This is a genomic window from Serratia sp. TSA_105.2 (assembly GCF_052692115.1).
On sequence record NZ_JBQZFT010000002.1, the window covers coordinates 507,938 to 620,832 of the forward strand.

108 protein-coding genes, 6 tRNA genes, 2 other RNA genes and 1 riboswitch (2 of these 117 running past the window's edge) are annotated in these 112,895 nt (G+C 61.5%); of the genes, 41 read left to right on the plus strand and 75 right to left on the minus strand.

The window, feature by feature from the left end; translation table 11 throughout:
* The 7 genes from ACUTSC_RS08805 to ACUTSC_RS08835 all read left to right on the plus strand — a co-directional run.
* Positions 1-79: the final stretch of a response regulator transcription factor gene (locus tag ACUTSC_RS08805; RefSeq protein ID WP_063991159.1), read on the plus strand. It extends 551 nt beyond the left edge of the window; 79 of the gene's 630 nt are visible here — the last part of the coding sequence; its start codon lies beyond the left edge, outside the window; the stop codon is at positions 77-79.
* Positions 79-1,620, plus strand: coding sequence for an MASE1 domain-containing sensor histidine kinase (locus ACUTSC_RS08810; protein WP_445653275.1), 1,542 nt, complete (start codon positions 79-81; stop codon positions 1,618-1,620). Before ACUTSC_RS08805 ends, ACUTSC_RS08810 begins: the two co-directional genes overlap by 1 nt.
* Before the next feature lie 60 nt (positions 1,621-1,680).
* On the plus strand, positions 1,681-3,009 hold the full coding sequence (uhpC, locus tag ACUTSC_RS08815; RefSeq protein ID WP_443006791.1) for an MFS transporter family glucose-6-phosphate receptor UhpC: 1,329 nt from the start codon (positions 1,681-1,683) through the stop codon (positions 3,007-3,009).
* Positions 3,006-4,037 carry an ABC transporter substrate-binding protein gene (locus ACUTSC_RS08820; protein ID WP_445653276.1) on the plus strand — a complete coding sequence of 344 codons (1,032 nt, stop codon included), beginning with the start codon at positions 3,006-3,008 and terminating at the stop codon, positions 4,035-4,037. Before uhpC ends, ACUTSC_RS08820 begins: the two co-directional genes overlap by 4 nt.
* A gap of 67 nt (positions 4,038-4,104) precedes the next feature.
* Positions 4,105-6,183: an ABC transporter permease subunit gene (locus tag ACUTSC_RS08825; protein WP_197766702.1), complete on the plus strand. Its 2,079-nt coding sequence runs from the start codon at positions 4,105-4,107 to the stop codon at positions 6,181-6,183.
* An 11-nt stretch (positions 6,184-6,194) separates the two neighbouring features.
* Positions 6,195-7,241: a ferric ABC transporter ATP-binding protein gene (gene fbpC / locus ACUTSC_RS08830; protein WP_445653277.1), complete on the plus strand. Its 1,047-nt coding sequence runs from the start codon at positions 6,195-6,197 to the stop codon at positions 7,239-7,241.
* 245 nt (positions 7,242-7,486) lie between these two features.
* The gene (locus tag ACUTSC_RS08835) at positions 7,487-7,753 is read left to right on the plus strand and encodes a hypothetical protein (RefSeq protein WP_004939738.1); all 267 of its coding nucleotides are present in this window, start codon (positions 7,487-7,489) and stop codon (positions 7,751-7,753) included.
* Between the two features lie 41 nt (positions 7,754-7,794).
* Here ACUTSC_RS08835 and dusC read toward each other — a convergent pair whose 3' ends face one another.
* The 3 genes from dusC to rhlE form a co-directional block, all read right to left on the minus strand.
* Positions 7,795-8,727 carry a tRNA dihydrouridine(16) synthase DusC gene (gene dusC, locus ACUTSC_RS08840; protein ID WP_038879839.1) on the minus strand — a complete coding sequence of 311 codons (933 nt, stop codon included), beginning with the start codon at positions 8,725-8,727 and terminating at the stop codon, positions 7,795-7,797.
* An 84-nt stretch (positions 8,728-8,811) separates the two neighbouring features.
* A complete protein-coding gene (locus ACUTSC_RS08845; RefSeq protein ID WP_197766705.1) occupies positions 8,812-9,771 on the minus strand; it encodes an NAD(P)-dependent oxidoreductase in 960 nt (319 codons plus the stop codon).
* Between the two features lie 113 nt (positions 9,772-9,884).
* Positions 9,885-11,282, minus strand: a complete 1,398-nt coding sequence (rhlE, locus tag ACUTSC_RS08850; RefSeq protein WP_197766706.1) for an ATP-dependent RNA helicase RhlE — start codon at positions 11,280-11,282, stop codon at positions 9,885-9,887.
* Between the two features lie 297 nt (positions 11,283-11,579).
* Here rhlE and cecR point away from each other — a divergent pair, with 297 nt between their 5' ends.
* From cecR to ACUTSC_RS08875, 5 genes are read left to right on the plus strand one after another with little or no spacing between them, the layout of a single operon-like run.
* Positions 11,580-12,278: a transcriptional regulator CecR gene (cecR, locus tag ACUTSC_RS08855; protein WP_197766707.1), complete on the plus strand. Its 699-nt coding sequence runs from the start codon at positions 11,580-11,582 to the stop codon at positions 12,276-12,278.
* An 18-nt stretch (positions 12,279-12,296) separates the two neighbouring features.
* Complete coding sequence (gene hlyD, locus ACUTSC_RS08860) at positions 12,297-13,283, plus strand: secretion protein HlyD (RefSeq protein ID WP_197766708.1); 987 nt, start codon at positions 12,297-12,299, stop codon at positions 13,281-13,283.
* A gap of 8 nt (positions 13,284-13,291) precedes the next feature.
* Positions 13,292-15,028: an ATP-binding cassette domain-containing protein gene (locus ACUTSC_RS08865; protein ID WP_041033963.1), complete on the plus strand. Its 1,737-nt coding sequence runs from the start codon at positions 13,292-13,294 to the stop codon at positions 15,026-15,028.
* A complete protein-coding gene (locus ACUTSC_RS08870) occupies positions 15,025-16,179 on the plus strand; it encodes an ABC transporter permease (RefSeq protein WP_197766709.1) in 1,155 nt (384 codons plus the stop codon). The genes ACUTSC_RS08865 and ACUTSC_RS08870 overlap by 4 nt, the downstream gene beginning before the upstream one ends.
* A gap of 12 nt (positions 16,180-16,191) precedes the next feature.
* Positions 16,192-17,298 (plus strand): ABC transporter permease, encoded by a 1,107-nt coding sequence (locus ACUTSC_RS08875; protein ID WP_033637509.1) that lies wholly within the window; start codon positions 16,192-16,194, stop codon positions 17,296-17,298.
* 73 nt (positions 17,299-17,371) lie between these two features.
* On the opposite strand, the gene ACUTSC_RS08880 is transcribed toward ACUTSC_RS08875, so the two are convergent.
* The 6 genes from ACUTSC_RS08880 to moaA all read right to left on the minus strand — a co-directional run bounded on the left by ACUTSC_RS08880 (position 17,372) and on the right by moaA (position 21,057).
* Positions 17,372-18,082 carry a Bax inhibitor-1 family protein gene (locus ACUTSC_RS08880; RefSeq protein ID WP_197766710.1) on the minus strand — a complete coding sequence of 237 codons (711 nt, stop codon included), beginning with the start codon at positions 18,080-18,082 and terminating at the stop codon, positions 17,372-17,374.
* 130 nt (positions 18,083-18,212) lie between these two features.
* A complete protein-coding gene (gene moaE / locus ACUTSC_RS08885; protein ID WP_197766711.1) occupies positions 18,213-18,680 on the minus strand; it encodes a molybdopterin synthase catalytic subunit MoaE in 468 nt (155 codons plus the stop codon).
* Positions 18,681-18,682: 2 nt separating this feature from the next.
* Positions 18,683-18,928, minus strand: a complete 246-nt coding sequence (gene moaD, locus ACUTSC_RS08890) for a molybdopterin synthase sulfur carrier subunit (protein WP_019453985.1) — start codon at positions 18,926-18,928, stop codon at positions 18,683-18,685.
* On the minus strand, positions 18,925-19,404 hold the full coding sequence (gene moaC / locus ACUTSC_RS08895; protein WP_033637506.1) for a cyclic pyranopterin monophosphate synthase MoaC: 480 nt from the start codon (positions 19,402-19,404) through the stop codon (positions 18,925-18,927). Before moaC ends, moaD begins: the two co-directional genes overlap by 4 nt.
* Positions 19,405-19,407: 3 nt before the next feature.
* Positions 19,408-19,923, minus strand: a complete 516-nt coding sequence (moaB, locus tag ACUTSC_RS08900; protein ID WP_197766712.1) for a molybdenum cofactor biosynthesis protein B — start codon at positions 19,921-19,923, stop codon at positions 19,408-19,410.
* Positions 19,924-20,070: 147 nt separating this feature from the next.
* The gene (gene moaA / locus ACUTSC_RS08905; RefSeq protein WP_197766713.1) at positions 20,071-21,057 is read right to left on the minus strand and encodes a GTP 3',8-cyclase MoaA; all 987 of its coding nucleotides are present in this window, start codon (positions 21,055-21,057) and stop codon (positions 20,071-20,073) included.
* Positions 21,044-21,188: riboswitch (molybdenum cofactor riboswitch) on the minus strand. Its footprint overlaps the gene before it by 14 nt.
* Before the next feature lie 259 nt (positions 21,189-21,447).
* Here moaA and ACUTSC_RS08910 point away from each other — a divergent pair.
* Positions 21,448-22,365 (plus strand): uridine diphosphate-N-acetylglucosamine-binding protein YvcK, encoded by a 918-nt coding sequence (locus ACUTSC_RS08910; RefSeq protein ID WP_197766714.1) that lies wholly within the window; start codon positions 21,448-21,450, stop codon positions 22,363-22,365.
* A 6-nt stretch (positions 22,366-22,371) separates the two neighbouring features.
* Here the strand turns inward: ACUTSC_RS08910 and ACUTSC_RS08915 are convergent, their stop codons facing one another.
* From ACUTSC_RS08915 to ACUTSC_RS08925, 3 genes are all read right to left on the minus strand, one after another.
* Positions 22,372-22,638: a VF530 family protein gene (locus ACUTSC_RS08915; protein ID WP_445653278.1), complete on the minus strand. Its 267-nt coding sequence runs from the start codon at positions 22,636-22,638 to the stop codon at positions 22,372-22,374.
* 100 nt (positions 22,639-22,738) lie between these two features.
* Positions 22,739-24,751 carry an excinuclease ABC subunit UvrB gene (uvrB, locus tag ACUTSC_RS08920; protein ID WP_130018672.1) on the minus strand — a complete coding sequence of 671 codons (2,013 nt, stop codon included), beginning with the start codon at positions 24,749-24,751 and terminating at the stop codon, positions 22,739-22,741.
* 531 nt (positions 24,752-25,282) lie between these two features.
* Entirely contained in the window at positions 25,283-25,405 is a 123-nt protein-coding gene (locus tag ACUTSC_RS08925) for a hypothetical protein (RefSeq protein ID WP_255703093.1), read from the minus strand.
* A gap of 452 nt (positions 25,406-25,857) precedes the next feature.
* Here ACUTSC_RS08925 and ACUTSC_RS08930 point away from each other — a divergent pair, with 452 nt between their 5' ends.
* Positions 25,858-26,580 carry an ATP-binding cassette domain-containing protein gene (locus ACUTSC_RS08930; RefSeq protein WP_197766716.1) on the plus strand — a complete coding sequence of 241 codons (723 nt, stop codon included), beginning with the start codon at positions 25,858-25,860 and terminating at the stop codon, positions 26,578-26,580.
* Between the two features lie 27 nt (positions 26,581-26,607).
* Here ACUTSC_RS08930 and bioD read toward each other — a convergent pair whose 3' ends face one another.
* The 4 genes from bioD to bioB are packed head-to-tail and all read right to left on the minus strand — an operon-like array spanning position 26,608 to position 30,214.
* The gene (gene bioD, locus ACUTSC_RS08935; protein ID WP_197766717.1) at positions 26,608-27,282 is read right to left on the minus strand and encodes a dethiobiotin synthase; all 675 of its coding nucleotides are present in this window, start codon (positions 27,280-27,282) and stop codon (positions 26,608-26,610) included.
* Positions 27,275-28,042, minus strand: coding sequence for a malonyl-ACP O-methyltransferase BioC (gene bioC, locus ACUTSC_RS08940; RefSeq protein WP_197766718.1), 768 nt, complete (start codon positions 28,040-28,042; stop codon positions 27,275-27,277). Before bioC ends, bioD begins: the two co-directional genes overlap by 8 nt.
* Positions 28,026-29,177, minus strand: a complete 1,152-nt coding sequence (bioF, locus tag ACUTSC_RS08945; protein ID WP_197766719.1) for an 8-amino-7-oxononanoate synthase — start codon at positions 29,175-29,177, stop codon at positions 28,026-28,028. Before bioF ends, bioC begins: the two co-directional genes overlap by 17 nt.
* Positions 29,177-30,214, minus strand: coding sequence for a biotin synthase BioB (gene bioB / locus ACUTSC_RS08950; protein WP_025301918.1), 1,038 nt, complete (start codon positions 30,212-30,214; stop codon positions 29,177-29,179). The genes bioF and bioB overlap by 1 nt, the downstream gene beginning before the upstream one ends.
* Before the next feature lie 88 nt (positions 30,215-30,302).
* Here bioB and bioA point away from each other — a divergent pair, with 88 nt between their 5' ends.
* The gene (gene bioA, locus ACUTSC_RS08955; RefSeq protein WP_197766720.1) at positions 30,303-31,577 is read left to right on the plus strand and encodes an adenosylmethionine--8-amino-7-oxononanoate transaminase; all 1,275 of its coding nucleotides are present in this window, start codon (positions 30,303-30,305) and stop codon (positions 31,575-31,577) included.
* Positions 31,578-31,581: 4 nt separating this feature from the next.
* Here bioA and ACUTSC_RS08960 read toward each other — a convergent pair whose 3' ends face one another.
* Entirely contained in the window at positions 31,582-31,983 is a 402-nt protein-coding gene (locus ACUTSC_RS08960) for a YkvA family protein (protein ID WP_038870940.1), read from the minus strand.
* A 156-nt stretch (positions 31,984-32,139) separates the two neighbouring features.
* On the opposite strand from ACUTSC_RS08960, the gene ACUTSC_RS08965 reads away from it, so the two are divergent.
* Positions 32,140-32,622: a kinase inhibitor gene (locus ACUTSC_RS08965; RefSeq protein ID WP_060420913.1), complete on the plus strand. Its 483-nt coding sequence runs from the start codon at positions 32,140-32,142 to the stop codon at positions 32,620-32,622.
* A gap of 67 nt (positions 32,623-32,689) precedes the next feature.
* On the opposite strand, the gene pgl is transcribed toward ACUTSC_RS08965, so the two are convergent.
* Positions 32,690-33,685, minus strand: a complete 996-nt coding sequence (pgl, locus tag ACUTSC_RS08970; protein WP_445653279.1) for a 6-phosphogluconolactonase — start codon at positions 33,683-33,685, stop codon at positions 32,690-32,692.
* A gap of 178 nt (positions 33,686-33,863) precedes the next feature.
* Between pgl and ACUTSC_RS08975 the strand changes: the two genes are divergently transcribed.
* Positions 33,864-34,682: a pyridoxal phosphatase gene (locus ACUTSC_RS08975; RefSeq protein WP_445653328.1), complete on the plus strand. Its 819-nt coding sequence runs from the start codon at positions 33,864-33,866 to the stop codon at positions 34,680-34,682.
* A 31-nt stretch (positions 34,683-34,713) separates the two neighbouring features.
* On the opposite strand, the gene modC is transcribed toward ACUTSC_RS08975, so the two are convergent.
* The 9 genes from modC to ACUTSC_RS09020 all read right to left on the minus strand — a co-directional run bounded on the left by modC (position 34,714) and on the right by ACUTSC_RS09020 (position 43,427).
* Positions 34,714-35,781, minus strand: coding sequence for a molybdenum ABC transporter ATP-binding protein ModC (gene modC, locus ACUTSC_RS08980; protein WP_197773785.1), 1,068 nt, complete (start codon positions 35,779-35,781; stop codon positions 34,714-34,716).
* A complete protein-coding gene (modB, locus tag ACUTSC_RS08985; protein ID WP_445653280.1) occupies positions 35,782-36,471 on the minus strand; it encodes a molybdate ABC transporter permease subunit in 690 nt (229 codons plus the stop codon).
* Positions 36,468-37,241 (minus strand): molybdate ABC transporter substrate-binding protein, encoded by a 774-nt coding sequence (gene modA, locus ACUTSC_RS08990; RefSeq protein WP_197766723.1) that lies wholly within the window; start codon positions 37,239-37,241, stop codon positions 36,468-36,470. The genes modB and modA overlap by 4 nt, the downstream gene beginning before the upstream one ends.
* Positions 37,242-37,399: 158 nt before the next feature.
* A complete protein-coding gene (locus ACUTSC_RS08995; protein ID WP_004939813.1) occupies positions 37,400-37,549 on the minus strand; it encodes an AcrZ family multidrug efflux pump-associated protein in 150 nt (49 codons plus the stop codon).
* A 146-nt stretch (positions 37,550-37,695) separates the two neighbouring features.
* Complete coding sequence (locus ACUTSC_RS09000) at positions 37,696-38,484, minus strand: ABC transporter ATP-binding protein (protein WP_445653281.1); 789 nt, start codon at positions 38,482-38,484, stop codon at positions 37,696-37,698.
* The gene (locus ACUTSC_RS09005) at positions 38,481-39,506 is read right to left on the minus strand and encodes a FecCD family ABC transporter permease (RefSeq protein ID WP_049201175.1); all 1,026 of its coding nucleotides are present in this window, start codon (positions 39,504-39,506) and stop codon (positions 38,481-38,483) included. Before ACUTSC_RS09005 ends, ACUTSC_RS09000 begins: the two co-directional genes overlap by 4 nt.
* Before the next feature lies 1 nt (position 39,507).
* Complete coding sequence (locus ACUTSC_RS09010; protein ID WP_197773787.1) at positions 39,508-40,263, minus strand: methyltransferase domain-containing protein; 756 nt, start codon at positions 40,261-40,263, stop codon at positions 39,508-39,510.
* A gap of 1 nt (position 40,264) precedes the next feature.
* Positions 40,265-41,260 carry an ABC transporter substrate-binding protein gene (locus tag ACUTSC_RS09015; protein WP_445653282.1) on the minus strand — a complete coding sequence of 332 codons (996 nt, stop codon included), beginning with the start codon at positions 41,258-41,260 and terminating at the stop codon, positions 40,265-40,267.
* A 4-nt stretch (positions 41,261-41,264) separates the two neighbouring features.
* The gene (locus tag ACUTSC_RS09020; protein WP_445653283.1) at positions 41,265-43,427 is read right to left on the minus strand and encodes a TonB-dependent siderophore receptor; all 2,163 of its coding nucleotides are present in this window, start codon (positions 43,425-43,427) and stop codon (positions 41,265-41,267) included.
* 188 nt (positions 43,428-43,615) lie between these two features.
* Here ACUTSC_RS09020 and modE point away from each other — a divergent pair, with 188 nt between their 5' ends.
* From modE to gpmA, 9 genes are all read left to right on the plus strand, one after another.
* The gene (modE, locus tag ACUTSC_RS09025) at positions 43,616-44,407 is read left to right on the plus strand and encodes a molybdenum-dependent transcriptional regulator (protein WP_197766729.1); all 792 of its coding nucleotides are present in this window, start codon (positions 43,616-43,618) and stop codon (positions 44,405-44,407) included.
* Between the two features lie 90 nt (positions 44,408-44,497).
* On the plus strand, positions 44,498-45,985 hold the full coding sequence (gene modF / locus ACUTSC_RS09030) for a molybdate ABC transporter ATP-binding protein ModF (RefSeq protein ID WP_197766730.1): 1,488 nt from the start codon (positions 44,498-44,500) through the stop codon (positions 45,983-45,985).
* A gap of 95 nt (positions 45,986-46,080) precedes the next feature.
* Positions 46,081-46,653, plus strand: coding sequence for a cysteine hydrolase family protein (locus ACUTSC_RS09035; RefSeq protein WP_142109428.1), 573 nt, complete (start codon positions 46,081-46,083; stop codon positions 46,651-46,653).
* A gap of 166 nt (positions 46,654-46,819) precedes the next feature.
* Positions 46,820-47,641, plus strand: coding sequence for a CPBP family intramembrane glutamic endopeptidase (locus ACUTSC_RS09040; RefSeq protein WP_197766731.1), 822 nt, complete (start codon positions 46,820-46,822; stop codon positions 47,639-47,641).
* 284 nt (positions 47,642-47,925) lie between these two features.
* Positions 47,926-48,978 carry a galactose-1-phosphate uridylyltransferase gene (gene galT / locus ACUTSC_RS09045; protein WP_445653284.1) on the plus strand — a complete coding sequence of 351 codons (1,053 nt, stop codon included), beginning with the start codon at positions 47,926-47,928 and terminating at the stop codon, positions 48,976-48,978.
* Positions 48,975-50,126, plus strand: coding sequence for a galactokinase (gene galK / locus ACUTSC_RS09050; RefSeq protein ID WP_197766733.1), 1,152 nt, complete (start codon positions 48,975-48,977; stop codon positions 50,124-50,126). Before galT ends, galK begins: the two co-directional genes overlap by 4 nt.
* The gene (galM, locus tag ACUTSC_RS09055) at positions 50,120-51,163 is read left to right on the plus strand and encodes a galactose-1-epimerase (RefSeq protein ID WP_445653285.1); all 1,044 of its coding nucleotides are present in this window, start codon (positions 50,120-50,122) and stop codon (positions 51,161-51,163) included. The genes galK and galM overlap by 7 nt, the downstream gene beginning before the upstream one ends.
* A 197-nt stretch (positions 51,164-51,360) precedes the next feature.
* Positions 51,361-51,708 (plus strand): PsiF family protein, encoded by a 348-nt coding sequence (locus ACUTSC_RS09060; RefSeq protein ID WP_033642211.1) that lies wholly within the window; start codon positions 51,361-51,363, stop codon positions 51,706-51,708.
* A gap of 215 nt (positions 51,709-51,923) precedes the next feature.
* Positions 51,924-52,676: a 2,3-diphosphoglycerate-dependent phosphoglycerate mutase gene (gene gpmA / locus ACUTSC_RS09065; protein ID WP_033647147.1), complete on the plus strand. Its 753-nt coding sequence runs from the start codon at positions 51,924-51,926 to the stop codon at positions 52,674-52,676.
* Positions 52,677-52,725: 49 nt separating this feature from the next.
* Here the strand turns inward: gpmA and ACUTSC_RS09070 are convergent, their stop codons facing one another.
* The 3 genes from ACUTSC_RS09070 to aroG all read right to left on the minus strand — a co-directional run bounded on the left by ACUTSC_RS09070 (position 52,726) and on the right by aroG (position 56,275).
* Positions 52,726-53,760: a M48 family metalloprotease gene (locus ACUTSC_RS09070; protein ID WP_197766931.1), complete on the minus strand. Its 1,035-nt coding sequence runs from the start codon at positions 53,758-53,760 to the stop codon at positions 52,726-52,728.
* A gap of 7 nt (positions 53,761-53,767) precedes the next feature.
* Positions 53,768-54,958, minus strand: a complete 1,191-nt coding sequence (locus ACUTSC_RS09075; protein WP_197766735.1) for a DUF898 family protein — start codon at positions 54,956-54,958, stop codon at positions 53,768-53,770.
* Between the two features lie 264 nt (positions 54,959-55,222).
* Positions 55,223-56,275 (minus strand): 3-deoxy-7-phosphoheptulonate synthase AroG, encoded by a 1,053-nt coding sequence (gene aroG / locus ACUTSC_RS09080; protein ID WP_197766736.1) that lies wholly within the window; start codon positions 56,273-56,275, stop codon positions 55,223-55,225.
* A 212-nt stretch (positions 56,276-56,487) separates the two neighbouring features.
* Here aroG and ACUTSC_RS09085 point away from each other — a divergent pair, with 212 nt between their 5' ends.
* From ACUTSC_RS09085 to zitB, 3 genes are read left to right on the plus strand one after another with little or no spacing between them, the layout of a single operon-like run.
* Positions 56,488-57,093, plus strand: coding sequence for a response regulator (locus ACUTSC_RS09085; protein ID WP_197773789.1), 606 nt, complete (start codon positions 56,488-56,490; stop codon positions 57,091-57,093).
* Complete coding sequence (locus tag ACUTSC_RS09090; protein ID WP_197766738.1) at positions 57,090-60,290, plus strand: ATP-binding protein; 3,201 nt, start codon at positions 57,090-57,092, stop codon at positions 60,288-60,290. The genes ACUTSC_RS09085 and ACUTSC_RS09090 overlap by 4 nt, the downstream gene beginning before the upstream one ends.
* The gene (gene zitB, locus ACUTSC_RS09095; protein WP_033637476.1) at positions 60,290-61,252 is read left to right on the plus strand and encodes a CDF family zinc transporter ZitB; all 963 of its coding nucleotides are present in this window, start codon (positions 60,290-60,292) and stop codon (positions 61,250-61,252) included. The genes ACUTSC_RS09090 and zitB overlap by 1 nt, the downstream gene beginning before the upstream one ends.
* A 36-nt stretch (positions 61,253-61,288) precedes the next feature.
* Here the strand turns inward: zitB and pnuC are convergent, their stop codons facing one another.
* From pnuC to cydA, 21 genes are all read right to left on the minus strand, one after another.
* The gene (gene pnuC / locus ACUTSC_RS09100) at positions 61,289-62,014 is read right to left on the minus strand and encodes a nicotinamide riboside transporter PnuC (RefSeq protein WP_048232945.1); all 726 of its coding nucleotides are present in this window, start codon (positions 62,012-62,014) and stop codon (positions 61,289-61,291) included.
* Between the two features lie 20 nt (positions 62,015-62,034).
* Positions 62,035-63,096 (minus strand): quinolinate synthase NadA, encoded by a 1,062-nt coding sequence (gene nadA / locus ACUTSC_RS09105; RefSeq protein ID WP_015376982.1) that lies wholly within the window; start codon positions 63,094-63,096, stop codon positions 62,035-62,037.
* Between the two features lie 322 nt (positions 63,097-63,418).
* A non-coding RNA gene (locus ACUTSC_RS09110) (RtT sRNA) lies at positions 63,419-63,525 on the minus strand.
* Between the two features lie 74 nt (positions 63,526-63,599).
* A tRNA-Lys gene (locus ACUTSC_RS09115) sits at positions 63,600-63,675 on the minus strand.
* Positions 63,676-63,681: 6 nt separating this feature from the next.
* Positions 63,682-63,757 (minus strand) — tRNA-Val (locus ACUTSC_RS09120).
* 45 nt (positions 63,758-63,802) lie between these two features.
* Positions 63,803-63,878 (minus strand) — tRNA-Lys (locus ACUTSC_RS09125).
* 152 nt (positions 63,879-64,030) lie between these two features.
* Positions 64,031-64,155: non-coding RNA, RtT sRNA (locus ACUTSC_RS09130), on the minus strand.
* 15 nt (positions 64,156-64,170) lie between these two features.
* Positions 64,171-64,246 (minus strand) — tRNA-Lys (locus ACUTSC_RS09135).
* A gap of 7 nt (positions 64,247-64,253) precedes the next feature.
* Positions 64,254-64,329, minus strand: a tRNA-Val gene (locus ACUTSC_RS09140).
* A 131-nt stretch (positions 64,330-64,460) separates the two neighbouring features.
* Positions 64,461-64,536 (minus strand) — tRNA-Lys (locus ACUTSC_RS09145).
* Between the two features lie 178 nt (positions 64,537-64,714).
* Positions 64,715-65,509, minus strand: coding sequence for a cell division protein CpoB (gene cpoB / locus ACUTSC_RS09150; RefSeq protein WP_033647153.1), 795 nt, complete (start codon positions 65,507-65,509; stop codon positions 64,715-64,717).
* A gap of 9 nt (positions 65,510-65,518) precedes the next feature.
* Complete coding sequence (gene pal / locus ACUTSC_RS09155) at positions 65,519-66,028, minus strand: peptidoglycan-associated lipoprotein Pal (protein WP_025160033.1); 510 nt, start codon at positions 66,026-66,028, stop codon at positions 65,519-65,521.
* Positions 66,029-66,072: 44 nt separating this feature from the next.
* On the minus strand, positions 66,073-67,365 hold the full coding sequence (gene tolB / locus ACUTSC_RS09160) for a Tol-Pal system beta propeller repeat protein TolB (RefSeq protein WP_033655159.1): 1,293 nt from the start codon (positions 67,363-67,365) through the stop codon (positions 66,073-66,075).
* Between the two features lie 135 nt (positions 67,366-67,500).
* Complete coding sequence (gene tolA, locus ACUTSC_RS09165; protein WP_197766739.1) at positions 67,501-68,727, minus strand: cell envelope integrity protein TolA; 1,227 nt, start codon at positions 68,725-68,727, stop codon at positions 67,501-67,503.
* An 81-nt stretch (positions 68,728-68,808) separates the two neighbouring features.
* Entirely contained in the window at positions 68,809-69,237 is a 429-nt protein-coding gene (gene tolR / locus ACUTSC_RS09170) for a colicin uptake protein TolR (RefSeq protein WP_004939859.1), read from the minus strand.
* Positions 69,238-69,249: 12 nt separating this feature from the next.
* Positions 69,250-69,933: a Tol-Pal system protein TolQ gene (gene tolQ / locus ACUTSC_RS09175; protein WP_004939862.1), complete on the minus strand. Its 684-nt coding sequence runs from the start codon at positions 69,931-69,933 to the stop codon at positions 69,250-69,252.
* Entirely contained in the window at positions 69,930-70,334 is a 405-nt protein-coding gene (ybgC, locus tag ACUTSC_RS09180; protein WP_025160034.1) for a tol-pal system-associated acyl-CoA thioesterase, read from the minus strand. The genes tolQ and ybgC overlap by 4 nt, the downstream gene beginning before the upstream one ends.
* A 130-nt stretch (positions 70,335-70,464) precedes the next feature.
* Positions 70,465-70,761: a cyd operon protein YbgE gene (gene ybgE / locus ACUTSC_RS09185; RefSeq protein ID WP_197766932.1), complete on the minus strand. Its 297-nt coding sequence runs from the start codon at positions 70,759-70,761 to the stop codon at positions 70,465-70,467.
* Positions 70,761-70,874, minus strand: coding sequence for a cytochrome bd-I oxidase subunit CydX (cydX, locus tag ACUTSC_RS09190; protein WP_004939868.1), 114 nt, complete (start codon positions 70,872-70,874; stop codon positions 70,761-70,763). Before cydX ends, ybgE begins: the two co-directional genes overlap by 1 nt.
* A 17-nt stretch (positions 70,875-70,891) precedes the next feature.
* Positions 70,892-72,031: a cytochrome d ubiquinol oxidase subunit II gene (gene cydB, locus ACUTSC_RS09195; protein ID WP_063991116.1), complete on the minus strand. Its 1,140-nt coding sequence runs from the start codon at positions 72,029-72,031 to the stop codon at positions 70,892-70,894.
* A 14-nt stretch (positions 72,032-72,045) separates the two neighbouring features.
* A complete protein-coding gene (gene cydA, locus ACUTSC_RS09200) occupies positions 72,046-73,614 on the minus strand; it encodes a cytochrome ubiquinol oxidase subunit I (RefSeq protein WP_019454034.1) in 1,569 nt (522 codons plus the stop codon).
* A 683-nt stretch (positions 73,615-74,297) separates the two neighbouring features.
* Here cydA and ACUTSC_RS09205 point away from each other — a divergent pair.
* A complete protein-coding gene (locus tag ACUTSC_RS09205) occupies positions 74,298-76,196 on the plus strand; it encodes a 5'-nucleotidase C-terminal domain-containing protein (protein WP_197766740.1) in 1,899 nt (632 codons plus the stop codon).
* A 72-nt stretch (positions 76,197-76,268) separates the two neighbouring features.
* Here the strand turns inward: ACUTSC_RS09205 and sucD are convergent, their stop codons facing one another.
* The 8 genes from sucD to sdhC all read right to left on the minus strand — a co-directional run bounded on the left by sucD (position 76,269) and on the right by sdhC (position 86,025).
* Positions 76,269-77,141, minus strand: a complete 873-nt coding sequence (gene sucD, locus ACUTSC_RS09210; RefSeq protein WP_004939878.1) for a succinate--CoA ligase subunit alpha — start codon at positions 77,139-77,141, stop codon at positions 76,269-76,271.
* Positions 77,141-78,307 carry an ADP-forming succinate--CoA ligase subunit beta gene (gene sucC / locus ACUTSC_RS09215; protein ID WP_025301883.1) on the minus strand — a complete coding sequence of 389 codons (1,167 nt, stop codon included), beginning with the start codon at positions 78,305-78,307 and terminating at the stop codon, positions 77,141-77,143. Before sucC ends, sucD begins: the two co-directional genes overlap by 1 nt.
* A 122-nt stretch (positions 78,308-78,429) precedes the next feature.
* Positions 78,430-79,647 (minus strand): 2-oxoglutarate dehydrogenase complex dihydrolipoyllysine-residue succinyltransferase, encoded by a 1,218-nt coding sequence (odhB, locus tag ACUTSC_RS09220; RefSeq protein WP_033637469.1) that lies wholly within the window; start codon positions 79,645-79,647, stop codon positions 78,430-78,432.
* A 64-nt stretch (positions 79,648-79,711) separates the two neighbouring features.
* A complete protein-coding gene (gene sucA / locus ACUTSC_RS09225) occupies positions 79,712-82,519 on the minus strand; it encodes a 2-oxoglutarate dehydrogenase E1 component (protein WP_004939884.1) in 2,808 nt (935 codons plus the stop codon).
* 275 nt (positions 82,520-82,794) lie between these two features.
* Positions 82,795-83,511: a succinate dehydrogenase iron-sulfur subunit gene (locus ACUTSC_RS09230; protein ID WP_004939885.1), complete on the minus strand. Its 717-nt coding sequence runs from the start codon at positions 83,509-83,511 to the stop codon at positions 82,795-82,797.
* A 16-nt stretch (positions 83,512-83,527) separates the two neighbouring features.
* On the minus strand, positions 83,528-85,294 hold the full coding sequence (sdhA, locus tag ACUTSC_RS09235; RefSeq protein ID WP_060423638.1) for a succinate dehydrogenase flavoprotein subunit: 1,767 nt from the start codon (positions 85,292-85,294) through the stop codon (positions 83,528-83,530).
* The gene (sdhD, locus tag ACUTSC_RS09240; RefSeq protein WP_004939891.1) at positions 85,295-85,642 is read right to left on the minus strand and encodes a succinate dehydrogenase membrane anchor subunit; all 348 of its coding nucleotides are present in this window, start codon (positions 85,640-85,642) and stop codon (positions 85,295-85,297) included. It lies immediately after the preceding gene.
* A complete protein-coding gene (gene sdhC / locus ACUTSC_RS09245; protein WP_004939893.1) occupies positions 85,636-86,025 on the minus strand; it encodes a succinate dehydrogenase cytochrome b556 subunit in 390 nt (129 codons plus the stop codon). Before sdhC ends, sdhD begins: the two co-directional genes overlap by 7 nt.
* 730 nt (positions 86,026-86,755) lie before the next feature.
* Here sdhC and ACUTSC_RS09250 point away from each other — a divergent pair.
* Complete coding sequence (locus tag ACUTSC_RS09250) at positions 86,756-88,048, plus strand: citrate synthase (protein ID WP_016928730.1); 1,293 nt, start codon at positions 86,756-86,758, stop codon at positions 88,046-88,048.
* Positions 88,049-88,105: 57 nt separating this feature from the next.
* On the opposite strand, the gene nei is transcribed toward ACUTSC_RS09250, so the two are convergent.
* The 12 genes from nei to ACUTSC_RS09310 form a co-directional block, all read right to left on the minus strand.
* On the minus strand, positions 88,106-88,897 hold the full coding sequence (gene nei / locus ACUTSC_RS09255; RefSeq protein ID WP_197766741.1) for an endonuclease VIII: 792 nt from the start codon (positions 88,895-88,897) through the stop codon (positions 88,106-88,108).
* Positions 88,898-88,950: 53 nt separating this feature from the next.
* The gene (pcp, locus tag ACUTSC_RS09260; RefSeq protein ID WP_049208633.1) at positions 88,951-89,595 is read right to left on the minus strand and encodes a pyroglutamyl-peptidase I; all 645 of its coding nucleotides are present in this window, start codon (positions 89,593-89,595) and stop codon (positions 88,951-88,953) included.
* 8 nt (positions 89,596-89,603) lie between these two features.
* Positions 89,604-90,623, minus strand: coding sequence for a DUF979 domain-containing protein (locus tag ACUTSC_RS09265; protein ID WP_049201994.1), 1,020 nt, complete (start codon positions 90,621-90,623; stop codon positions 89,604-89,606).
* The gene (locus tag ACUTSC_RS09270) at positions 90,620-91,351 is read right to left on the minus strand and encodes a DUF969 domain-containing protein (RefSeq protein WP_016928734.1); all 732 of its coding nucleotides are present in this window, start codon (positions 91,349-91,351) and stop codon (positions 90,620-90,622) included. The genes ACUTSC_RS09265 and ACUTSC_RS09270 overlap by 4 nt, the downstream gene beginning before the upstream one ends.
* A gap of 62 nt (positions 91,352-91,413) precedes the next feature.
* Positions 91,414-92,154 carry a 5-oxoprolinase subunit PxpA gene (gene pxpA / locus ACUTSC_RS09275; protein WP_445653286.1) on the minus strand — a complete coding sequence of 247 codons (741 nt, stop codon included), beginning with the start codon at positions 92,152-92,154 and terminating at the stop codon, positions 91,414-91,416.
* Positions 92,144-93,076, minus strand: a complete 933-nt coding sequence (gene pxpC / locus ACUTSC_RS09280; RefSeq protein ID WP_060423625.1) for a 5-oxoprolinase subunit PxpC — start codon at positions 93,074-93,076, stop codon at positions 92,144-92,146. The genes pxpA and pxpC overlap by 11 nt, the downstream gene beginning before the upstream one ends.
* A complete protein-coding gene (pxpB, locus tag ACUTSC_RS09285) occupies positions 93,070-93,726 on the minus strand; it encodes a 5-oxoprolinase subunit PxpB (RefSeq protein WP_004939909.1) in 657 nt (218 codons plus the stop codon). Before pxpB ends, pxpC begins: the two co-directional genes overlap by 7 nt.
* A 159-nt stretch (positions 93,727-93,885) precedes the next feature.
* Positions 93,886-94,629 carry a type 2 GTP cyclohydrolase I gene (locus ACUTSC_RS09290; RefSeq protein WP_025301873.1) on the minus strand — a complete coding sequence of 248 codons (744 nt, stop codon included), beginning with the start codon at positions 94,627-94,629 and terminating at the stop codon, positions 93,886-93,888.
* Between the two features lie 18 nt (positions 94,630-94,647).
* Positions 94,648-95,628 (minus strand): MBL fold metallo-hydrolase, encoded by a 981-nt coding sequence (locus ACUTSC_RS09295; RefSeq protein ID WP_038877517.1) that lies wholly within the window; start codon positions 95,626-95,628, stop codon positions 94,648-94,650.
* 22 nt (positions 95,629-95,650) lie between these two features.
* The gene (phrB, locus tag ACUTSC_RS09300; RefSeq protein ID WP_197774004.1) at positions 95,651-97,081 is read right to left on the minus strand and encodes a deoxyribodipyrimidine photo-lyase; all 1,431 of its coding nucleotides are present in this window, start codon (positions 97,079-97,081) and stop codon (positions 95,651-95,653) included.
* A gap of 15 nt (positions 97,082-97,096) precedes the next feature.
* Complete coding sequence (locus ACUTSC_RS09305) at positions 97,097-98,053, minus strand: YbgA family protein (protein ID WP_049234529.1); 957 nt, start codon at positions 98,051-98,053, stop codon at positions 97,097-97,099.
* 141 nt (positions 98,054-98,194) lie between these two features.
* Positions 98,195-98,404 (minus strand): YbfA family protein, encoded by a 210-nt coding sequence (locus ACUTSC_RS09310; RefSeq protein ID WP_004939916.1) that lies wholly within the window; start codon positions 98,402-98,404, stop codon positions 98,195-98,197.
* 441 nt (positions 98,405-98,845) lie between these two features.
* Between ACUTSC_RS09310 and ACUTSC_RS09315 the strand changes: the two genes are divergently transcribed.
* From ACUTSC_RS09315 to kdpE, 6 genes are all read left to right on the plus strand, one after another.
* The gene (locus tag ACUTSC_RS09315; protein ID WP_016928742.1) at positions 98,846-98,935 is read left to right on the plus strand and encodes a K(+)-transporting ATPase subunit F; all 90 of its coding nucleotides are present in this window, start codon (positions 98,846-98,848) and stop codon (positions 98,933-98,935) included.
* Positions 98,935-100,623 carry a potassium-transporting ATPase subunit KdpA gene (gene kdpA / locus ACUTSC_RS09320; protein ID WP_197766744.1) on the plus strand — a complete coding sequence of 563 codons (1,689 nt, stop codon included), beginning with the start codon at positions 98,935-98,937 and terminating at the stop codon, positions 100,621-100,623. The genes ACUTSC_RS09315 and kdpA overlap by 1 nt, the downstream gene beginning before the upstream one ends.
* A gap of 26 nt (positions 100,624-100,649) precedes the next feature.
* Positions 100,650-102,719: a potassium-transporting ATPase subunit KdpB gene (gene kdpB / locus ACUTSC_RS09325; RefSeq protein ID WP_197766745.1), complete on the plus strand. Its 2,070-nt coding sequence runs from the start codon at positions 100,650-100,652 to the stop codon at positions 102,717-102,719.
* Positions 102,720-102,737: 18 nt separating this feature from the next.
* Complete coding sequence (kdpC, locus tag ACUTSC_RS09330; RefSeq protein WP_197766746.1) at positions 102,738-103,307, plus strand: potassium-transporting ATPase subunit KdpC; 570 nt, start codon at positions 102,738-102,740, stop codon at positions 103,305-103,307.
* Between the two features lie 73 nt (positions 103,308-103,380).
* Complete coding sequence (gene kdpD, locus ACUTSC_RS09335) at positions 103,381-106,077, plus strand: two-component system sensor histidine kinase KdpD (RefSeq protein WP_197766747.1); 2,697 nt, start codon at positions 103,381-103,383, stop codon at positions 106,075-106,077.
* A 16-nt stretch (positions 106,078-106,093) separates the two neighbouring features.
* Positions 106,094-106,783, plus strand: coding sequence for a two-component system response regulator KdpE (gene kdpE, locus ACUTSC_RS09340; RefSeq protein ID WP_019454051.1), 690 nt, complete (start codon positions 106,094-106,096; stop codon positions 106,781-106,783).
* 27 nt (positions 106,784-106,810) lie between these two features.
* Here the strand turns inward: kdpE and ACUTSC_RS09345 are convergent, their stop codons facing one another.
* The 4 genes from ACUTSC_RS09345 to seqA form a co-directional block, all read right to left on the minus strand.
* Positions 106,811-107,110, minus strand: coding sequence for a DUF3861 family protein (locus ACUTSC_RS09345; protein WP_197766748.1), 300 nt, complete (start codon positions 107,108-107,110; stop codon positions 106,811-106,813).
* Positions 107,110-107,751, minus strand: coding sequence for a PadR family transcriptional regulator (locus tag ACUTSC_RS09350; protein WP_049208644.1), 642 nt, complete (start codon positions 107,749-107,751; stop codon positions 107,110-107,112). The genes ACUTSC_RS09345 and ACUTSC_RS09350 overlap by 1 nt, the downstream gene beginning before the upstream one ends.
* 191 nt (positions 107,752-107,942) lie before the next feature.
* Positions 107,943-109,586, minus strand: coding sequence for a phosphoglucomutase (alpha-D-glucose-1,6-bisphosphate-dependent) (gene pgm / locus ACUTSC_RS09355; RefSeq protein WP_033638690.1), 1,644 nt, complete (start codon positions 109,584-109,586; stop codon positions 107,943-107,945).
* A 77-nt stretch (positions 109,587-109,663) separates the two neighbouring features.
* Positions 109,664-110,206 (minus strand): replication initiation negative regulator SeqA, encoded by a 543-nt coding sequence (gene seqA / locus ACUTSC_RS09360; protein ID WP_063991104.1) that lies wholly within the window; start codon positions 110,204-110,206, stop codon positions 109,664-109,666.
* A gap of 224 nt (positions 110,207-110,430) precedes the next feature.
* Here seqA and ybfF point away from each other — a divergent pair, with 224 nt between their 5' ends.
* From ybfF to fur, 4 genes are all read left to right on the plus strand, one after another.
* Positions 110,431-111,204, plus strand: coding sequence for an esterase (gene ybfF / locus ACUTSC_RS09365; protein ID WP_308316457.1), 774 nt, complete (start codon positions 110,431-110,433; stop codon positions 111,202-111,204).
* 256 nt (positions 111,205-111,460) lie between these two features.
* Positions 111,461-111,748 (plus strand): LexA regulated protein, encoded by a 288-nt coding sequence (gene ybfE / locus ACUTSC_RS09370; RefSeq protein WP_004939936.1) that lies wholly within the window; start codon positions 111,461-111,463, stop codon positions 111,746-111,748.
* A gap of 264 nt (positions 111,749-112,012) precedes the next feature.
* Positions 112,013-112,552, plus strand: a complete 540-nt coding sequence (gene fldA / locus ACUTSC_RS09375) for a flavodoxin FldA (protein ID WP_025301862.1) — start codon at positions 112,013-112,015, stop codon at positions 112,550-112,552.
* Positions 112,553-112,881: 329 nt separating this feature from the next.
* Positions 112,882-112,895, plus strand: the start of a protein-coding gene (gene fur, locus ACUTSC_RS09380) for a ferric iron uptake transcriptional regulator (protein WP_019454058.1). The gene runs 433 nt beyond the window's last position; 14 of the gene's 447 nt are visible here — the first part of the coding sequence; it begins with the start codon at positions 112,882-112,884; the stop codon falls past the right edge of the window.

Below are 112,895 nucleotides of genomic sequence, written 5' to 3' on the forward strand. Positions count from 1 at the left end.
CCTGGGCAAGCTGCAGTGCAACAGCACCATCGAGCTGGTGCATTTCGCCCTCGATCATCAGCTGCTGGCGGGGCATTGATGTCGCCCCGCTTCCGGCCCTGGGTTATCTCGCTGTTTATCCTGTTGGCCTGGGGCAGCGGCTGGCTGATGCTGTGGACGCTTGGTTTCTATCTGACCCGCAACGGCAACCAGGCGGCGCTGTTTCTGCCCCACGGCGTCTATCTCGCACTGCTGATCCTGCTGGCGCGTCGCTATTGGCCCGCCTTGATCGTGCCGCCGATCCTGCTGCTGTTCTGGCTGCACGGCGAACGCCTGCTGAGCGGCTACGGCCTGCTGGCCGCGCCGTTTATCACCCTGTTTCCGGCTGCGGTCACGCAACGACTCTGGCACCGTTTTCCGCTCTACTGGCAGCGGCTGACGCTGCTGCTGGCTGCGGTGACCGCCGCCTCGCTGCTCAACACCGCCCTGCTTTCGCCGTTTGTGCCAAGCCCGGCGACGCTGCTTGGCCTGGCGTCGTTTACCGGCGGCGTCTTGCTGGCCCCGTTCGTCTATCTGATCTTTGAATTTTTGCGCCAGCAGCACCGTTACCACCTGTTGGGGCTGGACACCCCCAACCCGCCGCTGCGCGCGTCCTTAATCATCTGGTGCAGCCTGTTCTTCGTTATCGGCATCGGCACGCAGATGGTGCTGTCGCCGGAAATCGAGCGCCTGCTGCTGATCGTGGTGTTTCTGCCGAACGTGGTGATGGCGTGGAAGTTCGGCTGGCAGGGCGGCGTGCTGTCCGGCCTGCTCGGCAGCATGATGATCACCCTCGCCCGGCAGGTCGGCGTGGGGTTCGGCAATCTGGTCGAGCTGGAAATCTTTCTGGCGACGCAGGCGCTGCTCGGCATCGGCCTGGGCATCGCCATCAGCCGCCAGCAGCACCTGGCGCAAAACCTGCACCATTATCGCCGCCGTCTGGAAGAAGAGCTGGCGGCGCGGCGGGCGCTGACCGAAAAACTGATCCACACCGAAGAAGACACGCGGAAAAACCTGGCGCGCGAGCTGCACGATGAAATCGGCCAGAACATCACCGCGATTCAAATCCAGTCGCAGCTGGTCAAACGGGCGCACGATCCGGCGCAAACCCAAGCCGCCGCGCACCAGATAGGCGAGCTCGCCCGGCGCATTCATCACTCCACGCGCCAGCTGCTGCGCCAGCTTCGCCCTCCCGCGCTGGACGAGCTGGCGTTCAAAGAGGCGCTTCACCACCTGCTGAGCGAATTCGCCTTTGCCGAACGGGGCATCCACTGCCGTTTCGATTACCGGCTGAGCGACACGCCCGCCGGCGAAACGGTGCGCTTCACCCTCTATCGGTTGCTGCAAGAGCTGCTCAACAACGTGTGCAAACACGCCGAAGCCAGCGAGGTCGCCATCGTCTTGTATCAACAGGGGCCGCTTTTGCACCTCGAGGTGCGGGACAACGGCATCGGCATCCGCGCGGACAAGGTGCCCGGCCTCGGCATTCAGGGGATGCGCGAGCGGGTCAGCGCGCTGGGCGGCGAGCTGACGCTGGAAACGCAGTGCGGCACGCGGGTAATTGTTAACCTGCCCACAAATTTGCAACAAACCGCCGACTAACTAGGAAAAAGTCTTAGCCACTCTGGACTTTATCTCATCCCCTTTCCCTTTCACCTTCTTATAGTCACCACCAGGGAGGCGGCTATGCAGGCACGCTCGGCATCTGAAATCGATCATCGTTACCGCGCGCTGCGCCCGCGACTGCTGCTGTACATGGTCATCGGGTACGCCGCCTTTTACCTGACGCGCAAAAGCGTGAATTACGTGCTGCCGGCGCTGCAAACGGATTTGGGGCTGGATAAAGGGGACATCGGCCTGCTCGGCTCGCTGTTTTACCTGAGCTACGGCCTGTCGAAATTCGCCGCCGGGCTGTGGCACGACGGCCACGGGCAGCGCAGGTTTATGGGGATCGGCCTGTTCGCCACCGGCTTGCTGAACGTGGCGTTTGCCTTCGGCGAATCGCTGACGCTGCTGCTGGCGGTCTGGGCGCTGAACGGCTTCTTTCAGGGCTGGGGCTGGCCGCCCTGCGCGCGGCTGCTGACCCACTGGTATTCGCGCAACGAGCGCGGCTTCTGGTGGGGCTGCTGGAATATGTCGATCAACCTCGGCGGCGCGATCGTGCCGCTGATCAGCGCCTTCGCCGCCCAGCGCTGGGGCTGGCAGGCGGCGATGCTGATCCCGGGCGCCGTCAGCATGGTGTTGGGCCTCTGGCTCATGCGGCAGCTGACAGGCACGCCGCAGGAAGAAGGCCTGCCGTCGGTCGGCCAGTGGCGCCACGATCCGCTGGAGCTGCGCCAGGAACAGCAAAGCCCGCCGATGGGGCTGTGGCAGATGTTGCGCACCACGATGCTGAAGAACCCGATGATCTGGCTGCTCGGCGTCTCTTACGTGCTGGTCTACCTGATCCGCATCGCGTTGAACGACTGGGGCAATCTCTGGCTGACGGAAAGCCACGGCGTCAACCTGCTCAGCGCCAACGCCACGGTGATGCTGTTCGAGATAGGCGGCCTGCTCGGCGCGCTGTTCGCCGGCTGGGGTTCGGATGTGCTGTTCGGCGGGCAGCGCGCGCCGATGATTTTGCTGTTCACGCTCGGGCTGATGGTTTCCGTCGCCGCGCTGTGGCTGGCGCCGGTGCATCACTACGCGCTGCTGGCGGGCTGTTTCTTTACGGTGGGCTTTTTTGTCTTCGGCCCGCAGATGCTGATTGGCCTCGCCGCCGTGGAATGCGGGCACAAAGGCGCAGCGGGCTCCATCACCGGTTTTCTCGGCCTGTTCGCCTACCTGGGGGCAGCGCTGGCAGGCTGGCCGCTGTCGCAGGTCATCGAAGGCTACGGCTGGTCAGGCATGTTCAGTTTGCTGTCGATCGCCGCCGTTCTTATGGGTTTATTGCTGATGCCGCTGCTGATGGCGAGCGTCGCCACCTCTACCGAGAGAAGGATAAAACAATGAAAAAAATGTGGGTCACGACCCTGATAGCTTCCGGCATCGCGCTGGCCACGCTGAGCGGCGCCGCGCACGCCAAGGGCCGCCTGGTGGTTTACTGCAGCGCCACCAATGAAATGTGCGAAGCGGAGACCAAAGCCTTCGGCGAGAAATATGACGTGAAAACCTCGTTCATCCGCAACGGCTCCGGCAGCACGCTGGCGAAAGTGGACGCCGAAAAGAAAAACCCGCAGGCGGACGTCTGGTACGGCGGCACGCTCGATCCGCAATCCCAGGCCGGTGAAATGGGGCTGCTGCAGCCGTACACATCGCCGAACCTCGAACAGGTGATGCAACAATTCCGCGACCCGGCGAAGCTGAAAGGCCACTACTCCTCGGCGGTCTACGTCGGCATCCTCGGCTTCGGCGTCAATACCCAGCGCCTGAAAGAGAAAAACCTGCCGGTGCCCAAGTGCTGGAAAGACCTGATCAAACCGGAATACAAAGGCGAGATTCAAATCGCCGATCCGCAGAGCTCCGGCACCGCCTACACTGCGCTGGCGACCTTTGCCCAGCTGTGGGGGGACGACCAGGCGTTCGATTACCTCAAGCAGCTGAACGTCAACGTCTCGCAGTACACCAAGTCCGGCATTGCCCCGGCGCGCAACGCCGCCCGCGGTGAAACGGCGATCGGCATCGGTTTCCTGCATGACTACTCGCTCGAAAAAGAACAGGGCGCGCCGCTTGAGCTGATCTCGCCTTGTGAAGGCACCGGCTACGAAATCGGCGGCGTCAGCATCCTCAAAGGCGCGCGCAACCTCGATAACGCCAAGCTGTTCGTGGATTGGGTGCTGTCGAAAGAGGCGCAGGAACTGGCATGGCAGAAAGGCAAGTCCTATCAGATCCTGACCAACACCACCGCCGCTACCTCGCCGAACTCGCTGAAGCTCGACGACCTGAAGCTGATCAACTACGACATGGACAAGTACGGCTCGACCGAGGTCCGCAAGGCGCTGATCAATAAATGGGTCAGCGAAGTCAAGATGGGTAAATAAGCCCACATTCTGCGCCTGTTGCCGGGTAAGCCTCACGCCTTACCCGGCCTGAACATCCGGGAAACTTATGTCACATACACATGCACTCCATCTCGTGAAAAAACGAGATGCGATATTCCTTTGGGTCTTGCTTGGCTGGCTGGCGTTCGCCCTGCTGCCGAGCTGGAGCCTGGATTACGGCCTGCTGGAGTCCACCGGCGATGAAATCCTCGCGGCCTACGGCTGGTCACACCGCAATGTCAGCTGGCTATGGTGCCTGTTGCCGAGCCTGCTGCTGCTTCGCCCCTACGCTACGGCGGGCGGTGAACGGCGGCGGCGGCACGCGTTCGATGCCGGCTGGGCGCTGCTGTGCATGGCCTTTATCGTCGTCAGCGCCACGGTGGCGGGACGCGGTCTAGGCTACGCCACCCTGGTGCAATTGACCGCGCTGGGCGCCATCATGACGCTGGCGCTGACCCGCCTCGAATGGCTGGGCGGCGACCGTTTCGTTATCGGTGCGCTGGTCACCATCGTGGCGCTGATCGGCGTCTTCATCGTCTGGCCGAGCATCGCGATTTTCATTCCGATGTTCACCGACCAGGCGGGGGCATTCGCGCCGCTGGCGTTTATGAACGTGCTGTCGCAGGCGCATATCGTTCAGGTGATCCTCAACTCCATCGCCCTGTCGATCGCGGTCGGCGCCGGCTGCACCTTCTTCGGCCTGGTGCTGGCGATTTACACCACCCGCATCGCCAAGCGCAGCGCCATTATCGGCCGCATCTTCTCCATCCTGCCCATCGTCACGCCGCCGTTCGTCGTCGGCCTGGGCGTCACGCTGATGATGGGGCGCTCCGGCTACGTCACCGAGTGGATGGTGGCCTGGTTCGGCCTGACCAACACCAACTGGCTGTACGGCTTTACCGGCATCTGGCTGGCGCAGGTGCTGGCGTTCACGCCGATGGCGTTCATGATCCTCGACGGCGCGATCAAGACCATTCATCCTTCGCTGGAAGAAGCTTCCTACACCCTGCGCGCCAGCCGCTGGCAAACCTTTAACGGCGTGTTCGTGCCGCTGCTGAAACCGGCGCTGGCCAACGCGTTTCTGATCGTGGTGGTGCAATCGCTGGCCGACTTCAGCAACCCGCTGGTGCTCGGCGGCAACTTCGACGTGCTGGCGACGCAAATCTATTTCTACATCACCGGCTCGCAGCTCGACTATCAGGCCGCCAGCACCCTCGGCGCCTTCCTGTTGCTGTTCTCGCTGCTGGTGTTCTGCATTCAGTACCTGTGGATCGGCAAGCGTTCCTACGTCACCGTGTCCGGCAAATCCTATCGCGGCGACGTACAGCCGCTGCCGGTCACGCTGGTGTGGGGCGTGATCGCGTTGCTGGCGGTGTGGGTAGCCTTTAACGCCCTGCTCTACGGCAGCATTTTCTACGGCAGCTTCACCGTCAACTGGGGAGTGGATTACACGCTGACGCTGGATAACTTCATCAAGCTGTTCGGCCAGGGCATGAGCGACGGCGCGTGGCCTTCGCTGCTCGACACGCTGCTGTACGCCGGGATCGCCGCGCCGATCACCGCCGCCTTCGGCCTGCTGATCGCCTGGATCGTGGTGCGCCAGCAGTTCAGGGGCAAAAAGACCATCGAGTTCACCACCATGCTGTGCTTTGCGGTACCGGGTACCGTGGCGGGCGTCTCTTACATTCTCGCCTTCAACAGCGCGCCGGTGTACCTCACCGGGACGGCCGCCATCGTGATTATCTCGATGGTGATGCGCAACGTGCCGGTGGGCATTCGCGCCGGGATCGCCGGGCTGGGCCAGATAGACAAATCGCTGGACGAAGCCTCGCTCAGCCTGCGCGCCGGCTCGCTGCGCACCATCACGCACATCCTGCTGCCGCTGCTGCGCCCGGCGATCCTGTCGGCGCTGATCTACAGCTTCGTGCGCGCCATCACCACCGTCAGCGCCATCGTCTTCCTGGTGACGCCCGATACCCGCGTGGCCACCGCCTACATCCTCAACCGCGTGGAAGACGGCGAATACGGGGTGGCGATCGCCTACGGTTCAATTCTGATCGTGGTGATGCTGGCGATTATTTTCCTCTTTGACTGGCTGATCGGCGAGGCACGCATCTCCCGTTCAAAAGCCAAAAACCAGGCGTAATGGAGCCCATGATGAGCCAGAAAAATTTCGTTGAACTGCGCAACGTCTCCAAACGGTTCGGCAGCAACACGGTGATCGATAACATCACGCTCACCATCCCTCGGGGGCAGATGGTGACGCTGCTCGGCCCTTCCGGCTGCGGCAAGACCACCATTTTGCGCCTGGTCGCCGGGCTGGAAAAACCGAGCGACGGGCAGATATTCATTGATGGCGAAGACGTCACCCATCGTTCCATTCAGCAGCGTGACATCTGCATGGTGTTTCAGTCTTATGCCCTGTTCCCGCACATGTCACTGGGGGAAAACGTCGGCTATGGGCTGAAGATGCTCGGCATCCCGCGCGCCGAAGTGAAAGCGCGTGTGCAGGAAGCGCTGGCGATGGTGGACCTGGCGGGGTTCGACGATCGTTATGTCGATCAGATCTCCGGCGGCCAACAGCAGCGCGTGGCGCTGGCGCGCGCGCTGATCCTCAAGCCGAAAGTGCTGCTGTTCGACGAGCCGTTGAGCAACCTCGACGCCAACCTGCGCCGCAGCATGCGCGAAAAGATCCGCGAGTTGCAAAAGCAGTTTGATATCACGTCGCTGTACGTCACCCACGATCAGAGCGAGGCTTTCGCGGTCTCAGACACCGTGCTGGTGATGAACAAGGGGCATATCATGCAGATAGGCTCGCCGCAGGATCTCTATCGGCAGCCGGCGTCGCGCTTTATGGCGAGCTTTATGGGGGACGCCAACCTGTTCCCGGCCGGCTTCAGCGCGGACTATGTCGATATCAGCGGCTATCGCCTGCCGCGCCCCGCGCACTTTGCCGCCGAAGGCGCCGGCACGGTGGGCGTGCGGCCGGAAGCGATCACGCTGAGCGAACACGGCGAGGAAAGCCAGCGCTGCGTGATCCAGCATGTCGCCTACATGGGGCCGCAGTATGAAGTGACGGTAGCGTGGCATGGGCAGCAGATTTTGCTGCAGGTTAACGCCACTCGCCTGCAGCCCAACGTCGGCGAACGGTATTATCTGGAAATACACCCCTACGGCATGTTTATGCTGGAGGACGCGGCATAATAAGCATCACTCTTAAGCGTTAGAATAATGGCCATTCCGCATGGAATGGCCGTAAATAACCGCAAAAAAACCGTATTTATCTATTTTTACAATTCCACCCAAGTCCTTGTTCAACCGAGAAATAAATATACCCGCATTCATTAAAAAATAACCACCTGGGCCACCCAGGGTGATTTTTTTATTTAGATAGGGTAAGCTTGATCCCGCAGTCGAAATTATTTAACGGCCAACTCAAGGAGAAATTCATGAGCAACAATGCAAACGCACAGGCGCAGCTGGATAATTTACGCAACGTCGCTTCCCAGCTGAAGGAAATGCGCCACTATGCGCAGGCGAATACCGAAACGCTCTCCGCACACTGGCTGGCCTTCGATCAGGGGGAATGCAAAAATAAGGCATTCGCCGAAGCCATTAACGACCTATTGAATAAACAGGGTGCCTGCCTGGAAGGGCTGGAAAAAACCATTCAGGATATCGAGATAGAATTAAACCGTCTCGACAAAGCCGCCTGATAATACCGATTTAAATAAACCCGCCGCGTGCGGGTTTATTTTTAGCTACGGCAGATGACGCGCGCAATATCCCCTGACGTCGTCAGCGCGCGTATTTCGCTGAACAGTTCGGTGGCTTCGTCATATTCTTTACGCAAATAGCCCAGCCACTGTTTGATGCGTGCCACGTGATACAGGCCGGTATCGCCCTGCTTTTCCAGATGGACGTATTTTTGCAGCAGCTCAACCACCTGCGGCCAGGGCATGCGCGGTTCGTTGTACTTCACCACCCTGCTCAGGTTCGGCACGTTGAGCGCGCCGCGCCCCAGCATGATGGCGTCACAGCCGGTCGCCTGCAGGCAATCCTGCGCGCTCTGGTAATCCCAGATCTCGCCGTTGGCGATCACCGGAATGCTCAGCCGTTGGCGGATCTCGCCGATCGCCGCCCAGTTGATACGATCCGCCTTGTAGCCGTCCTCTTTGGTGCGGCCATGCACCGTCAGCTCGCTGGCGCCCGCCTGTTGCACCGCATCGGCGATTTCAAAACTGCGGCTGGAGGAGTCCCAGCCCAGACGCACCTTCACCGTGACCGGCAGATGAGCCGGCACCGCCGCGCGCATCGCTTTGGCGCCCTGGTAGATCAATTCCGGATCTTTGAGCAGCGTCGCCCCGCCGCCGCTGCCATTTACCAGTTTGGACGGGCAGCCGCAGTTGAGATCGACGCCGTAAGAGCCCAATTCCACCGCACGCGCGGCGTTCTCCGCCAGCCACTGTGGGTACTGCCCCAGCAGCTGTACGCGCACCAGCGTGCCCGACGGCGTGCGGCTGGCGTGGCGCAGCTCCGGACACAGCCGGTAGAACGATTTGGCCGGCAGCAGCTGATCGACCACGCGCAAAAATTCGGTGATGCACAGATCGTAGTCGTTCACGTCGGTGAGCAACTCACGCACCAAAGAATCGAGAACGCCCTCCATCGGAGCCAATAATACGCGCATGACCAATCCCAGCTAAAAAAAGACCCGCAATGATACGGGTGAATGCCCGCGCCAGACAAGCCTCTGCGGGCATTAAAAGCGCCGTCAGCCCAGCCGGCGGATCGGTTGGCCGGCGAGGAACGCCGCAATGTCCTCGACCGCCTCGGTGAAGTAGGCACGGTAGTTGTCGTCCGCCACGTAGCCCACATGCGGCGTGGCCAGCACGTTGGGCAGCTGACGAAACGCATCGTCGGCCGGCAGCGGCTCCGTCTCGAACACGTCCAGCCCGGCGCCGGCGATCTTCCTCTGTTGCAGCACGTCCACCAACGCCGCCCGATCGACGATCGCCGCACGCGAGGTGTTGATCAGGTAAGCGGTGGGCTTCATCGCCGTCAATTCGTCGCGCCCCACCAGCCCGCGGCTGCGATCGCTCAGCACCAGGTGGATAGAGACAAAATCGCTCTGCTCGAACAGCGCCCGTTTGGACGGCGCCAACAGGACCCCCTCCTGCGCCGCCCGTTCCGCCGTCAGGTTCTGGCTCCAGGCCAGCACCCGCATGCCGAACGCCTGCGCCACCCGGGCCATCTGGCCACCGATCTTGCCCAGCCCCAGCAGCCCCAGCGTTTTCCCCTGCAGGGTAACACCGAGATCCCGCTGCCACGGGCCGTTGTTTTTCAACCCGACGCTTTCCGGCACGATATGCTTCGCCAGCCCGAGCAGCAGCGCCCAGGTCAGCTCCATCGGCGCCGCCGACCCGCTGCTGGTGCCGCACACCACTACGCCGCGCTCGGCGGCGGCGGCCAAATCGATAGCGGCGTTGCGCATGCCGGAAGTGATCAACAGCTTCAGCTTCGGCAGCCGCGCCAGCAGCGAGGCGGTCATCGGCGTGCGTTCGCGCATGATAACCAGAATGTCGCACTCCTGCAGATGCACCGCCAGCTCCGTCTCATCGGTAAAGTGCGCGCTGATGGCGGACACCTCCACCCGATCGGCCAGCGCCGACCAGTCAGCCATCTTGAGCGCCACCTGCTGGTAATCATCGAGAATTGCGCACTTCAATTTCATCTCCGTCTCCTGGAATGTAGGGTTAGCCACCGTCCAGCCTAGTACGAAAATGCCGTTCCGCCAGGCAAAAAAAAGCCGCCCGTATCGGCGGCTTACTTTTTGAGCAATCAGGCTTATTCAGCCGGTTTGCGGTTGCGTGGGCGACGCGAAGCCGGTGCGCCGGAACGGCGCTGGCCATCACCCTGCGGGCGGGCGTTACCGTTGCCGTTGCCGTTGCCGTTGCCGTTGCCGCGGTTTTCACGCTGGCCGCCGTTCGCGTTGCCGCTGCGCTGACCGCCGCCGTTACCGGAACGCTGGCCACCGCCGTTGCCGCGCGGCGCACCGCGCCCGCCACCCTGACGGCCGTTGATGATCGGCTCGGCCTTGATGGTCGGATCCGGCTCGTAGCCCGGCAGCGCGATGCGTGGAATTTCACGCTTCAGCAGACGCTCAATGTCGCGCAGCAGCTTGTGCTCATCCACGCACACCAGCGAGATAGCTTCGCCGGTGCGCTCCGCGCGGCCGGTACGGCCAATGCGGTGCACGTAGTCTTCCGGCACGTTAGGCAGCTCGTAGTTCACCACGTGCGGCAGCTGGTCGATATCCAGACCGCGCGCCGCGATGTCGGTCGCCACCAGCACGCGGATGCGGCCGTCTTTGAAGTCGGCCAGCGCACGGGTACGGGCGCCCTGGCTCTTGTTGCCGTGGATCGCCGCTGCGGTGATGCCGTCTTTGTTCAGCTGCTCCGCCAGGTGGTTGGCGCCGTGCTTGGTGCGGGTAAACACCAGCACCTGTTTCCAGTCGCCTTCGCCGATCATCTGCGACAGCAGTTCCCGCTTACGCTTCTTGTCGACGAAGTGCACGCTCTGCTCGATCTGCTCAGACGCGGTGTTGCGGCGCGCCACTTCCACCGAAGCCGGGTTGTGCAGCAGCTTGTTGGCCAGCGCCTTGATGTCGTCGGAGAAGGTGGCGGAGAACAGCAGGTTCTGACGCTTGGCCGGCAGCTTGGCCAGCACGCGGCGGATGTCGTGGATAAAGCCCATGTCCAGCATGCGGTCCGCTTCGTCCAGCACCAGAATTTCGATTTTGGACAGGTCAACCGCGTTCTGATGTTCCAGATCCAGCAGACGGCCCGGCGTTGCCACCAGGATATCGACGCCGCCGCGCAGCTTCATCATCTGCGGGTTGATGCTCACGCCGCCGAATACCACCAGCGAACGCAGGCGCAGGTGTTTGCTGTAGGCATCGACGTTTTCGCCGATCTGCGCCGCCAGCTCACGGGTTGGCGTCAGGATCAGCGCGCGCACCGGGCGGCGGCCCTTGACCGGATGGTCATGCTTGCTCAGCAGCTGCAACAGCGGCAGGGTAAAACCGGCGGTTTTACCGGTGCCGGTCTGGGCGCTGGCCATCAGGTCACGACCTTCCAGCACGACAGGGATAGCCTGACGCTGAATTGGCGTCGGTTCGCGATAGCCCTGTTCTTCAACAGCGCGCACAATTTCAGCACTTAAGCCGAGGGTTTCAAATGACATAAAGAGAAAAACTCCAGATCCCCCCTAACCTAACGGTGTTCGGTGCAGTTTCCTGGGAGGATGATCAGACGGGGCATTAAGCATGACCACGAGGGATTGGCACAAACTGCAGTGCACCAGGCGGCGATTGTAACAGAAGTCGCGCAATAAAAAGCACTTTTACGCACCCAGAGCACAATCTGCCGTAAATTCAGCATTGTCTGAAGCCGATCACATAACTCATTGTGATTAGCGGTTGCGTTTTAAACAATCTGGCATAAAGTTAATCATATGATTGATTAACTTTGAGCGTGACCCATGCCAGCTTCCGTCCCTCATCAGGCCGCCGGCCGAGCGCGCGGCGAGCAAACGCGCCGGCAGTTGCTCGCCGCGGCGACCGAACTGTTCGGCGAATGCGGCCTGCAGGGCGCCACCACCCGCGACATCGCCCAGCGCGCCGGCCAGAATATCGCCGCCATCACCTATTACTTCAGCTCGAAAGAGGGGCTGTACCTGGCCGTGGCGCAGTCGCTCGCCGATTTCATCCAGCAGGCGTTCGCTCCGCTGGCCGACGAGGTCGATCGCTTCTGGCAACAGTCCGCCGCGCAGCGCTCACCCGACGCGGCGCTGCGTTTGCTGCAGCGTGGCCTGCTGGCCTTCAGCGAACTGATGACCCAGCCGCACACGCTGAACCTGAGCAAAATCATGTCGCGCGAACAGCTCGCCCCGACCGAGGCCTACCCGCTGATCCACAGCCAGGTGATCGCGCCGATGCACGCGCGGCTCTGCCGCCTGCTGGCGGCCGCGACCGGCATCGACGAACTGGCGACCCGCCTCGTGTTGCATACCCATGCGCTGATCGGCGAGGTGCTGTCGTTCCGCGTGGCGCGCGAGACCATCCGCCGCCAGGCCGGCTGGCAAGCCATTGGCGAGGACGAAGCGGCGCAGATCGGCGCCGTGCTGAGCGAACATATTGAGATTCTGGTTACCGGGCTGCGCCAACGTCACGGCGCGTAAATTCAGGCAGGGAGTGTTATGAACAAAAAACGCAGTGCCTTGATCGTGTTGTTAATTCTGCTGATCGCGGCCGCCGCTTACGGGGTATGGCATTACCAACAGCAGCAAGATAAGCCGCTGACGCTGTACGGCAACGTCGACATCCGCACGGTGAACCTCGGCTTTCGCGTCGATGGCCGCCTGGCGTCGCTGACGGTGGATGAAGGCGATGCCGTTCAGCCGGGCCAGCTACTCGGTAAGCTGGACGACGCGCCCTACCGCAACGCGCTGCAGCAGGCCGAAGCCAACCTCGGCAGCGCGCGCGCCAAGCTGTCGCTGCTGCAGGCCGGCTACCGCAGCGAAGAGATCGCCCAGGTACGGTCGGAAATGGCGCAGCGCCAGTCCGCCTTCGCCTACGCCGACAGCTTCCTGAAACGCCAGCAGGGGCTGTGGGCGAAAAACGCCACCTCCGCCGACGCGCTGGAGGATGCGCGCACCGCCCGCAATCAGGCTCAGGCTAACCTGCAGGCGGCGAAAGACAAGCTGTCGCAATACCGCAGCGGCAACCGCCCGCAAGAAATCGAACAGGCCAAGGCCGACGTGGCGCAGAGCGAGGCGGCGCTGGCACAGGCGCAGTTGAACCTGCAAGACGCCACGCTGATCTCCCCTTCCGCCGGTACGGTGCTGACCCGCGCGGTGGAGCCGGGCACCATGCTCGGCGCCGGCGGCACGGTCTTCACCCTGTCGCTGACCCGGCCGGTGTGGGTGCGCGCCTACGTCAACGAAACCAGCCTGAACCAGGCGGTGCCCGGCACCGAACTGGAGATCTACACCGACGGCCGCCCCGACAAGCCTTACCATGGCAAGATCGGTTTCGTCTCGCCGACCGCGGAATTCACGCCGAAAAGCGTTGAAACGCCGGATCTGCGCACCGATCTGGTGTACCGCCTGCGGGTGATCGTCACCGACGCCGACGACGCGCTGCGCCAGGGCATGCCGGTCACCCTGCGCTTCGCCAAACCCTGAGGCCGGCCATGGAACAGGCGCACACCATTGAGCTGGAAGGGCTGGAAAAGCGCTTCCCGTCGCTTGAGAAACCGGCGGTCGCCAGCCTGACCACCACCCTGCGCAGCGGCGCGGTGATCGGGCTGGTCGGCCCGGACGGCGCCGGCAAAACCACCCTGCTGCGCATGCTGGCCGGGCTGCTGCAGCCCAGCAGCGGCAAACTGCGGGTCGCCGGGCTGGATCCGATCGCGCAGGATCGTCAACTGCACGCGATCCTCGGTTACATGCCGCAGAAGTTCGGGCTGTATGAGGATCTGACGGTGATGGAGAACCTGACGCTGTACGCCGATCTGCGCGGCGTCACCGGCGATCTTCGCCGCCAGACCTTCGAGCGGCTGTTGAAATTCACCGATCTGACCCGCTTTACCGAGCGCCTGGCGGGCAAGCTGTCCGGCGGTATGAAGCAGAAACTCGGCCTGGCCTGCACGCTGGTGGGCGAACCTCAGGTGCTGTTGCTGGATGAGCCGGGCGTCGGCGTCGATCCGATCTCGCGCCGCGAGCTGTGGCGCATGGTGCACGAATTGGCCAACGACGGCATGCTGATTCTGTGGAGTACGTCTTATCTCGATGAGGCCGAACAGTGCCGCGAAGTGCTGCTGCTCAACGAGGGCGAGCTGCTGTTCACCGGCGCGCCGCAGGAGCTGACCCGCCGTATGGCCGGGCGCACGGTGTTGATCGCCGCGCCCCCCGGCAGCCATCGATCGCTGCTGCAGCGGGCGATCTGCCTGCCGGCGGTCACCGACGGGGTGATCCAGGGCAAGTATCTGCGCCTGATCCTGAAGGAAGGCGAAGATCACCGGCAGCTGTTGCAAGCGCTGGATCTACCGGACGCCGAACTGGACGAAGCGGATCCGCGCTTCGAGGATGCGTTTATCGATCTGCTCGGCGGCGGCCCCAACCACCGCTCGGCGCTGGCGGAGATCATGCCGACCGTCAACGGTGAAAGCGGTGAAACGGTGATCGAAGCGGTACAACTGACCAAAAAATTCGGCGACTTCGCCGCTACCGATCACGTTGATTTCCAGGTGCGGCGCGGCGAAATTTTCGGCCTGCTCGGGCCGAACGGCGCCGGCAAGTCCACCACCTTCAAAATGATGTGCGGCCTGCTGATCCCTTCCAGCGGTAAGGCGCTGGTGCTGGGGATGGATCTCAAGACCAGCTCCGGCCAGGCGCGCCAACGCCTCGGCTACATGGCGCAAAAATTCTCGCTGTACGGCAACCTGACGGTGGCGCAGAACCTAAAGTTTTTCTCCGGCGTCTACGGCCTGAGCGGCAAGGCGCAGCGCGACAAAATCGACGAGATGTCCCGCGCCTTCAACTTCGCGCCGATCCTCGATCAGACGCCGGACGCGCTGCCGCTCGGCTTCAAACAGCGCCTGGCGCTGGCCTGTGCGCTGATGCACGAACCGGATATCCTGTTCCTCGACGAACCGACTTCCGGCGTCGATCCGCTGACGCGGCGCGAGTTCTGGTTGCATATCAACGGCATGGTCGACAAGGGCGTCACGGTGATGGTGACCACCCACTTTATGGATGAAGCGGAGTACTGCGACCGTATCGGCCTGGTGTACCGCGGCAAGATCATCGCCGCCGGCACGCCGGACGATCTCAAACAGCAGGTGGCGCGCGACGACAATCCCAATCCCTCGATGGAGCAGGCGTTTATCGAGCTGGTGCAGGGTTACGATGAGGAGGAATCACGGTGAGCGATAACCGCACCCCAATCGACGACGGCGGCTTCTCCTGGCGCCGGCTGCGCGCGCTGTGCCTGAAGGAAACGCGGCAAATACTGCGCGATCCCAGCAGTGGCCTGATCGCCTTCGTCATCCCGCTGATGCTGCTGTTTATCTTCGGCTACGGCATCAACCTGGACTCCAGCAAGCTGCATCTTGGCATTCTGATGGAGCAACAGAGCGAAGACGCGCGCGATCTGGCCCAGGCGTTCGCCGGTTCCCCCTATATCGAACCGACCATCAGCGACAACCGCCAACAGCTGATCCAGCAGATGCAGGCCGGCACGATCCGCGGCCTGGTGGTGATCCCGGTGGACTTCGACCAGCGCATGGCGCGCCCGCACGACAGCGCCCCCATCCAGGTGATCACCGACGGCAGCGAGCCGAACACCGCCAACTTCGTGCAGGGCTATGCCCAGGGCGTATGGCAAATTTGGCAACAGCAGCGCGCCACCGATCGGGGCAACAGCGACAAACCGCTGATTGACGTACAGATGCGCTACTGGTTCAACCCGGCTGCCATCAGCCGGCATTACATCATTCCCGGCGCCATCACCATCATCATGACGGTGATCGGCGCCATCCTCACCTCGCTGGTGATCGCCCGCGAATGGGAGCGCGGCACTATGGAGGCCCTGCTGTCCACCCAGGTGACGCGCAGCGAGCTGCTGCTCTCCAAGCTGATCCCTTATTACTTCCTCGGCATGGCCGCCATGGCGCTGTGCATGGCGGTGGCGGTGTGGGTGCTCGGCGTGCCCTATCGCGGCTCCCTGCTGATCCTGTTGCTGATCAGCAGCCTGTTCCTCGCCAGCACCCTCGGCATGGGCCTGCTGATCTCCACCCTCACCCGCAATCAGTTCAATGCGGCGATGGTGGCGCTGAACGCCGCCTTCCTGCCTTCGATCATGCTGTCCGGCTTCATCTTCCAGATCGACAGCATGCCGGCCATCGTGCGCGCGGTGACCTATATCATTCCGGCGCGCTACTTCGTCAGCACGCTGCAAACGCTGTTCCTGGCGGGCAACGTCGGCACCGTGCTGCTGATCAATCTGCTGTTCCTGATCGCTTCCGCCGTGGTGTTCATCGGCCTGACGGCCTGGAAAACCCAGCGCCGGCTGGATTGAGGAGAAAGAGCGATGTTTCATCGTCTGTTGACGCTCATCATCAAGGAAATGCAGGCGCTGCTGCGCGATCCGCAAACCCGCGCCATTTTAATCATGCCGGTGATCCTGCAGGTGCTGCTGTTCCCGTTCGCCGCGACGCTGGAAGTCACCAACGCCACCATCGCGGTCTACAGCGAGGACAGCGGCCAAGCCTCGGTAGAGCTGACCCAGCGCTTCGCCAAGGCCAAGGCCTTTCAACACGTGCTGCTGCTGCGCAGCCCACAGGAGATAAAGACCACCATCGATAACCAGCGAGCGCTGCTGCTGATCCGCTTCCCGGCGCAGTTCTCGCGCGATATCGCCACCGGCAACACCGCGCCGCTGCAGCTGCTGCTCGACGGGCGCAACTCCAACAGCGCGCAGATCGCCGCCAACTACGTGCAGCAGATCGTGCAGGAATATCAGAACGAGCTGCTCGGCAACCGCGCCAAACCCAATAACAGCGAGCTGGTGGTGCGCAACTGGTATAACCCGAATCTGGACTACAAATGGTTCGTGGTGCCGTCGCTGATCGCCATGATCACCACCATCGGCGTGCTGATCGTCACCTCGCTGTCGGTGGCGCGCGAACGCGAACAGGGCACGCTGGAACAGCTGCTGGTCTCGCCGCTCACCACCTGGCAGATCTTTATCGGCAAGGCGGTGCCGGCGCTGATCGTCGCCAGCTTCCAGGCCAGCATCGTGCTGCTGATCGGGATCTTCCTGTACCAGATCCCGTTTGCCGGATCGCTGCTGCTGTTCTATGCCACCATGCTGATCTACGGGCTGTCGCTGGTCGGTTTCGGCCTGCTGATCTCATCGCTGTGCGCCACTCAGCAGCAGGCGTTCATCGGCGTGTTCGTGTTCATGATGCCGGCGATCCTGCTCTCGGGTTACGTCTCGCCGGTGGAGAATATGCCGGTGTGGCTGCAGGATCTGACCTGGGTCAACCCGATACGCCACTTCACCGACATCACCAAGCAGATCTACCTGAAGGACGCCAGCTTCGACATCATCTGGCACAGCCTGTGGCCGCTGCTGGTGATCACCGCCACCACCGGCAGCGCCGCCTACGCGCTGTTCCGCCGCAAAATCGCATAAAAAAAAAGCTCTGCAGCCGAGCTGCAGAGCTTTTTTGATCGCCAGATACCCTATGGCTTGAAAGACGACGGATTTAGCGACGGTTGCCGAAGATACGCAGCAACATCAGGAACAGGTTGATGAAGTCGAGATACAGCGTCAACGCGCCGACGATGGCGTACTTGCGGAAGCTGTCTTTATCACCGGCGTTCAGCTGCTCGCCCATCGCCTTGAGTTTTTGCGTGTCGTACGCGGTCAGGCCGACGAACACCACCACCCCGATGTAGGTAATCGCCCACATCAGCGCGGTGCTTTTCAGCCAGATGTTCACCAGCGAGGCCAGCACGATGCCGATCAGCGCCATGAACAGCATGCTGCCGAAGCCGCTCAGATCGCGCTTGGTGGTGTAACCGTACAGGCTCATGGCGCCGAACATGCCGGCGGTGACTACGAAGGTGCTGGCGATCGAGCTGTAGGTGTAGGCGATGAAGATGCTCGACAGCGTCAGCCCGGTCAGCGCCGAGTACAGCATGAACAGCGAAGTGGCCACCGCGCCGCTCAGGCGGTTGACCATGCCGGAAATCACGAACACCAGCGCCAGTTGGGCGATGATCAGGCCGAAGAAGGTGATCTGGCTGGAGAAGATGAAGTTGAGGATCGCGGGCGTGTTGGCCGCATACCAGGAAACGAACGCCGTAAGCAGCAGACCGCAGGTCATCCAGCCGTAAACCTGCGCCATGTAGGCCTGAATGCCGCTGTTGGCACGTTCGACGATTGAACCATTAGAGCGTGGATATCGGTCCATGACGGTTACCTTTTGCGTTGTAAACAAGATTCCGAAGCCCCGCGAACGGGGCCTCGCCTGCTATAAGCGTACCACAGAATATGCCGGGCGAAAGCGGCAAAGGTCTTGATTTGTTTCCGCTGTTGACGCGTTATTTAGCCGCGTCGTGCCAGCGCTGCGCGGCCTCGCGATCGCTGTCGCGGGCGTCTACCCAACGATCGCCCTGGCCGGTCGCTTCGCGCTTCCAGAACGGCGCGCGAGTCTTCAGGTAGTCCATGATGAACTCGCTGGCGGCGAACGCCATGCTGCGGTGCGCGCCGGTCACGCCGACGAACACGATCTCGTCGCCGGGATACAGAGCACCGACGCGGTGGATCACCGTCACCCGCTGCAGCGGCCAACGGTTGCGCGCCTCGGCCACGATCTCCGCCAGCGCCTTCTCGGTCATGCCAGGGTAGTGTTCCAGCGTCAGCGCGCTGACGTCGTCACCCAGATTATGGTTGCGCACCTTGCCGGTGAAGGTCACCACCGCGCCATCGGCGTCGCACTGCGCCAGCCACTGGTACTCGTCGCCGACGTTGAACGGCGCTTCGCCCACGCGAATGCGGGTATTTTCCATGCTTACCCCCCGGTGACCGGCGGGAAGAAGGCCACTTCATCGCCGGCGCGCAGCGGATGGTCCGCCGCCACCAGCGACTGATTGACCGCCGCCAACAGCTTGCCGGACTCCAGCGCCAGCGCCCAGCGATCGCCGCGCGCGCACAGCGCCTGGCGCAGCGCCTCGACGGTCGGGTAATCCGCCGGCATCGACAGGCCGCCGGTGCCCACCAGTTCGCGCACCTGCGCGAAGAAAAGAATATCGATCATACGTTCACCTTAAAATCGCCGGATTTGCCGCCGCTTTTCGCCAGCAGACGCACTGGGCCGATCACCATGTCTTTCTGTACCGCTTTGCACATGTCATAGATGGTCAATGCCGCCACCGAGGCGGCGGTCAGCGCCTCCATCTCGACGCCGGTTTTGCCGGTCAGCCGGCAGCAGGTTTCGATGCGCACCCGGCTGTGCTGCGTTTGCGCCTCCAGCTGCACTTCGACCTTGCTCAGCATCAGCGGGTGGCACAGCGGGATCAGCTCCCAGGTGCGTTTGGCCGCCTGAATGCCGGCGATGCGCGCCGTGGCGAACACGTCGCCCTTGTGATGGCTGCCGTCGACGATCATCGCCAGCGTGGCGGGCAGCATCTCGACGAAGGCTTCGGCGCGCGCCTCGCGTACCGTTTCGGCCTTGGCGGACACGTCAACCATATGGGCTTCGCCGGCGGCGTTAATGTGGGTTAGCTGTGTCATGACTCAGGACTTCTTCAAGTGAGGCTGGAAGTTGCACGGGCGATGGCGCGCGTCCAACTGCTCTTCGATAATCCGCTCCCAGGCGGTGCGGCAGGCGCGGGTGGAGCCCGGCATGGCGAAAATCACCGTGCGGTTGGCCAGGCCGGCCAGCGCGCGCGACTGGATCGTCGCAGTGCCGATCTCTTCGTACGACACCATGCGGAACAGTTCACCGAACCCTTCCACCTCTCTGTCGAACAGCGGCAACAGCGCTTCCGGCGTGTTGTCGCGGGCGGTAAAACCGGTGCCGCCGGTGATCAACACCGCCTGCACGTTGTCATCGGCGATCCACGCGGAAACCCGTGCGCGGATCTGGTAAATGTCATCTTTGACGATGGCGCGATCCACCACCTGATGGCCGGCTTCCTGCGCCGCGTCCTGCAGATATTGGCCGGAGGTGTCTTCCGCCGCGCCACGGCTGTCGGACACGGTCAGGATGGCGATATGCGCCGGAATAAACTCGCTGCTCGCATGGCTCATGGTTCAATAAGCTCCTATTCTGAGATACCCCACAGATTTCAAGTTGCAGCCAGGCGGCCAGTGCGTAAATCCCCAGGAGCTTACTCCGGTAAGTGACTGGGGTGAGCGCACGCAGCCAACAACGCTGCGGCTTGAAATCTGTGGGTATCAGCCGCCGATAAACGACAGATTCTGGGTGATCCCGCTGTTGCCCTGATGCAGGAAATGGGTCTGCTTCTTGCTCAGCAGCCCGCTCTGGATGCGCGCCTTCAGCGCGTCGAGCTGGCCGTCCTCTGCCAGCAGATCGCGCAGGGGCACCCCCTGCTCGCCGAACAGGCACAGGTGCAGATTGCCGATGGAAGAAACGCGCAGCCGGTTGCAGCTGGCGCAGAAGTCTTTCTCATAAGGCATGATAAGACCCACCTCACCCTGGTAGTCCGGGTGGCTGAACACCTGCGCCGGGCCGTCGCTGCGGCCGCGCGCCTGGCGCTGCCAGCCCTGCTGCTCCAGCTGCCGGCGAATCACTTCGCCGGAAACGTGGTGTTTGCGAAACAGCCCGCCGCCCTCGCCGGTTTCCATCAGTTCGATAAAACGCAGCTGGATCGGCCGGTCTTTGATCCAGGCGAGAAAGGCGCCGAGCTGCTGGTGGTTAACGTCGCGCATCAGCACCGCATTGACCTTGACCTTGCTGAAACCGGCGCTGAAGGCGGCGTCGATGCCGTCCATCACCTGGCGGAACTTGTCCTGACCGGTGATGGCGTGAAACTGGCGGGGATCCAGGCTGTCGACGCTGACGTTAATCGCCGTCAGACCGGCGTCACGCCAGGCGGCGACGTCGCGCGCCAGACGGTAGCCGTTAGTGGTGACAGCCAGGGTACGGATGGCCGGGTTTTCCCGCACGGCGGCGATGATCTCGGTAAAATCGCGGCGCAGCGAAGGCTCGCCGCCGGTCAGGCGCACCTTTTCGGTGCCCAGTTCGGCGAACGCGCGGCTGACGCGGCGGATTTCATCCAGCGACAGGAAGCTTTTCGGGCTGCCGCTCGGCTTGTAGCCGTCGGGCAGACAATAGGTGCAACGAAAGTTGCACACGTCGGTGATCGACAAGCGCAGGTAATAGAACTTGCGCTCATAAGCATCAATGAGTTGCGGCACCATAACACCTTTCCAAAGTCGGGAGATGCGAGCGTTTCCCCTCTGCACCCTGGTGGCTGACTTCGCCACGGCCCAGGCGCCATATCGTTCCGGATGAACAACGTAGGCGCAGGGGCTAGGAGTTTGATTTCTCTTCCCGCTACCTTGAGTAGCCGGAACGAAACCGTGGTTTTCAGCAGAATTCTAGCGCTAATCGGCAACGATAGCCAACGCGTAAATTCGCTATATAATTTTCTATACAGCGTTTTTAGACGCCGCGTATTCAGGTAAACCATGATAAACATCACTTGCGCGGACGAATTGACCGGAATCACGCAAATGACACTCTTATCGCGTTTTTATGCCGGATCCGCTACCTTATGCGGGCAGTTCAGCCCCTTTGTAAGGAAATTTATGCGTAATCGTACCCTGGCCGATCTCGACCGCGTGGTGGCGTTAGGCGGCGGACACGGTCTGGGCCGTGTGATGTCGGCCCTGTCGTCCTTAGGCTCCCGCCTGACCGGCATCGTCACCACCACCGACAACGGCGGTTCCACCGGCCGCATCCGCCGCTCGGAAGGCGGCATTGCCTGGGGCGATACCCGTAACTGTCTCAACCAGCTGATCACCGAACCGAGCGTCGCCTCGGCGATGTTCGAATACCGCTTCAGCGGCAACGGTGAGCTGGCCGGCCACAACCTCGGCAACCTGATGCTGAAAGCGCTTGATCACCTGAGCGTGCGCCCGCTGGAAGCGATCAACCTGGTGCGCAGCCTGCTGAAGGTGGACGCGGCGCTGATCCCGATGTCGGAACAGCCGGTGGATTTGATGGCGCACGATCACGAAGGCAATCACGTTTACGGTGAAGTGAATGTCGACCAGCTGGCGCATATGCCGCAGGAACTGATGCTGTCACCGCCGGTCAGCGCCACGCGCGAAGCGCTGGACGCCATCGCGCAGGCCGACGTGATCCTGATCGGGCCGGGCAGTTTCCTCACCAGCCTGATGCCGCTGCTGCTGCTGGACGATCTCACCCAGGCGCTGCGTCGCAGCAGCGCCAGCATGATCTATATCGGCAACCTCGGTCGCGAGCTGAGCGTGGCCGCCGCGGCGCTGTCGCTACAGGATAAGCTGACGCTGATGGAAGAGAAAATCGGCCGCCGGATGATCGATGCGCTGATCGTCGGCCCGGCGGTGGACGCCAGTGAAGTGCAGGATCGGGTGGTGATTCAGCAACCGCTGGAAGCGAGCGACATCCCTTATCGCCACGATCGCCAGCTGCTGCGCCAGGCGCTGGATCAAGCCCTGGTGGAGCTGGCCGACCGCCGCTGACCGAATTTAACCGTCTCGCCCGCGCAGCCAGGGATTATCGCTGGCTGGGGCGGGATGGCTGACCATATCGATATACAGGTCTTCCACCTCTTTGCGCGCCCAGGGCGTGCGACGCAAAAATTTCAGACTGGACTTGATGCTCGGATCGCTGCGGAAGCAGTTGATGCGAATGCGCGCGCCCAGCTCGGACCAACCGTAGTGATCCACCAGTTTATTCAGCAGTTGCTCCAGCGTCATGCCGTGCAGCGGGTCTTTGGACTGGTGTTGGCTCATGTTCGGTACTCTTCGTGGTCAAATCGGGCCGCACACCATAACAGCTTTGACGCGGCCGACAAGGAATTTTGACGCCCACAGCGCGGGCGCCGTCCAACGGTCAGGAAATCGCGATGAACTGCTCGCGCAGCTGGTGGATCTCGTCGCGCAGCGCAGCCGCCTGCTCGAACTCCAGGTTTTGCGCGTGGGTATACATTTGCGCCTCCAGATCGCGGATTTTCTGATCCAGCGCTTTCGGCGTGAGGTTCTGAAGCGGCGCGCCGCCGTCCAGCGCCTTGCCCTTGCCTTTGCTCTTGGCACGGTTGACCGGCTGGCCGATCTGCAGAATGTCGCCGATCTTCTTGTTCAGCCCCTGCGGCACGATGCCGTTGGCTTCGTTGTAGGCCTGCTGTTTGGCGCGGCGCCGCTCGGTTTCGCCGATCGCCTTGGCCATCGAATCGGTGATGCGATCGCCATACAGGATCGCCTTGCCGTTCAGGTTACGCGCCGCGCGGCCGATGGTCTGGATCAGCGAACGTTCGGAACGCAGGAAGCCTTCCTTGTCGGCGTCCAGAATCGCCACCAGCGACACCTCAGGCATGTCGAGCCCCTCACGCAACAGGTTGATGCCCACCAGCACGTCGAACTCGCCCAGACGCAGGTCACGGATGATTTCGACCCGTTCCACGGTATCGATGTCCGAGTGCAGGTAGCGCACGCGCTCACCATGCTCTTCCAGGTATTCGGTCAGGTCTTCCGCCATGCGTTTGGTCAGGGTGGTCACCAGCACGCGCTCGTTGATCGCCGCGCGCTTGCGGATCTCGGAGAGCAGATCGTCCACCTGGGTGCCCACCGGCCGCACTTCCACGATCGGATCCAGCAGCCCGGTCGGCCGCACCACCTGATCGATCAGATCGCCGCCGGATTTCTCCAGCTCATATTTGCCCGGCGTCGCGGAAACATAGATGGTCTGCGGTGCCAGCGCCTCGAACTCCTCGAAGCGCAAGGGGCGGTTGTCCAGCGCCGACGGCAGGCGGAAGCCGTACTCCACCAGCGTTTCCTTACGCGCGCGGTCGCCCTTGAACATCGCGCCGATCTGCGGAATGGTGACGTGGGATTCGTCGACCACCAGCAGGCCGTCCGCCGGCAGGTAGTCGAACAGCGTCGGCGGCGGCTCGCCCTCGCCGCGCCCGGACAGGTAGCGCGAGTAGTTTTCGATGCCCGAGCAGTAACCCAGCTCGTTCATCATCTCCAGATCGAACTGGGTGCGCTGCGTCAGGCGCTGCTCTTCCAGCAGCTTGTTGTTGGCCAGCAGCACCTTGCGGCGGTCCGCCAGATCGACCTTGATCTCTTCCATCGCCTGCATGATCCGCTCACGCGGCGTCACGTAGTGCGATTTCGGGTAGATGGTAAAACGCGGCACCACCTGCTCGATCTGCCCGGTCAGCGGATCGAACAGCGACAGCCGCTCCACTTCTTCATCGAACAGCTCGACGCGCAGCGCCAGCTCGTCCGATTCCGCCGGGTAAATGTCAATCACCTCGCCGCGCACGCGGAAGGTAGCGCGCTGGAAAGCCTGATCGTTGCGGGAGTACTGCAGCTCCGCCAGACGGCGCAAAATGGATCGCTGATCGATGATCATGCCCTGGGTCAGGTGCAGCATCATCTTCAGGTAAAGATCCGGATCGCCCAGGCCGTAGATCGCCGATACCGACGCCACCACCACCACGTCGCGCCGCTCCAGCAGCGCCTTGGTGGCGGAAAGGCGCATCTGCTCGATGTGCTCGTTCACCGAAGCGTCTTTTTCAATGAAGGTGTCGGAGCTGGGCACGTAGGCTTCCGGCTGGTAGTAGTCGTAGTAGGAGACGAAGTATTCCACCGCATTCTCCGGGAAAAACGCTTTCATCTCGCCGTACAGCTGCGCCGCCAGCGTCTTGTTCGGCGCCAGCACCATGGTCGGCCGATTCAGATCGGCTATCACGTTGGCGATGGTGAATGTCTTGCCCGAACCGGTGACCCCCAGCAGCGTCTGATGTGCCAGGCCGTCTTCCAGCCCCTCTTCCAGCTTGCGGATGGCTTCCGGCTGATCGCCGGCCGGTTTGAACTCGGAATGCAGTTTGAAAAGTTTACTCATTGCTCGGCTACCCTGTGGAGATGCGCGCGCTCAGGCGGCCAGCCGGCTCTGCGCCGGACGTGGCCCCTAATTATGGAAAGTGTCGGCGATTTGCGCCAGTGCCCATGATACTGGATATAAAACCAGCTTCAAGCGGATTCGTCGCTACGCCCGGCACTGCGGCCACGCCGCTGCACCGTGACGTTACAGCCGGGTGACATTTTTATTGTCAATAACAGATTTATCCCCAGAACTTGCCGCGAATTAACTTATTGATAGCACCGCGTCGAAAAATCATACATAGAGACCTGATCAATAACCCTGCGTCTTGATTTTAATTAATATATTGATATATAACAAATTTAATAAAAAGACGAGAATGCGGGCAAAGCGAACAGAACCCGCGTCCGCTCTCGCTTTACAGCGTTTTTCTAAATCTAATACACAAGGTTATCCACAGGAATAGTGGATAACTCTCACCGCCCCGCCCGGGGCGGGAGTTACAGAAAGAAAGCTTTTCGCCCTTTACACCCGCTAAAATGGCTTTTTTAGTTATTTTTTCATAAAAATATCGCTTTGTTTATGCCGATTAATACTAAAAATCCCCATTGCCAAAATCGCATCGGCCCCTTTCTCGCGGATCGCTCTTGACGGCGGCGCAATGCCTTGCACCATGCCCTCACCGAAGAGCACCACAAGAGTGCAAAAAACGTCCGGGTTAACTTCCCCGCGTATTTTCGGGCCGCCACGGCAGCGCACGTCAGGCCTGGTTAGCGGTTAACAAGGCGATAACAATCCCCATTTTCACCCGGCGGTAAAACTGGCCTGAGAGTTGCTTTATCTTCCTGCGCATAAATGCGGTGCGACAGCATGATGCGCTGCCTGTCGCGACGCGTAATCTCCGCGGCGCTATCGCCCGTAAAAGCGCAAGAACGACACCAAGTCGTCACAAGCGTCGTTTTTAACGACATATTGACTGTCATTCCGTCCACCGCAGACCTTACTCTGGCTCATCGGACGGACGGCATTTTGTTCCAGACATTGCCACACTCGGGAAATTCGCCGCGCATGCGGCCTTTGCAGTCCTCGCCAACGAGTGAAACGGGCGTCTATGAGGAGAATGCCAAATGCTGAGCCTGAGATCGGTCAATCAATTTTACGGGCAGAACCACACCCTGTGGGACATCAACCTGGAGCTGCCGCGCGGCCAGTGCACCGTGCTGCTCGGCCGCAACGGCGTGGGCAAGACCACGCTGGTCAACTGCATCATGGGGCATGTGCCGGTGGTAAGCGGCAGCATGACCTGGCAACCGGCAGATCAGCCGCCGCAAAATCTGCTGCTGCAGCCGATGGAGCGCCGCGCCGCGCTGGGCATCAGCCACGTGCCCCAGGGGCGGCAGCTTTTTTCGCAGCTGAGCGTGGAGGAAAATCTGCAGGTGGCGCAAATGGCCGGGCGCGGCGCCCCTCGCCGCATTCCGCCGCTGATCTACAGCCTGTTTCCCCATTTGCGTCAGATGCGCGCGCGCCGCGCCGGCGATCTGTGCGTGGGCGCCCAACGCCAGCTGGCGATTGGTCGGGCGCTGGCTCAGGAGCCGGCGCTGCTGATCCTCGACGAACCGACGGCGGGCGTACCGCCCTCGATCGCCGCCGACATCGGCAACGTGATCCGCCGGCTCAACCGCGAATTGGGCATGACCATTTTACTGGTGGAGCATCAGCTGCCGTTCGTGCGCCGGGTGGCGGACCGCTTCTGCCTGTTGGACAGCGGGCGCACGGTGGCGCACGGCGCGCTGGCGCAGCTGGATGAGGCGTTGATCGGTACCGGGCTGACAGGGCAAGAAGAAGGATGAGGGAGAGAAGCCCCCCTCATGGAGCGTTTATAGCAGGCTGATATCCAGATACTCCCCCAGCGGTGCCTGCTCAGCCTGCGGCAGGTGCGGGATTTCGCCCAGCAGCGGCGCCGGCAGCATGCGGCGCAGCGTGGCCAGGTATTCCTGATGCCGCCGCCCCGGCGGCGTCACGTCGTTGGCGATCCAACCGGCCAGCGTCAGCCCCGCCTGTTGCACCGCCTGCGCCGTCAGCACCGCGTGGTTGATGCAGCCCAGTTTAATGCCCACCACCAGGATCACCGGCAGCTGCTCCTGCTGCACCCAGTCGGCGAAGGTGTACTCTGCCGACAGCGGGGTAAACCATCCGCCCGCGCCCTCGACCAGCACCCAGTCGGCGCGCTGCTCCAGCCGGCGCAGGCCGTCGGACAGCCGCGCCGCCTCGATCGGCCGGCCTTCATCGGCGCTGATGATATGCGGCGAGGTCGGTTCGGCAAAAACGTAAGGGTTCACTTCGTCGTAGCGGAGCACCACGCCGCTGTTGGCCTGCAGCGCCAGCGCGTCGCCGTTGCGCAGCCCCTCGGTGGTCATCTCGCTGCCGGAAGCTACCGGCTTATAACCGGCGCTGCGGTAGCCCGCCCGGTTGGCGGCCTGCAGCAAGGCGCTGCTGGCGACGGTTTTTCCGACCTCGGTGTCGGTGCCGGTCACGAACCAACGTTTAATCACGATAAATCACTCCATAAACCAGATGATAGCTGAGCGGGAACTGCCCCTGCCGGCACGGGTAAGCCGCCTGCAGCGCGGCGAGACGGCCGCGCGACATCAGGCCGCCCTCGCGCCCCTGATGCAGGTGCGTGGCCCCAATGCCCTTGAGCGAACGCATCAGCGTCATCACGTCCGGGTAGTTCAGGGTGCGCAACTCCGTGACCAGCTCGTGTCGGTAGTCAGCACAGGCGGCGCGGATCTGCGCCAGCGGCAGAAAGGCGTTCACGTGGCGCTCGCCGTCCACCTGTTGCCAGGCGTCCCCCAGCTCCTGCAGCGATCCCGCCGCCAGCGTGGAAAACAGGATCGCGCCGCCGGGGCGGGTCACGCGATACAGCTCCGCCAGCGCGGCGGGCAGATCGCTGCACCACTGCACCACCAGGCTGCTGAAACAGATGTCCATCGCCGCATCGGGCAGCGGCACCTGTTCGATATCGCCCAGCAGATAATGGTGCGCCGCCTGCCGTTGACGGGCGACGTCCAGCATGCCCGGCGCCAGATCGAGCGCGGTCACCTGCTTGCCGCGCTCACGCCACAGTCGGCTGAAATAGCCGGTGCCGCAGCCGGCATCCAGCAGCCATTCGCCCGGATGGGCACTCCCCATCCCCAGTAAGCGCTCGCCAACGTCACGCTGCAGCGCGGCGGCGGCGTCGTAGCTGCCGGCGGCGCGGCTGAAGGCCGAAGCGACCGCCTGTTTGTTCACCACGTCATTGGCTGACGTCATGCAATACCTCCAGCAGGCGCTCGATGTCCTGCGGCTGATGCGCCGCCGTCAGGGTAATGCGCAGCCGCGCGCCGCCCGGCGGTACCGTCGGTGGGCGGATGGCGCTCACCCACAGCCCGCGCTCGCGCAGGCGGATAGCCAGATCGAGCGCACGTTGATTGTCACCCACCAGCAGCGGCTGGATGGCGGTGTCGGAGTCCGTCAGGGTCAGCGCCAGCGGCGCCGCGCCCTGGCGGAAACGCCGAATGTTGTCCCGCAGCCGGGCACGCAGTTCATCGCCCTCTCGAATGCAGGCCAGCGCCGCCTGCAGCGCGCAGGCCTGCGCCGGCGGCATCGCGGTGCTGTAAATCAGATGGCGGGCGAACTGCAGCAGATACTCGGCGGTCGCCTCATCGCACAGCACCGCCGCGCCGCTGACGCCGAACGCCTTGCCGAAGGTGGCCACCAGCAGTTCAGGGCGCACACCCTGCTGCCAGCAGCTGCCGCGGCCTTGCTCGCCGCGCACGCCGACGCCGTGGGCATCGTCTACCATCAGCCAGGCGCCCGTCGCGCGGGTTAAGCGATGCAATTCCGCCAACGGTGCACCGTCGCCGTCCATGCTGAACACCCCTTCGGTCACCGCCAGCCGCTGCCCTTCACAGGGTTTGGCCAGCAGATCTGCCAGCGCCTGCGGTTGATTGTGCTGGAAGCGGCGCAGCTCGGCCGGCGACTGCGCCGCCGCCTCCAGCAGCGAGGCGTGGCTGAGGCGATCGGCCAAAATGCGATCGCCCTTTTGCATCAACGCCGCCAGCACCGCCTGGTTGGCGGCGTAACCGGAGATGAACAGCAGCGCGCGCGGATAGCCGAGCCACGCCGCCAGTTGCTCCTCCAGCGCCTGATGCGCCGCGCAAAAGCCGGTAACGTGGCCCGAACCGCCGCTGCCGACGCCGTAACGCTGCGCGCCCTGCTGCCAGGCGGCGATTACCCGCGCGTCCTGGCTCAGCCCCAGGTAGTCGTTGCCGGAGAAGTTCAGGTAGAGACGATCGCCGAGCCGGATCTGGCGGCCATTGCCGCCCTCGGTGGCCTGTCGCCGACGATAGGCGGCGTTGAGGCGCCGCTCTGCCAGCGCCTGCTCAATGCGTTGTGGCCAGCTCATCACAGCGCCGCGTTGTAAAACTCGGCGGTATCGGCGTTCAGCAGTTGCTTAGCCAGCACCTGCTGTTGCTGGTTGTCGCCGTGTTCGGTGGCGGTCTGCTGCGGGTTCAGCCCCAGCTTGCGGAACAGCTGCAGGTCCTTGTCTTCTTCCGGGTTCGGCGTGGTCAGCAGCTTGCAACCGTAGAAGATCGAGTTGGCGCCGGCCATAAAGCACATCGCCTGCGTCTGTTCGTTCATCTGTTCACGGCCGGCGGAGAGGCGGACATAAGAGGACGGCATCATGATGCGCGCCACCGCGATGGTGCGGATAAAGTCAAACGGATCGACGTCGTCGTTATCCGCCAGCGGCGTGCCTTTTACCTTCACCAACATGTTGATCGGCACGCTCTCCGGCGGCTTCGGCAGGTTGGCCAGCTGCACCAGCAGTCCGGCGCGGTCGCGCACCGTTTCACCCAGCCCGACGATGCCGCCGGAGCACACTTTGATGCCGGCGTCGCGCACTTTGTCGAGCGTATCCAGGCGTTCCTGGTAGCTGCGGGTGGTGATGATGCTGCCGTAGAACTCCGGCGAGGTATCGAGGTTATGGTTGTAATAATCCAGCCCGGCTTCCGCCAACCGCTCGGCCTGAGTGCCGTCCAGCGTGCCCAGCGTCATGCAGGTTTCCATGCCCATCGCTTTTACGCCCTGCACCATCTGCTGCAGATAAGGCATATCGCGCTCGTGCGGGTTCTTCCACGCCGCGCCCATGCAAAAACGGGTCGAGCCGTTCGCTTTGGCCTTGCGTGCCGATTCCAGCACCTGCTCGACCTGCATCAACCGCTCCGACTCCAGGCCGGTCTTGTAGCGTGAGCTCTGCGGGCAGTATTTGCAGTCTTCCGGGCAAGCGCCGGTCTTGATCGACAGCAGCGTGCTGACCTGCACCTGACGCGGGTCGAAGTGCTGGCGGTGTACGGTTTGCGCTTCGAACAGCAGTTCCAGCAGCGGTTTATCAAACAGGGCCTGGGCTTGCCCTACTGTCCAGTGAATGCGGTCGGCCATCATGGCGTCTCCAAAACGAAAAAGTGTCGCCAGTTTAAATATTGTGGATATACTGTCAACCAATCTTAATTCAATTTGGTTTACAAGTATGTCTGTGACCGCTTCCGACCTGGCGTTTGACCAACGTCATATCTGGCACCCCTACACCTCCATGAGCCGCCCGTTACCCTGTTATCCGATCGAATCGGCCAGCGGCGTCGAACTGCAGCTGGCGGACGGCCGGCGTCTGGTGGACGGCATGTCCTCCTGGTGGGCGGCGATCCACGGTTACAACCACCCGCGCCTGAATCAGGCCGCCAGCCGGCAGTTGGAGAAGATGTCGCACGTGATGTTCGGCGGTATTACCCATCCGGCCGCTATCTCGCTGTGCCGTCGGCTGGTGGAGATGACGCCGGAAGCGCTGCAGTGCGTGTTCCTGGCGGACTCCGGTTCGGTGGCGGTGGAAGTGTCGCTGAAGATGGCGCTACAGTACTGGCAGGCGCGCGGCGAGCGCCGGCAGCGCATCCTGACGCTGCGCCACGGCTATCACGGCGATACCTTCGGCGCGATGTCGGTCTGCGATCCGGACAACTCGATGCACAGCCTCTATCAGGGCTACCTGGCGCCGCACCTGTTCGCCACCGCGCCGCAGTGCCGCTTTGACGAAGAATGGCGTGAAGAAGATATTGCACCGTTCGCCGCGCTGCTGGAGCAGCACGCCGGTGAAGTGGCGGCGGTGATCCTGGAACCGGTGGTGCAAGGCGCCGGCGGCATGCGTATCTACCATCCGACCTACCTTAAGCGGGTGCGCGAGCTGTGCGATCGCCATCAGGTGCTGCTGATCGCCGACGAGATCGCCACCGGCTTCGGCCGCACCGGCAAGCTGTTCGCCTGCGAGCACGCACAGGTGGTGCCGGACATTCTCTGCCTGGGCAAGGCGCTGACCGGCGGCTACATGACGCTGTCCGCCACCCTGACCACCCGCCACGTGGCGGAGACCATCAGCAACGGCGCGGCCGGCTGCTTTATGCACGGGCCAACCTTTATGGGCAACCCGCTGGCCTGCGCGGTGGCGGACGCCAGCCTGGCGCTGCTGGCGGAAAATCGCTGGCAGGCGCAGGTGAGCACCATCGAAGCCCAGCTGAAACAGGAACTGCTGCCGTTAGCGGCGCTGCCGAAGGTGGCGGACGTGCGGGTGCTGGGGGCGATTGGGGTGGTGGAGATGCGCGAACCGGTGAACGTCGCCGATCTGCAGCGCGGGTTCGTCGAACGCGGGGTGTGGATCCGGCCGTTCGGCAAGTTGATTTACCTGATGCCGCCTTACATCATCGAAGCGGAACAGCTCAGCCGCCTGACCGCCGCCGTCGCCGCCGCCGCGCGTTAATGCCTTACCAATGCTGGTCCAGATAGCGGGCCAGCAGGCCCAGGCACAGCAGCCAAAGTAAAATGATCATCGCCGCCGCCATGCGGCCGGTGGGGTTATCGACGCGCTTTTGCGCCTTCTCGCGCAGCTCGGCCATCAGCGGCTTGGGGATCAGGCGCACCGCCAGCATGATGCCCAACGGCACGATGATTACGTCATCCAGATAGCCCAGCACCGGAATAAAGTCAGGGATCAGATCGATCGGCGAGATCGCATAGCCGGCCACCAGCAGCGCGATCAGTTTGGCGTACCACGGGGTGCGCTTATCACGGGCGGCCAGCCACAGCGCGTAAATATCGCGCTTGATGCTTTTGGCCCAACGGCGCAGCCAGCCGAACCACGGCGTGCGTTTTTTCAGTGAGATCATGGTGGCGTTGTTTGGCTATCCGGCGGTCTGTAGAAAGGAAGATGCGGCCATGGTAACCGATCCGCGCCGCCGTTGGCGAATGGCAATCCCACTTGTATTGTCACGGCGAAACGATCTAGCTTAAGGGTCCGCGTTTACCGACAACTGGGAGTCACTATGGCTTTTCGTTTGTACAGCAACGATCTGCAGGACGGCGGCAAACTGCCGCAGGCGCAGGTCTTCAACGGCATGGGCTACCACGGCGATAACCTGTCGCCGCACCTGGCCTGGGACGGCGTGCCGGCCGGCACCAAGAGCTTCGTGATCGCCGTTTACGATCCCGATGCCCCGACCGGCTCCGGCTGGTGGCACTGGATCGTGGCCAACATTCCCGCCGACGTGCGCGAGCTGCCGCAGGGCGCGGGCTCCGGCAAAGCGCCGCTGCCCGCCGGCGCACTGCAGACCCGCACCGACTTCGGCTCAGCCGGCTACGGCGGCGCGGCGCCGCCAGAGGGCGAGAGCCACCGCTACCAGTTCACCGTGCATGCGCTGGACGTGGAGCGTATCGAAGTGGATGAGGGATCCAGCGGTGCGCTGGTGGGCTTTAACGTCCATTTCCACAGCCTCGGCAGCGCCACGCTGACGGTGACGTTCAACTGATCCCCCGCCAATAAAAAAGCGCGATTCAACCGAACCGCGCTTTTTCCATACCCGTCTGACCGCCGAATTACTTCGCCAGCACGCTCACCCACATCGGGCCTTTGCCCACCGGATAACGCGCCAGCGTGGTCAACTCGCCGCTGCGCTGATCAATCTCATGCACCACGATGTGATCGGACTTCTGGCCGGACGAAATCACGAAGCGGCCGCTGTGATCGATATTGAAACCGCGCGGCTGCGCTTCGGTCGGGTGATAGCCGACCACGCTCAGCGTGCCGCCGTCTTCGGAAACGCTGAAGATGGTCAGAATGCTGGCGGTGCGATCGCTGGTGTACAGGAAGCGGCCGTTCGGCGTGATATGAATGTCCGCCGCCCAGCGGGTGCCGTCGAAGTCGGCCGGCATGATGTCCAGCGTCTGCGTCACTGTGTAGTGACCGCCGTTTTCCGAGATGGCCAGCACGTCCACCGTACCGTCCAGCTCATTGACGCAGTAGGCGAACTTGTCGTTGTGGTGGAACGCCATATGACGCGGCCCCGCGCCGGCGGCGGTCGCCACCGCTTCCTGCGCGTGCGGCGTCAGCTGGCCCGCCAGGCTCAGGTTGAACAGGCGGATGCGGTCTTCTTTCAGGCACGGCACCAGCACCAGTTGGTTGGTCGGATCGATGTTCGCCGAGTGCGGCGCGGTCAGGCCGTCGATCTGCTGAATAGGCGCCGTCACCACGCCGTCGTGGCCGATCGGGCTGATGCTGGCGCAGTTGCCGCTGTAGGAGGCGGAGAACAGGTAACGCCCCTGCAAATCGGTGGAGATATGGGTCGGGCTGCCCGGCAGCGGCGCCATGCCGGCCTGCTGCAGCGTGCCGTCCGCCTCGATGCGGTAGCTGACGATGCCGAACGCCGGACGTACGCCGACGTACAGGTGGGTCTTGTCCGGATGAAGGGTCATCGGCTGCACCTGGCCCGGCACGTCAACGGTTTGCAGCAGCGCCAGCGCGCCGGCGTCGTCCAACTGCCAAACGTGGATCTGCTGGCTCTCCGGGCTGGCGACATAAACGATTTGCTTCATGTGTTCTCCTTGCAAAGGGTAAAAGAGGAACCGGTTTCAGGCCGTTCGATTGCCCCTAGCTTACCGCACATCCGTCGCATGGCAACCCCGCTTAGCACCGGAAGCTCACGCGGTTTTCTCCGTTGGCTATCCGGTGTACCATCGGATTAATTTTATGGCTAACGATAACGAGAACCCTATGAGCTACCGCGTCATCGCCCTCGATCTTGACGGCACCCTGCTGGACAACCAAAAACGCATCTTACCGCAATCGCTGGAAGCGCTGGCGCAGGCGCGCGCCGCCGGCATCCAGGTGGTGGTGGTCACCGGCCGCCACCACGTCGCTATCCATCCGTTCTACCAGGCGCTGCAGATAGACACCCCGGCCATCTGCTGCAACGGCACCTACCTGTATGATTTTCAGCAGAAAAAGGTGCTGACGGCCGATCCGCTGGCGAAAGATCAGGCCAAGCAGGTGCTGCAGATGCTCAAACAGACCGACATTCACGGGCTGATGTACGTTGACGACGCCATGCTCTACCAGGAGCCGAGCGGCCACGTGACCCGCTCGCTGGCCTGGGCCGAAACCCTGCCGGCGGCGCAGCGCCCAACGCTGCTGCAGGTCGGCAGCCTGGCGCAGGCGGCCGACGACGCGCAGGCGATCTGGAAATTCGCCACCTCGCACGCCGATACCCTGGCGCTGCGCGAGTTTGCCGACACGGTGGAGAAAGAGCTGGGGCTGGCGTGCGAATGGTCCTGGCACGATCAGGTGGATATCGCCAAAGGCGGCAACAGCAAAGGCAAGCGCCTGCGCCAATGGGTGGAGTCGCAGGGGCTGAGCATGGATCAGGTGGTGGCGTTCGGCGACAACTACAACGACATCAGCATGCTGGAAACGGTCGGGTTGGGCGTGGCGATGGGCAACGCCGATGACGCGATCAAGGAACGCGCCAATCTGGTGATCGCCGATAACCTGCAGCCGGGCATCGCCGAGGTGATCCGCACCCGCGTGCTGTAATCTTTTCGCCCTCCCGCCGGGAGGGCCTGTCTTAGCGGCTCTCGCGGCTGATCGACACGCTCTTCACCTGCGCGTACAGCCACTGCCCGGGGCGGATCGCCAGTTCGTCGCGCGCCCACGGCGTGATCCGCGCCCACAGCACGTGTTCCCCGACCGCCAGCTTCACTTCCACCTGCCCGTCCACGTCCAGACACTCGCTTACCTTGGCCGGCAACACGTTGCGAATGCTGCTGTTGAGCGGTGGCTGCAGCACCAGCGAGACGTCGGCGGCGTTGATGCGAATGCGCAGCTGGGTGCCCAGTTCAGCGTCGATACCGCTGACCCACAGCCTTTGATCGCCGAGCGCCAGCGCGGTCATGGCATAGCGCTGATGATGCTCAATCACGCTGACGCGCAGCACGCTGCTCTGATCTTCACGCTGCAGCCACGGCCGCAGCGCGCTGCTGGCCCAGACGGCTTCCAGCCCGCCGAACGCACGCACCTCGCCGCGATCCAGCACCATCACCTGCTCGGCCAGGCGCAGGATCTCGTCCAGGCTATGGCTGACGTAGAGGATGGGGATGTTGACGTCCTGCGCCAACCGCTCCAGATACGGCAGCAGCTCGCGTTTACGCGGCAGATCGAGCGAGGCCAGCGGCTCGTCCATCAGCAGCAGTTCCGGCGCGGTCAGCAGCGCGCGGCCGATCGCCACCCGCTGTTTTTCACCGCCGGAGAGCGTCAGCGGCAGCCGATTGAGCAACGGCCCGATGCCCAGCAGCTCGACGATGGTGTTGAACTGTGCGCGCATGCCGGCCGCCATGCCGTACTGCAGGTTGCCGCGCACCCGATAGTGCGGGAACAGCCGTGCATCCTGAAACACGTAGCCGATACGGCGCTTTTCCGGCGGCAGGCAAAGGCCCGCGGCGGTATCCACCAGCGTGCGGCCATTGAGCGCGATGCGCCCCTGCTGCAAACGGGTCAGGCCACCGATGGCGTTGATCAGGGAAGTTTTGCCCGCGCCGGACAGGCCGAAAATCGCGGTGATGCCCTGCGCCGGCAAATCGGCGCGGACGTTGAGATTAAGGTCGCCCAGCTGCTGCGAGAAATCCAGCTCCAGCATTTACACCCCCATCCGTTTGCGGCCCCAGCGGGCCAGCCATTCGGACACCATCAGCGAAGCCAGCGACAGCACGATGGCGATCACGCACAGCCGCGCGGCGGCGGCTTCCGCCCACGGCGTTTCGATCAGCGTGTACATCGCCAGCGGAATGGTGCGGGTTTCACCGGGAATGTTGGAGACGAAGGTGATGGTGGCGCCGAACTCCCCCAGCGAGCGGGCGAAGGCCAGCACCACGCCGACAATGACGCCGGGCAGCGACAGCGGCAGCGTGATGGTGAAAAACACCCGCCACGGGTTGGCGCCCAGCGTGCGCGCCGCCTGCTCCAGCCGGGTATCCACCGCCTCCAGCGCCAGCCGGATGGCGCGCACCATCAGCGGAAACGCCACCACCGCCGATGCCAGCGCGGCGCCGCGCCAGCTAAAGCTGAAGCTGAAGCCGAACCAGTCGTACAGCCACTCGCCGATGACGCCGCGCCGCCCCATGGCGATCAGCAGCAAATAGCCGACCACCACCGGGGGCAGCACCAGGGGCAGGTGAATGACGCCGTCCAGCAGCGCCTTGCCGGGAAAGCGGCAACGCACCAGCACCCAGGCCATCAGAATGCCGAACGGCAGGCTGCAGACCACCGCCAAACCGGAGACTTTCAGGCTCAGCTCAACCGCCTGCCACTCGTACTCACTCAGAATCATTTACGCGGGGTGAATCCATAATGTTCAAAAATAGCGGCCGCTTCCGGGCCCTTCAGATAGGTATAGAAAGCGCTGACCGTCGGATTTTGACGATCTTTCACCATCGCCATCGGATATTCAACCGGTTTGTGGCTGTCTTCCGGGAATACGCCCACCACTTTCACCTTGTCGCTGGCGACCGCGTCGGAGCCGTAGACGATGCCGAGCGGCGCTTCACCGCGCTCCACCAGCGCCATCGCGCTGCGCACGTTGTTGGCGCGCGCCAGTTTCGGCTCCAGCGCGCTCCAGGCGCCCAGGTGTTCCAGCGCCTCTTTGGCGTAGATACCGGCCGGCACGTGATCCGGATCGCCCACCGCCAGACGGCCGCCGTTGAGCAGCGTGGTCCAGTCGGTCTGCTTGTCGATGGCGATCTTATCTTGCTTATCGCTCTTGGCGGCGATCAGCACCAGTTCGTTGCCCAGCAGCGTATAGCGGGTGTCTTTCACCATCTGCTGCTTGTCGATGGCGTAATCCATCCACTGTTGATCGGCGGAGATGAACAGATCGGCCGGGGCGCCCTGCTCAATTTGGCGCGCCAGCGTCGAAGAGGACGCAAAGGAGGAAACCACCTGCACATCCTTGCCTTTTTGATACTGGGTGGCGATGTCCTGCAGCGCGTTGGTCAGCGACGCGGCGGCGAACACGGTGATCTTTTCCGCCGCCGAAGCCTGTGCCACCAGGCCCGATGCCAACACGATCCCGCCAACCCATTTGGTCCATTGCTGTTTCATTGTTTTTCTCCGCAAGTTAACGTGCATTATCACTCTTCGTTATATAAAAAATAATATAACGTTGCGCGAAAGCTTGTCATGCGGTTTATCGGCAAAGCGTGAGATAACTTGAGGAATGCCCGCCGGGCGATGCCGGCGGGTATCAGGATGGGGAACGGTCAGTGCTGGGTGCGATTTTCTTTCGAACGGCCCACTTTGGAGAAGACGTTGAACACTTCGCCAAAACCGTAGATCAGGCCGAGGATCAGCGCCATGACCACCGGCACCATGACCACGGCAAACAACAGACTTTTCAATAATTCCAACATGATAGCCTCGCTTAACTGCCCATTGAGCGGCAAATGCCTTTCACCGCATATCGGGTTATTCTAACCCAAAAAAATCGGTAAAACCGGAGTTATTTTAGCCAGCGGGGCGAAATTGTGATCGGCTAAACGTGCCCTTTCCACCGGGCTCATGCCGGGGCGGGGTAATAGATCAGCGGCGGCGCATAGCCGGCAGGCGCCGCCAGCCGGGCCTCCACCCCGTACACCGCGCGAATGTTCTCCGGCGTCAGCGCCTGCCGCGGCGCACCCGCCGCGCAGACCCTGCCCCACTGCAGCAGCGCCACCCGATCGCAATAGCAGGCGGCCAGATTCAGATCGTGCAGCGTCACCACCACGCTGAGCTTCAGCCGCCGCAGCAAGGCCATAAACTGCTGCTGATGGGCGATATCCAGATGGTTGGCGGGCTCATCCAGCAGCAGCCACGGCGTTTGCTGCGCCAACGCGCGCGCCAGGTGCACCCGCTGCCGTTCGCCGCCGGACAGCCGCTGCCAATCGCGATCGGCCAGGTGGTTGATGCCCACTTGCTCCATCGCCTGCCCGGCGAGGCGGCGATCTTCGGGGCCGAAACCGCGCCAGCGGCCGATATGGGCCAGGCGCCCCAGCAGCACCGCCTCCTTCACCGGCAGCGCGAAGGCGCCGGGGGCGGATTGCTCGAGAAAGGCGATGCGCCTGGCGCGCTCCCGCCCGGAAAACGCGGTAATTTCGCGTCCTTCCAACCAAACGCGGCCCCCGGCGGCAGGCTGCAACCCGGCCAGCAGCTTGAGCAACGTGGATTTACCGCTGCCGTTGACGCCGAGCACGCCGGTGACCTCTCCGGGCAAGGCGCAGAAATCCAGATTTTCCAGCACCGTGCGCTCGCCCGCTCGCCAGCTCACCGCCTCGGCGCACAGGCCGGATCGCGCTTTTTCAATCGTCATGCATTGACCTTCCGATACAGCAACAGCAGGAATACCGGCACCCCCAGCAGCGCCGTCAACACGCCGACCGGCAGCTCGCGCGGGGCAAACAGCGTTCTGGCCAGCGTGTCCGCCGCCACGGCGAACAGCGCGCCGCACAGCGCGCTGGCCGGCAACAGCAGCCGATGCCGCGAGCCGACCAGCCGCCGGGCGACGTGCGGCACCGTCAGCCCGATAAATCCCACCGCGCCGCTGAACGCGACGATCGCCGCCGTCAGCGCGGTGGTCACCACATACAGCAGCAGCTTCAGCGGGGCCACCGCCACCCCCAGCGAAGCGGCGGTCACGCCGCCGAACGCCAGCGCGTCCAGCTCACCCGCCCGCAGCCAACAAAGCAGCAGCGCCGCCGCCAGCGCCAGCCCGCACAGCCCGACCTGCGGCCAGCGCGCGTCGCTGAACGATCCCAGCAGCCAGAACATCACGCCGCGCGTGGCGTTGGCGTCCGCCTGCCAGAGGGTGATCAGCGAAGTCAACGCAGAAAGCAACTGCGTCACCGCCACCCCGGCCAGAATAAACAGCGTGGACTCCCCCTGCAGCGAACGCCCGGCCAGCAGCATCACCAACGCAAACGCGCCCAGCGCGCCGATAAACGCGCCGCCGGACACCGACAAAAGGCCGCCCCCCAGCCCCAATACCAATACCGTTACCGCCCCCACGCCGGCGCCGGAGGAGATCCCCAGCACCCAGGGATCGGCCAGCGGGTTGCGGGTCAGCGACTGCAGCACGGTGCCCGCCAACGCCAGCCCGGCGCCGGCCAGCGCCGCCAACAGCGCGCGCGGCATCCGCAGCGACCAGATGATGCGCTGATACACCTCGGCATCGGTCGCCGCGCTGCCGCTAACGCCGAATACGATGCGCCAGGCGTCGTGCCACGCGATCGGCGCAGGTCCCGACAAGGTGGCGCCCAGCAGGGCCAGCGGCAGCGCCGCCGCCAGCAACAGCAGCCAGCCGGCCTCACGGCCGGGCAGTAACCGCCGGATCATGCTATTTCCAGCCTGCGATCACATAGTCGTCCAACAGCTGCCACACCGTCCCCGCCTCGCTGAAACCGGCCTGCCTGAGGGCCGCGAGCTGGAAGTCCACCGGCGTCGGCGGCGGCACCGGGCGGCCGGCGAACAGCGCTTCACGCTCGGCCTGATAAGCGGCCAGCGCCGGCGATTGCAGCGCGCCCGCAAACCAGCGATCCCAATCCTCAACGCCGTTGTCCCAGGCGCGCTGTTGGGTCTGCTCATCATGCCGCTCCGCCAACGCTTTCAACCGCGGCTGACGCTGGTCATAGCGCTGATGATCGGCGTTGAGGAATACGCCGCCGTCGGCCAGCAGCCCGGCAACGTTGCGGTACAGCGCCAGCTGCTGCTCGGGCATCAGCCAGTGCAGCGCCGTGCTGGACACCGCCGCCTGTGGCGCGGGGCCGGACAGCGCGGTAAAACAGGCCGGATCCGCCAGATCGGCCTGCAGAATGCGGATCCGATCGCCGTATTCCGCCAGCGCCCCGCGCGCCACCGCCAGCAGCAGCGGATCGAGATCGATGGCGGTCACTCTGGCCTGCGGAAAGCGCTGCAAAATGCGCAGGCTCAGCGAGCCCGGGCCGCAGGCCAGATCCACCACGTGAAAATCCTGGCCGGCGGCCAGCGCCAGCACCTCCAGCTGGGCGTTAAAACGCGCTTCCCGTTCGGCGATGTAGGCCGCCTGCTGACGATCCCAGGAGTCCAGCAGCGAAGAGAATGAAACGGCAGTCATATTAAGGTTCCTTGTTGGAAAAAGTCGCAGCCTGCGGCGGCAAGGCCGCCAGGCCCCGAATCAAACGGCCCAGCGCCACCACGGTGCGGGCGGAAGGGTCCATGTCGTAACCGGGGAGGATCACGTAGCGCCGCTGACGCACGGCGCGAAGCGTCGCGGTCAGCGGGTGATGCTCCAGAAAGGCAATCTTGTCGGCCGCGCTGTCGCCGAAGCCGCCGCGCGGCAGATCGCCAAGCACGATCGCATCCGGATCGCGGGCGGCGATAACCTCCCAGGACACCGTCGGCCACAGCTCGGGCCGATCGCCGAACAGGTTCTCGCTGCCGACGCTGAGGCTCAGCAAACCTGGCGCGCCGCAGCAGCCCGCCACGTAGGGCGTTTGCGCGCCGGCATACCACCACAGCAGACGTAAATGCGGCAGCGGCGCGTGCTGCGCCTCAAACGCCTGAAGTTGCCCGCGCAGCCGCGCGATCAGCGCTTCACCGGCGCGCCTGACGTTGAAAATACGCGCCAGCTCCCGTAGCTCGGTGAAAATGTCTTCGAACGTCAGCGCGGCGGCGATCGCGCTTTGCTGGCCGCTGCAGGCGCCAGGAGAGAGATAAGTGCCGATGCCCCATTCCGCCAGCCGCGCCCGATCGGGCGTTTCCGGGCTGTGCAGCCAGTAATAGCTGGCCGAATAGACAAAATCCGGCCGCATCAGCAGCAACGCTTCCGCCGTGGGCGGCGCCGGGCTGGTGGGCGCCTGCAGCGCATTGGCCGACGCCGTCGGCGCGGGATCGCGCGCGCGGTCATACCCGACCACGCCGATCGCGCGGCCAGCCAGCCCCAGCGCCAGCAGGTTTTCCAGCGCCGGGTTGGCGTAAACCAGCACCCGCTGCGGCGGCTGCGGGTAATCGTGCGTTACCCCGCAATTTTGCAGGCTGGCGGCATCGGCACGCAGCGGCGCGCCCCCGCCCAATCCCAAGGCGCACAACAGCAGAGCAAGCCAGCGTTTCACGCCGTCAGAACCTGACCGACACGAAGGTTTCATAACTGCGCGGCGGCGCGATCAGCGCCTGATCCGGGTAAGTGCGCTGATAGGCATACAGCTGGTTGGTGGCGTTGCGAATGCGGAAACCGACATCGACGATCGGCGTCAGCTGATAATCCGCCGCCAGATCGAGCGTGGTGTACGCGCGCATCTTGCGCCGGTTGGCGTCGTCGTTGTAACTGCTGCCGACGTAGCGCAGTGAAGAAGCCAGCCCCAGGCGCGCCGTCGCCTGATAATGCACGCTGAGGTTGGCGGTCCAGTCCGGGATATAGGCCGGGCGATTGCCGTTGTAGCTGCGCAGCGGGCTGCCGCCGCGATAGTCGTCGTAGCGGGCGTGCGTGTAGGCGGCGTTGCCGGCCAGCTCCCAGCGCTCGTCGGGACGCAGCACCACGCCAAGCTCGATGCCGCGCGACGTCTGTCTGCCTACCGCGTTCAACGCATCCGGCCGCTGTGCGTCGGGCACAAACAGGTTGTCCTTGCGCAGTTCGTACAGCGCCAGCGTCGCCTCGCCCTTGTTACCCCAGAACTGCCCTTTGGCGCCGGCCTCCCACTGGCGCGCTCGCGTCAGCGGCAGATCGGTCTGCGTTGGGCTGAGGAAGAACAGATCGTTGCCCGGCTCCTGGCCGGTGGTGTAGTTGGCGTAGAGCGTGAGGTTATCGGTCAATGCATAGCTGGGGCCCAGGCTCCAGGTGCTGAAAACGTAGGTGTGCGCGCGGCTCTCTTCCTGCGGCCCCTGGAAGCGCCAGTCCATGTTCATATGGTTGTAGCGCAGCTGGCCCAGCAACGCTAAACGCTCGGTCAGGCTGAAGCGATCCTCGAGAAAGGCGGCGTACTGGTTCTGGGTAACGTGGCGCACCGGCGCGCGTTGGCGGTCGGTACCCTGGGCGAACGGCTCTCGGGGCGGCGCGCCAAGCGGTACGTCTTCCGAGCCGGGGAAGCCGTTGGAGTAATACTGAAAATGCCGCTTGCTCAGATCGAGGCCGACCAGCAACCGGTTATCGAAACCGGCGATGGCGCGGTCGAATACCAGCGAACTGCGGTTGCCGATCAGATCGTCGTCGTGCGCCAGGGCACCGAAGGAGTCGCGGTTGACGTCGCCGGGCCGGGCCGCCGCCGCGACGCGAAAGCGTTCGACGTTGCGCCACTCGCGAAAGCCGCTGTAGTAATAGAATTGGTTATGCCATTCCACTTCGGGCGTCATAAACCAGTCCAGGCTGGCCTGAAATGCGGTGGCGTTGCTCTGGATGCGGCTGTCGGTCAGGTTGTTGTAATTGATGTCGCGCAGCTCGCTGGCAATGCGCCCGTCCAGCAGCGGCGTGCCGTAGTAAGGGTTGTTGGTGCGATTGAGCATGCGGTCCAGGCTCAGCGTCAACAGCGCATCGTCCGTCAGCTTAAACAGCAGCGAGCCGGAAACCCGCTTCTGCCGATCGCGTTCATACTGCACGTTGCTGCCGCTGTCGTTGCCGCTGACGTCCAACCGGTACGCCACCGCATCGTCCACCAGCGCGCCGCCGGCCCCCAGATGCAGACGCTGGCTGCGGTAACTGCCGAAGCCATAATCGAGCTCGAGCGGCTGGCGGCTGAAGGTCGGCCGCCGCGAGATCAGGTTGACGCTGCCGCCCGCGGCGCTCAGGCCGTTCAAGGCCGATCCCGGCCCGCGCAGTACCTCGATGCTGTCGTAATGCGCCGGATCGCCCAACTGCAGCGTGCTGCCGGGCATCTCCACGCCGTTATACAACCAGGCGATAGGCCGGAAACCGCGCGCGGAAAAGTTATTGGACAACGTTGGCGAAGCGACGCCGGACAGACCGGTGGCGTGCTCGACGGCGGCGGCCAGCGAGCGGTCGCCCCGCTGTTGGATCGCCCTTGCGCTGATGATATCGACGCTGCGCGGCGTCTCCCGAGCGGTCAGCCCGAGCTGCGAAGCGCTGCGGCTCACGGCGCTCAACGCATCGTAGCGCCCGGCGGGGGCCGCCGCCTCCACGGTGAGCTGTTCTTCGCACCCCGTGGCATTGCGGGCTTTATCGCAGTCGGCAGCGAAAGCCAGCGGCGCCGTCAGTGCGCCGCCGACCCAGGCGGCGGCAAGGCATAAAGATTTTCTGGGCGTGACAAGACGCCGGCGTGTCGTACTCATGTGGAGCATCCCTGTGGTGAAATAAAAACCGGCCGCAGCCGGCGTAAAGCCTTATCGTTTTTTAGTTATGTTATATTATAACAATAAAGCAATGCCAGTCTTTATTGCCCCGCGCTCCACCGCACTGCGTTTGGCGCTTTGCCGCCAAATCGGCGACAATAAGATTTTTGCCGCCGACAGGATGCGCTATGCAGGCCGAAATTCTTCTGACTCTCAAACTCCAGCAAAAGCTGTTCGCCGATCCACGCCGCATCGCGTTGCTGAAACAGGTGCAGCACACCGGCTCCATCAGCCAGGGCGCCAAACTGGCGGGCATCAGCTACAAAAGCGCCTGGGACGCCATCAATGAAATGAACCAACTGGCGGAACAAACAGTGGTGGAACGCGCCACCGGCGGTAAAGGCGGCGGCGGCGCGCAGCTGACGCACTATGGCCAGCGGTTGATCCAGCTGTATGACCTGCTGGGCCAGGTGCAGCAAAAAGCTTTCGACGTATTGCAGCAGGACGATCTGCCGCTCGACAGCCTGCTGGCGGCCATCTCGCGCTTCTCGCTGCAAACCAGCGCGCGCAATCAGTTCTTCGGCACCGTCATCGAACGCGATCATCAGCAGGTGCAGCAGCACCTGGCGATTTTGTTGAACGACGGCACCACTCGCCTGATGGCGGCCGTCACCCAACAAAGCGCCGACCGGCTGCAGCTGACGCCGGGTAAAGAGGTGCTGGCGCTGATCAAGGCGCCCTGGGTGCGGTTAAGCGTCGATACGGCGGAGCATACCGACGCAGATAACGCGCTGGCAGGCGTGGTGGCCGGCATTCAGCCAGGCGCTGAACACAGCGAGGTGCTGGTGACGCTGGCGGGCGGCGAAACCCTGTGCGCCACCCTGACGACGGCGGAGTTGCAGCGTCTGCAGCTGAGCGTCGGCGCCGCCGTACACGCCCTGTTCAACGCCGATCGCGTGATTGTCGCCACGTTGTGTTAAGCGCAACGTGACGTTGCGTTTTTGTTGATTGACATCCCCCTGCAATGCGCCTATTTCTAAGGCAAATAATTGCAAAAAAAGGAACAGGTGATGTCGTCGTTGCACATTTCGCAAGGTTCATTCCGCTTAAGCGATACCCGCACCCTGACGCTGGACGCGCTGGAAATCCAGGCTGGCGACAGCTGGGCCTTCGTCGGCGCCAACGGCAGCGGCAAATCTGCCCTGGCGCGCGCGCTGGGGGACGAACTGGTTCTGCTGAGCGGTGAACGCCGCAGCGATTTTCAGCACGCGGTGCGCATCTCCTTCGAACAGCTGCAAAAAATGGTCAGCGACGAGTGGCAACGCAACAACACCGATCTGCTCAGCGCGGACGAGGACGACACCGGCCGCACCGCAGCGGAAATCATTCAGGAAGAGGTGAAAGACGCCGCGCGCTGTGAGCGGCTGGCCGCGCAGTTCGGCATCACCGCCCTGCTGACGCGCCGCTTCAAATACCTCTCCACCGGCGAAACGCGTAAAACCCTGCTGTGCCGGGCGCTGATGCCCGAGCCTGACCTGCTGATCCTCGACGAGCCCTTCGACGGGCTGGACGTGCACTCGCGCGCGCAGCTCGCCGCGTTGCTGAGCGAGCTTTCCGCCCAGGGCCAAACCGTGGTGCTGGTGCTCAACCGGTTCGACGAAATTCCGGATTTTGTCCGGCAGGTGGGCGTGCTGGCGGACTGCACCCTGACCAGCCGCGGGCCGCGCCGCCAGGTGATGGCGGACGCGCTGGTGGCGCAGCTGGCGCACAGCGAAAATCTCAGCGGGCTGGCGCTGCCGGAGACCGAGGATCCGACGCAAAAGGTGACGCTGCCGGCGGATCGGCCGCTGATCGTCCTGCGCGACGGCGTCGTCAGCTATAACGATCGGCCGATCCTCAATCATCTCGACTGGCAGGTTAACCCCGGTGAACATTGGCAGATCGTCGGCCCGAACGGCGCCGGCAAATCCACGCTGCTCAGTTTGATCACCGGCGATCATCCGCAGGGCTACAGCAACGATCTGACGCTGTTCGGCCGCCGCCGCGGCAGCGGGGAAACCATCTGGGAGATCAAGCGCCATATCGGCTACGTCAGCAGCAGCCTGCATCTGGATTATCGGGTCAACACCAGCGTACGCAACGTGGTGCTGTCGGGGTTCTTCGACTCGATCGGCATTTATCAGGCGGTGTCGGATCGTCAGCGGCAGCTGACCGAACAATGGCTGGCGCTGCTCGGGCTCGACGGCGCGCACGGGGATGCCCCGTTCCATAGCCTTTCCTGGGGCCAACAGCGGCTGGCGCTGATCGCCCGCGCGCTGGTGAAACACCCGGCGCTGCTGATCCTCGACGAGCCGCTGCAAGGGTTGGATCCGCTCAATCGCCAGCTGGTGCGCCGCTTCATCGACGTGCTGATCGGCCAGGGTGCCACCCAACTGCTGTTCGTCTCGCACCATGCCGAAGACGCGCCGCAGTGCATCACACACCGCCTCAGCTTCGTGCCCGACGACGAAGGCGGCTACGGCTACCAACAGCAACGGCTGGAGGCGGCCTCCGCCTGAAACGCGGCGTAAACATATCCGGCAACACTTCACCGCAGCACATCACATTTGGCCTTTTATCATAGAAAGAAAGAAGGCCACTTTCTGGAGACGCCATGTCCGCTGCGTTGATTATTATCGACCTGATCGAGGATCTGATCGGGCCCAAAGGGCGCGCCAACCACTGCCGCGAACAGGTGCTGGCGACCCACCTTCTCGCCAACGTCAATGCCGCCGCGACCTACGCCCGGGTGCGAAAAATCCCGGTGATTTGGGTGCGGGTGGGATTCGCCGACGATTATCATGATATTCCCCCCCACTCGCCGCTGTTCAACCATTTGAAACAGATAGGCGCGCTGCGGCTTAACAGCCCGGGCTGCCGCTGGGTGCCCGAACTGCATCAGGAAGAGACCGATCTGCAGTTTGAAAAAACGGCGGTCAGCGCCTTCTCCGGTAACAATTTGTTAGCCTGGCTGCGGCAACATCGGTGCCACCATTTGCTGCTGGCGGGCATCAGCACGCCGCTCGCCATCGAGAGTACCGCGCGCCAGGCGCACGACGCCGGCTTTCAGGTGACCGTACTGCACGATCTGTGCGCAGCGCCCACGCAGGAAATCCACCAGCAGAGCCTGGATACCCTGCAAAATCTGGCCGAAATCACCCGTTCGCAGGCCTGGATGAAAGGCTAACTCTCATCGCCGCCGGTCGTGTGGGCCGGCATCATGCACGAATACGTCACTGCCCCGACCTTTAGCGTCATCTTGGTGTGCTACTATCCGCTTTAGCGCTCAATCTCGCCATCATCGCACGCCGCAAAGGCGCTGAGCGCCGTGTACATATTTAAAGGGACATCTTATGTGGGGCGTATTGGCTGCTTCGTTATTTTTCTTGCCGTTTAACCGGCTGATAGCCTGGGTGATCCTGGCCGCCTCGGCGGGCATGGGGCTTTATCATGGGGTGCTGACGCCGCTCAGCCTGAGTTATCTGCTGGCGATCGTAGCGTTGGCGGGGCTGCGTCACCATTTTCGCGAGCAGCGTAATCTGGCGATCGCGTTCGAAGGGTTGGTGGTCGCCGGCTGCGTCGCGCTGTTCTTGCATCTGGTACCGGGCATCCACAACCAGCTGATGATCGACGGCGAAAAAGCCGGCCCGCTCAGCGCGCCGTTCACCATGTATTACAACTTCGACAAGGCGATGGTGCCCTTCCTGCTGTTCGCCTGCTTGCCCACGCTGTTCAGAACCGATAAAGCGGAAAAAAGCGTCGCCTCGGGTTCCTGGATTGCATTGATCATCAGCGTACCGGCGCTGTTGCTGCTGGCCGTGGCGCTGGGTGGCTTAAAAATCGAGCTGCATGCGCCCGCCTGGATGCTGCCTTTCGTGATGGCGAACCTGTTCTTCGTCTGTATGGCCGAAGAAGCGCTGTTTCGCGGTTACCTGCAACAGCGCCTCAGCCAGTGGCTGGGCGCCTGGCCGGCGCTGATCGTCGCCTCTTTGGTGTTCGGCGCCGCGCATTTGGCCGGCGGCATGCTGATGGTGATCTTCGCGACGCTGGCCGGGGTGATCTACGGCCTGGCGTGGATGTGGAGCGGCCGCCTGTGGGTGCCGATTCTGTTCCATTTCGGGCTTAATCTGACCCATCTGCTGTTCTTCACCTACCCGCTGTATCAGCATCCTTAACGGCTGAAGCCGGCAGAGAGCCCCTCTCTGCCGGCTGGTTGAGTGAAAACGCTATCACCATTATCTCACCGCAATGCCCTCTATCACGTTACCACCGGCTTTTCTCCGCCCATCCGGCGCATTTCAATGAAGTGTAAACGATTCCATTTTTCGCGTTAGATCACCTTTTTACCGTCGCGAGCGTGCTATCTTTTTTCGCAATGACCTCTCCCTGTTCAGCAACGGGCGTATTAAGACGGTAACTGGAAACGATTACACCTCGTCGACGCCAAGAAAGGAACCGTATGACGGAATTTGACCCTATCGACCATCCGCACCGCCGCTACAACCCGCTGAGCGGCCAGTGGGTGCTGGTTTCACCGCACCGCGCCAAGCGCCCCTGGCAGGGCCAACAAGAGGCCGTCCCGACGGAAACGCTGCCGGCGCACGATCCCGACTGTTTCCTGTGCCCGGGTAATGCGCGCGTCACCGGCGATCGCAACCCGGATTATCGCGGCACCTACGTCTTCACCAACGATTTTGCCGCGCTGATGAGCGATACGCCGCCGGCGCCCGACAGCCAGGATCCTTTGATGCGCAGCCAGAGCGCGCGCGGCGTCAGCCGGGTGATCTGCTTCTCTCCCGATCACAGCAAGACCCTGCCCGAATTGCCGCTGCCGGCGCTGGAGCAGGTGGTCGCCGCCTGGCAGGCGCAAACCGATGAGCTGGGCAAGCAGTATCCCTGGGTACAGCTGTTCGAAAACAAAGGCGCGGCAATGGGCTGCTCCAACCCGCACCCGCACGGGCAGGTCTGGGCCAACAGTTTTCTGCCGAACGAGGCCGAGCGCGAAGATCGCCTGCAGCACGAGTATTTTCAGGAACACGCCTCCCCGCTGCTGCTGGACTATGCGCAGCGCGAGCTGACCGCCGGCGAACGTATCGTGGTGAACACCGAACACTGGCTGGCGGTGGTGCCCTACTGGGCCGCCTGGCCGTTTGAAACGCTGCTGCTGCCGAAAGCGGCGGTGCAGCGCATTACCGATCTCAGCGCGGCGCAAAGCCAAGATCTGGCGCTGGCGCTGAAGAAGCTGACCAGCCGCTACGACAACCTGTTCCAGTGCTCCTTCCCCTATTCGATGGGATGGCACGGTGCGCCGTTCAACGGCGCCGACAACCGACACTGGCAGTTGCACGCCCATTTCTACCCGCCGCTGCTGCGTTCAGCCAGCGTGCGTAAATTTATGGTCGGTTACGAGATGCTGGCGGAAACCCAGCGCGATCTGACCGCCGAACAGGCCGCAGCGCGTCTGCGCGCCGTCAGCGATATTCATTACCGTGAAGCCGGAGCCCAAGCATGAGCCTGAAACTGCTTACCCATTCCCTGTTTACCGAACACTTCGGCTACGCGCCGGCGTTGACCATCCAAGCGCCGGGGCGGGTGAACCTGATCGGCGAACATACCGATTACAACGACGGCTACGTGCTGCCCTGCGCCATCGATTATCAAACCGTCATCGCCTGCGCCAAGCGCGACGACCGTCAGATCCGCGTACTGGCCGCCGATTATCAGAATCAGCAGGATCAATTCTCGCTCGACGATCCGATCGTCAGCCACCCCGATCAGCGCTGGTCCGACTATGTGCGCGGCGTGGTGAAGCACCTTCAGCGCCGCAGCGCCGACTTCGGCGGCGCGGATCTGGTGATCGCCGGTAATGTGCCGCAAGGGGCGGGGCTCAGCTCCTCCGCCGCGCTGGAAGTGGCGGTGGGCCAGGCGCTGCAGGCGCTCTATCAGCTGCCGCTGGACGGCGTCGCGCTGGCGCTGAACGGCCAGGAGGCGGAGAACCAGTTCGTCGGCTGCAACTGCGGCATCATGGACCAGCTGATCTCCGCGCTCGGCCGGCGCGACAGCGCTCTGCTGATCGACTGCCGCTCGCTGGAGACCCGTGAGGTGCCGATGCCGGACAACGTCGCGGTGGTGATCGTCAACTCCAATGTGCAACGCGGGCTGGTGGACAGCGAATACAACACCCGCCGCAAACAGTGCGAGGAAGCGGCGCGCTTCTTCGGCGTCAAGGCGCTGCGCGACGTCAGCCCCGAACAGTTTGAAGCGCGTCAACACCAGCTCGATCCGTTAGTGGCCAAACGCGCACGCCATGTGATCAGCGAGAACGCCCGCACGCTGGCAGCGGCCGACGCGCTGGCGGCCGGCGATCTGCAGCGCATGGGTCAGCTAATGGCGGAGTCGCATGCCTCGATGCGCGACGACTTTGAAATCACCGTGCCGCCGATCGATAAGCTGGTCGAGATCGTCAAAGCGGCGATCGGCCCGCGCGGCGGCGTGCGCATGACCGGCGGCGGCTTTGGCGGCTGCATCGTCGCGCTGATGCCGCAGGATCTCGTGGAGACGGTGCGTGCCGCCGTGGCGCACGAGTATCCACGGCAAACCGGCGGATTACAGGAAACCTTCTATGTCTGCCAGGCTTCGCAAGGCGCCGGCCTATGCTGACGGCAACGGCGGCACTTGCCCCTGATGGGCAACCTTATCAGCTGACCCAGCTGCAAAACGCCGGTGGCATGGCGGTGACGCTGATGGACTGGGGCGCCACCTGGCTGTCCGCCGTCTTGCCGCTCAAATCCGGTGAAAAGCGCGAGCTGCTGCTCGGCTGCCACAGCCCGGCGGACTACCCGCGTCAGGGCGCCTATCTGGGCGCCACCGTCGGCCGTTACGCCAACCGCATCGCCAACGCCAGCCTGCCCATCGACGGAAAACCCCATGCGCTGGCCGCCAATCAGGGCGCCCACCAGCTGCACGGCGGCCCCGACGGTTTTCATGCCCGCCGCTGGCGCCGGGTACAGCACGATGCGCAACAGGTCTGCTATGCGTTGCATTCAGCGGAGGGCGATCAGGGCTTCCCCGGCAATCTCGACGTGCAGGTTTGTTACCGCCTGACTCACGACAATCGTCTGGAAATCAGCTACCTGGCGCAGGTCGATCGCCCCTGCCCGATCAACCTGACCAACCACGCCTATTTCAACCTGGACGGCGCCGGCACCGACGCTCGCGCCCAGCGGCTGCAGCTGTTCGCCGATCGCTATCTGCCCGTCGACGCCGAGGGCATTCCCTGCGCCGATCTGACGCCGGTGGACGGCAGCGGCATGGATTTTCGTCAGCCGAAAACGCTGCTGCAGGATTTCCTGCGCGACAGCGACCAACAGCGGGTGAAAGGCTACGATCACGCATTCCTGCTGCATCGTACCTGTGGGGCGCTGGAGAGCCCGGCGGCCCATTTGTGGTCCGCCGACGGGCAAGTGCAAATGAGCGTGTTCACCGACGCGCCTGCGCTGCAACTCTACAGCGGCAATTACCTGGCCGGCACGCCGGCGCGCGATGGCGGCAGCTACGCCGACCATGCCGGCGTGGCGCTGGAGAGCGAGTTTTTGCCGGACAGCCCACACCATCCCGAGTGGCCGCAGCCGGACTGCTGGCTGCAGCCGGGGAGCCGCTACCGCAGCGCCACGCATTATCAGTTTTATCCTATCTGACCCGCTACGCCCCTCGCCGTGCGGCCGGGGGCAATTTGTTATAAATGCTTACCTTTTAGCGCTATCCCCCCACCGGCGCCCACCTTCCCTTATTCCAAAGCGCGCACTACACTCAGGCTACCGTGATAAGCACAACGCCTTGTGCAACGTCACCATTTTCGGCCGATGGCGGCCAATCAATAGCTGAAGGAACACCTATGCGTCTGATTACTGCACTTCCATTGCTGGCGGGCTTAATGCTGAGCACCAATCTGATGGCGGCCGACGCGACGACGGCGACGAAAACGCCTTCTCCGGCGCAGGCGGCCCAACAGAAACGCATGACCGATTGCAACCAACAGGCATCCACCAAATCGCTGAAAGGCGCCGATCGCTCCACCTTCATGAGCACCTGTCTGAAATCCGAAGGCGCCGCCGCGACGGGCAAAACCCTGACGCCGCAGCAGCAGAAAATGAAAAGCTGCAACGCCGACGCCAAGACCAAGGATCTGAAGGGCGACGCACGTAAAACCTTCATGAGCAACTGCCTGAAAAAATCGGCCTGATTTTCCCCGCGCCACGGCGCGCCCGGAGCAATTTCGGCGCGCCATTTCCCCTTCGCAGCGCCAGCCTGAACGATTCAGCTTTTTCCTTTCGCCAGCCCTTACTTTGCGGCAAGAAATTGGCTATGGTTAGACACTATCGATTGCCGAGCCCCGGCCCGCGGCAATATAATGATTTTCGTTATCATTGAAATGTCAGATTATTAAGGAGTTAAGCTATGGCTGTAACTAAGCTGGTTCTGGTGCGTCACGGCGAAAGCCAGTGGAACCAAGAAAACCGCTTCACCGGTTGGTATGATGTCGATCTGTCCGACAAGGGCCGTACCGAAGCGAAAGCAGCAGGCAAGCTGTTGAAAGAAGAAGGTTTCACTTTCGACTTCGCTTACACCTCCGTACTGAAGCGCGCGATCCACACCCTGTGGAACATCCTCGACGAGCTGGATCAGGCCTGGTTGCCGACCGAAAAATCCTGGAAGCTGAACGAACGTCACTACGGCGCGCTGCAGGGTCTGAACAAAGCGGAAACCGCCGAAAAATACGGCGACGAGCAGGTGAAACAATGGCGTCGCGGCTTCGCGGTGACCCCACCTGAGCTGACCAAAGAAGACGAACGTTACCCTGGCCACGATCCGCGCTACGCCTCGCTGACCGAGCAAGAGCTGCCGCTGACCGAAAGCCTGGCGCTGACCATCGATCGCGTTATCCCTTACTGGGACGAAGAGATCCTGCCACGCATCAAGAGCGGCGAGCGCGTGATCGTTGCGGCGCACGGCAACTCGCTGCGCGCGCTGGTGAAATACCTGGATAACCTGAGCGAAGACGAAATCCTCGAGCTGAACATCCCAACCGGCGTGCCGTTGGTGTATGAATTCGACGAGAACTTCAAGCCTATCAAACGTTACTACCTGGGTAACGCCGACGAGATCGCTGCAAAAGCGGCCGCCGTGGCAAACCAGGGTAAAGCGAAGTAATTTCGCCCGTTAACGAAAAAGCCCCCGGTGAAAGCCGGGGGCTTTTTTATTACTGCTGCGCCATCGCCTCATTCACCGCGTCCAGCCGTTCCTGCATCGCCGGATGGGTGCTGAGCCAGGCCGGCAGCGCCCAGCCGTCAGCCGTTTCGCGTTCAGGCGCCTGCGCCAACGCGCGATAGATAGCCGCCATTTGCGCCAGCGAACGCCCCTGCCGCTGCATTTCCGCTATCGCGAACGCATCCGCCTCGCGCTCCATCCCGCGTGAAAACTGCATCTCATTCACGAAGGACGCAGACTGCAGCAGCGTGTCGCCGATGCCGCTGACGTCGCCGGTCATCCACATCAGCGTCAACGCCACCAGTGACGAACGCACCAACATGCGCATCGGGTGACGATGAGCGTGATGCCCCATCTCATGTAACATCACCGCCGCCAGCCCATCGTCGTTTTTCGACAGGGCGACCAGCCCATCGCTGAGCACCAGCGTGCCGTCCGGCAACATAAAGGCGTTCGGCGCCCCGGGCACCGCCATCAGCTTCAACGACAGCGGCGTACGCTCCAGACGCATCTCGGCCGGCATCACCTGCCGGAACAGCTGCTGCAACGCCTGCTGCCGCTCAGCCGGCAATGCGGAGGGTTCAAAACCGCTCTGGCTCAAAAACGTCTGCGTATGCTCGCCCAGCGTCTGTTCCACCGAAGTGGGGATGCGCATGGCGATTTCGCTGCTCGCCCACGGCAGCACGACGTTAACGTAGGCCACGGCGGCCAGCAGCGTCATCAACAGCGCCAGGGCGACGCCGCGTTTATGGCGCTCCAGGCGGTGCACCCAACCCGGCGAACGGCGCTGATAGAACCAGCGGCGAAAGGCCGCATCGTCGTTCGGCACAAAGCGCGCGCCGTCCTTGAAGGTCAGCGTCAGCGGGATATTGCCCAGCGCCGCAGAGACGGTGATGTCCGCCAAGGGGATGTAACGTTGCTCATCCTGCCGCTGCAGCGTCACGCCCTCGCCGCTTTCGTTCACCAGCAGGCGAGCCGCCTCACGTGCGGCCCGCCCCGGCAACTGATAGGCGCCCTCGAGGATCATCGGCGCCTCAGAAGCTGCCACCCAGATCCAGCGCCTGCACCGCTTCTTCGGCCACCGCACTGTTGGCGGTTTCCTGATGCGCCGCGATGTCCAGCAACGCCAGATCGCCTTCGACCGCCGTGCACTCCGCCAGATAACGGGCGTGGCGCACTTCCGCCACCGGCACGGCGAAACCGAGCGAGAACAGGGTGATCAGGGTATTGGTGATCAACAGCCCCATATACGGCAGCGTTTGCATGGAAGAGTGCAGTTTAACGTTGCCGTTCAGCGTCGCCTGGTTAAACAGATAGTTGCGTTGGGCGACGACCTGATAGCTGCCGGCGATCAAGGCGCCAATCAGCAGCACCACCATCATCAGCAGCAGACTGCCAATATTTTCCAACACCAGCAAATCGGCGGTTTCATCCGTCAGCATGCCCATCAATACCATTTGGTACAGGGACAGTATGAACGACCCCATACATACCAGCGCAGCCAACATAAACGGCAGGAAAATGAGCAGGCCGATCAAGGCAAATTTGATAAAGGCCGACTTTTTCAGCTCGGCAATAAACGGCGTGCGGCCGAAGAACAGATTATTAACATACAGATCGTGCTGCAGCGCGCTAATAATACCGTTGACGGCGGCGAATGCCGGCACGGCCAACAGCAGCGTAAACACCAGCATCAGACCGATGGCGTTGATGCTGTCAAAACCGCTGCCAATGCTGAGCAAAATGATTAAGGCGACATAAAGCCCGATAATCAGTAATAGCGGGCAGAACAGTAACGCCCAATAAGCGCGCCCGGTGCGGCAAACATAATTAAAACGCACGCCGCGATAGCTCGACATAATCGCATTGTAGCGCCAGCTGCGGATAACGATCCACGGCAGCAGGGCAAGCAACACCAGCAAAGCCAGCAGCCCCAACAGTGGCGTTACCGCCAACAGGATATAAAATACGATGAGGCCGCCGATCACCAACAGCCGCCCTTTCAGAATTTGCAGCGGCTGCGCATGGTAGTCGAAACGATCGCCGTCCAATTCCGTGTTGCCGTAAAAATAGCGGCGACGACGCACCGTCGCCCAGGCGGAATAGATGCCCAGGGTCACGATGGTCAATAATGCATTGACTAACCAAATAGCGAAGTACTCGCCGCCTTTCCCATGGAATTTAATCCGGTGCAGCCCCAGCGGCTGCGAGGTATTGCTTGTCATAATTCTTTCGTCCTGAAAGGAATAGGTCATACCACTCCCCGCTTATTTGTCATGCGGGGTTTGTGGAATAAAAAAGCGTCTTATATAAGCACAATGCCATGAGCAGTGACAATTATTCTTTTATTAAATAGGAATAATGCGAAGGTGGCCGCTTAATGATTTAATTGGCCTATCAATTGTAAGCCTTAAATAAGTGGGATATATAGAGGTGCAATGACAAGGATAAAACAAGGGCCCGCTGCCGGGCCCTTGTCATTTTTGCGATTAGCCGCGGCGCGCTTTCACCGCCGCCGCCAGATCGCGCAGCACGGTTTCGGTGTCCTGCCAGCCGATGCAGCCGTCGGTCACGCTCTTGCCGTAAACCAGCGGTTCGCCGCTTTCAAGGTTCTGGTTGCCTTCCACCAGGTGGCTCTCAATCATCACGCCGATGATCGCTTTTTCACCGCCGCTGATCTGCCCGCAAACGTCAGCGCTCACGTCCATCTGCTTTTTGAACTGTTTGCTGCTGTTGGCATGGCTGAAGTCGATCATTACCTGCGCCGGCAGCCCGGCTTTGCTCAGGCCGGCTTTGACGTCCTTCACGTGCGCCGCGCTGTAGTTCGGCTCTTTACCGCCGCGCAGAATAATGTGACAGTCGCCGTTGCCGCTGGTGTTAACGATCGCCGAGTGGCCCCACTTGGTTACCGACAGGAAACAGTGCGGCGCGCCGGCGGCGTTGATGGCGTCAATCGCCACCTTGATGGTGCCGTCGGTGCCGTTCTTGAAGCCCACCGGGCATGAGAGGCCGGAGGCCAGCTCGCGGTGCACCTGCGATTCCGTGGTGCGCGCGCCGATGGCGCCCCAGCTCATCAGATCCGCCAGGTACTGCGGCGTGATCATGTCGAGGAATTCGCCGGCGGCCGGCAGACCGCTGTCGTTGATCTCCACCAGCAGCTTGCGCGCCAGGCGCAGACCGTCGTTGATGTTGAAGCTGTTGTCCATCTGCGGATCGTTGATCAGGCCTTTCCAGCCCACGGTGGTGCGCGGTTTTTCGAAGTATACGCGCATGACCACTTCCAGCTCGCCCTTCAGTTCGTCACGCAGCGCCAGCAGGCGCCCCGCGTACTCTTTGGCGGCTTTAGTATCATGGATAGAGCAAGGGCCAATCACCACCAGCAGGCGATCGTCGCTGCCGCGGAGGATATTATGAATTGCGCTGCGGGCCTGGGACACCGTCTTCGCCGCGCGTTCAGTGGCCGGGAATTTCTCCAGCAAAGCCACCGGCGGCAGGAGTTCCTTAATATCATTAATGCGTAAATCGTCGTTTTGGTAATTCATAGCTTTTCCATTCGGTATCGAGGGGTATTTCGCAGTGCGTAACGGTGTAGATCCCAACAATCTAGCCTGTGGGAATGGCGCTGTAAATCACCTTTGCCCCCCTCCGCTGGAACCGCCAAATTAACAGCAGATTGTGCTGTTTCATCAGGGGAGCGCAGAGCCTCCTTTTTCGCTATGCTAGCGATCGGAATATAAAGCGACCCGAGTTGAACATGCCCTCTCTGTTATTAGTTGATGACCACCCGGTGGTTCATGTCGCACTGGAAGCGGCGCTAATGAAATCATCCCGCCCCTACCGCCTGCAGGCAGCGCAGGACGACGTCCAGGCGCTGGCCCTGCTGGCCAAGGCCGCTTTCGGCCTGGTGATCCTGGATATCGGCCTGCCGCAGGTCGACGGGCTGCAGCTGTTGAAAAAAATCCGCCGCTACTACCCGCGGCAGCCGATCCTGATCTATACCGCGCAGGAGGCCGAGGTCTATGCGCGCATGGCCCATGCCGCCGGGGCCAACGGTTTCGTCAATAAAGGCAGTTCGTTGGCAGAGTTGTTGCAGGCGATCGAGCAGGTGCTGGACGGTGAAACCCACTTCCCCGCCGCCGCGCTGGCCGAAGAGGCGCCGACGGCGGACGGTGGGCTGCTTACCCCCAAAGAGCTCGAGGTGCTGGGCTTGCTGAGCCAGGGGCTGTCCAACCTGCAGATCGCCGATCGGCTGCACATCAGCAACAAGACCGTCAGCACGCACAAGAAGAACATCCAGCGCAAAACCGGCGCCGGTAATCTGCTGGAGCTGGTGGCGGTGTTTAAAGAGCTGGCGCCATGATGCGTCGCGCCCTGCTGCTGCTGATCCTGTGGTGCGGCCTGGCGCAGGCGGCGGCGCCGGTGCGCTATCAGTTGGTCAGCAATCTGAATACCCCCGAGAACATGCTGATCGTCGGCGAGAAAAACCCCTGGCGCGACCGAACGCTGCGCATCGGCATCATCAGTGAGAACACCAGTCCGTACAACATCATCGTGGATGACGATCTGTACGGGCTGAACGCCGACTACCTCGGCTATATCCAGCAGGTAACCGGCATTCGCTTCGCCATTTACGGCTTTGCCGATCTGACGCAGCTGGAGCAGGCGCTGCACGACGGCAAGGTCGACCTGCTGTACGGCATCCCGCAGAGTGAGGCGCTGCACGGCCTGGCGATCTCTCAGCCCTATTACGTCAGCAACCTGCGCGTATTGCGCGATCGCAGCAACGATCGGCCGGTGATGCTCAACTCCGCCAACGCCCGCGTCGCGATCGGCGCGCTGACCGACATGCAGTCCGGCGGCGCTCTGCAGGCCGTGGCGTCGCAGATCCAGCGCTACGACAACAATCTGCAGGCGGTCTACTCGCTGCTCAACGGCAGCAGCGACTACTTTATCGCCGACGAGGCCAGCGCCAGCTTTATCATCGACCAGCTGCAGCTCGGCCAGCTCTATCAGATTGAAAGCAACGAGAATCTGGGCAACCTGTCCTTCGTGTTCGCCGCCGCCGACTCACGGCTGATAGACACGCTGGACACCGCCATCGCCGACGCGCCGATGGAGCTGATGAACGCCCTGCAGAGCCGCTGGAGCAAAAAGATCCCCAGCTACCTCGACACCGGCAATGCCGACCTGACGACGATGGAGAAGAATTGGGTGGCGAGCCACCGCGTGGTTTACTACGCCGCCATCGAGAACAACTTCCCGTTCGCCTACCGCGGCTCTGACGGCCAGCCGCGCGGCTACGCCATCGACATTCTCAACATCATCGCGCAAAACACCGGGCTACGTTTCGCACCGCTGTGGGCGCGCAACGCCGAGCAGGCCGATCAGCTGGTGCAGTCCGGCCAGGCCAGCTTCCGCGCCGCCCTGCCGCTGGCGCGCGGCGTCAAGGCGCGCTACGGCGCCAGCATGCCGATCCACCGCTCGCTGTGGGGCGTTTACGTCGGCCAGCACGCCGACGGCATTTCCACCTGGAACGATTTGGCCGGCAAGCGCATCGGCGTGCTGCAGGGCGATTTGGCGCAGGGGCTGGTGCCGGAACAGGAGCAGACCATCAGCTTCGCCGACAGCAAGTCGATGTACGACGCGCTGGCCAACGGCCAGTTGGATGCGCTGGTGGATAACGTCATCTCCGCCAACTTTTTGGCGCTGTCGCGCTATTCCGGCGCCATCAAGCTGGCCTTTGCCGCCAACAACATCCCCTATCCGGTGGCCTTCGGCGTGCGCCGCGATCAACCTCTTCTGTTGGCGATCCTCGATAAGAATCTGATGCAGATCCCGGCGGACACCCTGCAATCGCTGCGCGACGAGTGGATCGTCGACCGCAGCAATCTTATCGACGCGGTGAATGACAACCGTATGCCGCCGCAGACCACCTGGTTGCTGGCGCTGCTGGCCGCCGCCACCGTGCTGCTGCTGGCGCTAACGCTGCGCCGTTTCATGCTGCAGCGCCGTGAAAAACGCGAACGCGAAGAACTCGAGCACGCGCGCCGCCGCGCCGAAGCGGAAAACCGCATGAAGAGCAAATTCCTCGCCACCGTCAGCCACGAGCTGCGCACGCCGATGCACGCCATCCTCGGCCTACTGGAGCTGGAGCTCAAACGCCAACCCGCGCCGGAAGGCCTGCCGGTGATATACAGCTCGGCCTCTTCGCTGCTCAACCTGCTCAACGACCTGCAGGATCACGCCCGGCTGGAAACCGGTTCGCTGACGCTGGCGCCGAAACCGGTGGCGCTGCGCCCCTGGGTAGCGCGCATCGACGCCCTTTACCGACCGCTGATCGGCGAACGCCCGTTGACGCTGAGCGTGCTGGCGGATCCGGCGCTGCCGGAGGCGGTGATTATTGATGGTGAGCGTTTACTTCAGGTAGCTAACAACCTGATAAACAACGCGATAAAGTTTACGCCGCGCGGCACTATTCAGGTCGAGATCGGCTGGCGCGCGCAAGATGAGCGACAGGGGGAATTGCGATTAACGGTGAACGACAGCGGCTGCGGCATCGCCGCCGATGAAATAGGCAAGCTGTTCCAACCGTTTTACCGCGCGCGCGGCGCACAACGCATCTCGGTGCAGGGCACCGGTTTGGGACTGTCTATCTGCAAAGAGATCGTCGAACAGATGGGCGGCCGCATCGAGCTGCACTCGCAGCCGGGCGTCGGCACCCGCGTCGAGGTCGCGATACCGGTCGAGCTGAGCGGCGCAGCGCCGGCTGTCGCCCAGGAGGAGCACACCTATGCTCTGCCGTCTCCCGCCTTGCGTACCGCGCTGATCGACGATCACCCCACCAATTTGTTGCTGCTGGAACGCCAGCTGCGCCACTTCGGGCTGCAACCCGCCCGCTTTGAACAAGGCTATGCGCTGTTGAAGGCCCAGCGCCGGCAACCGTTCGATCTGCTGTTTATCGACTATAACATGCCGCGCCCGGACGGGCTGACGCTGACCAGGCTGATCCGCCGCGACGAACAGCGGCTGCAACGCCCGCCTTGCCGCATCGTGCTTTGCTCGGCAGACGTGCAGGAGTTTACCCGCATCCCGCCGGGGCGGGTGGCGATCGACCACTTCCTGACCAAACCGATTTCACTGGCGGCGATCGGCCAGGTATTGGCTCAGCAGCCGCAGGCTCAGGAAGAAAAGTCAGTCCTTACTGACCTGCGACAAACGCTGGCCGAAATGGCAGGTGACGATCGCGCCATGCTGCAGCGGCTGGCGCAGACGCTCGGCGATACGCTGCGCCAAGACCGGCAGCGGCTCGCGGACGCCGTCGCCGCGAGCGACTGGCCGCGCCTGGAGCAGGCGGCGCACCGCATCAAGGGCAGCCTGCTGATGCTGCAGCTGCCGGAAGCCGCGCAGCTGTGCCAGCAGCTGGTGGATACCGCACGTCGGGGCGAGCTTGCCGCCGCCGCTTATACTAAATTAAAGGCGTTAGTGGCGCAGATAGAACCGGAGCTGGACGCTCTGCTCGCCGCCGCCCCCTCTTTCGCTATGCATAAGGATGAATAATGTCGGACACTCCACACGTACACCTGCCGAAAGACAGTAATAGTAAACGCCTACTGACCGCTTTTTTAGTCACCGCCGTCTTTATGGTGGCCGAGGTGGTCGGTGGCCTATTGTCCGGCTCGCTGGCGCTGTTGGCCGACGCCGGCCATATGTTGACCGATGCCGCCGCGCTGCTGGTGGCGCTGATGGCGGTGCACTTCTCCCAGCGCAAGCCCAACGCGCGCCACACCTTCGGCTATCTGCGCCTCACCACCCTGGCGGCCTTCCTCAACGCCGCGGCGCTGCTGGTGATCGTGGTATTCATCCTGTGGGAGGCGATACGGCGTTTCTTCGAACCGCAGCCGGTGATGGGTACCCCAATGCTGATCATCGCCGTAGCGGGGCTGCTGGCGAACCTGTTCGCCTTCTGGTTGCTGCATCGCGGCAGCGAAGAGAAAAATATCAACGTGCGCGCCGCCGCGCTGCATGTGCTGGGCGACCTGCTCGGTTCGGTGGGCGCCATCGTCGCCGCCATCGTCATTCTTGCCACCGGCTGGACGCCGATTGACCCGATCCTGTCGGTACTGGTCTCCTGTCTGGTGCTACGCAGCGCCTGGCGGCTGCTGAAGGAGAGTTTCCACGAGCTGTTGGAAGGCACGCCGCAGGAGGTCGATATCGCCAAGCTGCAAAAAGACCTGTGCCTGAATATCCCGGAAGTGCGCAACATCCATCACGTGCATGTCTGGCAGATCGGCGAACAGAAGCTGATGACGCTGCATGCGCAGGTGATCCCGCCGCATGATCACGATGGGCTGTTGCAACGCATTCAGGCTTATCTGTTGGAACACTACAAGATTGGCCACGTGACCATTCAGATGGAGTACCGGCACTGCGAGACACCGGACTGCGGTATCAACCGGGCGCCGGAGCCGAGTGAACACTCACATGCCGAAGCGCACTCCCATCTGGGACATCGTCACTAAACCAAGAGGGCGCCACCACGGCGCCCTCTGCTGTTGCTACGGTGCGGACGAGAGCGGGTTGGAACGGTTGCGCCCGGCGCTCTTGATCCACAGCCAGGAGCCGTTCAGGGCGATCAGCGTCAGAATGACATACTCCAGCGCCATCGCGTATACCCCCTGGTAAGCGAAGATCGCCACGCTGATCACGTCGATAACCACCCACAGCAGCCAGTTTTCCACGTACTTGCGCGTCATCAGGATCATCGCCACGATGGAGAGCACCATCATCGCCGAATCCCAGAACGGGAACGCGTCCGGCTGCAGCTCAGGCATCTGCACGTTCAGCCCCAGCCCTTGCATCACCGCTACCGCGATCTGCGTCAGCCAGGCGAACACGCGGTCGATGTTAAAGGTCATCAGGCCAATGCCGATGACGCAAACCGCCGCCCAGGCCAACGCTTTCGGCAACGGCAGCCAGCGGATCTGCAGCTCAGCCTGATTATCCTGGGTTTGGCGGCTCCAGGCATACCAACCGTAAATGTTGGCGCCGAAAAAGAACAGCTGCAGCAGCAGGCTGGCGTACAGCTGGATCTGGAAGAAAATCACCGCGAACAGCGTGACGTTGATCAGGCCGAACAGGTAGTTGATAATTTTTTCCTTGCTGGCATACCAGATGCACAGCAACCCAAACAGCGTGCCGATGGCTTCGATCCACGACAGATCGTAACCGCCCGCGCCAAGCGGAATATGCACCAGAATATTGCTGGTACTGAAGAAGCTCATGAGGTCATCCTTTTAAACGGTTAAGCGTTGCCTTTAACCTGCATCTTAAGCTGAGCGGCGAAATCCAGCATGCGGTTCAGCGGCACCAGCGCCTTTTCACGCAGCGCGGCGTCCACGTGGATCTCATGCTGCGCGCCCCCCTGCTCCAGCCCTTCGGCAATCGCCTTCAGGCCATTCATCGCCATCCACGGGCAATGCGCGCAGCTGCGGCAGGTCGCCCCTTCTCCGGCGGTCGGCGCTTCGAACAGCTCCTTGTCCGGGCAGGCCTGCTGCATCTTGTAAAAGATACCGCGATCGGTGGCGACGATCAGCTGTTGATGCGGCAATGTTTTCGCTGCCTGAATCAGTTGGCTGGTCGATCCCACCGCATCCGCCAACTCAACCACCGCCTGTGGTGATTCGGGATGCACCAGGATGGCCGCCTGCGGATAAAGTGCCTTCATGCGCCGCAGCGCCTGAGTCTTGAACTCGTCATGGACAATGCAGGCGCCTTGCCAGCACAACACGTCAGCGCCGGTCTGCTTCTGCACGTAGCTGCCGAGATGGCGATCCGGCGCCCAGATGATCTTCTCGCCCAGGCTGTCCAGGTGTTCGATCAGCTCAACGGCGATGCTGGAAGTGACCACCCAGTCGGCGCGTGCTTTGACGGCCGCCGAGGTGTTCGCATAGACCACCACGGTACGATCGGGGTGGCTATCGCAAAACGCATGAAACTCCTCTTCCGGGCAGCCCAGATCCAGCGAACATTCGGCAAACAGCGTCGGCATCAGCACCTGCTTTTCCGGGCTGAGGATCTTGGCGGTTTCCCCCATGAAGCGCACGCCGGCCACCAACAGCGTGGAAGCCGGATGAGCGCTGCCGAAGCGCGCCATTTCCAGCGAATCCGCCACGCAGCCGCCGGTTTCTTCCGCCAGCGCCTGGATTTCCGGATCGGTATAATAGTGGGCGACCATCACCGCATTGCGCTGCTTGAGCAGGGTTTTGATCTTTTCGCGATAAAAGGCTTTTTCGGCTACGTCCAGCGGAACCGGTTTAGGCGGGAAGGGATACACCGCCGCATTGACATCAAACATTTCACTCATCGCTGCAATCTCATGCTAGGCTGGGCGCCTGCCGCGTGAATATCGCCTGCCGCAACGCCCTTCGTTTTATATACTAAACAAAATACCTAAAACTGCGCGAAAAGTCCGCTGATATTTTCATATTTGCGCACCTATTGTTTAATAGATTAAAACACAGGAGTTACCCGTGCAGTTCACAGTGGATTAACAGCCTGGCGAGAACGTATAGCCGTTCAGAGAACAGCGGGATGACGATCGGTGCGGTGTTGAAACGAGAAAGCACGAATGTAGGTGACGGTGCTGCAGATGCGAAAAAAGCGCCAAAAGGCGCTTTTCTCTGAATTGGTGGGTCGTGCAGGATTGATTCGGCCTGTGGCCTCACCCTGCGGGCAACGCTGCGCGATGCTCGAACCTGAACGCAGGATCTCACCCGCACGACTCGGTGAACTCTGTTAGCAAGAGGATAAAGTAGAGTCTGGTGGCGCAGATGCGAAAAAAGCGCCAAAAGGCGCTTTTCTCTGAATTGGTGGGTCGTGCAGGATTCGAACCTGCGACCAATTGATTAAAAGTCAACTGCTCTACCAACTGAGCTAACGACCCGCAGTGTGGTGGGTGATGACGGGCTCGAACCGCCGACCCCCTCCGTGTAAAGGAGATGCTCTACCAACTGAGCTAATCACCCACTGCTGTGGTACTGCTATTTTTCACACCTTGCTCTATCAAAGCGTGGTGGGTCGTGCAGGATTCGAACCTGCGACCAATTGATTAAAAGTCAACTGCTCTACCAACTGAGCTAACGACCCACTGATGTGGTTTACTGCTGATGGCGAATAGGCTATTGGAACCGACTCGCGGAAAACAAGGATGGGGATGTTCAGGACAACTCGACGGGTACTCGACTCAGACCTTTACTTTGCCACATCAAACCTATTCTGAAGCTGCCATTCTTAAAGAATGGTGGGTCGTGCAGGATAACTCGGCCTTTGGCCTCGCCCTTGCGGGCCATCACCGGAGTGATGTTGTCTCGCTTCGCGAGACTCGAACCTTTACGGTTCTTATCCTTTACGATTCTCTATCGCAGCCATTCTTAAAGAATGGTGGGTCGTGCAGGATTCGAACCTGCGACCAATTGATTAAAAGTCAACTGCTCTACCAACTGAGCTAACGACCCATAACAGTGGTGGGTGATGACGGGCTCGAACCGCCGACCCCCTCCGTGTAAAGGAGATGCTCTACCAACTGAGCTAATCACCCACTGTTGTGGTTACTGCTACTTCAGAAATTGGTGGGTCGTGCAGGATGACTCGGCCTTTGGCCTCGCCCTGACGGGCCATCACTTCGTGATGTTATCCTTCCCGATTCCACTTCATTTCTTGCTTCAAAATTGGTGGGTCGTGCAGGATTCGAACCTGCGACCAATTGATTAAAAGTCAACTGCTCTACCAACTGAGCTAACGACCCAATTTCCCTGCCGCTTTAACATCTTGCAAGATGTCTTGGCAACGGCGGCATATATTACTAATTTATCTTGGCAGCGCAACCTAAATTTTTGACTGATGCGTTCAACTGCTTGTTCTTCACGCGAATGAGCCCAGAAATCGGTCAAATCGACTAACTTCTGGGCTCATTTTTCTGACTGTTAACCGCCTACGCGACTTTTCGCCTGTTTGGCCGCCGCACTGGTTGGGTACTGTTTAATCACCTGCTGGAACACGGCTTTGGCTTTATCGGCCTGCCCTTTCTCCTGCATGATGATACCCACCTTGTACATGGCGTCCGGCGCCTTCGGTGATTTAGCGTAATTCTTCACCACCACCGCAAAATAGTAGGCCGCGTCGTCTTTTTTACCCTTGTTGTAGAACAACTGGCCCAGCCAATAGTTGGCGTTGGGCTGGTAGGTAGACTTCGGGTACTGTTTTACGAAAGACTGAAAGGCGGAAATCGCCTGGTCATACTGTTTTTTTTCCAGCGCCAGAGAAACAGCGGCGTTGTAGTCGCTGTTCTCATCACCGCCGCTCGGCGTTGCAGACGCGGCTGCAGGCGCGCTGCCGCCCGCATCGGAAGATGCGCCTGCGGCTGCCCCACCGGCAGCGCCCGCGGCCGCAGAGGCGCTCTGAGCGCCGCCCTGGCTGAGGCTATCCATCTGTTGATAGATTTGCTTCTGGCGTTCAACCACCTGATTCAACTGATACTGGCTTTCCTGGATTTGCCCACGGAGAGAATCAATGTCGCGTTGGTTATCAGAGAGTTGTTGCTGGAGTTGATTTAAAAGCTGGCCTTGAGCATTACTGATGCGCTCAAGCGAGGTGACGCGGTCTTCGACCGAGCCGGAGCCGACATTACTGATTGGCGCTTGGGCAGTAGCGGCCCAAGGGGCCGCTACGCCAACCAGTAACGACAGACTCAACAGGTGACGTCTGAAGTTACTGTTCATGCGATTCTCTTAGTAAACCAGAACGGCACGACGGTTTTTAGCATAAGCAGCTTCGTCGTGGCCCAGTACTGCTGGTTTTTCTTTACCGTAAGAAACGATAGAGATCTGGTCAGCGGAAACGCCTTTACCCTGCAGGTACATTTTAACGGCGTTAGCACGGCGCTCACCCAGAGCGATGTTGTATTCCGGCGTGCCGCGTTCGTCAGCGTGGCCTTCAACGGTCACTTTGTAAGACGGGTTGTTACGCAGGAATGCAGCGTGCGCGTCCAGCATCTGAGCGAATTCGGAGCTTACGTCATACTTGTCCAGGCCGAAGTAAACGATGTTGTTCTTCTGCAGTTCTTGCATCTGCAGACGAGCTTGTTCTTCGGAAGACAGGTTGCTGCTGCCGTTTTCCATACCAGTGCCAGCGCCCATACCAGATTGGTCGTTGTTTGCGCTTTTGTTAGAACTACAAGCTGCTACAGCCAGAACTGGCAGTGCCAGCAGAAGCCCTTTCAGCACTTTGTTCAGTTGCATTTCTTTGATCCTTTTATAGTTTGCCATACATATTTACACATGCATCACAGATACGGCGACCAGGCAGGGAATTTGACCTGTCCATCAGTTGCCGGAAGACGCGCTTTGAAACGCCCATCAGTTGACACCAACTGCAGCACGGAGCCCATACCTTGCGTGGAGCTATAGATCACCATGGTGCCGTTTGGCGCAATACTAGGCGTTTCATCCAGGAAGGTGCCGGTCAAAACCTGAACGGCGCCCGATCCAAGATCTTGTTTGGCGATGTGTTGTGCACCACTGTTGGTGCTCACCATCACCAGGAATTTACCGTCGGAGCTGACTTCAGAATCCTGGTTCTGAGCGCCTTCCCACGTCAGACGCTGTGCGGCACCGCCGCTGGCGCTGATTTTATAAATCTGCGGACGCCCGCCCTGGTCGGAGGTAAACGCCAGAGACTGGCCATCCGGGAACCAGGTCGGTTCGGTGTTGTTGTTGCGGCCATCGGTCAGCTGCGTGATCTGGCCGGAGCCGAGGTTCATCACGTACAGGTTCAGACTGCCGCTCTTGGACAGCGCGAAGGCCAGCTTGCTGCCATCCGGCGAGAACGCCGGCGCACCGTTGTGGCGCGGGAACGAGGCGATCTGGCGAATAGCGCCGTTAGCCAGGGTCTGCACCACCAGCGCGGAACGGCCGCTCTCGAAGGTCACGTAAGCCAGTTTGCTGCCGTCCGGCGACCAGGCCGGTGACATCAGCGGCTCAGGCGAACGGTGCACCGTGAACTGGTTGTAACCGTCGTAATCCGCTACGCGCAGCTCATACGGGAATTTCCCGCCGTTGGTCTGCACGACGTAGGCGATACGGGTACGGAACGCGCCCTTGATGCCGGTCAGCTTTTCGAACACTTCGTCGCTGGCGGTATGGGCAGAATAACGCAACCACTGTTTGGTTACTTTATACTGGTTCTGCGCCAATACGGTGCCCGGCGAACCCGAGGTATCCACCAGCTGGTAGGAGATCAGGTAGCTGCCGTCGGCGCCAGGTTGAACCTGGCCGACAACCACGGCATCGATGCCCAGCGCAGTCCAGGCCGCCGGCGTCACTTCAGACGCGGAGGTCGGTTGCTGCGGCATGCGCGCCACGTCGATCGGGTTGAATTTGCCGCTGTTGCGCAGATCCGCGCCGACAATCTTGCCGATATCTTCCGGCGGCGTGCCTGGGCCCGCCCATTTAAACGGCACCACGCCAATCGGACGAGCGGAGTCGACCCCTTGGGTGATTTCAATGCGAACTTCCGCGTGCAACACGGACGCCCACAGAATTAAAAAACCTAGCGCTACTCGAAATGCCTGCTTCATCTCATCTCCCTTATCCAGGCGGGATGCCTGCGATAAATTAGCAGAATTTTAACAAACCAACTTACGTAAAACTACATAATCCCTGTTGGTTACCTTAGTACATCCCTGTGATATCACTCACTCAATCAACCGTTATTACGGTTTGAATTCAAGGATAGAATTCTTAAAGTGCTGATAAACGGCATCGCTCGGCGGCTTCGGTATATGCGCCAACTTGGCGGCAGACACCGCTGCTTGGCACAGTGCAGGATCGCCCCCCGCCGCTTGTACGCTTATCAGCAGGCCGTCCGGCGCCAGCTTGATACGCAGGTCACAGGTTTTTCCGGCGAACGAACTGGCGTCATAGAACTTGCTCTCTATCGCGCCTTTGACCTGCCCCATATAACCGCTGATATCCGCCCCGCTGGCCCCAGCCGTCTTGGCATTGCCCTGCCCGGCCGGTTTACCGTCGCCCTTCGATTTGGCACCGCCGCCTTTCGGCGCGTTCTTGCCGTCCGCCAGGCCGCCAAACAGATCGCTAACTTCATCCGATTGTTTCGCAGCCTCAGCGGCGGCCTTCTTCTTGGCGTCCGCTGCGGCTTTCTTGGCAGCAGCTGCTTTCTCAGCGGCGGCCGCTTTCTTCTCTGCCTCGGCGGCAGCCTTCTTCTCGGCTTCCGCTGCGGCTTTCTTCTCGGCTTCAGCGGCCGCTTTCTTCTCCGCGGCCTCTGCGGCTTTTTGCTCTGCGGCGGCGGCGGCGGCTTTCTTCGCCTCTTCCGCCTGTTTCTTGGCGGCGGCAGCGGCGGCCGCTTCTTTCTTGGCTTCCGCTTCGGCTTTCTTCTGCGCGTCCGCCTGCGCCTTGGCGACCTTGTCCGCTTCGGCCTTCGCCTTGGCGGCGGCGGCTTCGGCGACCTTCTGTTGCTCTTTGGCCTTGGCTGCGGCGGCTTCCGCCGCTTTTTGCTGCTCGGCGGCCTGTTTCTGCTGCTCCGCTGCCTTCTGCTGTTGCTCAGCCTGCGCTTTGGCGTCCTGCGCAGCTTTCTCCTGCGCCGCCAAACGCTCTTTCTCCAGCTCTTTCAGGCGCTGTTGCTGCTCCGCCTGCTTCTGCTGAAGCTCTTCGGCCTGTTGCTCCGCTTTTTTCTGGCGCTGCTTCTCGGCACGCTGCGCATCGTTGCTCTGCTGCTGCTGGCGGTTGTATTGCTCCACCACCGCGCCGGGATCGACCATCACTGCGCCCACCACGGTGCCATCACCGCCACCGCCGGCGCCCATGTCGACCTTTTCCTGCAGCGATCCCCAAATCAGCAGGGCAATCAATATGAAGTGCAGAACGACCGAAACAATAACGGCGCGGTTCAGCTTATCGTTTTGCTCAGTTGCCTTTACCAAAATAGATTCCCAAAAACTGGTGTTGCTTATACGGGGTTCCTGGGCCGCAGCGCAGGAACCGGGTTGCCGTTCGCCTTACGGTCAGATCGGCTGGGTCATCAGCCCCACGGAAGCCACGCCCGCCTGATGGAGAATATTCAATGCCTTGATAATCTCATCGTAAGGGACTTCCTTCGCACCGCCGATCAAAAAGACCGTTTTCGGGTTAGCCGCCAAACGCGACTTGGCTTCGGCCGCGACTTGCTCAGGCGGCAGCAGCTCCATACGGTTGTGATCCACCACCAGGGTGTATTGACCTACGCCGGAAACCTCGAGGATCACCGGCGGATTGTCATCGCTGGACACCGTTTTGGAATCGGTGGCGTCCGGCAGGTCAACCTCCACGCTCTGCGTGATGATTGGCGCGGTTGCCATAAAGATCAGCAGCAGCACCAGCAACACGTCGAGCAGCGGAACGATGTTAATTTCGGACTTCAGCTCGCGCCGACTACGTCCACGTACTCTCGCCATGCTACCTCCTACTTATTTGCTGTCGCTGGAGAAGGCCTGACGATGCAGAATAGCGGTGAACTCTTCCATAAAGTTGTCGTAATTCTGCTCAAGCTTGTTGACGCGCTGGTTGAGACGGTTATAGGCCATTACCGCCGGGATGGCGGCGAACAGACCGATCGCGGTGGCGATCAGCGCTTCGGCGATACCCGGCGCCACCATCTGCAGCGTGGCTTGCTTCACCGCGCCCAGTGCGATAAAGGCGTGCATGATCCCCCACACGGTGCCGAACAGGCCGATATACGGGCTGATCGAACCGACGGTGCCGAGGAACGGAATATGGGTTTCCAGCGTTTCCAGCTCGCGGTTCATCGAAATGCGCATCGCGCGCGACGCCCCTTCGATCACCGACTCCGGCGCATGGTTGTTGGCGCGGTGCAGGCGGGCGAACTCTTTGAACCCGGAATGGAAGATCTGCTCGGAACCGGTCAGGCTATCGCGACGCGCCTGACTTTCCTGGTACAGACGGGAAAGCTCGATACCGGACCAGAATTTGTCTTCAAAGGCTTCGGCGTCACGCGTCGCCGCATTGAGGATGCGGGTGCGCTGAATGATGATCGCCCAAGAGGCTACCGAGAAGCATATCAAAATCAACATGATAAGCTTAACCAGCAGGCTCGCCTTCAAGAATAAATCTAGGATGTTCATGTCAGTCACTGCTTAAACTCCGCGACAATAGACTTAGGAAGCGCTCTTGGCTTCATTTGGTGTGGATCAATACAGGCAATCAGGACATCTGCCTGGCTCAGTAGGGCCCCGTCAGAATTGACAATGCGTTGAGCAAACGTGAGAGAAGCCCCGCGCAGACAGGTGATTTCGCTCTGGACCTCCAGTTGCTCGTCGAGACGAGCCGGAGCCAGATAATCCACCGTCATGCGCCGGACGACAAAAGCGACTTGTTCACTGAGCAGCTGCTGTTGATGAAAGTTGTGCTGACGCAGCATCTCTGTGCGCGCTCTTTCAAAAAAGGCGACGTAGCGGGCGTGATAGACCACACCACTGGCATCGGTATCCTCGTAGTAAACGCGAACCGGCCATCGAAACAACGTATTACTCACTCTACTTCCCAGCAATGCAATTTAACGCTGCTACTATACGCAAGACGGATCGGGTTGGGAATGGGTTACAAGATGGGAATGAAAATAATTATGGGCCGTGAGGGCCCATAACATGGGGACATCGGGGAGATTATAAAGAAACGTAAAGTAATCCTGCGCACAAGATCACAATTGCGGGAAGTGGCGCGAAAAAGGCGCGCCAGACGCTGCGCTGCGGGCGGAATCCGAAACCGTGGATCACCCCGGCGCACACCGCCCAAATCAGCAACAGCCCTTCCCAAATCTCCAGCGAGCTGGTTTTGGCGGCGAAACGCGTCGGATCCCAGAACACGCACCCCGCCAAAATCAACGCCAGCACCAGGGAAAGGGCCCGGATCGGGCCCCTGTCGGTGACAGCGTACAGCTTGTCAATCACGGACGAGCTCATCACTTACCGTCTTGCTGAGCTTTGGTCGCTTCGCTCTGCTCAAGCGCCAGCGCCGTGATGATGCCGAAGGCGCAGGCAAGAAGCGTTCCGAGAATCCAGGCAAAATACCACATGGTTTAGCTCCTTATCCTTAGTACAGCGAATGCTTGTTGTTTTCGATGTAGTTCTTGTCGAGGCGACCGAACATTTTGTAGTACGACCAGCTGGTGTACGCCAAAACGATAGGCACGAAGATCGCCGCCACGACGGTCATCACTTTCAGCGTCAACAGGCTCGACGTCGCGTCCCACATGGTCAGGCTGACGTTAGGCACGGTGCTGGACGGCATCACGAACGGGAACATGGTGACCCCGGCGGTGAGGATGACGCAGGCGATGGTCAGCGACGAGGTGACGAACGCCAGCGCGCCTTTCTCCAGACGCGAGAACAGGATGGTGAACAACGGCAGCACCACGCCCAGCGCAGGCAACGCCCACAGCAACGGATACTTGTTGAAGTTGATCAGCCAGGCACCGGCCTGATGCGCCACTTCTTTACGCATCGGGTTGGATTCCGCCATGGTGTCCAGCGCCGACGTCACGACGAAGCCGTCGATGCCTTTTACCAGCCATACGCCCGCCAGCAGGAAGCACACCGCCATGATCAGCGTCGCGATCTGCGCCGCGGCGCGTGAACGCAGGTGGATCTCGCCGGTGGTGCGCATTTGCAGGTAGGTCGCCCCCTGGGTGACCAGCATGGTCAGGCTGACCACGCCCGCCAACAGACCGAACGGGTTCAGCAGTTGGAAGAAGTTGCCGGTGTAGAACAGGCGCATGTATTCGTCCATGTGGAACGGCACGCCCTGCAGCAGGTTGCCGAACGCCACGCCGAATACCACGGCAGGCACAAAGGAGCCGATGAAGATGCCCCAGTCCCACATGTTGCGCCAGCGGCTGCTCTCCAGCTTGGAACGGTAGTCGAAACCGACCGGGCGGAAGAACAAGGCGGCCAGCACCAGGATCATGGCGACGTAGAAGCCGGAGAAGGCCGCTGCGTAGACCATCGGCCAGGCGGCGAACAGCGCGCCGCCGGCGGTGATCAGCCACACCTGGTTACCGTCCCAGTGCGGGGCGATGGAGTTGATCATCACCCGGCGCTCGGTATCGGTTTTCCCGATGATGCGCACCAGAATGCCGACGCCCATGTCGAAACCGTCGGTGACGGCGAAGCCGATCAGCAGTACGCCAACCAGGACCCACCAAATAAATCGCAGTACTTCATAGTCAAACATACGTGGACTCCTGTTTAGCGCGCTTCCTGCACGGCGGCAGTCGGTTGTTCAAAGTGATAGCGGCCGGTTTTCAGGCTGCTTGGACCCAGACGCGCAAACTTGAACATCAGGTACAATTCAGCCACCAGGAACAGGGTGTACAAGCCGCAGATCAGCCCCATCGAGAACAGAATGTCGCCCGCGGTCAGCGAAGAGTTGGCGACCGCCGTCGGCAGCACCTCACCAATCGCCCACGGTTGACGGCCGTATTCCGCCACGAACCAACCGGACTCGATCGCGATCCAAGGCAGCGGCAAACCGTACAGCGCCGCGCGGTGCAGCCATTTTTTCTGGCCGATGCGGCCGCGGATCACGTTCCAGAACGACAGGCCGATGATCAGCAGCATGATCACGCCACAGGCCACCATGATGCGGAAGGCGAAGTACAGCGGCGCCACGCGCGGAATGGAGTCCTTGGTCGCCAGCTGGATCTGCGCTTCCGTCGCGTCGGTGACGTTCGGGGTATAGCGCTTCAGCAGCATGCCGTAGCCCAGGTCTTGCTTGGTTTTGTTGAATTCGGCGCGCACCGCAGGATCGGTGTTGCCGCCGCGCAGCTCTTCCAGCAGCTGGTAGGCTTTCATCCCGTTGCGGATACGCACTTCATGCTGCGCCATCAGATCTTTCAGGCCGGTGACCTGAGTGTCCGTGGAGCGGGTGGCGATCAGGCCAAGCGCATACGGGATCTGAATAGAGAAGGAGTTTTCCATCTTGTCCTGATCGGGAATGCCGAACAGGGTGAAGGAGGCCGGCGCCGGCTGGGTGTCCCATTCCGCTTCGATAGCGGCCAGTTTGGTTTTCTGCACGTCGCCCATTTCGTAGCCGGATTCATCACCCAGAACGATAACGGACAGAATGGCAGCCATACCGAAGCTGGCAGCGATGGCGAAGGAGCGCTTGGCAAAGGCGATGTCGCGGCCTTTCAGCAGGTAGTAGGAGCTGATGCCCAGAACGAACATCGCGCCACAGGTGTAGCCGGAAGCCACGGTGTGAACGAATTTCACCTGCGCAACCGGGTTAAGCACCAGTTCGGAGAAGCTGACCATCTCCATGCGCATGGTTTCGAAGTTGAAATCCGAAGCGATCGGGTTCTGCATCCAGCCGTTGGCGACCAGGATCCACAGCGCGGACAGGTTGGAGCCGAGGGCCACGAACCAGGTTACCGCCATGTGCTGCACCTTGCTCAGACGATCCCAGCCGAAGAAGAACAGGCCGACCAGCGTCGATTCAAGGAAGAACGCCATCAGACCTTCGATAGCCAGAGGGGCCCCGAAGATATCGCCGACGTAGTGAGAGAAATACGACCAGTTAGTCCCGAACTGGAACTCCATGGTCAAACCGGTGGCCACACCCAGAGCAAAGTTAATCGCAAATAACTTTCCCCAGAATTTGGTCATGTCTTTATAGATTTGTTTGCCAGACAGGACATATACCGTTTCCATAATTGCCAGCAAGAACGCCATACCGAGCGTTAATGGGACAAATAAGAAATGGTACATCGCCGTTAAAGCAAACTGTAAGCGCGACAGTTCGACAATATCAAACATCTTGACTCCTTGCTCCTCGCAGGAAGACTCCGACACGCGGTTATCGGCACGCCTCTTTCAAAGCCGCCAGTAACGCCCCGCAGTGAATGCCCTTAAACACAACAAATTTGATCCAGCTTCTCCGCTTTCAACCGCACACTCGGCCAATAGCCCCTCGGGCCGCCGACAAGCACGCCACTGAAAACCGACAACGGGTAACAAATGCAACAAGATCAACCATCCATAATCACAACATGGATGATACTCGCCCAATCCCACACAATAAATAGGTTTTTACGTGACGTGGGTTAGACTTTTGGTTACAGGTCAAATCTTAGCCGAAAGAGGTACTTCGGGCTAATTTGATCTGAGACAATTTAAGCCTATCCGCATCTTATTTCCATATTCATCAGCACATTTCGCATAATTTTCTTAGGGTCATGTTGCGCAATGGTTTAATTGTTTTTTAATGATATTTTTGTGTTAAATAAATGTAATTTAAAAGAGCCGCCATTGTATTATTACGCGCTTATTATGCGACATAATTAACCTTTTATTTCCAATAAGCCGTGACAGTGATAGCAGTCACAAAACAACAAATCTCTCTCCAATATTAGTCTATTTCTCGCGATGGGATCGTAAAGGTTGCGATTTTGTAGCAAAATGACCACTTATGTTAAAATTGCATTGAGTGACAATAACTTATGAAAAAAATCATCTTTGCCTCTGTCTTGGGACTCTCGGGAAACGCCATGGCCGCCGAAACGGTAAATATCACCCTGCTGGGCACCTCCGATCTGCACGGCACCTTCGTGCCCTGGGACTACGCCAGCGACACGGAAAATCTGGCGGGCAGCCTGAGCCAGATAGCCACCCAGGTCAAAAAAGTGCGGGCCGAGCAGCCCAACCTGATCCTGGTGGACGCCGGCGACACCATTCAGGGCAACTTCGTCGAAACCTTCAAGCATGAGGCCGTCAGCCCGATGATGCTGGGCCTCAACGCGCTCAATTACGATGTCTGGGTGATGGGCAACCACGAGTTCGACTTCGGCCTGCCGGTGCTGGCCACCCCGCTCAAGCAGTTCAAGGGCGCGGCGCTGGCGGGCAATATCGTCTGGGACAATGGCAAGCCCTATCTGCCGGCTTACACCATCGTCGAACGCCAGGGCGTGAAGATCGGCATTATCGGCATGGACACGCCGATGACCGCGGAATTCGCCAAGGGCACCGATCGCATCAAAGGGCTGAACTTCACCGATCCGGTGCAGGCGGTGAAACAGGTCATCAGGCAAATCGACGGCCAGGTCGACGCCATCGTGCTGGTGGCGCATATGGGCATCGACAACGAAAATCAGCGCCCCGGCACCGGCGTGGCCGACATCGCCAACGCCAACCCGGAGCTGGCGGCGATCGTCGCCGGCCATATGCATGTGAAGATCGACAAAGCGGTGGTTAACGGCGTCATCATTACCGAGCCGGATAAATACGGCCGCGCGCTGTCGCGCATCGATCTGCAGTTTGAGCGCCGCGACGGCAAGTTCACGCTGATCGACAAAAACAGCTACACCTACGCCATCAAGGGGATGACGCCGGACAGCGCCCTGCAAGCGCTCTACCAGCCGTACCATGACATTTTGCGCGCCAACGCCAACCGGGTCGTGGCGAAGCTGAGCGGCAGCGATCTGGTGCCCGCCGACGAATTCCGCGGCATTCCCCAGGTGCACGTGCAAGATACCGGCATCAGCGCGCTGTTCCAGCAGGCCGCCCGCCACTATGCGCCTCTGGCGCAGGTGATCGCCCTGCAGATCGACAACGATCGCGCCAGGCTGGACGTCGGCGACATCAAGGCCAAGGATATCGCCTTTAACTACCAATACGCCGGCGGCGAGATCACCGTGTATCAGCTCAACGGCAAAGCGCTTAAACGCTACATGGAGTGGTCCGCCGGTTACTTCAATCAGCTGCAGCCGGGCGACGTCACCTACAGCTTTAACCCGGTGCGGCGTTCGTCCAAATATTCCACCAACGATTTCTTCGATGGCGTCACTTACACCATTGACCTGCGCCAACCCGCCGGCTCACGCATCGTCGATCTGCGTCTGACGGATGGCACACCGGTCACCGACGATATGCCGATCCGCCTGGGTATGAACAGTTACCGCATGGGCCACCTGACGCAAAAGGGTGGCGCGCTGGAGGGGCAATCCTTCCCGGTGCTGTTCGACAGCAAAGCCCAATACGGTGAAGAAGAAGGTACTATCCGCCACCTGACTCTGCGTTACCTGACGGAGGTGAAACACGGCCACTATCAGGGCGTGCCGCCGCAGCGCTGGAAGCTGATCGGCATGGAGGGTTACGAACCGCAGCGGGCGATCGTCAAACGGCTGCTCAACGAGGGCGTCATCCAGGTGCCGACCACCGACGACGGCCGCTACACCAACGTCGCGTCGATCAACGTCAAAGACGCGCTGTTCCGCAACGCCGACGATTACCGCGCCGCCCTCACCTCTCTGGATCAACAGCGGCAAGCCGCCGCGGATCCGGTGCAACAGCGTCGCCTGCAGGATCGGATCGCGTTGATCAAGGCGCTCAACGACTTCTGATCTTCGCCCATAAAAAAGGCCACCCTATGGGTGGCCAAACATGTCGAGATATTGTTATTTCGTACTAAATTCTTAGCGCTTCAGCACCGCTTTTACCGCGTCGCCGATGTCCGCCAGGCTGCGAACGGTTTTCACGCCAGCGGCTTCCAGCGCAGCAAACTTCTCGTCCGCCGTGCCTTTGCCGCCTGCGATGATGGCGCCCGCGTGGCCCATACGCTTGCCTTTCGGCGCGGTCACGCCGGCGATGTAGCCGACAACCGGTTTGGTGACGTGTTCTTTGATGTAAGCTGCCGCTTCTTCTTCAGCGCTGCCGCCGATCTCACCGATCATCACGATCGCTTCGGTCTGCGGATCCTGCTGGAACATCTTCAGGATATCGATGAAGTTGGAGCCCGGGATCGGGTCGCCGCCGATGCCCACGCAGGTGGACTGGCCCAGACCGGCATCGGTGGTTTGTTTCACCGCTTCATAGGTCAGGGTACCGGAACGGGAAACGATGCCCACTTTGCCCGGCAGGTGGATGTGGCCAGGCATGATGCCGATTTTGCACTCGCCCGGGGTGATCACGCCAGGGCAGTTCGGCCCGATCATGCGCACGCCGGCTTCGTCCAGCTTCACTTTCACGGTCAGCATGTCCAGCGTCGGGATGCCTTCGGTGATGGTGATGATCAGTTTGATGCCGGCATCGATCGCTTCCAGGATGGAGTCTTTGCAGAACGGCGCTGGAACGTAGATGACCGAGGCAGTGGCGCCGGTCGCTTCAACCGCTTCGCGCACGGTGTTGAACACCGGCAGGCCCAGGTGCTGAGTGCCGCCTTTGCCCGGGGTTACGCCGCCAACCATTTTGGTGCCGTAAGCGATAGCTTGTTCGGAGTGGAAAGTCCCTTGGCTACCGGTGAAGCCCTGGCAAATTACTTTGGTGTTCTTATCGATTAAAATGGACATTATTTACCCTCCACTGCTGCAACAACTTGCTGAGCCGCATCAGTCAGGCTGGTCGCAGCAATGATATTCAGGCCGCTGTCCGCCAGTTTCTTGGCGCCCAGTTCGGCGTTGTTCCCTTCCAAGCGCACCACCACCGGGACGTTAACGCCCACTTCGGCCACTGCGCCGATGATGCCGTCGGCGATCAGATCGCAACGTACGATACCACCGAAGATGTTAACCAGAACCGCTTTCACCTTGTCGTCGGACAGGATGATTTTGAACGCTTCGGTCACGCGCTCTTTGGTCGCGCCGCCGCCAACGTCCAGGAAGTTGGCCGGTTCGCCGCCGTGCAGTTTAACGATGTCCATGGTGCCCATTGCCAGACCGGCGCCGTTAACCATGCAACCGATGTTGCCGTCGAGGGCAACGTAGTTCAGTTCCCACTGAGCCGCACGGGATTCACGCTCGTCTTCCTGGGAAGGGTCACGCATTTCACGCAGTTCCGGCTGGCGGAACAGGGCGTTGCCGTCGGCGCCCAGTTTGCCGTCCAGGCATACCAGATCGCCCTGCTTGGTGATCACCAGCGGGTTGATCTCAACCATCGCCAGGTCGCGCTCCAGGAACAGCGTCGCCAGGCCCATGAAGATCTTGGCGAACTGGCTGACTTGCTTACCGGTCAGGCCCAGTTTGAAGGCCAGCTCACGGCCCTGATAAGGCTGTGGACCCGCCAGCGGATCGATGGTCATTTTGTGGATCAGTTCAGGGGTTTCTTCCGCCACCTTCTCGATTTCCACGCCGCCTTCGGTAGACGCCATGAACACCACGCGACGGGTAGAACGATCCACTACCGCGCCCAGGTACAGCTCTTTATCGATGTCGGTCGCCGCTTCTACCAGGATCTGGTGAACCGGCTGGCCCAGCGCGTCAGTCTGGTAAGTCACCAGACGCTTGCCCAACCAGGCTTCCGCGAAAGCACGGATATCTTCTTTGCTGTTGACGACTTTAACGCCGCCCGCTTTACCGCGGCCGCCAGCATGAACCTGACATTTCACCACCCACGGGCCGGAGCCGATTTTGGATGCGGCTTCTTCTGCTTCACGCGGAGTGGTACAGGCGTAACCGGTTGGTGCCGGCATGCCATACCGAGCAAACAGCTGTTTTGCCTGATATTCGTGTAAATTCATGATGTTCTATCCATTCAGTTCTGAAGGTTTTTAGCCGGACCATTATTACGCGGTAAACCGCATGGTTTTCCGGCCACATAGCACAGAGTGCGGGCGCGGCATGCCGCGCCCGGCAAGGGTTACTAGACGTCCAGCAGCAGACGAGCCGGATCTTCCAGCATCTCTTTGACCGTCACCAGATAACCGACGGATTCTTTACCGTCGATCAGGCGGTGGTCATAAGACAGCGCCAGATACATCATCGGCTGGATCACCACCTGACCATTGACCGCCATTGGACGATCTTTGATGGCGTGCATGCCCAGGATGGCGCTCTGCGGCGGGTTGATGATCGGGGTGGACATCAGGGAGCCGAATACGCCGCCGTTGGTAATGGTGAAGTTACCGCCGGTCAGCTCTTCCACGGTCAGTTTGCCGTCGCGGCCCTTAACGGCCAGCTCTTTGATTTTCTTCTCGATGTCAGCCATGCTCATGGCATCTACATCGCGCAGTACCGGCGTCACCAGGCCGCGCGGGGTAGAAACCGCGATGCTGATGTCGAAGTAGTTGTGGTAAACCACGTCGGAACCGTCGATCGACGCGTTCACTTCCGGGAAGCGCTTCAGCGCTTCAACCACCGCCTTGATATAGAAGGACATGAAGCCCAGACGCACGCCGTGACGCTTCTCGAAGGCTTCGCCGTACTGCTTGCGCAGATCCATGATCGGCTGCATGTTGATTTCGTTGAAGGTGGTCAGCATCGCGGTGCTGTTCTTCGCTTCCAGCAGACGCTCGGCGACGCGTTTGCGCAGGCGAGTCATCGGCACGCGTTTTTCGCTGCGGCCGGCCAGAGCAGGCTGCGGTGCGGCTTCAGCGGCGGCGGCCGGTTTGGCAGCGGCGCCGCCTTTGGCCAGGTGCGCTTCCACGTCTTCACGCGTGATGCGGCCACCCACGCCGGTGCCTTTGATGGCGCCGGCATCGAGATCGTGTTCGGCGATCAGGCGGCGAATCGCCGGGCTGAGCGCGTCATTGCTTTCTTCTTCCAGGCTCGCGGTAGCGCGCTGGGCAGGCGTGGCTTCTTTCTCCTGGCTCTTTTCAGCGGTCGGCTTGCCGGAGCTGTCGCCCGGACGGATGCGGCCGAGCAGCTGGCGAGACAGTACGGTCGCGCCCTCTTCTTCCACGATAGCATCGAGAATGCCCGCTTCACTGGCCGGCACTTCCAACACCACTTTGTCGGTTTCGATTTCAACCAGGACTTCATCACGCTGCACGCTGTCGCCCGGTTTTTTGTGCCAGGTGGCTACGGTCGCATCGGCAACCGATTCAGGAAGGTCAGGAACCAGAATATCTACGCTACTCATTTAGCTTTCCCTTAAGTTTTTTATCATCTGCTTGCCGGCCCCTCGGCCGGCAAGCGAGCGAACATTAGTCAATATTCAGCGCGTCGTTCACCAGAGCCTGCTGCTGCTTCTGGTGTACGGACATATAGCCCACCGCCGGAGAAGCGGAGGCCGGACGTCCTGCGTAGCGTAAAGAAGCCCCGAACGGCACCACTTCACGGAAGTTATGTTGGCTGCAGTACCAGGCGCCCTGGTTCAGCGGCTCTTCCTGACACCAGACGAAATCATGCACGTGCGAGTATTGCTCCAGCACGGCCTGCACGGCCTGATGCGGGAACGGATACAGCTGCTCGATACGCACGATGGCCACGTCTTTCTGCTCGTTCTTGCGACGCTGTTCCAGCAGGTCGTAGTAGACCTTACCGGAGCACAGCACGACGCGCTTGACCGCTTTCGGATCCAAGTCGTCGATCTCGCCGATCGCCGGCAGGAAGGTGCCGTTGGCCAGTTCGTCCAGCGAAGAAATCGCCAGCGGGTGACGCAGCAGCGACTTCGGCGACATCACCACCAGCGGACGGCGCATACCGCGCAGCGCCTGACGACGCAGCATATGGTAAACCTGCGCCGGCGTGGACGGGACGCACACCTGCATGTTCTGCTCTGCGCACAGCTGCAGATAGCGTTCCAGACGCGCGGAAGAGTGCTCTGGGCCCTGGCCTTCATAGCCGTGCGGCAGCAGCATCACCAGGCCGCACATACGGCCCCATTTTTGCTCGCCGGAGCTGATGAACTGGTCGATAACGACCTGCGCGCCGTTGGCGAAGTCGCCGAACTGCGCTTCCCAGATGGTCAGCGTGCGCGGTTCCGCCGTCGCGTAGCCGTATTCGAACGCCAGCACCGCTTCTTCGGACAGCACGGAGTCCCAGACCTTGAATTCGCCCTGGCCGCTGTGTATGTTCGCCAGCGGAACGTAGACGGAACCGTTTTTCTGGTTGTGCACCACCGCGTGGCGGTGGAAGAAGGTACCGCGGCCGGCGTCTTCGCCGGAGATGCGGATTGGAATGCCTTCATCCGCCATGGTCGCGTAGGCCAGCGTTTCGGCGGCGCCCCAGTCGAACGGCTTGTTGCCCGCCGCCATCTCGGCGCGGTCCGCGTAGATTTTCGCCACGCGCGACTGCATTTCGATCGCTTCCGGCACGGTGCTGATGCGGCGGCCCAGCTCCTGCAGGCGCTTCATCTCAACCTTGCTCGGGTACTCTTCGTCCCACTCGTGGTTCAGGTACGGTGACCAGGTGAAGGAGTGCAGGTTCATCGGACGCCATTCTTCAACCACACAATCGCCGCGGTCGAGCGCGTCGCGGTACAGGTTGACCATTTCCGTGGCATCTTCCAGGCTGGCCACTTTCTGCTCGGTCAGAACGTCAGCGTAGATTTTGCGCGGCGTAGGGTGTTTCTTGATCTTCTGATACATCACCGGCTGGGTGGCGCTCGGCTCGTCGGCCTCGTTGTGCCCATGGCGACGGTAGCAGACCAGATCGATCATCACGTCACGCTTAAAGGTGTTACGGAAATCCAACGCCAGGCGGGTGACGAAGGCCACGGCCTCCGGATCGTCCGCGTTAACGTGGAAGATCGGCGACTGAACCATTTTGGCGATGTCGGTGCAGTATTCGGTAGAGCGCGCATCCAGCGGGTTGGAGGTGGTGAAACCAACCTGGTTGTTGATGACGATACGCACAGTGCCGCCCACTTCGTAGCCGCGAGCCTGAGACATGTTCAGGGTTTCCTGAACCACGCCCTGGCCGGTGATGGCGGCGTCACCGTGGATGGTGATCGGCAGCACCATGTTGCTGCGCGCTTCGTCCAGACGATCGCGACGGGCACGTACCGAACCCATGACCACCGGGCTGACGATCTCCAGGTGCGACGGGTTGAACGCCAGCGCCAGGTGAACCATGCCGCCTTCGGTTTCCACGTCGGAAGAGAAGCCCTGGTGATATTTCACGTCACCGGTGCCGAGGTGTTCTTTATGCTTGCCGGCGAATTCGTCGAACAGGTCGGCCGGCTTTTTGCCCAGCACGTTGATCAGCACGTTCAGACGGCCGCGGTGGGCCATGCCCAACACCACTTCGCGCGTGCCGTTCTTACCGGCGTGGCGCACCATCTCTTTCAGCATCGGCACCAGCGCGTCGCCGCCTTCCAGCGAGAAGCGTTTGGCACCCGGGAATTTGGCGCCCAGGTAACGTTCCAGGCCTTCTGCCGCGGTCAGCTCGTTCAGGAAACGGCGTTTTTCGTCGGCGGTAAAGCTGGCGCGCCCCACCACCGACTCGATGCGCTGCTGGATCCAGCGTTTCTCTTCGGTGTTGGTGATGTGCATGTACTCAGCGCCGATCGACCCGCAATAGGTCTGCTTCAGCGCCGCGTACAGATCGCCCAGCTTCATGGTTTCTTTGCCGATGGCGAAAGAGCCCACGTTGAAGGTTTCCTGGAAATCGGCTTCGGTCAGGTTGTGGTAAGCGGGATCAAGGTCAGGAACTTGCTCGCGCTGCCACAGGCCGAGCGGATCGAGGTTGGCATGCTGATGCCCGCGGAAGCGGAAGGCGTTGATCAGCTGCAGTACCTTGACCTGTTTGGCGTCGGTTTCCGGATCGGTGATGGTGGTATTGTAGCGCGCGGAGTCTTTCGCCAGGCGGCGGAAGTAATCGCGCGTTTGAGAGTGAAGCTGATCGGGTTTGACACCCGCGGTTGGTAGCTGTTGAAAAATGGAACGCCAGCTATCTTCAACGGAACCCGGATCGGTTAAGAAGTCTTCATAGAGCTGCTCTATGTAAGACTGGTTCGCGCCCGCCAGATAGGAGGAATCCAGCCAGGCCTTCATTGCGCCGTTCTGCATCATGATCCCTTAAGCTTTGAAGCTTTAGTTTTCGCCGTGGTTAACATAATTACCGTGATGAATACGGTTTGCCGTAAAACGGTTCACTCGACGTACTTGCGGCCATGACGGCCCGATACGTTCTGTTATGGACCTTGCGGTCCCTTACAAGGAACCTCTAAAAACCGGCGGAAGAACCAGGCTGCATAGCGCCGCAGCCGCGGGTCAGTTTTTAGAGGTTCCCTCCCCTATGGGATGTGCGCCGGAAAAGAGCCCGGCGCAGCATCTCATTCCGTTTATGCGCCGCGTTGCAGCAGCATGGACTTGATATGCCCGATCGCACGCGTCGGGTTCAAGCCTTTAGGACATACACTGACACAATTCATAATGCTATGGCAGCGGAAAACACTAAAAGCGTCGTCCAGATCATCTAAACGTTCTTGCGTTTCCGTGTCACGGCTGTCGATCAGGAAGCGATACGCCGCCAACAGACCGGCAGGCCCGATGAACTTGTCCGGGTTCCACCAGAACGATGGGCAAGAGGTCGAGCAGCAGGCGCACAGAATGCACTCGTACAGACCGTCCAGCTTGGCGCGCTGCTCCGGCGACTGCAGGTGCTCGCGCGCCGGCGGGTTCTTGCCGTCGTTCAGCAGGTATGGCTTGATCTTTTCATACTGGGTGTAGAACTGGCCCATATCCACCACCAGATCGCGCACCACCGGCAGACCCGGCAGCGGACGGATCACGATCTTGCCGTTGCCTTTGCGCAGTGACGAAATCGGGGTGATGCACGCCAGGCCGTTTTTACCGTTCATGTTCAGGCCATCGGAACCGCACACGCCTTCGCGGCATGAGCGACGGAACGACAGGGTCGGATCTTTTTCTTTCAGCTGGATCAACGCATCCAGCAGCATCATGTCGCGACCTTCTTCCGCTTCCAGGGTGTAGTCCTGCATGTGCGGCGCGTCATCGACATCCGGGTTGTAGCGATAAATGGAAAATTCGAGTTTCATCTGTCGATCTCCGCAATTAGTAAGAACGCACTTTCGGCGGGAATGCCGGGCGCAGCTTCGGTTGCATGTTCACTTCACGACGCGTCATGCTTTCCGATTGCGGCAGATACAGCGAATGGCACAGCCAGTTGGCGTCATCGCGTTCCGGGTAGTCGAAGCGGCTGTGTGCGCCACGGCTCTCGGTACGGAAGTTGGCCGACACGGCGGTGGAATACGCGGTCTCCATCAGGTTATCCAACTCCAGGCACTCGATGCGCTGGGTGTTGAACTCGCTGGAGGTATCGTCCAGGCGTGCGTTCTTCAGACGTTCACGGATCACTTTCAGTTCTTCCAGGCCCTTGGCCATCGCATCGCCTTCGCGGAATACCGAGAAGTTGTGCTGCATGCAAGACTGCAGCGCTTTGCGAATTTCGACCGGGTCTTCGCCGGAACGGGTGTTGTTCCAACGGTTCAGACGATCCAGCGAGGCTTCCACGTCGGAGTCGCTGGCGTCACGGCTCACGCCCTGCTCTTCCAGCGATTCCTGCAGGTGCATGCCGGCGGAACGGCCGAACACCACCAGGTCGAGCAGCGAGTTGCCGCCCAAGCGGTTGGCGCCGTGCACCGATACGCAGGCGATTTCGCCCACGGCGAACAGCCCCGGGATCACCACGTCTTCGCCTTTCTCGTTCACGGTCAGCGCCTGGCCGGTCACTTTGGTCGGAATGCCGCCCATCATATAGTGACAGGTTGGGATAACCGGGATCGGCTCTTTCACCGGATCGACGTGCGCGAAGGTGCGGGACAGTTCCAGAATGCCCGGCAGACGGGATTCCAGCACGTCTTTACCCAGGTGATCCAGCTTCAGCTTGGCGTGCGGGCCCCAAGGACCGTCGCAGCCGCGGCCTTCGCGGATTTCGATCATGATCGAACGGGCAACCACGTCGCGGCCCGCCAGATCTTTGGCGTTCGGCGCATAACGCTCCATGAAGCGCTCACCGTGTTTGTTCAGCAGGTAACCGCCTTCGCCGCGGCAGCCTTCGGTCACCAGCACGCCCGCGCCGGCGATGCCGGTCGGGTGGAACTGCCACATTTCCATGTCCTGCACCGGCACGCCGGCGCGCAGCGCCATGCCGACACCGTCACCGGTGTTGATGTGGGCGTTGGTGGTGGACTGGTAAATACGGCCTGCGCCGCCGGTCGCCAGCACGGTGGCCTTGGCTTTGAAGTAAACCACTTCACCGGTTTCGATGCAGATAGCCGTGGTGCCGACCACCGCGCCGTCCTGGTTTTTCACCAGATCCAGCGCATACCACTCGGAGAAGATGGTGGTGTGGTTTTTCAGGTTCTGTTGGTACAGGGTGTGCAGCAGCGCGTGGCCGGTACGGTCGGCTGCGGCTGCGGTACGCGCCGCCTGCTCGCCGCCGAAGTTCAGCGACTGGCCGCCGAACGGGCGCTGATAGATGCGGCCGTCGTCCAGACGAGAGAACGGCAGGCCCATGTGTTCCAGTTCCAGAATCGCTTCCGGGCCGGTTTTACACATATATTCGATGGCGTCCTGGTCACCGATATAGTCGGAACCTTTCACCGTGTCGTACATATGCCATTCCCAGTTGTCCTCGTGGCTGTTGCCCAGCGCGACGGTGATGCCGCCCTGTGCGGACACGGTATGGGAACGGGTCGGGAAAACTTTGGACAGCAGGGCACAGGTCGAGCCCGCTTGGGAAATTTGCAGCGCGGCACGCATGCCCGCGCCGCCGGCGCCGATTACGACGGCATCAAACTCTCTGACTGGCAGTTTCATTTAAGCACCCCACACTACGATTGTTCCGTACAGTAAATAGACCAGCAACGCGACCACGACAGCCAGCTGCAGCACCAGGCGAACCGCCAGCGGCTTGACGTAGTCCGTCAGCACCTGCCACAGCCCGATCCAGGCGTGCACCAGAATCGACAGCAAGGTCAGCAGAGTGAACACTTTCGTAATGGAAGTGGCGAAGAAACCGCGCCAGATGTCATAAGTGAGTTCCGGGGCCGTGACGAAGAAGCCCAGGATATACAGGACGTACAGGGTGATGATGATAGCGGAAGCGCGCAGCAGCAGCCAATCGTGCACGCCGTTGCGCCCTAATGCAGAAACGTTGTTTACCATACGAGGACTCCAGCCAGAACTGACAGCACGACGGTCAGACCGATCGCCACCTGGGCGGAACGGGTACCGGCGGCCAAACTCTCTTCGATGTAGCCAAAATCCATTAACAAGTGACGGATGCCACCGCAAATGTGATAGGCCAGCGCCGTGAGGATGCCCCAGAATATGAATTTGACGATGAAGCTATTCATGATGGCGGCCGCCTGCAGGAACCCCTCTTGGGAAGAGAGTGACAGGCCCAGCAGCCAGAGGAGGATACCCACGGCAACGAAGGTAATTACGCCAGAGACTCGGTGTAAGATAGACGCTATCGCAGTTACAGGGAACCGGATCGTTTGCAGATCCAAGTTGACAGGTCGTTGTTTTTTCACGTATTTGCCCACACAGCTCTTATTATTTTCCTTCCTCCGGGCCTGGGCGGGGATCAGACAGCGTTAAGAGCCTAAAACCCTTACACGTCACGCGCTCAAACATCAACATCCTCTGTGCTCAAACGGCGCGCATTTATAACGCTGGGTGCTCCTACTTCAGGGTAATCCGGAGACCTGGCGGCAGTATAGGAGGATCACATTCTGATTACAATTCTCATACAACCGCTTTGATAACATTTCCCCCGAACAGTGATTCAGATCACGGATTTCACAATTAGTGCAAAATTAATTATCTGATTTGACAAGAGATCAACATTTCCATTACATATAGGGGCACAAACGGTCCTATGATGCGCTATGGGTCAGCAGATACACTTCCCCCCGGGTTCGAGTTATGCAACAGTGTATTTGACGAACCTATCCCAATAGCCGTTGTTTCCCGCTCGATTTTGCCGGCGTCAAAAAGCAAATAAAGCAAATAAAAACAGATTATTGGGATAGGTTCACATCTCTTCGAACAGCTCATAGGTAAGATTAACAGACTATAACGAATTACTATGAATCGTTAACAACTGGTCACCCGTCTCGTTCGCCTGGTCAGCACTCTGTACCCTACCCGCGCACAGTTGCGCAGTCGCTCACAGAGTTAGCGTCCGCACCATTTTTTTGCGGGCAACCTGCAGAGATTTAAGGTATTTCAGTTGTTAGTGGTTTTTAAAATAAGGCGCTAAGGAGACAGTAAATGACTGATAAGAAAGCGACGCTAACCATTAACGACAGCGAAGCTCCGATCGAACTGGGCGTATTGACACCGACACTGGGCCCTGATGTCCTCGATGTCCGCGCTCTGGGTTCCAAAGGTTATTTCACATTTGATCCCGGCTTTACCTCCACCGCTTCTTGCGAATCCAAGATTACCTTCATCGACGGCGACAAAGGCGTGCTGCTGCACCGCGGCTTCCCTATCGAGCAGCTGGCGAAAGAATCTTCCTATCTGGAAGTGTGCTACATCCTGCTGTACGGCGAGACCCCGACGCCGGAAGAGTTCGAGACCTTCAAGACCACCGTCACCCGCCACACCATGATCCACGACCAGATCACCCATCTGTTCCGTGGTTTCCGTCGTGACTCGCACCCGATGGCGGTGCTGTGCGGCGTGACCGGCGCGCTGGCGGCGTTCTACCACGATGCGCTGGACGTCAACAACGAGCGTCACCGTGAAATCACCGCGTTCCGTCTGCTGTCCAAAATGCCGACCGTGGCGGCGATGTGCTACAAATATTCCCTGGGCCAGCCGTTCGTTTACCCGCGCAACGATCTGTCCTATGCCGGCAACTTCCTGCACATGATGTTCGCCACCCCGTGCGAAGAGTACGTGGTGAACCCGGTGCTGGAACGCGCCATGGACCGCATTCTGATCCTGCACGCCGACCATGAGCAGAACGCCTCTACCTCGACCGTGCGCACCGCCGGCTCTTCCGGCGCCAACCCGTTCGCCTGCATCGCGGCCGGCATCGCCTCCCTGTGGGGACCGGCGCACGGCGGCGCCAACGAAGCGGCGCTGAAAATGCTGGAAGAGATCAAGACCGTCGAGCACATTCCGGAATTCATCAAGCGCGCCAAGGACAAGAACGACTCCTTCCGCCTGATGGGCTTTGGCCACCGCGTGTACAAGAACTACGATCCGCGCGCTACCGTGATGCGCGAAACCTGTCACGAAGTGCTGAAAGAGCTGAACAAGAAGGACGACAACCTGCTGCAGGTCGCGATGGAGCTGGAACACATCGCGCTGAACGATCCGTACTTCATCGAGAAGAAACTGTACCCGAACGTCGACTTCTACTCCGGCATCATCCTGAAGGCGATGGGCATTCCTTCTTCCATGTTCACCGTGATCTTCGCCATCGCGCGCACCATCGGCTGGATCGCCCACTGGAACGAAATGCACGACGAAGGCATCAAAATTGCCCGTCCGCGTCAGCTGTACACCGGCTATGCCGAACGCGATTTCAAATCCCAGCTGAAAAACAAGTAAGCCGCTTTCCCGGCTGAAACCGCACAGCGCCGCCCCTTCGGGCGGCGTTTTTTTTGGTTATTTCTGGCAGCCCGGGCACCAATAAAACGGCCGCGACGACAGTTCGGTACGCACGATCATCCCACCGCAGCGTTCGCAGGGCTCGCCGCTGCGATGAAATACCTTGAAGCGAAACAGCGCGCCGTGATGCCGGTTGTCATCCGCCTGCCCGCGCGTCTGGTAAGAAAGGCGCGGCACCGCCAGCAATGCCTCCGCCAGGCGACGCAGCGCCTCTGGCGTCAGATCCTGCGGTTTGTGCTGCGGCGCCAGTTCGGCCTGCCACAGGATTTCGGCGCGCAGATAATTGCCCAATCCGGCGAGAAACGCCTGGTCGAGCAGCATGCCCCCCAGCTGCCTGCGGCGAAAACGCGGCGTCAGCAACCGCTCCGCCACATCGTCTACCGTCAGCGACATGTCCAACACGTCGGGGCCGATGCGTTGCAAAAACGGGTGTTGCTCTATTTCCTCGCGCGGCCCGACGGTAATGTCGGAAGCGCTGTAAAGTAATATCGCGCTGTGGGCGGTTTCCAGCCGCACCCGCAGATCGCGTCTGGTCTCCGGCGTCTCCCCGGCCGCCGCCACTTTCCACACGCCGTACAGCTGGTTATGGCTGTACATCGTCAGCCCATTGGAGAAATGGGTCAGCAGCGCCTTGCCGCGCGGCTCGATGGCGACGATGCGCTCGCCGAGCAGACGCTGGCGATAGTGTTTCAGCTGGGGAAAAGCGAAATCGACGGCGGTCAGCGGCTGATCGATCACCGCCGCCGCCAGTTTGTCCGCCGCCCGGCGAATCTCCGGTCCTTCCGGCATAGACCACTCCTTGCGTAGACCCGGCGCAGCCCGATGCACCGGGGATGACATGATTAATGCGTCGCGCCGCCCACCACTTTCAGATCGTGCTCCACCTGCAAAGCGATGGAAACGGCCAGCTCCAATGCAAACAGCACCGTCGAGGCCGCCATGCTTGGCGCACCGGGGTGTGCCGCCGCCTGCTCCGGCAGGTACGGGATATGGATAAACCCGCCCTTGACCTCGCGCTGGCCGCTCAAACGGTGCAGCAGGCCATACATGACATGGTTGCACACGTAGGTGCCGGCGGTCTGCGAAACGGCGGCCGGAATGCCGGCCTCGCGCATCGAACTGACCATCGCTTTAATCGGCAAGGTGCTGAAATAGGCCGCCGGACCGCCGGCGACGATCGGCTCATCCACCGGTTGCTGCCCCTGATTGTCGGGGATACGCGCGTCGTCGACGTTGATCGCCACCCGTTCAATCGTGATGTCGGTGCGGCCGCCGGCCTGGCCGATAGCCAGCACCATCACCGGCTGCACCTCGTCGATCGCCGCATTGAGCGCGTCCAGCGCCGCGCCGAACACGCACGGCAGCTGGCGCGCCACGATGCGCGCGCCGACCAGCTCCATATCATTGAGTTGCTTCACCACTTCCCAGGAGGGGTTGAGGCGCTCGCCGCCAAACGGCTCAAAGCCGGTAATCAATACTTTTTGCATCCTTACTCCTACAGGAACATCAGGAAATACAGCAGGAACACGTTAACCAACAGCAGCAGCACGCCGGTCGGCACCTGCGCCTTGATCACCGCATTCTTGTCCGGCAGCTCCAGCAGCGCCGCCGGCACGATGTTGAAGTTCGCCGCCATCGGCGTCATCAGGGTGCCGCAATAGCCGGAGAACATGCCGATCGCCGCCATCACCGCCGGGTTGCCGCCGTGCTGCAACACCAGGATCGGAATGCCGATGCCGGCGGTAACGATCGGGAAGGCGGCGAAGGCGTTGCCCATCACCATGGTCAGCACCGCCATACCGATAGCGTAGACTGCCACGGCGATAAAGCGGTTATCGACCGCCAGATACTCCTGGGTCAAATGCGAGATCGCGGTGCCAACGCCGGCGACGGTAAACAGCAGCCCCAGCGTGGCAAGGATCTGCGGCAGAATGAACGCCCAGCCGATCGAATCCAGCAGGCGCCGCGCTTCCTGTATCGGCTGCAGGGCCTTCTCATGGGTCATTTTCACCGCGATCGCCAGGCCAATCAGGCAGCCGACGGTCATCGAGAACAGGGTGATCAGCGTCGCGTGGTTACCACTGCCGAACACCGCGGTTTGCAACGCCGGCACGTTGTTGAACAGCAGCACGCCGATCACCGTCACCACCGGGATCGCCAGAGCGGGGATAAACAGCTTATTGCCCAGTCGCTTGGCGCTGGCCTCGCGCTCCTGCGGCGTCCGCTGATGATAGCTGCCGAGGCGCACGCCGCCGAAGCCGGCAATCAGGGCCATCACCACCACCACTCCGCCAACGATGATGTGCAGCATGCGTTTCTCGTTGCTGCCTTCGCCCAGCACGTCGCCCAGCAGGCGGTAAGTCCAGTCGCCGACCAGGAACACCAGGCCGTACAGCCCCCAAAACAGCCCGGTGGTGATGCGGCGCGGGTTGGCGCGATCGCGGAAGGACATCACCGCCACAATCAGCAGCACCGCGCCGGCCAGCCAGTAGAGATATTGTTGCTGGAAGTTCATCGTGCCTCCCCCTTCGCCTGCAGCGCCGCCTGATTCAGCTGCGCCAGCTCGGCGCTCAGCTGCTTATCCATCCGATACAGCCGGAACGCGTGGATCAGGAAAGCGAAAATCGCGGTCGGAATGCCCCACAGCGCGATATGCAGCGGCTCGGTCTGAATGCCGCCGGACTCCAGCATAAAGTTGTGCATGAAGATGATCGCGCCGAAGGCGACGAAGATATCTTCGCCGAAGAACAGCCCGACGTTGTCGGTCGCGGCCGACATGGCGCGCAGACGGTGGCGCGTGCGCTCCGGCAGCTCGCCGTAGCGGTTTTCCGTCGCCCCTTCCGCCATCGGCGCCAGCAGCGGCCGCACCATCTGCGGATGCCCGCCCAGGCTGGTCAGCCCCATCGCTGCAGTAATCTCGCGCACGAACAGGTAGACGATCAGCAGACGGCCGGCGGTGGCGCTTTTGATCTTGGCGATCCACGCCTGCGCACGCTCTTTCAGCCCGTGGCGCTCCAGCAGGCCGATCACCGCCAGCGGCAGCAGCAGGATCAGCGGCAGGTTACGGGTGTTGAGAAAGCCCTCGCCGAGCTTTTCCAGAATGACGTCCAGCGGCATCAGCGCCGCCAAACCGGTGATTATGCCGGCGGCGATCACCACCAGCACCGGGTTGAAACGCAATACAAACCCGACCACGATGGCGGCGATGCCAATCAGTGGCCAGAGATTCACGGCCTGTTCCATAGTCTTCCCTCGATATTTTCTAATAGTTTTTTGCTTGTGATGTTGTGTCTTGCTTTATCGCTTTACTGCTCCGCGCTGACGCGGATGCCCTGCTGAACAAAACTGTCCCGCAGCTTGCGCGCATACGCCAGCGCATGCTCGCCGTCCCCATGCAGGCAGACGGTTTCCGCCTGAACGGCGGTCCAGACGCCATCCACGCTGCGCACCCGGTGATGGCGCACCATCTCCAGCGTTTGCGCCAGCGCCTGTTCGTCATCGTCGATCAACGCCCCCGGCAAACCGCGCGGCACCAGCGTGCCGTCGGCCTGATAGCCGCGATCGGCGAATACCTCCTGCCGGGTGGTCAGACCGAGTTGTTCCCCGGCGCGGATCAGCTCGCTGCCGGCCAGCCCCACCAACCGCAGCGCCGGATCGACCGTCTGCACCGCCCGGGCGATCGCTTCCGCCAGCGCCGGCTCAACCGCCGCCTGGTTGTACAGCATGCCGTGCGGCTTAACGTGCACCATCACCCCACCCTCGGCGCGGGCGATGGCCGCCAGCGCCCCGAGCTGATACACCACCTGCGCGTACACCGTTTCCGGCGGCAGCTGCATGCGGGTGCGGCCGAAGTTCTCCCGATCGGGAAAACTCGGGTGAGCGCCGATCGCCACGCCGTACTGCAATGCCCAGCGCACCGACTGACGCATGGTCTGCGCATCGCCGGCGTGGAAGCCGCAGGCGATGTTGGCCGAGCTCACCAATTGCAACAGCGCCTGGTCGTTGGCGCAGCCTTCGCCGAGATCGGCGTTCAAATCAACGATCATGTAACCCCCAGGCAATCTGTCGAAGGAAGAGATCCTGCTCGGCTTTGGCGCGCTGCGCCTCCGTCAGTGAGCAGAGAACGAAGTGGATCGGTTCGCCGAGACGGATCTGCGCCAAGTGGTAGAGATCGGCCTCGATCACGCAGGCGATACGCGGGTAACCGCCGGTGGTTTGCGCATCGGCCATCAGCACGATCGGCTGGCCGTTGTGCGGCACCTGCACCACGCCGGGCAGCAGGCCGTGCGACAGCATCTCGCGGTCGGTGGTGCGCGCCAGCGGCGTGCCGCCGTGCAGGCGGTAGCCCATGCGGTTGCTCTGCGGGCTGAGCTGCCAGGCGGTGCGCCAGAACGTGTCCTGCGCCTCTTCGCTGAATTCAGCGTACTCCGGCCCCGGCAGCGCGCGGATGCGGTTGGTGAACAGCAGCTGCTTCACGCCGCAGCGGTGTTGCGGCAGCGCGGTGGATTTGCCCAGCGGCAGCCGATCGCCGTCCTTCAGATTACGGCCTTCGTGGCCGCCAAAGGCGGCTTTCATGTCGGTGCTGCACGAGCCCAGCATTTCCGGCACGGCGATGCCGCCCGAGATCGCCAGGTAGCTGCGCATGCCGCGTTTCGGCGTGCCCAGCGCCAGCCGCTGCCCCTTTTTCACCGGGTAGCGCCAGCCGGTCCACAGCGGCTTGCCGTCCAGCTGCGCGTCGCAGCCGGCGCCGGTCAGGGCGATCCAGCCAGGGCGGGTAAACTCGGCGCTGAACTGGCCGAGGGTGATCTCCAGCCCGGCGGCCTCAGGCGCATTGCCCACCAGCAGGTTGGCGATCTTCAACGCCGGTTGATCCAGCGCCCCGCCGGTGCTGATGCCCAAGCGGCGGAATCCCTCGCGGCCCAAATCCTGCACCGTGGTATAGATGCCGGCACGCAGAATAATCAGCATACGCCCTCCTTCTGCGGCACGAAGCGCACGTTATCGCCCGGGCGCAGCAGCGTCGGCGGCATTTCATGCGGATTGAACAGCGCCAGCGGCGTGCGGCCGATCAGCTGCCAGCCGCCGGGCGTCACCAGCGGATAGATGCCGGTCTGGCCGCCGCCGATGCCGACGGAGCCGGCCGCCACCGCCAGACGCGGCTCAGCGCGGCGCGGCGTCGCCAGCTGTTCCGGCATGCCGCCCAAATAGGAGAAACCCGGCTGAAAGCCGAGGAAATAGACCACGTAGGCCGCCGCCGCGTGGCATTCCACCACCTGCCGCGGCGTCATGCCGGTATGGCGCGCCACTTCATCCAGATCGGGGCCTTGCTCCCCGCCGTAGACCACCGGAATATCCACCTGGCGCGATTCCGGCGTCAGGCTCTCTTTGCTTTCCCAACCTTGCTGCAGCAATGCGAGCATCGCTTCGGCGTCGGCCTGCGGCGTATGCAGCAACAGCGTCAGGTTATTCATACCCGGCACCACTTCCCGCACGTCGGGGTGGTGATTCAGCTTTTCCGCCAGCGCCCAGATGCGCTGCTGGCTCGGTAAAGTCACCGGCGGCGACAGTTCAAGCACTACCGCTCTTTCACCCAACAGGTAATAACGTGCTTGTTGCACCCTTATTCTCCTTATTATTATCGCGATGAAAAACATACCAGTTATGCGTGACGCGGCCCCGGCTGTCAATAGAACGCAACCATAAGGAAAATAAGGAAATAGCGCGGTAAAAGGATTCAGCCGGCGCACAGGCCGGGCTGGATCCGGGGAAGAAAAAAATCAGGCGGGATTCGGGATATCGATAAAGGTCACATCAAAGCCGTGGTGCTGCGCCAGCCAGTCGCCCAGCGCCTTCACGCCGCCGCGCTCGGTGGCGTGGTGGCCGGCGGCGAAGAAATGCACGCCCATTTCGCGCGCGCTGTGAATGGTCTGCTCAGACACTTCACCGCTGATGAACGCATCGACGCCGAAGCGCGCCGCGCTGTCGATAAAGCCCTGGCCGCCGCCGGTGCACCAGGCCACCCGGCGAATGTGCTCAGGCGCGTTATCGCCGCAGTGCAGCACCGCGCGCCCCAGCCGGCTTTCGATACGCTGCTGCAGCGCTTCGCCGGTCAGCGGCTGTTCAAATTCGCCGTGCGGCACCAGCGGCTCGACGTCGCCAATCACCCGAATGCCCAGCGCCTGCGCCAGCTGCGCGTTGTTGCCCAGCACCGGATGCGCGTCCAGCGGCAGATGGTAGCCGTACAGGTTGATATCGTGGGTTAGCAGCGTTTTCAGGCGGTTGCGCTTCATGCCGCGCACCGCCGGCGCCTCGTTTTTCCAGAAATAACCGTGGTGCACGATAATCGCGTCGGCCTGATGCGCCACCGCGGCGTCCAGCAGCGCCTGACAGGCGGTGACGCCGGTCACGATGCGCTGCACGTGCGGACGGCCTTCTACCTGCAATCCGTTGGGGGCGTAGTCCTGAAACGCCGCGGCGTTCAGTTCCGTGTTGATCAGTTGTTCCAGATCGAGGTTACGCATTCTCTTCTCTCTTCATAGTCAAAATGTCTGCCGGTCGCCCTGCGCCATCAGGATGAATTTCACGCCCAGATCGTTGCCCTGCGCCAGCTGCTGCGCAATGGCGGCGCGCGTGTCTTCGCCCTGCTTCAGGCTGGGCTTGATGTGGCTGATCACCACCGGCAAACCGTTCAGCGAGCCATCGCCGCCGCTGTACTGCGTCAGGTTCTTCAGCTCCTTCAGCAGCCAGGCTGGCGTCAAATGGCCGTACAGATGTTTATCCTCCACCCCGTTAGGGTAAGAGGTTTCGATAATCATGCCCTTGAGCTTCTTCTGCTCGACAAGCGGCCCCAGCGCGCGCCAGACGGTATCGAGATCGCGCGACTGCTCCACCTTATCCGGCCCGGTATCGCCGAAGTAGGCGAAGAACTCGTTGCCGTTGGAAATCAGCAGCATCGACGACGGATAGCGATCGTGGCTGAGCGGGTACATCACGCCGGTCAATCCGGTCAAACCGAGGGTAAACCGCTGCTGCGGCCGCACCGTTTGCAGCCGGTAGGTACCCAGCCGCGAGCCGTTGCCGGCGTCGGTAAAGTTCGGCCACGCCTTCCAGTTGAAGTAGTGATTGCGCAGGGTCAGTACGGTGTCCGCCTGGGCGTAAACGGTTTTTTTATTGTCCTCGGGTGAGCCGACGATCAGCCCCGCCACGTGGTCCAGGTGGCCATGGCTGATAAAGTAGCTGCCGATCAACTGCCGGAACACATAGCCCTGCGGCGTGTAAGGCGCGGCCAGCTCGGGCGTCACCTGCGGGAAACTGCCCTTCTCCAGCCCTTTGGCGATGCCCGGCAGCAGCGAACCGGCGTCCAGCGCCACATACCGCGGCTGATTGTCGCTGCGGATCAGGTAGGAGGTCAGGTTGCCGTCGCTGACGCCGCCGTCGACGCCGAGCGCCACCACGTCAAAGCCGGCGATCGCCAGCGCCGAATAGCCGCTCAGGCACAGGGCCAGCACCTTTTTCATCATTGCATCGCTCCTTGCAGTTGCCTCAAGACTCTCCCCGTTTTGCCGCCTCGAACGCCGCCAGCGTCTCCAGCCGGGCTTGCTTATGGTCGACGATCGGCAGCGGGTAGTTCAGCGTGCATCGCTGCTTTTCCGCCCAGCGATGGGGGTGATGGATGTCATTGTCGGGCACATCCGCCAGTTCCGGCAACCATTTACGGATAAAAGTGCCTTGTGGATCAAAACGTTCACCCTGAGTCGTCGGGTTGAAGATGCGGAAATACGGCGCAGCGTCGGTGCCGGTGGAGGCCGCCCACTGCCAGCCGCCGTTGTTGGCCGCCAGATCCCCATCCAGCAGTTGCGACATGAAATAGCGCTCCCCGGCGCGCCAGTCGATCAGCAGATCCTTCACCAGAAAACTGGCGCTGATCATGCGCAGCCGGTTGTGCATCCAGCCGGTGGCGTTGAGCTGGCGCATGGCGGCATCGACGATCGGGTAGCCGGTCTCGCCCCGCCGCCAGGCCTGCAGCTTCGCCGCGTCATCGCACCAGCGCACCTTGTCCGTCCAGGCAATAAACGGCCGATGGCGGCACAGATCGGGATAGGCCACCAGCAGATGGCGATAGAACTCGCGCCATATCAGCTCGTTGAGCCAGGCGAAGGCACCGCTTTCGCGATCTTCCAGCAGCTGCGGGCATTCGGCGCGCAGGCGGTTGAAGCACTGGCGCGGCGACAGTACGCCGATCGCCAGATAGGGCGACAGGCTACTGGTGCCGGCGAGGGCGGGCAGATCGCGCTGCCGGAGGTAATCCTGTACCTGCTCGCGGCAAAAGGCGCGCAGCCGCTGCAACGCGGCCTCCTCGCCGGCGGGATAACCATCCCCAGTCTCCGCCGTGGGGTAATCGAACGCCGCCGGCGCCTCAGGCGCAGGCAACGCGCCACCGGCGCGGATCTTCGGCGCCGGCAGGCAACTCACGTCGGACTCGGTCAGGCGCTGAAGAAAGGCGTTGCGAAACGGCGTATAAACCTTGTACATCTCGCCGCCGCCGGTGAGCACGCTGCCCGGCGGCAACAGCAGGCTGTCATCGAAACCGTGGCACCTCACCCGGCCGCTCAACCGCTGCTCCAGCCGCGCATCGCGCCGCCGTTCGTTCAGTTCGTACTGGCGGTTGTAAAACAGCGCATCCACCTGCTCCCGCTCACAATAGTCCGCCAGCCAGTCGATCGACGCGGCAAAGTCCTCACAGGCATGGCAATGCAGCGCAATGCCCTTGTGCGCCAGCGCCTGCTGCACCGCCTGCAGGCTGGCGTGGATCAGCGCCGCCTGCCGCGGCGCCATCTCATGTTGCCGCCACTGCTGCGGCGTGGCGATAAACACCGCCAGCACCCGGGCTTCAGGATCGCTGCAGGCGGCGTGCAGCGCTTTGTTGTCGGTGATACGCAGATCGTTACGCAACCAGACCAGATGCGTGGTCATAAAACTCCTTGTCAATCAATGGCCGTAACGCAAACGCAGCGCCTCCGGATAAGGTTCGAAATAGCGTTGTTCCGCCAGATAGCGATCGGGGTATTCCGCCATGTAATGCTTGAGCAGCGCAATCGGCGCCAGCAGCGGTTGCATGCCCTGCCGGTAGCGGTCGATCAGGTGCGCCAGCTCCTGGCGCTGCGCCGCGCTGAGCTGACGGCGGAAATAGCCCTGCACGTGCATCAACACGTTGGTGTGGTTGCGGCGCGTCGCCTTGTGCGCCAACAGCGCCATCAGGCGGCTGCGGTATTCCACGGCGAAGGCCTCCAGCGAATCCCAGCGGTGAATATCGGCGACGAAACGCCCCAGCTCGCGGTACGCCGGCTGCGAATGCGCCAGCAGCGACAGCTTGTAGCGGCTGTGAAACGCGATCAGCCCGCCGCGGGTCAACCCCTGACGCCACAGCATGTTCAGTTCGTACAACGCGTACACCCGCTCGATAAAGTTTTCCCGCAGTGCCGCATCCTGCAATCGTCCATCCTCTTCCACCGGCAGCCACGGCATCTGGCGCAGCAGTTCGGCGGTAAACAACCCGACGCCGTTTTTACGCGAGTCCTTGCCGTTTTCGCTGTAGACCCGCACCCGCTCCAGGCCGCAGCTCGGTGACTTGGCGCAGACGATGTACCCGCACAGATGCTGCAAGGCCGCCACGCGCTGCGCGGAGAAGCCGCGCATCTCCTCGGTCAGATCCACGCCGGCGTCGTTGCTGTACCGCATCGCCGGCCACGGCTGCGCCTGTTTCACCAGGCGCAGCGCCGGGCGCGGCGTAGGCAGGCCGATCGCCATTTCCGGGCAAACGGGCTCAAAGCGCACATAGGGCGCCAACTGCTCCACCGCAAAGGCCAGCCGCTTGTGGCCGCCGTCGAAACGCACCGCGTCGCCCAGTAAACAGGCGCTGATGCCGATAGGGATCTTGTCGCTCATACTGCTCTCCCGTGTTGTTGGCCGATGAGGAAAGTGTAGAAGAATGGCTTGCCGAATACGACCTTGCGCTTGATAGGGGCGGCTATAGGCATAAAAAAACCCCCGCCGCAGGGCGAGGGCTTTTCGTGAATCGGCAGAGGCTCAGTAGAAATCGCAGGACGCCAGTTCCGCCTGCTGCAGCCAGACCGGCTTATCGCTGGTTTTTGACCAGACGCGGTGCAGGTAGCTGTAAAAACGCCCGCGATCGCTGCGGAACAGCATCACCGGCAGGGCTAAAATGCCCGCGATAACCACTGCGCTGCGGCGCAGGAGAATCCGATGCAATGAATAAGCGTGATAGGTAGTAGACATGCGAACCTCCTTAAAAACGCCTGCCGTTGATTTGTCAGGGAAAACGGCGTCGGCGTATCAAATGAACAATCGGTAATTTGGTAACTGAGCAAAATTTTAGCGCACTTGATGAAAGTTTACTACTCATCCGACCACTAAATCGCACAAAAAATCGCTAATCGCCGCAGCGATCCGTAATTTTGTTACATGCAGGTTAATTTTTAACTTACCATTGGTTACATTGTGGTTATTATCCGGGTGGTTATTTCCCGCTTACGCTCGTTCTCACTCCCCCATCAGGGGCAATCTCGCCACCGGCCTGATGGTTGAAGCGCTGAATTTCCGCTGAAATTTCAGCCATTTTTATACTTTTTTTACACCCACCCGCGCGATTTTTTCATCTTCTTTCTACCCCTCTCCCTACACTGCCTCTATCAAAAACAACACCTCTGGAGGTGTCCCGTGAGTTTCAGCGTTATTGGTGGTGCGCTGTTGGTTCTGCTGCTGTTGGCCTATCTGGTCTACGCCCTGTTTAACGCGGAGGATTTCTGATGGCGGCTTCAGCCTTTTTACTGATCGCCAGCTTCCTGCTGGTGCTTCTGCTGCTGGCCCGGCCGCTGGGCGGCTTTATGGCGCGCCTGATCGAAGGTGAGCCGCTGCCTGCGCTGCGCGGGATAGAAGCCGGCGTCTGGCGCGCCTGCGGCATCCGCGCCACCGAGATGAACTGGTGGCAGTACGCGCTGGCGATCCTGGCGTTCAACCTGCTCGGCCTGGCGCTGTTGTTCGCCCTGCTGATGACGCAGGGCTCGCTGCCGCTCAACCCGCAAGGCTTCCCGGGCCTCTCCTGGGATCTGGCGCTCAACACCGCCGTCAGCTTCGTCACCAACACCAACTGGCAGGCCTACAGCGGCGAAAGCGCCCTCAGCTATTTCAGCCAGATGGCCGGGCTGGCGGTGCAGAACTTCGTCTCCGCCTCCACCGGCATCGCCGTGGCCTTTGCGCTGATCCGCGCCTTTACCCGCCGCGCCGGCAACACCGTCGGCAACGCCTGGGCCGATCTGTTCCGCATCACGCTGTATGTGCTGCTGCCGATCGCGCTGCTGATCGCCCTGTTCTTCGTCAGCCAGGGCACGCTGCAAAACTTCCTGCCTTACCTGCACCTCACCACGCTCGAAGGCGCGCAGCAGACGCTGCCGATGGGGCCGGTGGCCTCGCAGGAAGCGATCAAGATGCTCGGCACAAACGGCGGCGGCTTCTTCGGCGCCAACTCGGCGCACCCGTTCGAGAACCCGACCGTGCTGACCAACTTCGTGCAGATGCTGGCCATCTTCCTGATCCCCTGCGCGCTGTGCTTCTCCTTCGGCCAGTTGGCCGGTGAAAACCGCCAGGGCCATGCGCTGATCTGGGCGATGGCGCTGATCTTCGTGGTGGCGGTGGTGGTGGTGATGGTCGCCGAACTGGCGGGCAACCCGCACCTGAGCGCGCTGGGCGCCGACAGCAACATCAATATGGAAGGCAAAGAGTCGCGCTTCGGCATTCTCGCCACCAGCCTGTTCTCGGTGGTGACCACCGCCGCGTCCTGCGGGGCGGTTAACGCCATGCACGACTCTTTCACCGCGCTGGGCGGCATGGTGCCGATGTGGCTGATGCAGATCGGTGAAGTGGTGTTCGGCGGCGTCGGCTCCGGCCTGTACGGCATGCTGCTGTTCGTGCTGCTGACGGTGTTTATCGCCGGTCTGATGATCGGCCGCACCCCGGAATATCTGGGCAAGAAAATCGACGTTTACGACATGAAGATGACCGCGCTGGCGATCTTGGTCACGCCAACGCTGGTGTTGCTGGGCAGCGCGCTGGCCATCGGCACCGACGCGGGCCGCGCCGGCATCCTCAACCCGGGCGCTCACGGCTTCAGCGAAGTGCTGTACGCCCTGTCCTCCGCCGCCAACAACAACGGCAGCGCCTTCGCCGGGTTGAGCGTCAATACGCCGTTCTACAACCTGCTGTTGGCCTTCGCCATGTTTGTCGGCCGCTTCGGGGTGATCCTGCCGGTGCTGGCGATCGCCGGTTCGCTGAGCGCCAAACAACGCCAACCGGCGGGCAACGGCACCCTGCCGACCTATGGGCCGCTGTTTATCGGCCTGCTGATCGGCACCGTGTTGCTGGTGGGCGCGCTGACCTTCGTGCCGGCGCTGGCGCTGGGCCCGGTGGCCGAGCATTTGCAGCTTTGGTTGGCAAACTAACCGACGTCACAGAGAGAGAATAAGAGATGACTCGCAAACAACGCGCGCTGTTTGAACCGGCCCTGGTGCGCACCGCGCTGATCGATGCGGTGAAAAAACTGGACCCTCGCGTTCAATGGCGCAACCCGGTGATGTTCGTGGTGTATATCGGCAGCATTCTGACCACCGCCATCTGGCTGGCGATCCTCACCGGCCAAACCGACGGCGCCGCCGCTTTTACCGGCAGCGTCGCCCTGTGGCTGTGGTTCACCGTGCTGTTCGCCAACTTCGCGGAAGCGCTGGCCGAAGGGCGCAGCAAGGCCCAGGCGGAAAGCCTGAAGGGCACCAAGAAAACCAGCTGGGCGAAAAAGCTGGCCGCCCCACGCCGCGACGGCGCCACGGAGAAAGTGGCCGCCGACAGCCTGCGCAAGGGCGATATCGTGCTGGTGGAAGCCGGCGACACCGTCCCGTGCGACGGCGAAGTGCTGGAAGGCGGCGCCTCGGTAGATGAAAGCGCCATCACCGGTGAATCCGCGCCGGTGATCCGCGAGTCCGGCGGCGACTTCTCCTCGGTCACCGGCGGCACCCGCGTGCTGTCCGACTGGCTGGTGGTGCAGTGCAGCGTCAACCCGGGGGAAACCTTCCTCGATCGCATGATCGCCATGGTGGAAGGCGCCAAACGCCGCAAAACGCCGAACGAGATCGCACTGACTATCCTGCTGGTGGCGCTGACCATCGTGTTCGTCCTGGCCACCGCCACCCTGTTCCCGTTCTCGCAATACAGCGTGGAAGCGGCCGGCAGCGGCAGCGTGGTCACCATCACCGTGCTGGTCGCGCTGCTGGTCTGTCTGATCCCCACCACCATCGGTGGCCTGCTGTCCGCCATCGGCGTGGCCGGGATGAGCCGCATGCTCGGCGCCAACGTGATCGCCACCAGCGGCCGCGCGGTGGAAGCCGCCGGCGACGTGGACGTACTGCTGCTGGATAAAACCGGCACCATCACGCTGGGCAACCGCCAGGCTTCGGAGTTCCTGCCGGCACCGGGCGTGAAAGAGCAAGAGCTGGCGGATGCCGCGCAGCTGGCCTCACTGGCGGACGAAACGCCGGAAGGCCGCAGCATCGTGGTGTTGGCCAAACAGCGATTCAACCTGCGCGAACGCGATCTGCAGGCGCTGAACGCCACCTTCGTGCCCTTCTCCGCCCAGACCCGCATGAGCGGCGTCAACGTGCAGGAGCGCATGATCCGTAAAGGCGCAGTGGATGCCATTCGCCGTCACGTCGAATCCAATCAGGGGCACTTCCCGCGGGCGGTGGACGATCTGGTAGAAAGCGTGGCGCGCACCGGCGGCACACCGCTGGTGGTGGCGGAAGGCGCTCGGGTGCTGGGCGTGGTGGCGCTGAAGGATATCGTCAAGGGCGGCATCAAGGAGCGCTTCAATGAGCTGCGCAAGATGGGCATCAAAACGGTGATGATCACCGGCGATAACCCACTGACCGCGGCGGCGATCGCCGCCGAAGCCGGGGTGGACGACTTCCTGTCGGAAGCCACGCCGGAAGCCAAGCTGGCGCTGATCCGCCAGTACCAGGCGGAAGGCCGCCTGGTGGCGATGACCGGCGACGGCACCAACGACGCCCCGGCGCTGGCGCAGGCCGATGTAGCGGTGGCGATGAACTCCGGCACCCAGGCCGCCAAAGAGGCGGGCAACATGGTCGATCTGGATTCCAACCCGACCAAGCTGATCGAAGTGGTGCACATCGGCAAACAGATGCTGATGACGCGCGGCTCGCTGACCACCTTCAGCATCGCCAACGACGTGGCCAAATACTTCGCCATCATTCCGGCGGCGTTCGCGGCCACCTATCCGCAGCTGAACGCGCTGAACGTGATGCACCTGCACTCCCCGGCCTCCGCCATCATGTCGGCGGTGATCTTCAACGCCCTGGTGATCGTGTTCCTGATCCCGCTGGCGCTGAAAGGGGTGAGCTATAAACCGATGAGCGCCGCGGCCCTGCTGCGCCGCAACCTGTGGCTGTACGGGGTCGGCGGCCTGCTGGTGCCGTTCGTCGGCATCAAACTGATCGACCTGATTCTGGTCGCGCTGCACGTCGCCGGTTAACCATTGAGGGAAATGAACATGACTTATTTACGACCTGCGCTGGTGATGCTGATCCTGCTGACGCTGATCACCGGCATCGCCTATCCGCTGCTGACCACCGGGCTGGCGCAGTTGCTGTTTCCGGGTGCGGCCAACGGTTCGCTGCTGTACCAGGGCGACAAGGCGGTCGGCTCCGCGCTGATCGGCCAGAACTTCACGCGCCCCGACTATTTCTGGGGCCGCCCATCGGCCACCGGCGATTCGGCCTATAATCCACTGGCCTCTGCCGGCAGCAACCTGGCGGCCACCAACCCGGCGCTGGATAAGGCTATCGCCGAGCGCGCAGCGCAGCTGCGCCAGGCCAATCCTGCGATGAGCGGCCCGATCCCGGTCGATCTGCTGACCGCCTCCGGCAGCGGGTTGGATCCGCAGATCTCGATCGCCGCCGCACAGTATCAGCTGGCACGAGTCGCGGCGGCACGGCATCTGCCGCCGGAACAGATCGCCAAACTGATCGAAGACAACACCGATCGGGCCACGCCCAACTTCATGGGGGAATCGGTGGTGAACGTACTGAAGCTGAACCTGGCGCTGGATGCGTTGAAGTAACGCGCCGTATTCAGCATAGTGATAGGGTTCGGCATGCCGAACCCCTTTTTGCTTGGTAACACAAGGAATTGTCATGGTCGAAGAAGAGCAGCAGCGCCCCGATCCCGATAGCCTGCTGGCGATGGCCAATGAAAAACCGCGCGGCCGATTGAAGGTATTCTTCGGCGCCTGCGCCGGCGTGGGCAAAACCTACGCCATGCTGCAGGAAGCCCAGCGTTTGCGCGCTCAGGGGCTGGACGTGCTGGTCGGCGTGGTGGAAACCCACGGCCGCAGCGAGACCGCCGCCCTGCTCGACGGCCTGACGCTGCTGCCGCAAAAACGCATCCAGCATCGCGGCCGGCTGGTGCATGAATTCGATCTCGACGCCGCGCTGGCGCGCCACCCGGCGCTGGTGCTGATGGACGAACTGGCGCACAGCAACGCCCAGGGTTCGCGCCACCCCAAACGCTGGCAGGATGTGGAAGAGCTGCTGGACGCCGGCATCGACGTGCTGACAACCGTCAACGTACAGCATCTGGAAAGCCTGAACGACGTAGTGGGCGGCGTGACCGGCGTGCGGGTGCGCGAAACGGTGCCCGACCACGTGTTTGACGAGGCCAGCGAAGTGGTGCTGGTCGATCTGCCGCCGGACGATCTGCGCCGGCGGCTGCACGAAGGCAAAGTGTATATTCCCGGCCAGGCCGAGCGCGCCATCGAGCACTTCTTCCGCAAAGGCAACCTGATCGCCCTGCGCGAGCTGGCGCTGCGCCGCACCGCCGATCGGGTCGATGACCAGATGCGCGAGTTTCGCGACACCCAGGGGCGCGAGAAAGTGTGGCACACCCGCGACAGCATTCTGCTGTGCGTCGGCCACAACAGCGGCAACGAAAAGCTGGTGCGCATCGCCGCCCGGCTGGCAGCGCGGCTTGGCTGCCACTGGCATGCGGTCTACGTGGAAACCCCCAAGCTGCACCGGCTGCCGGAAAACCAGCGCCGCGCCATTCTGCGCGCGCTGCGGCTGGCGCAGGAACTGGGCGCCGAAACCGCCACCCTGGCCGATCCGTCCGAAGAGCGCGCGGTGCTGCGCTATGCCCGCGAGCATAACCTCGGCAAAATCATCATCGGCCGCCGCAGCGAGCAGCGCTGGAAGCTGCGCGGCAGCTTCGCCGATCGCCTCGGCCGACTGGGCCCGGATCTCGATCTGGTGATCGTGGCGCTGGAGAGCGACGCCGCACAGACCTCGCCGGGCAAGGAGCACGACGGCCGCAGCTTCAATGAGAAATGGCGCATGCAGCTGCGCGGTTGCGCGGTCGCGGTGGCGCTGTGCGCGCTGATTACCCTGCTCTCGCAGTGGCTGCTGCCGGGCTTCGATCAGGCCAACCTGGTGATGGTCTATCTGCTCGGCGTGGCGATCGTCGCGCTCTTCTTCGGCCGCTGGCCGTCGGTGCTGGCGGCGGTGATCAACGTCGCCAGTTTCGATCTGTTCTTCGTTCAGCCCGAATGGTCGTTCGCCGTCAGCGACATGCAGTACCTGTTGACCTTCGGCGTGATGCTCGCCGTCGGCATCATCATCGGCAACCTGACCGCCGGGGTGCGTTATCAGGCCCGGGTGGCGCGCTACCGCGAGCAGCGGGCACGCCACCTGTACGAAATGTCGCGCGGGCTGAGCCGCGCGCTGACCGTGGCCGACATCGCCAACACCAGCCGCCACTTCCTCTCCAGCAGTTTCCAGGCGAAAACCGTGCTGCTGCTGCCGCAGGAAGACGGCCGCCTGCAACAGATGGTCGGCGAGGACGGTGGGCTGCTGTCGGTAGACGAGGCCATCGCACGCTGGAGCTTCGATAAAGGCCTGCCGGCCGGCGCCGGCACCGACACCCTGCCCGGCGTGCCTTACCAGCTGCTGCCGCTCAATACCCCCAAGCAGACCTTCGGCCTGCTGGCGATCGAACCCAACAACCTGCGCCAGCTGATGGTGCCGGAACAGCAGCGGCTGCTGCAGACCTTCGCGGTGCTGATCGCCAGCGCGCTGGAGCGGCTGCACCTGGCGCGCAGCGCCGAAGAAGCCAAGCTGGACGCCGAGCGCGAACAGCTGCGCAACTCGCTACTGGCGGCGCTGTCGCACGATCTGCGCACGCCGCTGACCGTGCTGTTCGGCCAGGCGGAAATTCTCACGCTGGATCTGGCGGCCGAAGGCTCCAATCACGCCACTCAGGCCAGCCAGATCCGCCAGCAGGTGCTGAGCACCACCCGGCTGGTGAACAACCTGCTGGATATGGCGCGCATCCAGTCCGGCGGTTTCAGCCTGCGCAAAGAGTGGCAGTCGCTGGAAGAGATCGTCGGCGCCTCGCTGCACATGCTGGAGCCGCTGCTCAGCCAGCATCCTATCGTGGTCGAACTGCCGCCGGAACAGATCCTGGTCAACTGCGACGGCAGCCTGCTGGAGCGGGTGTTCACCAACCTGTTGGAAAACGCCAATAAATACGCCGGCGCCGAGGCCACCATCGGCATTCGCGCCCGCACGCTGCCCGAGTGGCTGGAAGTCGAGGTCTGGGATAACGGCCCCGGCATCCCCGCCGATCAGCTGCAGCTGATTTTCGACAAGTTTTCACGCGGCAATAAAGAGTCGGCGATCCCCGGCGTCGGCTTGGGGTTAGCGATTTGCCGTGCCATTATTGAAGTGCATGATGGCCGCATCTGGGCGGAAAACGGCGCCAACGGCGGCGCCAGCTTCCGCTTCGTGCTGCCGCTGGAAAAACCGCCCGAGATCGACGGCGACGCCTTCGATCTGTAATCAACGCAGGGGAAACGTGAGCATAACGCCAACCAACATTCTGATTGTTGAAGATGAAAAAGAGATCCGCCGCTTCGTGCGCACCGCGCTGGAGAGCGAAGGTCTGCGGGTATTTGAAAGTGAAACGCTGCAGCGTGGGTTGATTGAAGCCGGCACGCGCAAACCGGATCTGATCATTCTTGATTTGGGCTTGCCGGACGGCGACGGGCTGAGCTACATCCGCGATCTGCGGCAGTGGAGCGCCATTCCGGTGATCGTGCTGTCGGCGCGCAACGCCGAAGAGGACAAAATCGCCGCGCTGGACGCCGGCGCCGACGACTACCTCAGCAAACCGTTCGGCATCGGCGAGCTGCTGGCGCGGGTACGGGTCGCGCTGCGTCGCCACTCCGCCAGCCAACAGGAAAGCCCGCTGGTGAGCTTTTCGGAAATCACCGTCGATCTGGTGAATCGCCGGGTACTGCGCAACGACGAAGATCTGCATCTGACGCCGATCGAGTTTCGCCTGTTGGCGGAGCTGCTGGCCAACGCCGGCAAAGTGATCACCCAACGCCAGCTGTTGAGCCACGTCTGGGGGCCGAACTACGTGGAGCACAGCCACTATCTGCGCATCTACATGGGCCACCTGCGGCAGAAGCTCGAAGCCGATCCGGCCCGGCCCAAACACCTGCTGACCGAAACCGGCGTCGGCTATCGCTTCATGCCTTAACCCCGGCGGGCGCGGTTTGCCGCGCCTTTACGCCGCCGGGCCCTTCTTCAATCCGACCATAAATTCTTTAAACGCATCGCGCAGCGGAGCGAACACCGGGTGTTTGCGGTTTTCGATCATCACTTCGGAGAACAGCTTCAAGCCTACGGCGAAGGCCGCGCTCTGCTCGGGGCCGAAGTTCAGATCGTCACGCGCTCGGATGCGCTCGACGATATCGAGAATATCGTCGTGGTTGGTCACTTCAAAACTCAGCGGCGCTTTCTCAACGGGATTGCCGTGACGATCGCTCAGGGCTTCAACGGTAATAGTAAAACGGTGGCCGGGCATCAGTTCTTCTCCTGCTGCGTGGGTTGAATATGCATTTCGCTTTCGATCGCCGCCACGGCGGTCAGCAACGCGGCGTTAATGCGCTCCACCTGCTGCGGCGTGAGATCGGCGCGCATCACGTTGCCGCGCAGCAGGCTGCGCAAGCGGTTCATGGCGTCGTAAATGCCTTCCGCCAGATTGCCGTGCCGATGATGCTCGCGGCCGGCGCCCGCCAGGCGCGCCAGAATGACGTCAACCACCTGTTGATGCTTTTGCAGCTCGCCCTCGCCCGCGGCGGTGATGCGGTAGCTTTTGCGGCCGTTGCCGGTGGTGAGCGGCTCAAGGAAATCCTGCTCTTCCAGCAGCGTCAGCGTGGGGTAAATCACCCCCGGGCTAGGCACGTACAGACCGGATGAAGCTTCCTCAATCGCCTTGATCAGCTCATAGCCGTGGCTGGGCTTGCGCGCCACCAGCGCCAGCAGCACCAGACGCAGATCGCCGTGCTCGAACAGACGGTGACGCCCGCCCCGGCCGCCGCGCCCACCTCGACCGTGCTCTTCGCCTTCGCCGCCGAAGTGATGGCGCCCACCGCGATGACGGCGACCCTCTTCGCATTCATGATGGTGGTGGTGATGCCGGTGTAAACCTAATCGATGAAACATAGGGTGATACCTCGCTTTAACGGTGAACATCAATACGAGGTTGTTTAGATATATCCAAACAGCGTCGATGACGCTAATCTAGATCGATATATCTAAATGCGCAAGCGTGCGCCGATAAAAAGATATATCTAAATTGCAGGCATAAAAAAAGCGCTGTAAAAACAGCGCTTTTTATCAATCAAGAAAAGCGATTACTTGGCGGAGGCCAGCACTTCGCTGACGATCTCGACCGCTTCGTGCTCGATCTTCTCGCGGTGTTCCGCCCCGAGGAAGCTCTCGCAGTAGATCTTGTAAGCCTCTTCGGTACCGGAAGGACGGGCCGCGAACCAGCCGTTGTCGGTCATGACTTTCAGGCCGCCAATCGACGCGCCGTTGCCCGGTGCCGCGGTCAGACGCGCGGTGATCGGATCCCCGCCCAGCGTACTGGCCTTGACCATCTCCGGCGACAGCTTGGACAGCGCCGCTTTCTGCGCATGGGTTGCCGGCGCCTGGATGCGGTTATAGCTTGGCGCACCGAAGCGCTTGGCCAGATCGTCATAGTGATGCTGCGGGTTTTCACCGGTTACCGCGGTGATTTCAGCCGCCAGCAGGCACATGATGATGCCGTCTTTGTCCGTCGACCACGGCTGGCCGTTGAAGCGCAGGAACGAGGCCCCGGCGCTTTCTTCGCCGCCGAAGCCCAGGCTGCCGTCGAACAGGCCGTCCACGAACCACTTGAAGCCGACCGGCACTTCCACCAGCTTGCGGCCCAAATCGGCCACCACGCGGTCGATCATCGCGCTGGACACCAGCGTTTTACCTACCGCCACATCGGCGCCCCACTGTGGGCGATGCTGGAACAGGTAGTTGATGGCTACCGCCAGGTAATGGTTCGGGTTCATCAGGCCTTTCGGCGTGACAATGCCGTGACGGTCGTAATCCGGATCGTTGGCGAACGCCAGATCGAATTTGTCGCGCAGCGCCAGCAGGCCGGCCATCGCCGACTCGGACGAGCAGTCCATGCGGATGATGCCGTCGTGGTCCAGGTGCATAAAGCGGAAGGTCTGATCGATGGAATCGTTCACCAGCGTCAGATCCAGCTTGTAGTGCTCCGCCACGCGCTGCCAATAGGCAATGCCGGAACCGCCGAGCGGATCCACGCCCAGCTTCAGGCCGGCGCGTTGGATGGCCGGCATGTCGACCACCTCAACCAGGCCTTCGACATAAGGCTGCACGAGGTCTTTGGCGTGCAGGTGGCCGCTGTTCCAGGCCTTGTCCAGCGACTGGCGCTGAACGCCTTTCAGCTGCTGCGCCAGCAGTTCGTTGGCGCGCTTTTCGATCACCGACGTCAGGTTGGTGTCGGCCGGGCCGCCGTTCGGCGGGTTGTACTTGATGCCACCGTCTTCCGGCGGGTTATGGGACGGCGTAATGACGATGCCGTCGGCCTGCGCGCCGCCGCGGCGGTTGTGGCACAGAATGGCGTGCGATACCGCCGGCGTTGGCGTGAAGCCGTTGTTTTCCTGCACGATCACGTCGACGCCGTTGGCGGTCAGCACTTCCAGCACGGAAATGAAGGCCGGCTCGGACAGCGCATGGGTATCTTTGCCCACGTAGCACGGGCCGGTGGTGCCCTGCTGATGACGAACTTCGGCGATCGCCTGAGCGATGGCGAGGATGTGCGCTTCGTTGAAGCTGTGGCGCTGCGCGCTGCCGCGGTGGCCGGAGGTGCCAAACTTCACCGCGTGTGCGGCATTGCCGGCTTCCGGTTGCAGCACATAGTACTGCGACGTCAGCTGGGCTACGTTGATCAGATCGCTTTGGCGGGCGGGCTGCCCGGCACGTGGATTATTCGCCATCGACATATCTCCCTCATCCCTGTCGGTGACCGGGCAGATACGTCGCGCACGGCCAGCATGACGGGCTGTTCGCTAAATTAGACGGTACCGCAAACTTTCTCGATCAGTTCCGCCGGGAACTGCATCGCCTGCATGATGTGTTCGATCATGCTGCGTTTGCGGCCGGTATTGGTATTGGTGATCACCCAGTAAGGGGTGCCCGGTACATGCTTCGGCTTGGTGTGCGTGCCGTTGGCCAGCAGGGTCTGCTGATCGCCGGCGAAATAGGTGCGGGTACGGCCGGTCAACGCCTCGGTAGCGGCGGCGAAACCGGCGGCATCGAGGGTATACAGCGTGGACAGCACCAGCATGAAACGGTTGACCGCTTTGTTCTGCTCGGCATATTCATCCGACAGCAGCAGCTCACGCACGGCGCGTACGCGATCGCGTGGGCGCTGCGCCGGCGCCGCTTTTTCCAGCTCGACGGACTGCGGTGCACTGGCAGCAGGCAACGCGCGCACCGGCTGCCCGGCGGTGAATTTCAACATGCGGCGTAAAATATCGGACGCGCTTTCACCGATGTGTTGCGTGTGGCTGGCAATATAACGGTAAAGCTCTTCGTCGACTTCAATAGTTTTCATCTTTATCCAATACTGTTTTTTCTACTTAGAACCTGAAGCCAGATCCTGCATTCAAGCCATGGGATTATAAGGTTAAAAGCGCTGGGGCGAACACAACAATGTGCCTCCGGACGGCAAATGCAGACTAATACCTATAGCCGGCACTGCCAAGCCCGCGCCGCGAAAATTCCGCATGATTCATCGTGCGATTCAATCATGATACCCTAATCTGAATCTCTCTCAGTATGAACTTCGCCATGAAATTACATTATCAACTGCTGGCCGCCGAGTCAGACGCGCTGCCGGTGCTGCTGATCCACGGGCTGTTCGGCAATCTGGACAACCTGGGCGTGCTGGCGCGCGATCTGCATAAACAGCACACGGTGATCAAGGTCGATCTGCGCAACCACGGCCTCTCCCCGCGCGCCGACGACATGAACTACCCCGCCATGGCGCAGGATCTGCTGGCGCTGCTCGACGAACTGCAGCTGGAGAAAGCGATCGTCATCGGTCATTCGATGGGCGGCAAAGCGGCGATGGCGCTGACCGCCATCGCGCCCGAGCGCATAGCCAGGCTGATCGTCATCGACGTCGCGCCGGTGGATTACCAGACCCGCCGTCACGACGAGATCTTCGCCGCGCTGAAGGCCGTCAGCGCCGCCGGCATCACCCAGCGCCAGGCGGCCGCCCAGCTGATGCGCGACTATCTGCAGGAAGAAGGCGTGATCCAGTTCCTGCTGAAGTCCTTCCACAACGGCGAATGGCGCTTCAACCTGCCGGTGCTGATCGAACGTTACGAAGACATCACCGGCTGGCAGGATGTGCCGGCCTGGCCGCACCCAATCCTGTTCATTCGCGGCGGCCTGTCGCCGTACGTGCAGGACAGTTACCGTGCAGACATCGCGCGCCAGTTCCCGCAGGCCCGCGCGCACGTCGTTGCCGGCACCGGCCATTGGGTGCACGCCGAAAAGCCGGAGGCGGTGCTGCGCGCCATCCACCGTTTTCTCGACGAAGCCTGAAAAGTGCGCTCACCTGGCGAAAAAACGCGCTAAAGATAACGGCTTAGCGCGTTTAGCCCGCAGTTAGGCATTGTCGCCGCTCCATCTGCTGGGGTAATATGGCGCGCTATAATTTTGCCGCCGCGCCAGCGCGTTCGCGAACGCCGGTTCGGGGGTGAATTTGGGTTAGGGTTTATTGGCCCGAAGTGTGTTAACCGATGCCTCCGGAAGCGTGCGAGCGCTTTTTGATGCAAACTCCCTTGCAGTACCGCTACCTATGGCAAAAGAACAAACGGATCGCACGACGCTGGATCTGTTCGCAGATGAACGCCGTCCGGGGCGCCCGAAAACCAACCCGCTTTCCCGCGATGAACAGCTTAGAATCAATAAGCGCAATCAGTTACGGCGCGATAAAGTGCGTGGATTGCGGCGCGTAGAGCTGAAAATCAACGCGGATGCGGTGGACGCCCTGAACAAACTGGCGGAACAGCGCAACATCAGCCGCAGCGAACTCATCGAGCAGATGCTGTTGGCACAACTGGCGGAAGAACAGCCGGAACATTGATCTCTTCGGCCGCACGCGCGGCGCGGCGTTAAGGACAACGCCGGATCGACCACGCTTTTCTTCATTCTCCGGCATCGCATAAATGCGATAAAACCCCGGCGCCACTTTCTGGCATGATACGCATTTACCGGTAAGAGACTGCGCCTGTCGGCGCCCGCCCCGGAGGCGAAAGGCTCTTGCCATGGCATCATTTTAATCGGCGTCAGCGGCGGCAGTGCCGGCGTCGAGTAATGCAATTACTTGAATTTAAAGGTTATACGCGATATGGCTACTGTAGGCATTTTCTTTGGCAGCGACACTGGCAATACCGAAAACATTGCCAAAATGATCCAGAAAATTCTCCAGAAACAGTTTGGCGACGACGTCTCTGAAGTGCATGACATCGCTAAAAGCAGCAAAGAAGACCTGGAAGGGTTCGATATCCTGCTGCTGGGTATCCCGACCTGGTATTACGGTGAAGCGCAGTGTGACTGGGATGATTTCTTCCCGACGCTGGAAGAAGTCGACTTCAACGGCAAACTGGTGGCGCTGTTCGGCTGCGGCGACCAGGAAGACTACGCGGAATACTTCTGTGACGCGATGGGCACCATTCGCGACATCATCGAACCGCGCGGCGCGGCCATCGTGGGCCACTGGCCGACCAAAGGCTACCACTTCGAGGCCTCCAAAGGCCTGGCGGACGACGACCACTTCATCGGTTTGGCGATCGACGAAGACCGTCAGCCGGAGCTGACCAACGAGCGCGTGGACGCTTGGGTCAAACAGATCGTCGAAGAGCTGAGCCTGGCCGATATCGTCGGCTAAGCCCCGGCACTGGCGAAAGGTTGAACAAAGGCCCTGTAAAGTGCATAGTGTGCCCACAGGGCCGTCATCGGCAGCAGGGATTGCTGCGATAGAAGCTACAGATTTGTAACTTCCCACCCCGTCACGGTAGACTGAGATATCGGTTTATCCCATCCATCAAGGCGTTGCATGCAAAACATGCAATAGTGCAATTATATCTTTGTTAACAACCGGCGGTTTCCATTTAGTACAACCGGTTCTATAATGAGACGCATTAACTCTTTGTGCCGACCGATGCCACAGGCGAGTACGCCTCAACTTGATTAGCATAGTAACAGGACTGAATTCGCATGACCGACAACAA

What these genes read in the sequence shown, in the direction of transcription:
- sucC (WP_025301883.1), bottom strand. Translation starts at nt 78,307, where the DNA reads ATGAATTTACACGAATATCAGGCAAAACAGCTGTTTGCTCGGTATGGC.
- sucD (WP_004939878.1), bottom strand. Translation starts at nt 77,141, where the DNA reads ATGTCCATTTTAATCGATAAGAACACCAAAGTAATTTGCCAGGGCTTC.
- moaD (WP_019453985.1), bottom strand. Translation starts at nt 18,928, where the DNA reads ATGATCGATATTCTTTTCTTCGCGCAGGTGCGCGAACTGGTGGGCACC.
- kdpC (WP_197766746.1), top strand. Translation starts at nt 102,738, where the DNA reads ATGACTTATTTACGACCTGCGCTGGTGATGCTGATCCTGCTGACGCTG.
- kdpA (WP_197766744.1), top strand. Translation starts at nt 98,935, where the DNA reads ATGGCGGCTTCAGCCTTTTTACTGATCGCCAGCTTCCTGCTGGTGCTT.
- sdhD (WP_004939891.1), bottom strand. Translation starts at nt 85,642, where the DNA reads ATGGTAAACAACGTTTCTGCATTAGGGCGCAACGGCGTGCACGATTGG.
- ACUTSC_RS09090 (WP_197766738.1), top strand. Translation starts at nt 57,090, where the DNA reads ATGATGCGTCGCGCCCTGCTGCTGCTGATCCTGTGGTGCGGCCTGGCG.
- cydA (WP_019454034.1), bottom strand. Translation starts at nt 73,614, where the DNA reads ATGTTTGATATTGTCGAACTGTCGCGCTTACAGTTTGCTTTAACGGCG.
- kdpB (WP_197766745.1), top strand. Translation starts at nt 100,650, where the DNA reads ATGACTCGCAAACAACGCGCGCTGTTTGAACCGGCCCTGGTGCGCACC.
- sucA (WP_004939884.1), bottom strand. Translation starts at nt 82,519, where the DNA reads ATGCAGAACGGCGCAATGAAGGCCTGGCTGGATTCCTCCTATCTGGCG.
- odhB (WP_033637469.1), bottom strand. Translation starts at nt 79,647, where the DNA reads ATGAGTAGCGTAGATATTCTGGTTCCTGACCTTCCTGAATCGGTTGCC.
- pcp (WP_049208633.1), bottom strand. Translation starts at nt 89,595, where the DNA reads ATGCAAAAAGTATTGATTACCGGCTTTGAGCCGTTTGGCGGCGAGCGC.
- ACUTSC_RS08975 (WP_445653328.1), top strand. Translation starts at nt 33,864, where the DNA reads ATGAGCTACCGCGTCATCGCCCTCGATCTTGACGGCACCCTGCTGGAC.
- modC (WP_197773785.1), bottom strand. Translation starts at nt 35,781, where the DNA reads ATGCTGGAGCTGGATTTCTCGCAGCAGCTGGGCGACCTTAATCTCAAC.
- cydX (WP_004939868.1), bottom strand. Translation starts at nt 70,874, where the DNA reads ATGTGGTATTTTGCCTGGATTCTCGGAACGCTTCTTGCCTGCGCCTTC.
- ACUTSC_RS08965 (WP_060420913.1), top strand. Translation starts at nt 32,140, where the DNA reads ATGGCTTTTCGTTTGTACAGCAACGATCTGCAGGACGGCGGCAAACTG.
- seqA (WP_063991104.1), bottom strand. Translation starts at nt 110,206, where the DNA reads ATGAAAACTATTGAAGTCGACGAAGAGCTTTACCGTTATATTGCCAGC.
- fbpC (WP_445653277.1), top strand. Translation starts at nt 6,195, where the DNA reads ATGAGCCAGAAAAATTTCGTTGAACTGCGCAACGTCTCCAAACGGTTC.
- tolB (WP_033655159.1), bottom strand. Translation starts at nt 67,365, where the DNA reads ATGAAGCAGGCATTTCGAGTAGCGCTAGGTTTTTTAATTCTGTGGGCG.
- bioB (WP_025301918.1), bottom strand. Translation starts at nt 30,214, where the DNA reads ATGGCCGACCGCATTCACTGGACAGTAGGGCAAGCCCAGGCCCTGTTT.
- ACUTSC_RS09350 (WP_049208644.1), bottom strand. Translation starts at nt 107,751, where the DNA reads ATGTTTCATCGATTAGGTTTACACCGGCATCACCACCACCATCATGAA.
- ACUTSC_RS08995 (WP_004939813.1), bottom strand. Translation starts at nt 37,549, where the DNA reads ATGTTGGAATTATTGAAAAGTCTGTTGTTTGCCGTGGTCATGGTGCCG.
- galT (WP_445653284.1), top strand. Translation starts at nt 47,926, where the DNA reads ATGACGGAATTTGACCCTATCGACCATCCGCACCGCCGCTACAACCCG.
- ACUTSC_RS09230 (WP_004939885.1), bottom strand. Translation starts at nt 83,511, where the DNA reads ATGAAACTCGAATTTTCCATTTATCGCTACAACCCGGATGTCGATGAC.
- modB (WP_445653280.1), bottom strand. Translation starts at nt 36,471, where the DNA reads ATGATTCTGAGTGAGTACGAGTGGCAGGCGGTTGAGCTGAGCCTGAAA.
- ACUTSC_RS09295 (WP_038877517.1), bottom strand. Translation starts at nt 95,628, where the DNA reads ATGATGAAAAAGGTGCTGGCCCTGTGCCTGAGCGGCTATTCGGCGCTG.
- ybgE (WP_197766932.1), bottom strand. Translation starts at nt 70,761, where the DNA reads ATGAGCTCGTCCGTGATTGACAAGCTGTACGCTGTCACCGACAGGGGC.
- ACUTSC_RS08880 (WP_197766710.1), bottom strand. Translation starts at nt 18,082, where the DNA reads ATGGACCGATATCCACGCTCTAATGGTTCAATCGTCGAACGTGCCAAC.
- ACUTSC_RS09290 (WP_025301873.1), bottom strand. Translation starts at nt 94,629, where the DNA reads ATGCGTAACCTCGATCTGGAACAACTGATCAACACGGAACTGAACGCC.
- dusC (WP_038879839.1), bottom strand. Translation starts at nt 8,727, where the DNA reads ATGCGCGTATTATTGGCTCCGATGGAGGGCGTTCTCGATTCTTTGGTG.
- ACUTSC_RS09010 (WP_197773787.1), bottom strand. Translation starts at nt 40,263, where the DNA reads ATGACTGCCGTTTCATTCTCTTCGCTGCTGGACTCCTGGGATCGTCAG.
- tolR (WP_004939859.1), bottom strand. Translation starts at nt 69,237, where the DNA reads ATGGCGAGAGTACGTGGACGTAGTCGGCGCGAGCTGAAGTCCGAAATT.
- modA (WP_197766723.1), bottom strand. Translation starts at nt 37,241, where the DNA reads ATGAAACAGCAATGGACCAAATGGGTTGGCGGGATCGTGTTGGCATCG.
- ACUTSC_RS09205 (WP_197766740.1), top strand. Translation starts at nt 74,298, where the DNA reads ATGAAAAAAATCATCTTTGCCTCTGTCTTGGGACTCTCGGGAAACGCC.
- kdpD (WP_197766747.1), top strand. Translation starts at nt 103,381, where the DNA reads ATGGTCGAAGAAGAGCAGCAGCGCCCCGATCCCGATAGCCTGCTGGCG.
- ACUTSC_RS08820 (WP_445653276.1), top strand. Translation starts at nt 3,006, where the DNA reads ATGAAAAAAATGTGGGTCACGACCCTGATAGCTTCCGGCATCGCGCTG.
- ACUTSC_RS08845 (WP_197766705.1), bottom strand. Translation starts at nt 9,771, where the DNA reads ATGAAATTGAAGTGCGCAATTCTCGATGATTACCAGCAGGTGGCGCTC.
- ACUTSC_RS08910 (WP_197766714.1), top strand. Translation starts at nt 21,448, where the DNA reads ATGCGTAATCGTACCCTGGCCGATCTCGACCGCGTGGTGGCGTTAGGC.
- modE (WP_197766729.1), top strand. Translation starts at nt 43,616, where the DNA reads ATGCAGGCCGAAATTCTTCTGACTCTCAAACTCCAGCAAAAGCTGTTC.
- galK (WP_197766733.1), top strand. Translation starts at nt 48,975, where the DNA reads ATGAGCCTGAAACTGCTTACCCATTCCCTGTTTACCGAACACTTCGGC.
- cecR (WP_197766707.1), top strand. Translation starts at nt 11,580, where the DNA reads ATGCCAGCTTCCGTCCCTCATCAGGCCGCCGGCCGAGCGCGCGGCGAG.
- uvrB (WP_130018672.1), bottom strand. Translation starts at nt 24,751, where the DNA reads ATGAGTAAACTTTTCAAACTGCATTCCGAGTTCAAACCGGCCGGCGAT.
- pgl (WP_445653279.1), bottom strand. Translation starts at nt 33,685, where the DNA reads ATGAAGCAAATCGTTTATGTCGCCAGCCCGGAGAGCCAGCAGATCCAC.
- ACUTSC_RS09020 (WP_445653283.1), bottom strand. Translation starts at nt 43,427, where the DNA reads ATGAGTACGACACGCCGGCGTCTTGTCACGCCCAGAAAATCTTTATGC.
- ACUTSC_RS09040 (WP_197766731.1), top strand. Translation starts at nt 46,820, where the DNA reads ATGTGGGGCGTATTGGCTGCTTCGTTATTTTTCTTGCCGTTTAACCGG.
- pal (WP_025160033.1), bottom strand. Translation starts at nt 66,028, where the DNA reads ATGCAACTGAACAAAGTGCTGAAAGGGCTTCTGCTGGCACTGCCAGTT.
- ACUTSC_RS08875 (WP_033637509.1), top strand. Translation starts at nt 16,192, where the DNA reads ATGTTTCATCGTCTGTTGACGCTCATCATCAAGGAAATGCAGGCGCTG.
- ACUTSC_RS09070 (WP_197766931.1), bottom strand. Translation starts at nt 53,760, where the DNA reads ATGATCCTCGAGGGCGCCTATCAGTTGCCGGGGCGGGCCGCACGTGAG.
- bioC (WP_197766718.1), bottom strand. Translation starts at nt 28,042, where the DNA reads ATGACGTCAGCCAATGACGTGGTGAACAAACAGGCGGTCGCTTCGGCC.
- phrB (WP_197774004.1), bottom strand. Translation starts at nt 97,081, where the DNA reads ATGACCACGCATCTGGTCTGGTTGCGTAACGATCTGCGTATCACCGAC.
- modF (WP_197766730.1), top strand. Translation starts at nt 44,498, where the DNA reads ATGTCGTCGTTGCACATTTCGCAAGGTTCATTCCGCTTAAGCGATACC.
- ACUTSC_RS08960 (WP_038870940.1), bottom strand. Translation starts at nt 31,983, where the DNA reads ATGATCTCACTGAAAAAACGCACGCCGTGGTTCGGCTGGCTGCGCCGT.
- ACUTSC_RS09345 (WP_197766748.1), bottom strand. Translation starts at nt 107,110, where the DNA reads ATGCCCGGCCACCGTTTTACTATTACCGTTGAAGCCCTGAGCGATCGT.
- nadA (WP_015376982.1), bottom strand. Translation starts at nt 63,096, where the DNA reads ATGAGTGAAATGTTTGATGTCAATGCGGCGGTGTATCCCTTCCCGCCT.
- bioA (WP_197766720.1), top strand. Translation starts at nt 30,303, where the DNA reads ATGTCTGTGACCGCTTCCGACCTGGCGTTTGACCAACGTCATATCTGG.
- ACUTSC_RS08835 (WP_004939738.1), top strand. Translation starts at nt 7,487, where the DNA reads ATGAGCAACAATGCAAACGCACAGGCGCAGCTGGATAATTTACGCAAC.
- ACUTSC_RS09005 (WP_049201175.1), bottom strand. Translation starts at nt 39,506, where the DNA reads ATGATCCGGCGGTTACTGCCCGGCCGTGAGGCCGGCTGGCTGCTGTTG.
- ACUTSC_RS09035 (WP_142109428.1), top strand. Translation starts at nt 46,081, where the DNA reads ATGTCCGCTGCGTTGATTATTATCGACCTGATCGAGGATCTGATCGGG.
- rhlE (WP_197766706.1), bottom strand. Translation starts at nt 11,282, where the DNA reads ATGTCATTTGAAACCCTCGGCTTAAGTGCTGAAATTGTGCGCGCTGTT.
- pnuC (WP_048232945.1), bottom strand. Translation starts at nt 62,014, where the DNA reads ATGAGCTTCTTCAGTACCAGCAATATTCTGGTGCATATTCCGCTTGGC.
- ybfE (WP_004939936.1), top strand. Translation starts at nt 111,461, where the DNA reads ATGGCAAAAGAACAAACGGATCGCACGACGCTGGATCTGTTCGCAGAT.
- bioF (WP_197766719.1), bottom strand. Translation starts at nt 29,177, where the DNA reads ATGAGCTGGCCACAACGCATTGAGCAGGCGCTGGCAGAGCGGCGCCTC.
- moaE (WP_197766711.1), bottom strand. Translation starts at nt 18,680, where the DNA reads ATGGAAAATACCCGCATTCGCGTGGGCGAAGCGCCGTTCAACGTCGGC.
- pxpC (WP_060423625.1), bottom strand. Translation starts at nt 93,076, where the DNA reads ATGCTGATTATTCTGCGTGCCGGCATCTATACCACGGTGCAGGATTTG.
- moaC (WP_033637506.1), bottom strand. Translation starts at nt 19,404, where the DNA reads ATGACACAGCTAACCCACATTAACGCCGCCGGCGAAGCCCATATGGTT.
- galM (WP_445653285.1), top strand. Translation starts at nt 50,120, where the DNA reads ATGCTGACGGCAACGGCGGCACTTGCCCCTGATGGGCAACCTTATCAG.
- nei (WP_197766741.1), bottom strand. Translation starts at nt 88,897, where the DNA reads ATGCCGGAAGGACCGGAGATTCGCCGGGCGGCGGACAAACTGGCGGCG.
- ACUTSC_RS09075 (WP_197766735.1), bottom strand. Translation starts at nt 54,958, where the DNA reads ATGACAAGCAATACCTCGCAGCCGCTGGGGCTGCACCGGATTAAATTC.
- ACUTSC_RS09250 (WP_016928730.1), top strand. Translation starts at nt 86,756, where the DNA reads ATGACTGATAAGAAAGCGACGCTAACCATTAACGACAGCGAAGCTCCG.
- moaA (WP_197766713.1), bottom strand. Translation starts at nt 21,057, where the DNA reads ATGGTGCCGCAACTCATTGATGCTTATGAGCGCAAGTTCTATTACCTG.
- ACUTSC_RS08930 (WP_197766716.1), top strand. Translation starts at nt 25,858, where the DNA reads ATGCTGAGCCTGAGATCGGTCAATCAATTTTACGGGCAGAACCACACC.
- moaB (WP_197766712.1), bottom strand. Translation starts at nt 19,923, where the DNA reads ATGAGCCATGCGAGCAGCGAGTTTATTCCGGCGCATATCGCCATCCTG.
- ACUTSC_RS09000 (WP_445653281.1), bottom strand. Translation starts at nt 38,484, where the DNA reads ATGACGATTGAAAAAGCGCGATCCGGCCTGTGCGCCGAGGCGGTGAGC.
- ACUTSC_RS08915 (WP_445653278.1), bottom strand. Translation starts at nt 22,638, where the DNA reads ATGAGCCAACACCAGTCCAAAGACCCGCTGCACGGCATGACGCTGGAG.
- ACUTSC_RS08825 (WP_197766702.1), top strand. Translation starts at nt 4,105, where the DNA reads ATGTCACATACACATGCACTCCATCTCGTGAAAAAACGAGATGCGATA.
- pxpA (WP_445653286.1), bottom strand. Translation starts at nt 92,154, where the DNA reads ATGATCGTTGATTTGAACGCCGATCTCGGCGAAGGCTGCGCCAACGAC.
- zitB (WP_033637476.1), top strand. Translation starts at nt 60,290, where the DNA reads ATGTCGGACACTCCACACGTACACCTGCCGAAAGACAGTAATAGTAAA.
- ACUTSC_RS09085 (WP_197773789.1), top strand. Translation starts at nt 56,488, where the DNA reads ATGCCCTCTCTGTTATTAGTTGATGACCACCCGGTGGTTCATGTCGCA.
- ACUTSC_RS09265 (WP_049201994.1), bottom strand. Translation starts at nt 90,623, where the DNA reads ATGAACTTCCAGCAACAATATCTCTACTGGCTGGCCGGCGCGGTGCTG.
- ybfF (WP_308316457.1), top strand. Translation starts at nt 110,431, where the DNA reads ATGAACTTCGCCATGAAATTACATTATCAACTGCTGGCCGCCGAGTCA.
- ACUTSC_RS09305 (WP_049234529.1), bottom strand. Translation starts at nt 98,053, where the DNA reads ATGAGCGACAAGATCCCTATCGGCATCAGCGCCTGTTTACTGGGCGAC.
- ACUTSC_RS08865 (WP_041033963.1), top strand. Translation starts at nt 13,292, where the DNA reads ATGGAACAGGCGCACACCATTGAGCTGGAAGGGCTGGAAAAGCGCTTC.
- cpoB (WP_033647153.1), bottom strand. Translation starts at nt 65,509, where the DNA reads ATGAACAGTAACTTCAGACGTCACCTGTTGAGTCTGTCGTTACTGGTT.
- pgm (WP_033638690.1), bottom strand. Translation starts at nt 109,586, where the DNA reads ATGGCGAATAATCCACGTGCCGGGCAGCCCGCCCGCCAAAGCGATCTG.
- sdhA (WP_060423638.1), bottom strand. Translation starts at nt 85,294, where the DNA reads ATGAAACTGCCAGTCAGAGAGTTTGATGCCGTCGTAATCGGCGCCGGC.
- gpmA (WP_033647147.1), top strand. Translation starts at nt 51,924, where the DNA reads ATGGCTGTAACTAAGCTGGTTCTGGTGCGTCACGGCGAAAGCCAGTGG.
- fldA (WP_025301862.1), top strand. Translation starts at nt 112,013, where the DNA reads ATGGCTACTGTAGGCATTTTCTTTGGCAGCGACACTGGCAATACCGAA.
- ACUTSC_RS08810 (WP_445653275.1), top strand. Translation starts at nt 79, where the DNA reads ATGTCGCCCCGCTTCCGGCCCTGGGTTATCTCGCTGTTTATCCTGTTG.
- hlyD (WP_197766708.1), top strand. Translation starts at nt 12,297, where the DNA reads ATGAACAAAAAACGCAGTGCCTTGATCGTGTTGTTAATTCTGCTGATC.
- ACUTSC_RS09310 (WP_004939916.1), bottom strand. Translation starts at nt 98,404, where the DNA reads ATGTCTACTACCTATCACGCTTATTCATTGCATCGGATTCTCCTGCGC.
- ACUTSC_RS09060 (WP_033642211.1), top strand. Translation starts at nt 51,361, where the DNA reads ATGCGTCTGATTACTGCACTTCCATTGCTGGCGGGCTTAATGCTGAGC.
- ACUTSC_RS09270 (WP_016928734.1), bottom strand. Translation starts at nt 91,351, where the DNA reads ATGGAACAGGCCGTGAATCTCTGGCCACTGATTGGCATCGCCGCCATC.
- aroG (WP_197766736.1), bottom strand. Translation starts at nt 56,275, where the DNA reads ATGAATTACCAAAACGACGATTTACGCATTAATGATATTAAGGAACTC.
- ACUTSC_RS08925 (WP_255703093.1), bottom strand. Translation starts at nt 25,405, where the DNA reads ATGGTGCAAGGCATTGCGCCGCCGTCAAGAGCGATCCGCGAGAAAGGG.
- cydB (WP_063991116.1), bottom strand. Translation starts at nt 72,031, where the DNA reads ATGTTTGACTATGAAGTACTGCGATTTATTTGGTGGGTCCTGGTTGGC.